The sequence below is a fragment of the Psychroserpens sp. XS_ASV72 genome (genome assembly GCF_041224425.1).
Taxonomy (GTDB): domain Bacteria; phylum Bacteroidota; class Bacteroidia; order Flavobacteriales; family Flavobacteriaceae; genus Psychroserpens.
This window is the reverse complement of record NZ_JBGFGL010000080.1, coordinates 346,030-461,372: the sequence shown is the minus strand read 5'-3', so window position 1 is coordinate 461,372 and position 115,343 is coordinate 346,030. Positions and strand designations below refer to the sequence as shown.

The 115,343-nt window shown below is 35.3% G+C and carries 98 protein-coding genes and 2 tRNA genes (1 of these 100 running past the window's edge); 51 read left to right on the top strand and 49 right to left on the bottom strand.

What is annotated here, in order from left to right:
* Positions 1-99: 99 nt before the first annotated feature.
* Complete coding sequence (locus tag AB9K26_RS13010) at positions 100-2,577, top strand: ribonucleoside-diphosphate reductase subunit alpha (RefSeq protein ID WP_369972989.1); 2,478 nt, start codon at positions 100-102, stop codon at positions 2,575-2,577.
* Positions 2,578-2,659: 82 nt separating this feature from the next.
* Positions 2,660-3,787 (top strand): chromate efflux transporter, encoded by a 1,128-nt coding sequence (gene chrA / locus AB9K26_RS13005; RefSeq protein WP_369972988.1) that lies wholly within the window; start codon positions 2,660-2,662, stop codon positions 3,785-3,787.
* Between the two features lie 11 nt (positions 3,788-3,798).
* Here chrA and AB9K26_RS13000 read toward each other — a convergent pair whose 3' ends face one another.
* Both AB9K26_RS13000 and AB9K26_RS12995 read right to left on the bottom strand, forming a co-directional pair.
* Complete coding sequence (locus tag AB9K26_RS13000) at positions 3,799-6,120, bottom strand: anion permease (RefSeq protein WP_369972987.1); 2,322 nt, start codon at positions 6,118-6,120, stop codon at positions 3,799-3,801.
* A 100-nt stretch (positions 6,121-6,220) separates the two neighbouring features.
* Entirely contained in the window at positions 6,221-7,429 is a 1,209-nt protein-coding gene (locus AB9K26_RS12995) for a porin (protein ID WP_369972986.1), read from the bottom strand.
* 382 nt (positions 7,430-7,811) lie between these two features.
* On the opposite strand from AB9K26_RS12995, the gene AB9K26_RS12990 reads away from it, so the two are divergent.
* Positions 7,812-8,177, top strand: a complete 366-nt coding sequence (locus AB9K26_RS12990; protein ID WP_369972985.1) for a toxin-antitoxin system YwqK family antitoxin — start codon at positions 7,812-7,814, stop codon at positions 8,175-8,177.
* A 70-nt stretch (positions 8,178-8,247) separates the two neighbouring features.
* On the opposite strand, the gene AB9K26_RS12985 is transcribed toward AB9K26_RS12990, so the two are convergent.
* A complete protein-coding gene (locus AB9K26_RS12985; RefSeq protein WP_369972984.1) occupies positions 8,248-9,444 on the bottom strand; it encodes a multidrug transporter in 1,197 nt (398 codons plus the stop codon).
* A 49-nt stretch (positions 9,445-9,493) separates the two neighbouring features.
* The gene (locus tag AB9K26_RS12980; RefSeq protein WP_369972983.1) at positions 9,494-12,313 is read right to left on the bottom strand and encodes a TonB-dependent receptor domain-containing protein; all 2,820 of its coding nucleotides are present in this window, start codon (positions 12,311-12,313) and stop codon (positions 9,494-9,496) included.
* Between the two features lie 180 nt (positions 12,314-12,493).
* On the opposite strand from AB9K26_RS12980, the gene AB9K26_RS12975 reads away from it, so the two are divergent.
* The 3 genes from AB9K26_RS12975 to AB9K26_RS12965 all read left to right on the top strand — a co-directional run bounded on the left by AB9K26_RS12975 (position 12,494) and on the right by AB9K26_RS12965 (position 16,942).
* On the top strand, positions 12,494-13,837 hold the full coding sequence (locus tag AB9K26_RS12975) for a deoxyguanosinetriphosphate triphosphohydrolase (RefSeq protein WP_369972982.1): 1,344 nt from the start codon (positions 12,494-12,496) through the stop codon (positions 13,835-13,837).
* Positions 13,838-13,853: 16 nt separating this feature from the next.
* Positions 13,854-16,631, top strand: a complete 2,778-nt coding sequence (locus AB9K26_RS12970; RefSeq protein ID WP_369972981.1) for a T9SS type A sorting domain-containing protein — start codon at positions 13,854-13,856, stop codon at positions 16,629-16,631.
* A 134-nt stretch (positions 16,632-16,765) separates the two neighbouring features.
* Positions 16,766-16,942: a hypothetical protein gene (locus AB9K26_RS12965; RefSeq protein WP_369972980.1), complete on the top strand. Its 177-nt coding sequence runs from the start codon at positions 16,766-16,768 to the stop codon at positions 16,940-16,942.
* On the opposite strand, the gene dxs is transcribed toward AB9K26_RS12965, so the two are convergent.
* Entirely contained in the window at positions 16,925-18,697 is a 1,773-nt protein-coding gene (gene dxs / locus AB9K26_RS12960; RefSeq protein ID WP_369972979.1) for a 1-deoxy-D-xylulose-5-phosphate synthase, read from the bottom strand. The two genes, AB9K26_RS12965 and dxs, sit on opposite strands and share 18 nt — an antisense overlap.
* A gap of 41 nt (positions 18,698-18,738) precedes the next feature.
* Here dxs and AB9K26_RS12955 point away from each other — a divergent pair, with 41 nt between their 5' ends.
* On the top strand, positions 18,739-19,188 hold the full coding sequence (locus AB9K26_RS12955; RefSeq protein ID WP_369972978.1) for a nucleoside deaminase: 450 nt from the start codon (positions 18,739-18,741) through the stop codon (positions 19,186-19,188).
* 169 nt (positions 19,189-19,357) lie between these two features.
* On the opposite strand, the gene AB9K26_RS12950 is transcribed toward AB9K26_RS12955, so the two are convergent.
* The 8 genes from AB9K26_RS12950 to AB9K26_RS12915 all read right to left on the bottom strand — a co-directional run bounded on the left by AB9K26_RS12950 (position 19,358) and on the right by AB9K26_RS12915 (position 30,304).
* On the bottom strand, positions 19,358-19,549 hold the full coding sequence (locus AB9K26_RS12950) for a cold-shock protein (protein ID WP_369972977.1): 192 nt from the start codon (positions 19,547-19,549) through the stop codon (positions 19,358-19,360).
* 91 nt (positions 19,550-19,640) lie between these two features.
* The gene (locus AB9K26_RS12945) at positions 19,641-19,886 is read right to left on the bottom strand and encodes a hypothetical protein (protein ID WP_369972976.1); all 246 of its coding nucleotides are present in this window, start codon (positions 19,884-19,886) and stop codon (positions 19,641-19,643) included.
* 12 nt (positions 19,887-19,898) lie between these two features.
* Positions 19,899-21,704 (bottom strand): chloride channel protein, encoded by a 1,806-nt coding sequence (locus tag AB9K26_RS12940; RefSeq protein ID WP_369972975.1) that lies wholly within the window; start codon positions 21,702-21,704, stop codon positions 19,899-19,901.
* A gap of 16 nt (positions 21,705-21,720) precedes the next feature.
* Positions 21,721-23,475: an aspartate--tRNA ligase gene (gene aspS / locus AB9K26_RS12935; protein ID WP_369972974.1), complete on the bottom strand. Its 1,755-nt coding sequence runs from the start codon at positions 23,473-23,475 to the stop codon at positions 21,721-21,723.
* 183 nt (positions 23,476-23,658) lie between these two features.
* Entirely contained in the window at positions 23,659-27,144 is a 3,486-nt protein-coding gene (locus AB9K26_RS12930) for an efflux RND transporter permease subunit (RefSeq protein ID WP_369972973.1), read from the bottom strand.
* The gene (locus AB9K26_RS12925; RefSeq protein WP_369972972.1) at positions 27,137-28,324 is read right to left on the bottom strand and encodes an efflux RND transporter periplasmic adaptor subunit; all 1,188 of its coding nucleotides are present in this window, start codon (positions 28,322-28,324) and stop codon (positions 27,137-27,139) included. The genes AB9K26_RS12930 and AB9K26_RS12925 overlap by 8 nt, the downstream gene beginning before the upstream one ends.
* A gap of 19 nt (positions 28,325-28,343) precedes the next feature.
* Entirely contained in the window at positions 28,344-29,693 is a 1,350-nt protein-coding gene (locus AB9K26_RS12920; RefSeq protein ID WP_369972971.1) for a TolC family protein, read from the bottom strand.
* A complete protein-coding gene (locus AB9K26_RS12915) occupies positions 29,690-30,304 on the bottom strand; it encodes a TetR/AcrR family transcriptional regulator (protein WP_369972970.1) in 615 nt (204 codons plus the stop codon). The genes AB9K26_RS12920 and AB9K26_RS12915 overlap by 4 nt, the downstream gene beginning before the upstream one ends.
* 118 nt (positions 30,305-30,422) lie before the next feature.
* On the opposite strand from AB9K26_RS12915, the gene AB9K26_RS12910 reads away from it, so the two are divergent.
* Positions 30,423-31,397 carry a polyprenyl synthetase family protein gene (locus AB9K26_RS12910; protein WP_369972969.1) on the top strand — a complete coding sequence of 325 codons (975 nt, stop codon included), beginning with the start codon at positions 30,423-30,425 and terminating at the stop codon, positions 31,395-31,397.
* A complete protein-coding gene (locus AB9K26_RS12905) occupies positions 31,397-31,747 on the top strand; it encodes a hypothetical protein (RefSeq protein WP_369972968.1) in 351 nt (116 codons plus the stop codon). The genes AB9K26_RS12910 and AB9K26_RS12905 overlap by 1 nt, the downstream gene beginning before the upstream one ends.
* On the opposite strand, the gene AB9K26_RS12900 is transcribed toward AB9K26_RS12905, so the two are convergent.
* Positions 31,744-32,235 carry an alpha-ketoglutarate decarboxylase gene (locus AB9K26_RS12900; RefSeq protein ID WP_369972967.1) on the bottom strand — a complete coding sequence of 164 codons (492 nt, stop codon included), beginning with the start codon at positions 32,233-32,235 and terminating at the stop codon, positions 31,744-31,746. The two genes, AB9K26_RS12905 and AB9K26_RS12900, sit on opposite strands and share 4 nt — an antisense overlap.
* Before the next feature lie 158 nt (positions 32,236-32,393).
* On the opposite strand from AB9K26_RS12900, the gene AB9K26_RS12895 reads away from it, so the two are divergent.
* Entirely contained in the window at positions 32,394-35,153 is a 2,760-nt protein-coding gene (locus AB9K26_RS12895; RefSeq protein WP_369972966.1) for a 2-oxoglutarate dehydrogenase E1 component, read from the top strand.
* A 56-nt stretch (positions 35,154-35,209) separates the two neighbouring features.
* Complete coding sequence (gene odhB, locus AB9K26_RS12890; RefSeq protein ID WP_369972965.1) at positions 35,210-36,475, top strand: 2-oxoglutarate dehydrogenase complex dihydrolipoyllysine-residue succinyltransferase; 1,266 nt, start codon at positions 35,210-35,212, stop codon at positions 36,473-36,475.
* A gap of 570 nt (positions 36,476-37,045) precedes the next feature.
* Here odhB and AB9K26_RS12885 read toward each other — a convergent pair.
* The gene (locus tag AB9K26_RS12885; RefSeq protein WP_369972964.1) at positions 37,046-37,681 is read right to left on the bottom strand and encodes a response regulator; all 636 of its coding nucleotides are present in this window, start codon (positions 37,679-37,681) and stop codon (positions 37,046-37,048) included.
* 65 nt (positions 37,682-37,746) lie between these two features.
* Entirely contained in the window at positions 37,747-38,187 is a 441-nt protein-coding gene (locus AB9K26_RS12880; protein WP_369972963.1) for a retropepsin-like aspartic protease, read from the bottom strand.
* Positions 38,188-38,238: 51 nt separating this feature from the next.
* Here AB9K26_RS12880 and AB9K26_RS12875 point away from each other — a divergent pair, with 51 nt between their 5' ends.
* The 9 genes from AB9K26_RS12875 (at position 38,239) to AB9K26_RS12835 (ending at position 46,064) form a co-directional block, all read left to right on the top strand.
* Entirely contained in the window at positions 38,239-39,006 is a 768-nt protein-coding gene (locus tag AB9K26_RS12875) for a TatD family hydrolase (protein WP_369972962.1), read from the top strand.
* A 3-nt stretch (positions 39,007-39,009) separates the two neighbouring features.
* Positions 39,010-40,041 (top strand): asparaginase, encoded by a 1,032-nt coding sequence (locus AB9K26_RS12870; RefSeq protein ID WP_369972961.1) that lies wholly within the window; start codon positions 39,010-39,012, stop codon positions 40,039-40,041.
* A 47-nt stretch (positions 40,042-40,088) separates the two neighbouring features.
* Positions 40,089-40,176 (top strand) — tRNA-Ser (locus AB9K26_RS12865).
* 332 nt (positions 40,177-40,508) lie between these two features.
* The gene (locus tag AB9K26_RS12860; protein WP_369972960.1) at positions 40,509-41,774 is read left to right on the top strand and encodes a Y-family DNA polymerase; all 1,266 of its coding nucleotides are present in this window, start codon (positions 40,509-40,511) and stop codon (positions 41,772-41,774) included.
* Complete coding sequence (locus tag AB9K26_RS12855; RefSeq protein WP_369972959.1) at positions 41,765-42,214, top strand: LexA family protein; 450 nt, start codon at positions 41,765-41,767, stop codon at positions 42,212-42,214. The genes AB9K26_RS12860 and AB9K26_RS12855 overlap by 10 nt, the downstream gene beginning before the upstream one ends.
* Positions 42,215-42,447: 233 nt before the next feature.
* The gene (locus AB9K26_RS12850) at positions 42,448-43,725 is read left to right on the top strand and encodes a phage integrase SAM-like domain-containing protein (RefSeq protein WP_369972958.1); all 1,278 of its coding nucleotides are present in this window, start codon (positions 42,448-42,450) and stop codon (positions 43,723-43,725) included.
* A gap of 3 nt (positions 43,726-43,728) precedes the next feature.
* Positions 43,729-44,760, top strand: a complete 1,032-nt coding sequence (locus AB9K26_RS12845; protein ID WP_369972957.1) for a hypothetical protein — start codon at positions 43,729-43,731, stop codon at positions 44,758-44,760.
* 84 nt (positions 44,761-44,844) lie between these two features.
* Positions 44,845-45,138, top strand: coding sequence for a helix-turn-helix transcriptional regulator (locus tag AB9K26_RS12840; RefSeq protein ID WP_369972956.1), 294 nt, complete (start codon positions 44,845-44,847; stop codon positions 45,136-45,138).
* On the top strand, positions 45,135-46,064 hold the full coding sequence (locus AB9K26_RS12835) for a hypothetical protein (protein ID WP_369972955.1): 930 nt from the start codon (positions 45,135-45,137) through the stop codon (positions 46,062-46,064). The genes AB9K26_RS12840 and AB9K26_RS12835 overlap by 4 nt, the downstream gene beginning before the upstream one ends.
* Before the next feature lie 193 nt (positions 46,065-46,257).
* On the opposite strand, the gene AB9K26_RS12830 is transcribed toward AB9K26_RS12835, so the two are convergent.
* The 5 genes from AB9K26_RS12830 to AB9K26_RS12810 form a co-directional block, all read right to left on the bottom strand.
* Positions 46,258-47,040 (bottom strand): hypothetical protein, encoded by a 783-nt coding sequence (locus tag AB9K26_RS12830; protein ID WP_369972954.1) that lies wholly within the window; start codon positions 47,038-47,040, stop codon positions 46,258-46,260.
* Positions 47,040-47,720, bottom strand: a complete 681-nt coding sequence (locus AB9K26_RS12825; protein WP_369972953.1) for an HIT family protein — start codon at positions 47,718-47,720, stop codon at positions 47,040-47,042. Before AB9K26_RS12825 ends, AB9K26_RS12830 begins: the two co-directional genes overlap by 1 nt.
* Before the next feature lie 2 nt (positions 47,721-47,722).
* Complete coding sequence (locus AB9K26_RS12820; protein ID WP_369972952.1) at positions 47,723-50,218, bottom strand: hypothetical protein; 2,496 nt, start codon at positions 50,216-50,218, stop codon at positions 47,723-47,725.
* Positions 50,219-50,677: 459 nt separating this feature from the next.
* Positions 50,678-50,845 (bottom strand): hypothetical protein, encoded by a 168-nt coding sequence (locus tag AB9K26_RS12815; protein ID WP_369972951.1) that lies wholly within the window; start codon positions 50,843-50,845, stop codon positions 50,678-50,680.
* A 2-nt stretch (positions 50,846-50,847) separates the two neighbouring features.
* A complete protein-coding gene (locus tag AB9K26_RS12810; protein ID WP_369972950.1) occupies positions 50,848-51,261 on the bottom strand; it encodes a hypothetical protein in 414 nt (137 codons plus the stop codon).
* 65 nt (positions 51,262-51,326) lie between these two features.
* Between AB9K26_RS12810 and AB9K26_RS12805 the strand changes: the two genes are divergently transcribed.
* The 4 genes from AB9K26_RS12805 to AB9K26_RS12790 all read left to right on the top strand — a co-directional run bounded on the left by AB9K26_RS12805 (position 51,327) and on the right by AB9K26_RS12790 (position 57,361).
* The gene (locus AB9K26_RS12805) at positions 51,327-51,599 is read left to right on the top strand and encodes a helix-turn-helix domain-containing protein (RefSeq protein WP_369972949.1); all 273 of its coding nucleotides are present in this window, start codon (positions 51,327-51,329) and stop codon (positions 51,597-51,599) included.
* A 204-nt stretch (positions 51,600-51,803) separates the two neighbouring features.
* The gene (locus AB9K26_RS12800; protein ID WP_369972948.1) at positions 51,804-53,111 is read left to right on the top strand and encodes a hypothetical protein; all 1,308 of its coding nucleotides are present in this window, start codon (positions 51,804-51,806) and stop codon (positions 53,109-53,111) included.
* Positions 53,112-53,114: 3 nt separating this feature from the next.
* Positions 53,115-55,610 (top strand): ATP-binding protein, encoded by a 2,496-nt coding sequence (locus tag AB9K26_RS12795; protein WP_369972947.1) that lies wholly within the window; start codon positions 53,115-53,117, stop codon positions 55,608-55,610.
* Complete coding sequence (locus AB9K26_RS12790; RefSeq protein WP_369972946.1) at positions 55,607-57,361, top strand: hypothetical protein; 1,755 nt, start codon at positions 55,607-55,609, stop codon at positions 57,359-57,361. Before AB9K26_RS12795 ends, AB9K26_RS12790 begins: the two co-directional genes overlap by 4 nt.
* 507 nt (positions 57,362-57,868) lie before the next feature.
* Here AB9K26_RS12790 and AB9K26_RS12785 read toward each other — a convergent pair.
* Positions 57,869-57,950 (bottom strand) — tRNA-Leu (locus tag AB9K26_RS12785).
* A 147-nt stretch (positions 57,951-58,097) separates the two neighbouring features.
* On the opposite strand from AB9K26_RS12785, the gene AB9K26_RS12780 reads away from it, so the two are divergent.
* The 3 genes from AB9K26_RS12780 to pth all read left to right on the top strand — a co-directional run bounded on the left by AB9K26_RS12780 (position 58,098) and on the right by pth (position 60,431).
* Positions 58,098-59,039 (top strand): ribose-phosphate pyrophosphokinase, encoded by a 942-nt coding sequence (locus AB9K26_RS12780; protein WP_369972945.1) that lies wholly within the window; start codon positions 58,098-58,100, stop codon positions 59,037-59,039.
* A gap of 24 nt (positions 59,040-59,063) precedes the next feature.
* A complete protein-coding gene (locus AB9K26_RS12775) occupies positions 59,064-59,720 on the top strand; it encodes a 50S ribosomal protein L25/general stress protein Ctc (protein WP_369972944.1) in 657 nt (218 codons plus the stop codon).
* 144 nt (positions 59,721-59,864) lie between these two features.
* Entirely contained in the window at positions 59,865-60,431 is a 567-nt protein-coding gene (gene pth, locus AB9K26_RS12770; protein WP_369973094.1) for an aminoacyl-tRNA hydrolase, read from the top strand.
* Positions 60,432-60,479: 48 nt separating this feature from the next.
* Here the strand turns inward: pth and AB9K26_RS12765 are convergent, their stop codons facing one another.
* Entirely contained in the window at positions 60,480-62,534 is a 2,055-nt protein-coding gene (locus AB9K26_RS12765; protein ID WP_369972943.1) for a T9SS type A sorting domain-containing protein, read from the bottom strand.
* A 260-nt stretch (positions 62,535-62,794) separates the two neighbouring features.
* On the opposite strand from AB9K26_RS12765, the gene AB9K26_RS12760 reads away from it, so the two are divergent.
* The 15 genes from AB9K26_RS12760 to AB9K26_RS12690 all read left to right on the top strand — a co-directional run bounded on the left by AB9K26_RS12760 (position 62,795) and on the right by AB9K26_RS12690 (position 75,447).
* Entirely contained in the window at positions 62,795-63,724 is a 930-nt protein-coding gene (locus tag AB9K26_RS12760; protein ID WP_369972942.1) for a bifunctional riboflavin kinase/FAD synthetase, read from the top strand.
* Positions 63,717-65,039 carry an HTTM domain-containing protein gene (locus tag AB9K26_RS12755; RefSeq protein WP_369972941.1) on the top strand — a complete coding sequence of 441 codons (1,323 nt, stop codon included), beginning with the start codon at positions 63,717-63,719 and terminating at the stop codon, positions 65,037-65,039. The genes AB9K26_RS12760 and AB9K26_RS12755 overlap by 8 nt, the downstream gene beginning before the upstream one ends.
* 34 nt (positions 65,040-65,073) lie before the next feature.
* Positions 65,074-66,342: a serine--tRNA ligase gene (gene serS / locus AB9K26_RS12750; RefSeq protein WP_369972940.1), complete on the top strand. Its 1,269-nt coding sequence runs from the start codon at positions 65,074-65,076 to the stop codon at positions 66,340-66,342.
* 388 nt (positions 66,343-66,730) lie between these two features.
* Positions 66,731-68,509 (top strand): tetratricopeptide repeat protein, encoded by a 1,779-nt coding sequence (locus AB9K26_RS12745; protein ID WP_369972939.1) that lies wholly within the window; start codon positions 66,731-66,733, stop codon positions 68,507-68,509.
* A gap of 17 nt (positions 68,510-68,526) precedes the next feature.
* Positions 68,527-69,036, top strand: a complete 510-nt coding sequence (locus tag AB9K26_RS12740) for a GNAT family N-acetyltransferase (protein WP_369972938.1) — start codon at positions 68,527-68,529, stop codon at positions 69,034-69,036.
* Between the two features lie 46 nt (positions 69,037-69,082).
* Complete coding sequence (locus AB9K26_RS12735) at positions 69,083-69,409, top strand: DUF4286 family protein (protein WP_369972937.1); 327 nt, start codon at positions 69,083-69,085, stop codon at positions 69,407-69,409.
* A gap of 3 nt (positions 69,410-69,412) precedes the next feature.
* On the top strand, positions 69,413-70,189 hold the full coding sequence (rsmA, locus tag AB9K26_RS12730; RefSeq protein ID WP_369972936.1) for a 16S rRNA (adenine(1518)-N(6)/adenine(1519)-N(6))-dimethyltransferase RsmA: 777 nt from the start codon (positions 69,413-69,415) through the stop codon (positions 70,187-70,189).
* Between the two features lie 11 nt (positions 70,190-70,200).
* Positions 70,201-71,574, top strand: coding sequence for a magnesium transporter (gene mgtE / locus AB9K26_RS12725; RefSeq protein ID WP_369972935.1), 1,374 nt, complete (start codon positions 70,201-70,203; stop codon positions 71,572-71,574).
* A 105-nt stretch (positions 71,575-71,679) separates the two neighbouring features.
* The gene (locus tag AB9K26_RS12720) at positions 71,680-72,615 is read left to right on the top strand and encodes a 2-hydroxyacid dehydrogenase (RefSeq protein WP_369972934.1); all 936 of its coding nucleotides are present in this window, start codon (positions 71,680-71,682) and stop codon (positions 72,613-72,615) included.
* A 9-nt stretch (positions 72,616-72,624) separates the two neighbouring features.
* On the top strand, positions 72,625-73,035 hold the full coding sequence (locus AB9K26_RS12715; protein ID WP_369972933.1) for a response regulator transcription factor: 411 nt from the start codon (positions 72,625-72,627) through the stop codon (positions 73,033-73,035).
* 106 nt (positions 73,036-73,141) lie between these two features.
* Positions 73,142-73,513 carry a VOC family protein gene (locus tag AB9K26_RS12710; RefSeq protein WP_369972932.1) on the top strand — a complete coding sequence of 124 codons (372 nt, stop codon included), beginning with the start codon at positions 73,142-73,144 and terminating at the stop codon, positions 73,511-73,513.
* 18 nt (positions 73,514-73,531) lie between these two features.
* A complete protein-coding gene (locus AB9K26_RS12705; RefSeq protein WP_369972931.1) occupies positions 73,532-74,038 on the top strand; it encodes a DUF4199 domain-containing protein in 507 nt (168 codons plus the stop codon).
* 9 nt (positions 74,039-74,047) lie between these two features.
* Positions 74,048-74,506, top strand: coding sequence for a DUF1801 domain-containing protein (locus AB9K26_RS12700; protein ID WP_369972930.1), 459 nt, complete (start codon positions 74,048-74,050; stop codon positions 74,504-74,506).
* Position 74,507: 1 nt separating this feature from the next.
* Complete coding sequence (locus AB9K26_RS12695) at positions 74,508-74,894, top strand: VOC family protein (protein ID WP_369972929.1); 387 nt, start codon at positions 74,508-74,510, stop codon at positions 74,892-74,894.
* 76 nt (positions 74,895-74,970) lie between these two features.
* Entirely contained in the window at positions 74,971-75,447 is a 477-nt protein-coding gene (locus AB9K26_RS12690; RefSeq protein ID WP_369972928.1) for a DUF4870 domain-containing protein, read from the top strand.
* A 57-nt stretch (positions 75,448-75,504) separates the two neighbouring features.
* Here AB9K26_RS12690 and AB9K26_RS12685 read toward each other — a convergent pair whose 3' ends face one another.
* The 4 genes from AB9K26_RS12685 to AB9K26_RS12670 are packed head-to-tail and all read right to left on the bottom strand — an operon-like array spanning position 75,505 to position 80,144.
* Complete coding sequence (locus tag AB9K26_RS12685) at positions 75,505-76,575, bottom strand: carboxypeptidase-like regulatory domain-containing protein (RefSeq protein WP_369972927.1); 1,071 nt, start codon at positions 76,573-76,575, stop codon at positions 75,505-75,507.
* Positions 76,556-78,391, bottom strand: coding sequence for a GNAT family N-acyltransferase (locus AB9K26_RS12680; protein WP_369972926.1), 1,836 nt, complete (start codon positions 78,389-78,391; stop codon positions 76,556-76,558). Before AB9K26_RS12680 ends, AB9K26_RS12685 begins: the two co-directional genes overlap by 20 nt.
* A 22-nt stretch (positions 78,392-78,413) precedes the next feature.
* Positions 78,414-79,664, bottom strand: coding sequence for an aspartate kinase (locus tag AB9K26_RS12675; RefSeq protein ID WP_369972925.1), 1,251 nt, complete (start codon positions 79,662-79,664; stop codon positions 78,414-78,416).
* Complete coding sequence (locus AB9K26_RS12670) at positions 79,665-80,144, bottom strand: N-acetyltransferase family protein (protein ID WP_369972924.1); 480 nt, start codon at positions 80,142-80,144, stop codon at positions 79,665-79,667.
* Positions 80,145-80,267: 123 nt separating this feature from the next.
* On the opposite strand from AB9K26_RS12670, the gene fbp reads away from it, so the two are divergent.
* A complete protein-coding gene (gene fbp, locus AB9K26_RS12665; RefSeq protein WP_369972923.1) occupies positions 80,268-81,272 on the top strand; it encodes a class 1 fructose-bisphosphatase in 1,005 nt (334 codons plus the stop codon).
* Positions 81,273-81,324: 52 nt separating this feature from the next.
* Here the strand turns inward: fbp and AB9K26_RS12660 are convergent, their stop codons facing one another.
* Complete coding sequence (locus AB9K26_RS12660) at positions 81,325-81,756, bottom strand: TerB family tellurite resistance protein (protein ID WP_369972922.1); 432 nt, start codon at positions 81,754-81,756, stop codon at positions 81,325-81,327.
* 98 nt (positions 81,757-81,854) lie between these two features.
* Here AB9K26_RS12660 and mfd point away from each other — a divergent pair, with 98 nt between their 5' ends.
* Together mfd and AB9K26_RS12650 are read left to right on the top strand one after the other, a co-directional pair.
* Entirely contained in the window at positions 81,855-85,199 is a 3,345-nt protein-coding gene (mfd, locus tag AB9K26_RS12655; RefSeq protein WP_369972921.1) for a transcription-repair coupling factor, read from the top strand.
* A gap of 19 nt (positions 85,200-85,218) precedes the next feature.
* Positions 85,219-86,529 carry a TlpA family protein disulfide reductase gene (locus AB9K26_RS12650; RefSeq protein WP_369972920.1) on the top strand — a complete coding sequence of 437 codons (1,311 nt, stop codon included), beginning with the start codon at positions 85,219-85,221 and terminating at the stop codon, positions 86,527-86,529.
* 111 nt (positions 86,530-86,640) lie between these two features.
* Here the strand turns inward: AB9K26_RS12650 and lysM are convergent, their stop codons facing one another.
* Both lysM and AB9K26_RS12640 read right to left on the bottom strand, forming a co-directional pair.
* Entirely contained in the window at positions 86,641-87,138 is a 498-nt protein-coding gene (gene lysM / locus AB9K26_RS12645) for a peptidoglycan-binding protein LysM (protein WP_369972919.1), read from the bottom strand.
* A gap of 184 nt (positions 87,139-87,322) precedes the next feature.
* On the bottom strand, positions 87,323-88,273 hold the full coding sequence (locus tag AB9K26_RS12640; RefSeq protein WP_369972918.1) for a nicotinic acid mononucleotide adenyltransferase: 951 nt from the start codon (positions 88,271-88,273) through the stop codon (positions 87,323-87,325).
* Positions 88,274-88,416: 143 nt separating this feature from the next.
* Between AB9K26_RS12640 and AB9K26_RS12635 the strand changes: the two genes are divergently transcribed.
* Positions 88,417-89,418: an NAD(P)H-dependent glycerol-3-phosphate dehydrogenase gene (locus AB9K26_RS12635; protein ID WP_369972917.1), complete on the top strand. Its 1,002-nt coding sequence runs from the start codon at positions 88,417-88,419 to the stop codon at positions 89,416-89,418.
* A 47-nt stretch (positions 89,419-89,465) separates the two neighbouring features.
* Here the strand turns inward: AB9K26_RS12635 and AB9K26_RS12630 are convergent, their stop codons facing one another.
* Positions 89,466-89,861: a hypothetical protein gene (locus AB9K26_RS12630; RefSeq protein WP_369972916.1), complete on the bottom strand. Its 396-nt coding sequence runs from the start codon at positions 89,859-89,861 to the stop codon at positions 89,466-89,468.
* 76 nt (positions 89,862-89,937) lie between these two features.
* Between AB9K26_RS12630 and AB9K26_RS12625 the strand changes: the two genes are divergently transcribed.
* On the top strand, positions 89,938-92,298 hold the full coding sequence (locus AB9K26_RS12625; RefSeq protein ID WP_369972915.1) for an alpha/beta fold hydrolase: 2,361 nt from the start codon (positions 89,938-89,940) through the stop codon (positions 92,296-92,298).
* Positions 92,299-92,301: 3 nt separating this feature from the next.
* On the opposite strand, the gene pheS is transcribed toward AB9K26_RS12625, so the two are convergent.
* Positions 92,302-93,321: a phenylalanine--tRNA ligase subunit alpha gene (gene pheS / locus AB9K26_RS12620; RefSeq protein WP_369972914.1), complete on the bottom strand. Its 1,020-nt coding sequence runs from the start codon at positions 93,319-93,321 to the stop codon at positions 92,302-92,304.
* A 146-nt stretch (positions 93,322-93,467) separates the two neighbouring features.
* Positions 93,468-93,824, bottom strand: coding sequence for a hypothetical protein (locus AB9K26_RS12615; RefSeq protein WP_369972913.1), 357 nt, complete (start codon positions 93,822-93,824; stop codon positions 93,468-93,470).
* Between the two features lie 111 nt (positions 93,825-93,935).
* Here AB9K26_RS12615 and AB9K26_RS12610 point away from each other — a divergent pair, with 111 nt between their 5' ends.
* Complete coding sequence (locus tag AB9K26_RS12610; protein WP_369972912.1) at positions 93,936-94,460, top strand: CvpA family protein; 525 nt, start codon at positions 93,936-93,938, stop codon at positions 94,458-94,460.
* Positions 94,461-94,516: 56 nt separating this feature from the next.
* Here AB9K26_RS12610 and AB9K26_RS12605 read toward each other — a convergent pair whose 3' ends face one another.
* The 14 genes from AB9K26_RS12605 to AB9K26_RS12540 all read right to left on the bottom strand — a co-directional run bounded on the left by AB9K26_RS12605 (position 94,517) and on the right by AB9K26_RS12540 (position 109,824).
* Positions 94,517-95,143 carry a carbonic anhydrase family protein gene (locus AB9K26_RS12605; RefSeq protein WP_369972911.1) on the bottom strand — a complete coding sequence of 209 codons (627 nt, stop codon included), beginning with the start codon at positions 95,141-95,143 and terminating at the stop codon, positions 94,517-94,519.
* A 4-nt stretch (positions 95,144-95,147) separates the two neighbouring features.
* Positions 95,148-97,010 (bottom strand): SulP family inorganic anion transporter, encoded by a 1,863-nt coding sequence (locus tag AB9K26_RS12600; protein ID WP_369972910.1) that lies wholly within the window; start codon positions 97,008-97,010, stop codon positions 95,148-95,150.
* Between the two features lie 75 nt (positions 97,011-97,085).
* The gene (locus tag AB9K26_RS12595) at positions 97,086-97,886 is read right to left on the bottom strand and encodes a universal stress protein (RefSeq protein WP_369972909.1); all 801 of its coding nucleotides are present in this window, start codon (positions 97,884-97,886) and stop codon (positions 97,086-97,088) included.
* A 10-nt stretch (positions 97,887-97,896) separates the two neighbouring features.
* Positions 97,897-99,477: a SulP family inorganic anion transporter gene (locus tag AB9K26_RS12590; RefSeq protein ID WP_369972908.1), complete on the bottom strand. Its 1,581-nt coding sequence runs from the start codon at positions 99,475-99,477 to the stop codon at positions 97,897-97,899.
* Between the two features lie 92 nt (positions 99,478-99,569).
* Positions 99,570-99,860, bottom strand: coding sequence for a hypothetical protein (locus AB9K26_RS12585; RefSeq protein WP_369972907.1), 291 nt, complete (start codon positions 99,858-99,860; stop codon positions 99,570-99,572).
* 58 nt (positions 99,861-99,918) lie between these two features.
* Entirely contained in the window at positions 99,919-100,677 is a 759-nt protein-coding gene (locus AB9K26_RS12580) for a tetratricopeptide repeat protein (protein WP_369972906.1), read from the bottom strand.
* An 8-nt stretch (positions 100,678-100,685) separates the two neighbouring features.
* On the bottom strand, positions 100,686-102,464 hold the full coding sequence (locus tag AB9K26_RS12575) for a BatD family protein (protein WP_369972905.1): 1,779 nt from the start codon (positions 102,462-102,464) through the stop codon (positions 100,686-100,688).
* An 8-nt stretch (positions 102,465-102,472) separates the two neighbouring features.
* The gene (locus AB9K26_RS12570; protein ID WP_369972904.1) at positions 102,473-103,306 is read right to left on the bottom strand and encodes a tetratricopeptide repeat protein; all 834 of its coding nucleotides are present in this window, start codon (positions 103,304-103,306) and stop codon (positions 102,473-102,475) included.
* A 120-nt stretch (positions 103,307-103,426) separates the two neighbouring features.
* Entirely contained in the window at positions 103,427-104,470 is a 1,044-nt protein-coding gene (locus AB9K26_RS12565) for a VWA domain-containing protein (RefSeq protein WP_369972903.1), read from the bottom strand.
* 3 nt (positions 104,471-104,473) lie between these two features.
* The gene (locus tag AB9K26_RS12560; protein ID WP_369972902.1) at positions 104,474-105,478 is read right to left on the bottom strand and encodes a VWA domain-containing protein; all 1,005 of its coding nucleotides are present in this window, start codon (positions 105,476-105,478) and stop codon (positions 104,474-104,476) included.
* On the bottom strand, positions 105,478-107,130 hold the full coding sequence (locus AB9K26_RS12555) for a hypothetical protein (protein ID WP_369972901.1): 1,653 nt from the start codon (positions 107,128-107,130) through the stop codon (positions 105,478-105,480). The genes AB9K26_RS12560 and AB9K26_RS12555 overlap by 1 nt, the downstream gene beginning before the upstream one ends.
* Before the next feature lie 2 nt (positions 107,131-107,132).
* On the bottom strand, positions 107,133-107,999 hold the full coding sequence (locus AB9K26_RS12550; RefSeq protein WP_369973093.1) for a DUF58 domain-containing protein: 867 nt from the start codon (positions 107,997-107,999) through the stop codon (positions 107,133-107,135).
* 103 nt (positions 108,000-108,102) lie between these two features.
* Positions 108,103-109,104, bottom strand: coding sequence for an AAA family ATPase (locus tag AB9K26_RS12545; protein WP_369972900.1), 1,002 nt, complete (start codon positions 109,102-109,104; stop codon positions 108,103-108,105).
* Between the two features lie 150 nt (positions 109,105-109,254).
* Entirely contained in the window at positions 109,255-109,824 is a 570-nt protein-coding gene (locus AB9K26_RS12540; protein WP_369972899.1) for a DUF4382 domain-containing protein, read from the bottom strand.
* A gap of 104 nt (positions 109,825-109,928) precedes the next feature.
* On the opposite strand from AB9K26_RS12540, the gene AB9K26_RS12535 reads away from it, so the two are divergent.
* Genes AB9K26_RS12535 through AB9K26_RS12525 form a run of 3 tightly spaced genes read left to right on the top strand, consistent with a single transcriptional unit; the run spans position 109,929 to position 112,696 of the window.
* On the top strand, positions 109,929-110,792 hold the full coding sequence (locus AB9K26_RS12535) for an aldo/keto reductase family oxidoreductase (RefSeq protein WP_369972898.1): 864 nt from the start codon (positions 109,929-109,931) through the stop codon (positions 110,790-110,792).
* 10 nt (positions 110,793-110,802) lie between these two features.
* The gene (locus AB9K26_RS12530) at positions 110,803-111,552 is read left to right on the top strand and encodes an SDR family NAD(P)-dependent oxidoreductase (RefSeq protein ID WP_369972897.1); all 750 of its coding nucleotides are present in this window, start codon (positions 110,803-110,805) and stop codon (positions 111,550-111,552) included.
* A 10-nt stretch (positions 111,553-111,562) separates the two neighbouring features.
* A complete protein-coding gene (locus AB9K26_RS12525; RefSeq protein ID WP_369972896.1) occupies positions 111,563-112,696 on the top strand; it encodes an ATP-binding protein in 1,134 nt (377 codons plus the stop codon).
* Between the two features lie 173 nt (positions 112,697-112,869).
* Here the strand turns inward: AB9K26_RS12525 and AB9K26_RS12520 are convergent, their stop codons facing one another.
* Complete coding sequence (locus AB9K26_RS12520; RefSeq protein ID WP_369972895.1) at positions 112,870-114,060, bottom strand: DUF1501 domain-containing protein; 1,191 nt, start codon at positions 114,058-114,060, stop codon at positions 112,870-112,872.
* A 2-nt stretch (positions 114,061-114,062) separates the two neighbouring features.
* Positions 114,063-115,343: the 3' portion of a DUF1800 family protein gene (locus tag AB9K26_RS12515; RefSeq protein ID WP_369972894.1), read on the bottom strand. Its footprint extends 93 nt past the window's final position; 1,281 of the gene's 1,374 nt are visible here — the last part of the coding sequence; its start codon lies off the right edge, out of view — the gene reads right to left on this strand; its stop codon occupies positions 114,063-114,065.

The following is a 115,343-nucleotide window of genomic DNA, read 5'->3' as shown; positions in this document are numbered from 1 at the left end:
AAAACTAACTTCTGAGCATGGGTTGCCAGACCAATGCTTGGGCTAACTAATAATCCCTTTCTGGAATGGTGTTTCCAGAAGCAAAAAACGTGTAAAACTATGTATGTATTAAAAAGAGACGGAAGAAAGGAACCAATGATGTTCGACAAAATCACTGCGCGTGTTCGCAAATTGTGTTACGGACTTAACGAACTTGTTGATCCAGTTAAAGTTGCCATGCGTGTCATTGAAGGCTTGTACGATGGTGTGACTACCAGCGAATTGGATAATTTAGCAGCTGAGATTGCAGCTACCATGACAACGGCACATCCTGATTATGCAAAATTAGCAGCAAGAATTTCTGTTTCTAACCTACATAAAAACACCAAAAAATCTTTCAGTGATGTCATGGAAGATTTATATACATACGTTAACCCTAGAACAGGAAAAAAAGCACCTTTATTGTCTGATGAAGTATATAAGGTCATCATGGAGAATAAAGATAAATTAGATTCTGCAATCATCTATAACCGTGATTTTGGCTATGATTATTTCGGATTCAAGACCTTGGAACGTTCTTATCTTTTAAAGTTAAACGGAAAAATTGCTGAGCGACCTCAACACATGTTGATGCGTGTTTCCGTAGGAATACATTTAGATGATTTGGACGCTGTTTTGGAAACTTATGAATTGATGTCCAAAAAGTATTTTACACATGCAACACCAACATTATTCAATTCTGGAACACCAAAGCCACAGATGTCTTCTTGCTTTTTATTAACCATGAAAGACGATAGCATCGATGGCATTTATGATACGTTGAAGCAAACCGCTAAGATTTCACAATCTGCTGGAGGTATCGGATTATCTATTCACAACATTAGAGCTACAGGGAGCTATATTGCTGGAACCAACGGAACCTCAAACGGAATTGTACCTATGCTTCGTGTTTTTAACGACACAGCACGTTATGTAGATCAAGGTGGTGGAAAACGTAAAGGAAGTTTTGCCATTTACCTAGAAACATGGCATGCTGATATTTTTGATTTTCTTGAATTGAAGAAAAATCATGGTAAGGAAGAGATGCGTGCTAGAGATTTGTTCTATGCCATGTGGATTTCCGATTTGTTTATGAAACGTGTTCAGGAAGATGGCGAATGGACTTTAATGTGTCCTAATGAATGTCCTGGCTTAGCTGATTCCCATAGTGAGGAATTTGAAGCTTTGTACACTAAGTATGAAGCTGAAGGAAAAGGTCGTAAAACCATCAAAGCCAGAGATCTTTGGGAAAAGATATTAGAATCCCAAATTGAAACTGGAACGCCATACATGTTATATAAGGATGCGGCCAACCGCAAATCCAACCAAAAGAACCTTGGTACAATCAAGTCTTCAAACTTGTGTACAGAAATTTTGGAATACACCTCTCCAGATGAAGTAGCGGTTTGTAACTTAGCGTCAATTGCCTTGCCAATGTTTATTAAAAACGGTGAGTTTGATCACAAGGAATTATTCCGAATTACAAAACGTGTAACCAAAAACCTCAACAAGGTTATTGACAGAAATTACTATCCTGTTAAAGAAGCCGAAAATTCTAACTTCCGTCATAGACCAATCGGTTTAGGAGTTCAAGGCTTGGCAGATACGTTTATTAAATTGCGTATGCCTTTTACCAGTGATGAAGCCAAAGCTTTAAACCAAGACATTTTTGAAACACTATACTTTGCAGCTGTTACGGCTTCTATGGAAGAAGCTAAAACTGAAGGGCCATATAAAACCTATAAGGGTTCTCCTATAAGCAAAGGTGAATTCCAACACAATCTTTGGAATATTAAAGATGAAGAGTTAAGCGGTCGTTGGGATTGGGAAAAACTACGCAAGCAAGTTAAAAAACATGGTGTTCGAAACTCCTTATTGGTAGCACCAATGCCAACAGCGTCCACGTCGCAGATTTTAGGAAACAACGAATGCTTTGAGCCATATACCTCTAACATTTACACGCGTCGTGTATTGTCTGGTGAGTTCATTGTAGTGAACAAGCATTTATTGGAAGACCTTGTAGAACTCGGACTTTGGAACGAAAGCCTAAAACAAGAAATCATGAGAGCTAATGGCTCTGTTCAAGATATTGAAGGCATTCCTCAAGACATTAAGGAACTTTACAAAACAGTTTGGGAATTGAGTATGAAAGATATCATTGACATGTCTCGTCAAAGAGGTTATTTTATTGACCAGTCTCAGTCTCTTAACCTTTTTATGGAAGGAGCTACTATGGCAAAACTAACTTCTATGCATTTCTACGCTTGGAAGAGTGGCTTGAAGACTGGAATGTATTACTTAAGAACCAAGAGTGCTGTTGATGCCATTAAGTTTACTTTAGATAATAATAAGAAAAAAGAAGAGCCTGTTGCCGAAACGGTAGAAGTTGACAATGCCGCTATCATTGAAAAGCAACAGCAAAAAGCCGAAAAAACAGCAGCTAAGTTCGCTCAGCAAACCGCAGCAGAAGTTGAGCCAATGTCTCCTGAGGAAATGAAAGCTTTAATCGCGCAAGCGAAAGCATCTGAAGGTGATGATTGCTTAATGTGCGGATCTTAAATCAAATAAGATTGATTTAATAAGTGTTATTTAAAAAACCATCTTAAATTTAAGATGGTTTTTGTTTGAATTAAAGATATCTGTGAAGAATAAAAAATTAAACGAAGTTGCTTACGTGTTTTTTAAACTAGGTTGCTTTGCTTTTGGAGGTCCTGCGGCGCATATTGCAATGATGGAAGAGGAAATCGTTGAAAAACGCAAATGGATGACAAGAGACTATTTCCTCGACCTTATAGGAACAACCAACTTAATTCCAGGTCCCAATTCAACGGAAATGACAATGCATTGTGGCTATGAAAGAGCTGGAAAAAAAGGGCTTTTCGTAGCGGGTGTTGCATTTATATTACCTGCAACCATCATAACATCAATCCTGGCATACTTGTATGTTAAATATGGAGAACTACCAGAAGTCTTACCTTTTATTTATGGCATTAAACCAGCTGTTCTTGCCATTATTGCTTCAGCAATCTTGAAATTAGGAAAAAAAGCTACAAAAAGTACAGAACTCGCAGTTTTGGGAATTATAGTCCTGCTGTCTTGTTTATTAGGTTTAAATGAAGTTGTAGCATTGCTTGCTGCTGGCGTTTTTGGTATGTCATATTTCTATTTAAAATCAAAACGGCAAGATACAATTAACATATCTCCTTTAGTCACCTTATTGGGGTTACATTCATTAATTTCAAACGAGTCTACACTTAAAATTTTTTTAATTTTCCTTAAAGTAGGAGCTATACTTTATGGAAGTGGCTATGTGTTGTTTGCATATTTAGATGCTGAATTAGTTTCCAATGGTCTTATGTCTAGAAGTGAACTTATTGATGCCATTGCAATTGGGCAGTTTACACCTGGCCCTGTTTTATCTACATCAACATTTATAGGTTATCAACTGTCAGGTTTTACTGGTGCTATAGTGGCAACCATTGGAATATTTTTACCTTCATTCCTTTTTGTGTTGATCTTAAATCCATTTGTACCAAAAATGCGTAAATCTAAAATGCTGGGTTACTTTCTAGATTCAGTTAACATTGCTGCTGTAGCTGTAATGCTAGCCGTTTTAATCATAATGGCTAAAGAAACACTTTTGAATTGGTCAACTATTTTAATTGCAATAGTTTCTGCTTTATTGACATTTAAAGCCAAAATAAGCCCAGTCTGGATCATTCTTATTGGTGCCAGTATTGGATTTATTTTGGTTAGTATATCAAAATGAAATAGTCTGTTTTATTCTTCCTCTTGAGATTTCTCTTCAAATTCATTTGAATTATTAGTGTCGTTTCCAGATGCTGGTATAGTAGCTGGTTTTATAGAACGATCAAATGAATTATGATATTCTTCTAGTAGACTCATAGTAGCGTTAAGAAGATCTTTTGTCTCTAAAAGCAAACTAAAATAAAGCGTTGTGTTTTTCGGACTCGACTCTTCTTTTCGAGTACGTTCTACTTGCTTCAAAATCTTATCTGTCAATAAATCAAGAACCGCTTTTTTACGGTTAATTATAGAACCTATCTGCTCAAACGACTTAGAGTCAAATGCCTTCCTGGTATCAGAAAAAAGAGCCTCTAAAGTGTCATCAATCTCTTTGAGTTCTTTGATCTGACTAAACTTAAGCTTTTTATGATTATTGTTAATGTGCTTGTGACTTACTTTAGAGATATATTCAAGAGACTGTGTCATATCTTCTAAATAACCTAATATATTAATGTAAAAACTACTTGCTCTTAAACTCGTCTCTTCAAGGTTCTTAATAAAGTAAAAAATATTATCCCTAAGACTATCCACTTCATTAGAAAGTTTATCTATCTGTTTTTTATTCTTTTTCAACAGCGCCAAATCTTGTTTTGCCAGCCCACTAACCGCATTGGTGTATATTTTATTACCACGCTTAATGACGTTTGATATATTACCAGCACTTTCTTGAATGACACCTTGTACAGATCGGCTTCCAGTTTCCTTTAGTGCGTCTTCATCTGCAACCTTAACAGATTTACTTTTATGTGATTTATAATTTCTATAAAGCAGAACAACTGTCAACAATAATAAGATTGGAGTTATGACACTTGGATTCCAATTAATTAAAAAGACAACAATTCCTGCTGCTACAAATGCTCCTAATGCTGTTCCAAACCATCCAGCTATAACATTTAAAACTCCTGCAACTCTATATACTGCACTTTCTCGTCCCCAAGCGCGATCTGCCAAAGAGGTTCCCATGGCTACCATAAATGTGACATAGGTTGTTGATAATGGTAATTTCATTGAAGTCGCAATAGCAATAAGAACACCTGCAACCATTAAATTGACAGAAGCTCTGATCATATCAAAGGCAGGAGCCTCGATGCTTTGGTCTTTTGTTAATATATAGTTTGGTTTTTCAAAACTTTTATTGATTTTTTGTTGTATTGGGTTAGGCAAGATAACTCCAAAATAACCTGAAAGCTGTGTTGTCCCTTTAACAATTGCTCTTGAAAGGCGATTTGGTTCAAATTTCTCATGGGTTTCCCCTTGACGCGATAAACTTATTTCTGTTTCTGCAACTGTTTTGGCTTTTTTGGAAAACCAAAGTGTTAATACCATAATCGCTCCTGAAATGAATAAAAGCATTGGTTCAGCAGGAACTTTCTTGTCTAAAACAGACATAGGCATAGTTACATCCATCCCTCCAGCTATCCAAGCTTCATAGGAATGATAAGCCGCCATTGGCACACCAATAAAATTCACCAAATCATTTCCCGAAAAGGCTAAAGCCAATCCAAAAGTACCAATAGCAATAACGACGAGTAAAACGGTTTTCTTAGTTATCTTTTCAAAAACGAACGAAAATATGGTCCAAAAAATAAAACTCCCAAGGATTATATATATCTCATTACCCTCTAGTAAGCTTTTTAATTCACTGTAATAAGGAGTTCCTTTGAGTCCTTTTAAAAAAATAAAATATGTGATAGCAGTTAACGCGACGCCGCCAAAAACAATTCCAAAGTTCTTTATTTTTTTCTCATAATTAAATGTAAAAATAAGTCTAGAAACCCATTGAACTATAGCTCCAACCGTAAAGGCTATAAGGACAGATAAAAGAATACCTGATATAATCTCAATTGCTTTTTCAGTATTGATATACGTTGCTAAATCTGCAAGTGTTTCAGAATCCGAATCACTTATCTTTATGATTGACATAACCACAGCGGCGCCTAATAAGTTAAACACTATAGACACTGTCGTCGATGTTGGCAAACCAATGGTATTAAAAAAGTCTAGAAGCAAAATGTCTGTTATCATAACCGCCATGAAAATGAGCATGATCTCACCAAATTCAAATTGAGCGGGCACAAAAATACCTTTCCTTGCTACCTCCATCATACCACTTGAAAAAACAGCACCAATAAAAATTCCTAAACTAGCAACAATCATTATTGTTCTTAATGAAATTGCTTTAGATCCGATTGCTGAATTCAAAAAGTTTATCGCATCATTACTTACGCCAACAACAATATCAGCAATAGCTAATACTGTAATAGCAATTAACATCAACAAGTAAATATTATCCATAATTTTTTATTAAAAACAAGTCTTTAAATTTAATCAAAATAAGTTTGCAAATATCTTTAGTCTAATTGAGTATTAGATTACCAAAATGTTATTTTTTTGTTTAGAAGTGAATATCAAATCCAAACCTAAAGGTAATATTGTCCTTTTTCCCATTTACTGTAGTATAATTTATATCAGATTGCACCTTCAATTTATGACCAACTATAAACTTATTAAAGCCCAGTGTATATTGGTCTATAGGCAAGGCTTGGGTAACATCCTCAAATTCAACCATTGTGTAACGCAAGGCTATTTCATAATTACTTTTGAACAAATAACCTGCTTGTAAATTAATTGCACTCCCAGTTAAAACAATATCTCCTGTAGGGGTAATACCATCCACTTCTGTAGCAATTGGATCATCTGCAGTTCGTTTCGCGTATTCACTCATAAATGAAAAACCATTGTATTTAAACATCACATCAGCAAAAACTGTTGTTTGATCTGTTTGGTATAAAGAGCCATCATCCCTAAACATATAATCTCCTGCAAAACCTCTTTCCCTTACTGCACCTTGATTGTAATTATAGGTGAATCCTAACATAAGCTTTGGCTTTTCTTCACGTTTTAAATCTGATTGACTATAATCACCTTTGGATTTGAAGGCTCCAAATGGCAAAAACTCAATACGACCAGTATATTGAAGTCCACCTTCATTTCCTTCAGTCACATTTCGTCCTTCTCCTTGAGATACAGAGAGCTTTTCTCTCATAAAAAAGCGGCTCCCTAATGAGGTTTTATGTCTTAACTGAACTCCAAGATCGCGGTCTATATTGAATCGGCTGTTGAGCAGTGAGCGATCAATTAATTGCATATTCGCTGAAGACACCACACGTTCAACATTACCTGGTAATTTAGTTTGGCCTGCCCAAAGTTCCCAGTTGCCAGCAAAATTCCACATGATTACAGCATCTAATATATAACGAGGTGTGTTTCTATTAAATTGGTTTGCTCCTGAAATATCCCTATTTGATAACCCTAATTCAATTTTGTATTTAAGCTTTGTGCTATAGGCAAAACCGTCAAATTTTAAGCGTGCTCGTCTCACTGTAAAACTATGTTCAGGGCTGCTATATTTATCACCATCATAATCCCATGAAGATACTGAACGAACTTGGAAACGCGGTGCAAATTTCACACTAAAACTACTATCTTTTGCCACAAAATTAATAATGCCCTTTCCGAAAGAAGTGTCACTTATCTCTTGAGAAGAAATTGTGCTTGAACATGCAATAGTCAAAATGACTATCAAGGTAAGTCTAAGTTTCATTGTAAGTATTAGTTTTTGTCGCTGCAAATAAATGACTTATTTCATCCATGAATGTTTCCTAATTGTTAAGTTTTCGAAACAAAAAAACTGCCTTGGCCAAAGGCAGTCATTAGAATTCATGATAATTAGTCGACAAAAACTAATAGATTATACGAAACTAATATGTCTTATAAGACCCAGTAAAAGTAATTGAGTACCATCATTCAAATGTAATTATAATATTAATTAATCATTAAGCTTAGGTCGTGTTATGATTTTAATGTAAGTTATTGTTTTTTAGACATTTATGGGTTTAATGTAAATTTAATGTTAACTAAATGTTGCTTAAATATTAATAGATGCTTATATTTACATATATATTTAACTTTTAAACCCAAAGATTATGAACAAGAGAATCTTATTTTTATTCGCTTTGTTAATAACATCGGTTTCTTTTGCACAGCAAGAGAGAGAGTTAATACTTAACAAGGATACCAATTTAATTGATGTTACTTACTACCATGACAATGGAGTTGTAAGCCAAACAGGCTCCTACACTCTAGATGGTAAGCTACATGGTGAATGGTTAAGTTATGACACTGATGGAAACAGAAGCATCTCTGCGAATTATGATAATGGGCAAAAAGTCGGCAAATGGTTTTATTGGAAAGATAAAATCCTAAAAGAAGTAGATTATACAAATAATGCGATAGTAAGCGTTATTGAATGGAAAAAAGATGACAATACATCTTTAGCATTTGATAATTAAAAAATCACTAGAACAAAAAAAAAGCATCCTAAATAGGATGCTTTTTTTATTTAATATGTTAGGTAAATGATTAGTTATTGTTAGTCCAACCAGATCCCCAAGATGCAAAGTTTGTTCCTGTAGCATTCGCTGCACTTCCAAGAATAACATCAGCTTCAGTAACTGCGTTTTCTAAATCGTTACCAGTATACGGTGTTCCTACAGACGCTGTGAATGAAATGTCAGTAAAAGATAAATCTCCACTTACCACTCCAGCACTAGTTGCTTGACCTGGCTCATCGTCTTCAACAACGACGCCTCTTCCAAAGTTGTCAACAGTAACATTTGTAAACAAACCTCTTGTTCCAGCTCTCATTCGGAAAGCACGACCAGAATCACCATCACCAATTACAGTTACGTTAGTTACGATTGGCATTGAAAAGTAACCTCCTTCGTTTGAGAAATCTGTGTTGAACCCATCACACTCAAAAGCACTATCGTGATCAAAACCAGAGTTTTGAACCACATACACATCTGTTAAGTTCCCTGTAAATCCTTCAGTCCAATCGATTGAATCATCTTCAGCATCTGTAACTACTAAATGGCTTGCATTAACTGTACCTCCAAAAAATTCGAATCCGTCATCAGAACCTCTGTAAACTTGAACATAATCTATTTCAGTTTGGTTACCAACAGCGTATAAAGATACTCCGTTAAGCTCAGCATTACCATCAATAGCACCACCTGCATACTCAACTCTTACATATCTTAAAGTACCTGAATCATCACCTGGTACATTTCCACCATATGACAATCCACCAACTTCAGTAGTAGCTGTATCTGTAGAACCATCTGCAGTAGAGTTAATTGGTGCTCTTCCACAAATTACGATTCCACCCCAATCTCCAGATGAAGGTGTTCCTGCATTTGAAGTAAATACAATTGGGTTTGAAGCGTTACCAGCCGCTTCAATTTTTGCACCTGGTAAAATAGCGATGTACGCGTTAACACCAACAGGTTCTGCCTTAATAGTCATTCCAGCTGGAACATTTAAAGTGGTTCCTGCAGACATTAAAACTGGACCAGTAATCACATATTCTTCGCTGGCAACAAGGTTAAGGTCAGTTGTATAAACACCAGACAATGTAATAGCTCCTGTATTATTGCTACCACCATTGTTGTTGTTTGTCACACTATTATCATTGATAATAATGTCTGATGTATCATCACTTTCGCAACCCATAAAGATCAAAGCAAAAGCAAGTAAGTAAAATAAATTGGTTTTCATTGTTTCTAAAATTTAAGTATTAAGTCCTAATTGTTTATTATGAATGTTATTAAAATTTATATTTAAGTGACATGCCTAAATTGACACCTATTTTATATTCGCTTATGGTCACATCTCCACTACCTGTTCCTTCTCTTACTAAGGAGATATCAGGATTAAGCAGGTTTCTAGCAGCGATGTTAAGGTCAAGGTTTTCAGTTAAAGGGCTTTTGAACACAAAATCTAAAGTTGGTACTGCTTTTTCAACAATATTTCCTAAGCTTCCAGAACCTATGGAATAGATTCTATCAGAAAAATACGATCCTACCAATGTTAAGGTTGGTTTGTAATTCTTAATAGTTGGACTATAGGAAATATCAGAGTTAAATACCCATTTTGAAGCGCCTTCCAATTCTTCAGTCTCTTCTGCGAAAGCTGTTCCAAAAGTTCCTGAAACATCTTTTAAATCTTGTTCAGTAAAAGTATAAGAACCATTAAAACCAACTGCTAAAACAGGGTCATTATCTTCGTTGACAGTTAAATTCTTACGTACCTCCAACTCAAGTCCAAAAACATCTGCTGCCTCACCTGTTCTGAAATAACGTTGAGTTCCCGTTGCATCTGCTGCCACAACTCTGTTAACCGGATCATTGATACGCTTAGCAAAAGCACCAAGAGAAAGTATTTCGCCTTGATCGATAAACCATTCGTATTTTAAATCAAAATTGTAGATCTCAGAATACGTTGGGCCATTTCCATCAGCACCTCCAAGAAGATCTGGGTTACCACCATAACGAACAGTTACATCTTCGTATACAAAAGGAGCGACCTCTTTAAACTCTGGAAGAGAAGCTGTCTTACTAAAGGCAAACCTAAGGTTAGAATCCTCGTTAAGCGCATATTTAATGTTCAAACTAGGCAAGAATAAATTCTCATATACATCTCTATATCCTGGGTCATCTTGTCTGATATTGATTACATCATAGGCAATATCTTGTTGAAAAGATTCCAATCTTACGCCAGGGACAAACAACCATTTATCACCAACAGTTATTTCAGCATTGATATATCCTGCGTGAATATTTAATTGTCCGTTATAAGTGTTTTCAGGCAAGCCAGGTCGATTGGTATTTCCGATTTGGTTATTGATTGGATTCAAGACTACTAAATCGTATAGACCAGAACCAGCAGGTATGTTAATATTGTTGACGTTGAAAATAGAGTTGAAATTATTAACATCAACGATTGGTGTGGCGTCTCTATCGGTAATTTCGTAACCATATCTAATACTTGAAAAACTTCTTTCCTTGGTTCTACCGTTATAACCAAAGTTGAATTTCAAATTTTCTGAAACATTATATTTCAAGTTTAAAAATCCGTTGTATTCATCATCTTCAATACTTTGAAAAAAACGTTGGTTATCAAAAGGAATGTTTGTGTAAAACACCGGATTTGTATTAGGGTCATTATCTAATGCAAATTGATAGTTTTCTAAGCTGATACGCTTTCTATCTGGCTCATCAGAAAAGACTTTGTTATAACCATAACCCCAATCTAATTCAAACTTTTCATCGAAAGATTTATGGTTACCCAAGATTTGATTTACGTGAACACGATCTTGATTGAACTGAACATTCATAGTATAAAATCCGATGTCATTTGGATCTACACTGGCAATACCATCTCTATTAAATCCTTGACCTTTGACACCATAATAACCTACCTCATCACCAGAACTATTTATGAAAAGAGAGCTGAAATTAATTTTGTTATAATTATCAATTTTGAACGTTCCATTTAGCAAGGCTGTCGTTGTAGTTGAATATTCGTATTCTTCAATGTTTGGAAAATCAACTTTCAATACATTGGTAAAATCTCTAGCAACACCTTCTCTATATTGATATCCGTTACTGAAACTAGCAGTTGCAAAAAAGCTAAGTCTTGTATCCTCATCAAAATCGAAAGAATAGCCACCTTCAACAGCACCATTAAAATTAGTTTGCCCTTCTGCATTTTGAGGATCAACACCATGTGATAAAACAACCGCAAAAGGATTGTTATCATAGCGGTTATAGAAACCAAAATAACTTGGCCCTTCACTTCTAACAAAATCCTCACCCATCGCATTGGTGTTCACACCAGTTCCTAAACTGATATTGAAAAACCCCTTACCTGTATATTCTTTTGAATTGATATCGACATTACCAGCAGCAAAATCTCCATAAAAGGTTGACGTATAAGCTTTACTCACTGAAATGTTTTCAATAATGTCTGAAGAAAACAAATCTAAATCGATATTTTTCTTGTTTACATCTGTTGAAGGCAATGATAAGTTATTCATTGTGGTGTTTTGGTATCTGTCACCTAAACCACGAACATAAACATCGCTTGAGCCCTTTTGTTTAGAAATCCCTGAGATCTTAGACACAGCTTCTCCAGCATCACCAATCCCTTTTCTAGATAACTCTTCAGCACCAATACTTTGTTTGATTTCTACAGCCTTTTTCTGATCCAACAATAAAGCCGCTTCACTTTCCTTTCTTGTTGTTGTAGTGATAACAACCTCATCAAGAGATGCTGCACTTGCTCCCATAGGAACATTAACAGTAGTTACTTTCCCTGCAACAACATCAACAGTAATCTCTTGGGTTTCGTAACCTACAAAACTGAAAACCACTGTATAGGTTCCTGGCTCTAAACCAGCAATCTCATATAATCCATCAATGTCAGAAGTAGTTCCCTTTGTAGTTCCTTTAATTAAGACGTTTCCAAAAGCCAATGGCTCATCATTATATTCCTTGTCGATAAGCTTTCCAGCAATAGATCCTGTATCCTGAGCTGAAACCAAGGTTGTAAAACACAGTATAATTAATAATGCGAATGTTCTCATTAGTCGTTTTTAATTTATTGGTGCAAAGAAACAGTCATCTTGTAAAGTCAAGGTTAATTAGAAGTTAAACCTAAGTCATAAAAAAGTTACCTCAATGTTATGTAATACCGATATTTTTTAATGTTAGTAAACAATAATTTAATATTGATGTCTTATCTTGCACAGGCTTAAAAATTTACAATGAACTGGGAACAACTTTTATCTCTAAAACGTTATGGTGACACGCATAAAAGACTGCGAAAAGAACAAGATGAGACACGTTTGGGCTTTGAAGTAGACTACGACCGTATTATCTTTTCCTCAGAGTTTAGAAGTCTTCAAGATAAAACCCAAGTCATTCCTTTATCTGAAACCGATTTTGTTCACACGCGTTTAACGCATAGTTTGGAAGTGAGTGTCGTTGGCCGTTCTCTTGGACGAAAAGTTGGTCAAAAACTGCTTGAAAAACACCCTCATCTGAAAGACACCCTTGGTTACCAAACCAATGATTTTGGAACCATCGTTGCCGCTGCTGCTTTGGCGCATGACATCGGTAATCCGCCTTTTGGTCATAGTGGTGAAAAAGCTATTGGTGAGTTTTTTAAAACCGGAAATGGCTTACGCTTCAAAGAGCTATTGACCGAAAAGGAATATCAAGATTTTTGTGATTTTGAAGGAAATGCCAATGGCTTTAAAATACTAACTGAAACCCGTAAAGGTCGTGAAGGAGGTTTAAGACTCAGTTATGCTACTTTAGGTGCCTTTATGAAATATCCTAAAGAATCACTTCCTAAAAAACCAACCAAGCATATTGCAGATAAAAAATATGGCTTTTTTCAATCTGAAAAAGAGGCTTTTTTAGATGTCGCTCAAGAACTTGGGCTTGTTGAAAGAGGTGATAAACACGAGGTTCGTTTTTCAAGGCATCCTTTGACATATTTAGTTGAAGCAGCAGATGATATTTGTTATACAATTATTGACTTTGAAGACGGCATCAACCTTGGTCTAATTCAAGAGGAATATGCACTTGAATACTTAATCAATCTTGTTAGAGATTCTATCAACACCGAAAAATATCACGCATTATCAAACACTCAAGATCGTGTGAGCTATTTGAGAGCATTGGCAATTAACACCTTAATTAACGAGGCTGTTGATACCTTCATGAAAAATGAAACCTCTATTTTGGACGGCTCTTATTCAAAAGCCTTGTTAGACCAAAGCAAATACGAAGCGCAAATTAAGGATATCATAAAATTAAGTATAGAAAACATCTATCAATCACGAGATGTAATCGACAAGGAAATTGCAGGTTTTAAGGTTATTAATGAACTTTTAAATATCTTTACAATGGCTGTTTACAATAACTTTTCAGATAATAAATCAAACTTAGACCGTTTAATATTGAAAGTTCTGCCTAAGAATGTAGACATAAAGCAAGATACATTATATCAAAACTTAATGGCTGTTTGCGTATACATCTCTAAGATGTCTGACAGCAATGCCATTTTAACATTTAATAAATTAAAAGGAAACCATTTATAAAAAAAGAATGAAAAAGATGAAAAAAAAGTTACTGATTTTTGCTTCCATTATTGTGGTTGCTTCTACTTCCATAGGACTGTTCCTAAAGCAGGATGTTAACAAAGAAGAAAGCGACACTATAGCAAAATTACGAAAACAACACGAGGAGTTTCTAGCTAACAGTCCTTTCAAGGAGACCCAAAAATTATCCAAAAAAGAACGAAAGGCATTAGGCTTACCACCAAATGCTTACTACGAGCAAATGTGGGAACTAACAATGGATCCCTCTACAGGGCGTCCGATGCCAGAAAATTTGTTGGAATTACAAAAAGAACTTAGAGGACAACGAATGGCATTTCGTGGATCTGGTGGTGAACCATCAAACCCATGGGTTAATAGAGGTCCGAACAATCAAGGTGGAAGAACAAGAGGTATCATGTTCGACCCTAACGATGTAGGCAACGCAAATCCAGCTGATGACTACACAAGAGTTTTTGCTGGAGGTGTTTCTGGTGGACTTTGGGTAAATGAGGACATTACTGATGCGAATTCATCATGGACATTGGTTTCAGGGGTTCAAGAAAACATCTCTGTAACTGCCATTGCTTATGATCCGAACGATTTGGATACATTTTACATTGCATCTGGTGAATCTTATGTTAGTGGTAATGCTGTTGGACGTGGTGTATGGAAGTCTGAAGATGGAGGCGCTAGTTGGAGCTTGGTGTTTGGAAATGGCGTTACCAGTATCACTACTGGTGGACAAAGTGTTAATGGAGTTTTCTACGTGAACGATATTTTAGTGAGAGACAACAATGGTACTTCTGAAGTCTATGCTGCAATTTCCAGTACATTCTATGCAAGTGCTGGATCTCCAAATAATTTCAATGGTCTTGACACTATGGGACTTTATAAGTCTACTGATGGAGGAGTCAATTGGAGCAGATTCAATATTACCTTTGGAAATGGCACCTTTAAAAATCCTAACGACATTGAACTAGACATCAATAACAATATTTGGTTTTCAACTACTAGTACACCTCTTGGAAATCCTGGAGGAGATATTTATAAGTCAACAGACGGTATCACCTTTACACTTGAAAACACGATTACTGGTGCTTCAAGAACTGAAATTGAACCTTCAAGTACAGATGCCAATAGATTTTGGATTGCCGCAAATGTAGGTGGTCAAGGAAATCTGTACACAACAACTGATGCCTTTGGAACAATTAACGTAACCAATGAGCCTAATGATGCCGATAACGGTATCTCTGCAACCGATTACACTAGAGGTCAAGCGTTTTACAACTTGCCAATTGAAGCTGATGAAAACAATAATCTCTATGTTGGTGGAATAGATTTATTTACGTCTGCTAATAATGGAATTTCATGGACTCAAATTTCTAAATGGTCTAACAATCCTGGTCTTAGCGGACTGAATGTTCCTTTAGTACATGCTGATCATCACGCTATCGTTTTTAGACCTGGTACAAATGGTTCAGAGGTTGTCTTTGGAACCGATGGTGGTGTGTATTACAGTAGCAATGTTGCTGCAGCTGTTGGTAACACGAATGCCATCCAATCGCGTAATAAAGATTATGTAACCACTCAATTTTATTTTGGATCTATCAACCCAGCAGGTGAAGCTGGTGGTGATGATATGGCTGGAGGTACGCAAGACAACGGAACCCAATTCATTAACAATGCAGTAGCCGGACTGAATCCTTTTAGTGATTTTTCTGGTGGTGATGGTGGATATACTGAAATCGATGACTTAGGAAGTTATGTAATCCAATCGTATACAGGAAACACTCATGTTTATAGAAATTTCCCTTCATTTGGTGGAGCGTCCCTAATCACAACTCAAACAGGAGGCTCTTTTATCAACACAGCCGAATTGGATAAAAACCTGAACATTCTATATTCTGATGCGTCTTCAGGTGGTACTTTCAGAATTGAGCGCACCTCAGAGTTTCTACCTGGTGGAGCTGCAACAGATAATACATTCCTCACGAACGGACTTTTAAATTCTACACCAACTGCAATGAAAATATCACCATACATTAGCGGTTCTTCTTATTTATTGGTTGGTTTGAGAAATGGAAGACTTTTAGGTGTGAATTTTGCAAATTTTGCACCAACATTTGTCAATCTTACAGGTCCTGGCTTTGTAGGAAGTATTTCTGATATTGAATACGGACAATCACAACAGGAAATCTTTGTAACCATGCATAATTATGGTGTTCAAAGTATTTGGTTTACAGATGATGGAGGCTCAACTTGGAGAAGTTTAGAAGGAAATTTACCTGAAGTTCCTGTTAAATGTATCTTACAAAATCCGTTGATTCCTGGAGAAGTGATTATTGGAACTGAGCTTGGTGTTTGGGCAACTCCAGACTATACACAGGTCAATCCTAACTGGGTACAAACCTACAATGGTATGAGTGATGTAACTGTTCTCGATTTAGATCTTAGAGCTTCTGATAACACCATTCTTGCTTCTACACATGGTAGAGGTATGTTTACAGGTGAATTTACAGCAATTCCTTTAAGTGTTACTGAAAATCAATTAAGCGCTAATTCCATTTCAGTCTTCCCAACCATCTCAAATGGTGATATTACAATAGCATCAAAGAACAACCTTGGAGATGCTATTGTCGATATTTATGACATAAATGGTATGAGAGTTTATAACTCTGAAATCAATTTTTCAAATTCAAATGTTCCTTTAAGTCTAAACTTGACTTCTGGAATGTACTTTGTAAGCATTACAATTGATAATCATATCGAAACCAAAAAGATTATCATCAAATAATCTACATTTTTAAAGGATATAAAAAGGGAACCAAATTGGTTCCCTTTTACTTTATTATGTATTTCGTCGAATATATTTGTTTTTTATCGGTATAATTGTATCTTTGGTAGTCCCAAATCACAAAACCTACTATGATGAAAAAAGAATCTTTAAATGTAGTGGTCATTTTTTTTATCACAATAGCTTTCATGCTCGTTATATATGATATAACAAGTCCAGAAAACCAAACTTACAATAATACAGCTGACATTGATAACATCACTACATCAAATGACGATATCGTATCTACCGATTTAGGACTTGAGGATTAGTTGTATTTCAGACTTGATATGTTCTTTATCTAAACGAACGTAAGTACTTAGTTCGCTTTTGGTACCATGCTCAATAAATTGATCTGGAATACCAAGAATTCGTATGGCGTTTCTGTAATGGTGTAAAGCTCCAAATTCCAAGATAGCACTACCAAAACCACCGTTTACAGTGCCTTCTTCGATAGTTATAATGCTTGAAAAGGATTTAAAAATTGTATGAAGCAATGTTTCGTCCAATGGTTTTATGAATCGCAAATCATAATGGGCTATCTGGTCTTGAATTTCATGCATTTCTAAAATAGCTTCTGAAACTGTGGAAGCTATCGTTCCAACACTTAAAACAGCAACCTTGCTACCAGTCTTAAGGCATTCCCCTTTACCTATTTCGATATTGGCAAAAGGCTGTTTCCAATCCATCATCAAGCCTCGTCCTCTTGGATATCTGATGGCAATGGGTTGGTTCAATCCCAATTGAGCTGTATACATAATGTTTCGAAGTTCAACTTCATTTCTAGGAGCGCAAATAATCATATTGGGAACACATCTTAAATAAGCCAAATCAAACACACCATGATGTGTTGCACCATCTTCTCCAACTAAACCTGCTCGGTCTAAACAAAAAATAACCGGAAGGTTTTGCAAGGCCACATCATGAATCACCTGGTCATAAGCACGTTGTAAAAAAGTTGAATAAATATTACAAAAAGGGACAAGACCTTGAGTCGCCATTCCGGCAGCCAATGTTACGGCATGTTGTTCGGCTATTCCTACATCAAAAGCGCGATCTGGTAAAACATCCATCATATACTTTAAGGAGCTTCCGGTTGGCATCGCTGGCGTAATACCAACAATTTTAGAATTCATTTTAGCCAACTCAACTATGGTGTAACCAAAAACATCCTGAAATTTGGGTGGTTGATTACGCTCTGTTTTAGGAATAATATTACCTGTTTTGGCATCAAACTTACCTGGCGCATGGTACTTTACTTGATCTTCCTCAGCTTGTTTTAGACCTTTGCCTTTCGTTGTTATGACATGTAAAAGTTTTGGTCCTTTGATTCGTTTTAAGCGTTCAAGTTCTGAAATTAAAGTATTAAAATCATGACCATCAACAGGTCCGGAATAATCAAAATTAAGAGCTTCAAAGATATTATCTTGTTTTTCCTTTCCTTTCTTTACATTGGTAAGGTATTGCTTTAAAGCGCCAACACTAGGATCGATCCCAATGGCATTGTCATTTAGAATAACCAGTAAATTGGAATCGGTAACACCAGCATGATTTAAGCCTTCAAAAGCCATTCCGCTAGCAATGGACGCATCACCTATTACGGCAATATGATATCTGTCTTCTCCTTTCAATTGTGAGGCAATGGCCATACCCAATGCTGCTGATATTGAGGTTGAAGAATGCCCAACACCAAACGTATCGTAGACACTTTCAGATCGTTTAGGGAAACCACTAATGCCACCTAACTGCCGGTTGGTATGAAACTTATTTTTTCTACCAGTTAATATTTTATGACCATAAGCTTGATGCCCAACATCCCAAATTAAAAGATCATTAGGAGTGTTAAAGACATAATGCAACGCAATCGTCAATTCAATCACACCAAGACTTGCTCCTAAATGCCCTTCTTTTGTGGCGACGATATTGATAATAAAATCTCGTAACTCCTTAGCCAATTCTGGAAGTTGCTCAGGATTTAACTGTCTTAAATCGGAAGGAAAATCGATATGGTCCAATAATTTTTTCAAAGTCTAACAAATGTACGAGTTGTTATTGTATTTTTACAACTATGGAAAGTCCTTTTGACGATACCTATTTTATGAAAAAAGCTTTACAAGAAGCTGAAGCTGCTTTTGAAAAAGGTGAAATTCCCGTTGGTGCTGTTATCGTCATCAAGGATCGAATCATTGCCAGAGCCCACAATCTTACCGAACGGCTCAATGATGTTACTGCTCATGCCGAAATGCAAGCCATTACTGCTGCTGCTAATTTCTTAGGCGGGAAATATCTAACCGATTGTACTTTATATGTCACTTTAGAGCCTTGCCAAATGTGTGCTGGTGCTTTGTATTGGAGCCAAATTTCCAGAATTGTTTATGGCGCTCCTGATGATCAGCGTGGCTTTAAGACCCTTGGTACGACTTTACATCCCAAAACCCAAGTAATTAGTGGTGTTATGGCAGATGAAGCTTCAGAATTGCTAAAGCGTTTCTTTATTGAAAAGCGAAACCTGAATTGAGTTGCGTTAAGGATGGAGGCTTTGTTGGAGCTCTTTTTACGATCAGGAAAAAAGCGACTGCCGAGAGCCTGACGCTTTGAAGCGTAGCGAAAAGGGTAACACCCAGAATAGACATAAAAAAACGCCTAACTCTCGTTAGACGTTGAAACTGTAATAAAAAGTATATCTCTTAAATGATGCTGATATTAGCAGCAACCATTCCTTTTCTTCCTTCTTCTTCGGTGTACTCTACATTATCGCCTTCGCGTAATTCTAAACCATTAAGGTTAGACACGTGTACGAAAATGTCTTTTCCTGTTTCTTCGTTGGTAATGAATCCAAATCCTTTTGAATCATTAAAAAATTTAACTGTTCCAGTCATTGTAAAAAAAATAATATTAATTAAAGTACAAATGTACACTTAAAAATGACGCAACATGTTAATTTATTGTAATATTTTAAATAATTGAAAGTCAGTAGGTTTTGTTGCGTTGGTTTTCACGCATCTTATCGAGGTTCTCTTTAGTTAACATATAGTCTTTAATGTTCTTGTCTTTCCAACGGTAATAACTAAACAATGGAAAGACCACAATAAAGAGTCCGAGTACCCCAAAACCAATAAGTTTCTCAGTATAATCTACATCTAAAAAAAAGCCCAAAACAATGCTCGTCAATGAGGTTAAAAACGCTATTAAGGTGAAAACTTTTAAAAATTTCATTTGGCAAACAGCTTAGGAAGTAAAGTTAATTAATTCGCGTCGGTAAGCCGTCAATAGTTTAGACTTTGAGACAAATCCATAGTATTTACCATCTTTAATAACCGGAAGGTTCCAAGCACCTGTATCCTGAAATTTTCTCATGACCATTTTCATTGAATCCTGTTCATAAATGATATATTCTGGCGGATTATGCATAAAAGTCTCTACCGTTGTAGATTGGTAAAGGGCTTGGTCGAACATGACATCGCGAATGTTATCCAGTAAAATGATTCCAACCATTTGTTGCTGTTCATCAACCACTGGAAATAAATTACGACTCGACTTAGCAACACCTTTGTGCAGCATATCACCAAGAGTCATTTCGGGATGTAAAACCCTGAAGTTTTGCTCAATCACACTATCTAAGCGCATTAAAGTTAAGACGGATTGGTCTTTATCGTGTGTTAACAAAGCTCCTTTTTCGGCCAACTCTTTAGTATAAATAGTATGCTCAACGCCATTTTTGGTAATAATAAAGGACATGGAAACCGTAATCATCAATGGAACAAATAATTGATAACCACCTGTGATTTCTGCAATTAAAAATATGGCTGTCAATGGCGCATGTAGCACACCAGCAATCAATCCTGCCATTCCAATCAAAGTGAAATTCGATTCTGAAACTTGAAATCCCAATCCGATATTGTTGATGATTTTTGCCACAACATTCCCAAGAGCACTTCCCATAACCATTGTTGGTATGATGATTCCTCCAGCACCACCAGCAGCAAACGTAGTCGTCATGGCAATGGCTTTAAAAATGGTAATTCCTATGAGCAATGCTATAACGACCCAAATATTATCCAAATAGTCATCAAAAGGTGTTTTGCCCAAGGCGTGTAAGTGATTGCCTTCTAATAAATCATTTATAAAACCAAAACCTTCACCATAGAGTGGCGGAATAAAATACAACATAACACCAATAGCCAATCCCCCAACAATTAAACGTTGACCATTGGTTTTGAAGCGTTCGAAAAACTTATAAACTGCAAAATAGATTTTGGAAAAATATATCGATGCAATTCCTGTTCCTATCCCCAAAATAACAAAGAATAAAGTATCTCTTAGTGCAAATGGCGAAGACACGTTAAAATTGAACAACACGCTATTCCCTACAAAAAAATAGGAGGTCAATACCGAAGACACTGATGCAATCAACAATGGTAAAAGCGAAGCAAATGTAAGATCTAAGCTAAACACCTCAATTGCAAAAATAATAGCAGCAATAGGCGATTGGAAAATAGAGGCAATCGCACCTGCAGCAGCACATCCAATTAATAATGTTCTGGTCTTTCTATCGACATGGAATAGCCGACTTATATTAGAGCTTACCGCAGATGCCGAAGCAATAGCAGGACCAAGCAATCCGACCGAACCACCAAAACCAGCAGTGATTGGAGCAGTTATTAAGGGTAAGTAGATTTTACTGGGTTTTAAGAGTCCATTCTTCTTGGAAAGCGAGAACAATATACTTGGAATGGCATGTTCGACTTTGTGCTTGGAAACATATTTTACAAACAGATACACCAACCATAAACCGATGACAGGCAAAATGAAGTAAATACTATTTCGTGAAACAATAGCCAAGTGGTCTAAAACCCATTCGATACCATACGTTATGTTTTTGATGGTCACAGATACCAATCCAGATAACAAACCTATAAGCATTGCCAATAAAAACGTAAAGTTTTTCTGAGACATATACTTGTATCTCAGAAGCAATAATCGCTTTATCAGTTTTTGTGTTGGCATGATTAAATCTACTAAAAAATCCTGCATGATGCAGGATTTAGATTTAAGACTTTAGATTGAGTTTCAAATTCAGTTCTTTGAGCTGTTCCTCGTCAATTGGCGCAGGCGCATCAATCATGACATCTCGACCATTGTTATTTTTCGGAAACGCAATAAAATCACGAATCGTTTCTTGTCCGCCCAAAATAGCCACCAATCGATCCAATCCAAAGGCGAGTCCACCATGAGGTGGTGCTCCATACTGGAAGGCATCCATTAGGAATCCAAATTGTGCTTTGGCTTCTTCTTCAGAAAAACCAAGGTAATCAAACATCAAAGCCTGGGTCTTTTTATCGTGTATACGAATCGATCCACCTCCAATTTCGTTTCCATTCAATACCAAATCATAAGCATTTGCTTTTACGGCACCAGGATCGGTTTCCAACAATTCGAGTTGTCCTGGTTTTGGAGACGTAAACGGGTGGTGCATCGCGTGATAGCGTTTAGTATCTTCATCCCATTCCAACAATGGGAAATCCAAGACCCAAAGTGGTGCAAATTCATTTGGTTTACGTAAGCCTAAACGCTCAGCCAATTCCATACGTAAGGCGCTAAGCTGCGTTCTCACTTTATGGGTATCACCTGAAAGCACACAGATTAAATCTCCAGGTTTGGCTCCTGTTGCTTCAGCCCATTTTGCTAAATCGTCTTGATCGTAAAATTTATCAACAGATGATTTATAAGTTCCGTCTTCATTGCATCTACAATACACCATTCCCAAGGCTCCAATTTGTGGACGCTTCACCCAATCGATCAGTTTATCAATTTCTTTTCTTGTGTAGCTGTTTCCACCAGGAACAGCGATTCCAACGACCAATTCTGCAGAATTGAACACATTAAAATCTTTATGTTGTGCAACGTCATTAAGTTCTCCAAATTCCATCCCAAAGCGAATGTCTGGTTTGTCATTTCCGTAGAGACGCATGGCATCATCATAGAGCATTCTCGGGAATTTATCCACCTCAACGCCATTGACTTCTTTCAACAAATGACGTGTTAAGCCTTCAAAAGCATTTAAAATATCCTCCTGCTCAATAAATGCCATTTCGCAGTCTATCTGAGTAAACTCGGGCTGTCTGTCGGCACGTAAATCTTCATCCCTAAAACACTTTACGATTTGGAAATACTTATCCATGCCACCAACCATCAATAGTTGTTTAAAAGTTTGAGGTGATTGTGGCAAAGCGTAAAATTGTCCTTCATTCATACGTGATGGCACAACAAAATCACGCGCACCTTCAGGAGTGGATTTAATTAAATAAGGTGTTTCGACTTCAATAAATCCTTCTTTGGATAGATAGTTTCTAACCTCTTGAGTCACTTTATGCCTGAAGATCAAACTGTTTTTTACAGGGTTTCTACGGATGTCTAGATATCTGTATTTCATACGAAGTTCTTCGCCTCCATCAGTGTCATCTTCAATAGTGAAAGGTGGTAATAAGGCTTCATTCAAGATATTTAATTCAGACACTAAAACCTCGATATCACCTGTTGGGATATTAGGGTTTTTGGAAGCTCGTTCAATAACCTTCCCCTTCACCTGAATAACAAACTCACGACCTAAATCCTGCGCTTGATCCATCATGGTTTTAGAACTGCGTTCTTCATCAAACACCAATTGTGTGATTCCATAGCGATCTCTTAAATCGACCCAAACGATGAATCCTTTATCACGAGACTTTTGAACCCAACCTGAAAGCGTGACTTCAGTGTTGATATGTGAGGCGTTTAACTCACCACAGTTATGACTTCTGTACATAGTAAAAATTTGAACTGCAAATTTAGTGAAGTTAATGAATTATTGAAATGAAAAAGCCACAACATTTGTCGTGGCTCTTCCTGCTATTAATCAAACCTTTTCATTTTAAAGGTTCACACATTGATTTTACTCAAGTGTATTGTTAGAATCACTATTCGATTAATGTTAGCGATCCATTATATGTTAATTCTGATGCTGAGTCATCACACGATCTTTGTACATCCACATTTTAAGTCTCACACTTAAATAAAACAAGATTGGCACAACGACAAGTGTTAGAAATGTTGCTATTAATAAGCCGTAGATTACAGTCCATGCCAATGGACCCCAAAATACCACGTTATCTCCTCCCATGTAAATATTCGCATCAAAGTCTGATGCCAATGTGAAAAAGTTAATGTTAAGTCCGATAGCCAATGGAATCAACCCTAAAATCGTTGTGATTGCCGTTAACAATACAGGTCTTAAACGCGCTTTACCTGCTTTTACAATACTTTCGAACAAATAATCGCTTGTTAGGTATTGCTCTTCGTCTAAGTCGAATTCGTTTTTCTTTCTATCAATTAAAAGTTGTGCATAATCCAGTAAAACTACGCCATTATTCACCACGATACCTGCCAGGGAAATGATACCAACCATGGTCATCATAATCACAAATGCACTACCTGAAATCACGATTCCTCCAAAAACGCCTATAAAACTCAAGAAGATGGCCAGCATGATAATTGCAGGTTTGGATACCGAATTAAATTGGAAAATCAAGATGAAGAAGATCAAGCCCAAACCGGTAAAAAAGGCTCCCATCAAAAACGCCATTTGCTTGTTCTGTTCCTCAATTTGACCTGTATAATCTATTTTAATACCTTCAGGTAAGCCATCATAACCTTTCATTTCATTCTGAATTTGGTTGACAATAGCTCCTGCATCTGTATAACCTGGAGCCAATGCTGAATACACTGTTACAACTCGCTTGGTGTCCTTATGCTTAATCGCACTAAATCCAGAATTGTTCTTTTGCTTGGCAACAGCAGATAACGGAATTTCCTTGATTTGGCCTGTATTATCCCTAAATGTAATATTCTGGTTAAAGAGGGCGCTTTTGTTGTATCGATTATCTTTATTGAAACGTACATAAATATCAAAATCATCACCATCTTCTTTATAAATTCCAGCCTTTGCACCAAATATAGAGTTACGCAATTGGTCACCTATTTGCTTGGCACTAATGCCAAGTTCGCCTGCTTTTTCCCGATCAATCTCAACAATCATTGACGGCTTGTCTTTATTGACATCTATCTTGAGTTCATCAATACCAGCAATATTTTTTGAGTTGATAAACTCTCGCATTTGCTCTGCTGTAACAATAAGCTCATCGTAATCGTTTCCTTCAATTTCTATATTGATTGGAGAACCTGCTGGTGGACCATTGGCGTCTTTTTCTACTGAAATCAATACACCTGGATAAATTCCAACTAATGCTTCCTGAACTTTTTGACGTAACAGTTCACTATCTTCTCCTCGTCGGTATTTATATTCACGCATCGAGGCTGTAATTTTAGCTTTATGAGGCATTTCAGCAGAAGAACCACCATCGGTTTGTGGATTTCCAGCACCTTCACCTACTTGAGACACAGCACTCTCAACCAAGAAGTTTCGATCGCCATCCATGTACTGGTCTTGATTGATAACATCGTAAACACGTTTTTCAATTTGTTTTGTGATGGCATTGGTCTTCTCAATTGCAGTTCCTTCAGGATATTCAATATAGACTATGATTTGATTTGGCTTATTATCAGGGAAAAACTCAACTTTGGTTCGTTGTGTTCCCAAGGAAATTCCAAATGCTACGAATGACAAAATCAACAATAAAAATATCCCGACACTTATCACATAAGGTTTCTTTTTAGATAATGCCCATCGCAGTTGGTTTTCATACCAACTCTCTAGCTTAACCAAAGCTTTATTTTGGAAGCTGTTTGCCCAATTTCTGATAAATAATCGGTAAGCCCAAAGCATGATAGCAGTAAAAATCATGATGGTTCCTAACCCTCTGTAAGCACCTCCGAAAAACAAAATCAACAAACCTATTACAGCTATAATTACTGTAGTTTTTATAATCTGTTTTAAGGGCATTTCCTTATCATCAATCTTCATATAGCGGGATACCAATACAGAATTGAAAAAGATCGCTACAAACAAAGAGGAGCCTAAAACCACTGATAAGGTAATAGGAAGAATCTTCATGAACTCTCCCATAATACCTGGCCAAAGTCCGAGAGGAACAAAAGCCGCAACCGTCGTTAATGTGGAAATGATAATAGGAAAGGCAATCTCTCCAATACCTTTTTTAGCCGCTTCTATTCTAGGCATACCTTCCTCTTCCATGAGTCTGTATACATTCTCAACAACTACAATTCCGTTATCTACCAACATTCCAAGTCCCATAATAAGTCCAAACAACACCATAGTATTAAGACTATAGCCAATAATGTTAAGAATCATGAGAGACATGAACATCGACATTGGGATTGCAAAACCAACAAACAATGCATTTTTGAATCCTAAGAAGAACATCAAAACTGTCACCACCAGAATAACCCCAAAAATGATATTGTTGACCAAGTCATCAACTTGACCGATTGTTACTGAAGATTGGTCGTTTGTAATGGATACCTCTAAGTCTTGAGGAAATTCATTTTCAATCGCGTCTTGAACAATCACCTGTATTTGTTCAGCAGCTGCCACCATGTTTTTTCCAGCACGTTTCTTCACATCTAACATGACAACCGGTTCACCAGATTTTCTGGCAAAGGTGGTTTTGTCTTCCTCTTTGAAAGACACTGTAGCGACATCCTTTAAGTAAATGGCATTTCCATTTTCAGATTTAACCACAAAATTTTCCAATTCTGATGGCTCTTTAATCTCACCAATAACTCTTATAGTACGTCTTTGACCACTGGCTTTTAAATTTCCTGCAGATTGGGTTAGGTTACCATTTGCAATAGCACCAATAACGTCACTGAAGGTAACTTTAGCTGCCATCATCTTATAAATATCGACAGCAACTTCCACTTCTTTTTCTTGGGCACCTCTGATATCCGCCTTTTTGATTTCCTGTAAATCCTCAATTTCATCTTGAAGGTATTCGGCGAAATCCTTAAGTTTTTCAACTGGGTAATCTCCAGAAATATTGATATTCAAGATTGGCATTTCTTCTGAAAGGCTCAACTCAAAAACATCAGGTTCAACCTTTGCGCCATTAAATGTTGGCCAATCCTCACTAGACGTTTCCGTATCAATTTCATCCTTAACCTTTTGCTTGGCCTGTTCTACTGTAAGTCCTTCATCAAACTCGACAATCACCATTCCGTAGTCTTCCTGAGCTGTAGATGTAATTTCTACGACATTACTTACAGTTTTCAGTTTATCTTCCAACGGATCGATGATGAGCTTTTCAATATCTTCAGCCGTGTTTCCAGGAAACACCGTACTCACATAAATCTTGGTTTCATTAACTTCCGGAAAATTTTCTCTCGGCATACTGAAAAATGCCTTAATTCCAACATAGAAGAACACCAAGATCAAGACAAACATCGTGGTTTTGTTATTGATTGCCCACGACGACAAGCCAAATTCCTTATCTGTATTTTTTTTCTTTTTATTAGCCATTTGTGTCTTCGTTATAGTTAATCACCTCAACCGATTGACCGTCTCTCACACTTCGAGCACCTTCTTTGATGATTTCGGTACCACTCTCAATACCAGAAAGCACTTCTATAATGTCACCTTGTGTTTTACCCGTTTTGATAATGACGCGCTTGGCTTTTCCGATTCCCTTTTCATCTTTATCAGTAACCACATAAACATATTGGTCACCCTCTGCATTTTCAGAAATCAAACTTTGAGGAATTAATATGGCTTCTTCATTGGTATAATCGTTGATTTTCAATCTAGCAGTAAGGTTTGGTTTAATTGACTTGTCATTGTTTGGCACCGCTACCTCTACCTTAAACGTTCTGTTTGCAGGATTGATCACATCTCCTGCTTGTCGTATTTTGGTTTCTATAGTCTTGTTAAGAACAGGAAGCTCGACCGTAACATCCTTTCCTTCCACAACATCGCTCACATAACGCTCAGGTACTTCTGTTTCTATATACATATTGCTAAGATTTACAATACGCATTAGCTGAGTCTGTCCTGCAGCAACAACACTTCCTTTTTCTGTAATGACATCGTCAATAGTTCCTGAAAAAGGTGCCTTTACAATAGTTTTAGAAATTTGTTGTTGCAATTGGCTGACAGCCTCTTGCTGTGATTCATAACTTGATTTGGCTTGCAAATACTGTATTTCACTACCAATATTTTGATCCCAAAGTCGTTTTTGTCGCTCAAAAGTGGTTTTAGCCAAATCGGCTTGTATTTTTAATTGTGATAATTGTTGGCTCAAACCTCCATCGTCAATTTTGGCCAGTGTTTGACCTTTGCTAACTTTTTGTCCTTCTTTGACATAAACTTGGGTTAAGATCCCGTTATATTCAGGCGTGATGACTATTAAGTCTTTAGTGGTCACATTTCCTTGGAGTTCCAAAACATGGTAAAACGTTTCGGTTTTAGCAACAGTGGTTGTAATTAAAGGCACGTGTTGAACCGTATCTAAGCTTGAAATTTTTTGATCTAAAAGCTTGATTTTTTCATTGATAGCATCTTGCTCGTTCACCAATTCGCTACGCTTAGCTCTTATGGTTTCCAGGTTATTGCTTTCTAGAACCTTTTCTACGGAATTTTTCTTAGCCTCTCCACAGGATGCTAAAAAAATCGTTAGTAATAGTATTGAATATATGTTTTTCATCATTGGTTTTTTTGATTGATTAGTTTATTGATACAGTATTAAGTGCTGTTTCCAGTTCTGCTTTTTTATTGATCACATCCAGCATGGCCTGGAGCAATTCTTGTTGTGCTGAGTACAATTGGGTTTGTGCTTGGCGCAATTCGAAACTAGAACCAATTCCTTCAAAGAACTTGGTTTGGTTTTTTTGCTCGATACGCTCAGCAAGCCCAAGGTTTTCTTGCTTGTTCTGATAATCTTCAATCGCAAATTGATAATCACTTTTTGCAGAAGCTATCTGTAATTTTATTCTTTGTTCGGTTTCCGTTAATTCTGTTTGCGATTTTTCAAGATTGATTTGGGCACGTTGTGTCGCTGCACTTCGCATTCCTGAGCTAAAAATCGGAATATTCAAACTAAGTCCGAAAAGCGACGAGCCCAACCATTTTTGATCACTCTGAAAAAACGAGAAGTCATTACTAAACCCAGAATACCCACCATTCAAAAAGGCATTTAAGGTTGGTAAGGCTTTGCTTTTTTCCAACTTCACCAATAGTTCCTTCGATTTTTTATCATTTTCAGCAATACGATAATCGATGGTGTTTTCTGGATTGGCTTCTGTTTCTAGCAAGCCTATTGAAATATTCTCTTGTGTTAAGCTTTCCAAAGAATCGGTTAAGTCGAGTTCAGCTTCAATTTCTCTCCCTAGAGTTATATTAAGCATTTGATAGGCAAGTTTCTTTAATCTTGTTGTATTGTTCAAACTACTTTGAACTCCTGACAAGGTGATTTTCAATTGCTCAACACTTTCTTCTTCTTCCAAACCATTTTCATAAATCTTTGTTGTTTCAAAAAGATTTTTTTCTAAAACGTTTATGTTACGCTCTAAAATTTGAACACTTTCTTCAGCCAAAAGCACATTTCCATAGGCTTCAATAACCGATTTTCGTACTTCAAGATCTGTTTTGGTTTTGGCATTTTGTGAAATTTCCAAATAGACCTTTGCAGATTGTAACCCAACAATATAAGAACCATCAAAAATTTTCTGGTTTAGGGTTGCAAAGGCATTGAGACTTTGTTTTGTTCCAAAAATAACTTCAGCAAATTCACCTTCATTGCCACCAAAAAACTCCGCAGGAACCAATTGCACTTGCTGTTTAAGATAATTTTGATAATCTACACTAGCATTCAGCTGCGGTAATCCACTAGCTGTAGTTTCCCACTTTTGTTGCTTCGCAGCTTCTATATCCTTACTCGCATTTTGAGCTGTACGGTTATTTTCTAGGGCATAGTCAATAGCCTCTTGCAGACTAAAACTACTGTGGTTCTCTTCTTGAGCTAGATTGGGCCAAGAAACAAGCAACCCTAAAAGGATGATTAAAATATGTTTCATTGATTATTGTTTTGATTGATTTCTAAATAGTTGTTTAAGTAGTCAAGTCCTTTAGTAGTACATATGCCGCGTAAATGGTATTCCAAATAATGATTCATTAGCATTCGCATTGAAAAATGTTCTAAAGGAAATAGCGACTTGTCTTTTAATGCCATCATGCAGTTGAAATAGATTTTTGAAACGAACTCCACATTCAAATCGTCTCTAAACAATCCCATTTTTTTACCACGCTCTAAATTACATCCAACGCAATCTTGCATAACGCACAATTGCTTTTCCTTGATGTTGTGAAAGATTTTTGGATAATATTTTTCCAATTGGTATTGCGGAGATGATTTTTCATCCTTAAGATTTTTCATCAAAAACTGTTTGATTTCGTAGATCTCCTCAATTGGATTTTTCTCTTGATCTCGAATATCTTCAATGCCACTTGAAATGATCTCAAACAAAAACATTACTGTTTCCTCGACCAAGACTGTTTTATTTTCAAAATACTGATAGATGGTTTTTTTTGAAATCCCGTTAGCATTGGCAATGTCATCCATGGTTACGCTCTTAAACCCATAGGTTAAGAACAAATCGACTGCTGTTTTTAAAATATCTTGCTTCATAATAATGGGCAAAACTACGACAGGAAACTTTAAAAACAAAAATAGTTTCCAAAGTTTTAATGTTTTTTTAACATATCCTTAAACTACGATTGCAAATTGTTTGCAGTATTTTTGTTTCATGCAAAACATTGAGTTCTACCACGACGCCTTCGTAAAGCATCTCGAAGCTTACTTAACACCCAAATCTCCCAATACGCTTTATGATCCTATTCATTATATCATGAAGCTTGGCGGAAAACGTTTACGTCCTGTGTTAACATTAATGACTGCTGAAATTTTCGACTGTGATTACAAAAAAGCATTGGATGCAGCACTTAGCGTTGAGGTTTTTCACAATTTCTCATTGGTTCATGATGACATTATGGATGATGCACCTTTACGTCGAGGAAAGGATACTGTTCACGAAAAATGGGACGTGAATACAGGCATTCTCTCTGGAGACGCCATGCTCATTATGGCTTACCAATTGTTTGAAAATTACAATTCAAAGATTTTTCAAGATTTAGCAAAATTGTTTAGTAAAACAGCTCTTGAAGTTTGTGAAGGCCAGCAATATGATATTGATTTTGAAACGCGTGACGACGTAAGCATTCCAGAATATTTAAAGATGATTGAATACAAGACGGCTGTTTTGGTTGGTGCAGCCATGAAAATGGGTGCTATTGTCGCTGAAGCGTCTACATCTTGTCAAAATGCTATATACGATTTCGGGAAAAATCTTGGCATTGCCTTTCAGCTTCAGGACGATTACCTCGATGCTTTTGGAGATCCGGAAACCTTCGGAAAACAAATCGGTGGCGATATCATAGAAAACAAAAAAACCTTTTTATATCTGAAAGCTTTAGAGTTTTCAAGTACAGATGACAGTCAGCAACTGCAACATTTGTATAGCATTCGCCCAACCGATCCTACTGATAAAATTGAAACTGTAAAACAACACTTCATATCCAGCGGCAGTGCTGAGGCTACTAAAAAGGAAATCGAAGCTTATACAAATTCGGCTTATGAAGTTTTAGGCACTTTAAAAATATCTGAAAACCACAAAGAAATTTTAAAGGCTTTTGGTCGCAACCTCATGAACAGAAATGTATAATGACACTGCCTAAAACATATGACGCTCTTATTTCTGAAGCCAACACGCTCGATTTATATTCAAAATTAATCCAGCAAATAAATAAAGACTTCCATTTGGCAAATATTGACTTAGATTTTGAAAAGGACTTATCGCCAAAACAATTAAAGCAACAGCTTCATGAAATCGTGTTTCAGCTCATCAACGAAAAATTTGCAGAATACTTAAACCTACTTTACATTATTGATGTTTCAGAGCAAAAAATAAAAGGGTTGGATGGTCATGATACCTTAAAGCTTTCCGAAGAGGTTACATTTTTGATTCTGCAACGTGAATGGCAAAAAGTGTGGTTAAAAAATCAGTATTCCTAGAAGAAAACACGAACAAAAGGAATCCAAGGATCGGCATAAATGCTTTTATTCCGATCGTAAAGCAGATCGTAGCGAATACCAAAAGTAACGTTCCGATTTCTGTAGCCTAGTCCGACAAATAAGGCAGGATACCAATATTTGTCATCTTCAAAATTGGGATTTTCAAACGTTCGATTCACATGTAACTCTTCAAATTCTGTAGATACTTGTAATTCTGGAATTGGATTATATAAACCCAAAACGCTAGCTCCAAAAATGGTTGATTTAAAGAAGTCCTTTTGTTTATTATAGGTTCCATTAAGTCCCAATCCAGCAGCAAATTTTGAATTGAATTGATAAATGGCACTTGGGGCAAGTGTTCCACTAAAAAATCCATCCCCAAAACTAAGTCCGACAGCACCTCCAAAACGAACCTTGCTCCAAAATTTATTTTTTGTGGTATCCTCTTGAGAAAAACAAAAGGTCGAAACTATCAAAAATAAGCCCATCAATATTGCGCTTTTCTTAAGAAATTGCCTAGGAAAATCCATAATCCAAAAATTGCGTTAAAATTAGGTTTATAAATATACCAAAAGCATATCTATTTTTTTTAAATGTTGTATTTTTGACTAAATTTTGTTGAAGCAAAACGACTTAGACCATTTCAATGGACAAATATTCCTTTTTAAACGCAGCACATACAGCCTACTTTGCTGATTTATACGAACAATACCTTAAAAATCCTGATTCTGTAGAGCCTAGTTGGAGAGCCTTTTTTCAAGGTTACGATTTTGGTAGCGAAAGCTATGGCATGGACCAAGACATTATTGAAGGGGTTTCTACGCAAATTCCTGAGCATGTTCAAAAGGAATTTCAGGTTGTTAAGCTTATCGATGGATACAGAAACAGAGGCCACCTATTTACCAAAACCAATCCTGTAAGGGAACGTCGTAAATATGCTCCTACTCTTGAAATCGAAAACTTTGGCCTTTCTCAAAGTGACTTGAGTACGGTGTTTTCAGCAGGAGAAATATTAGGAATTGGAAAATCCACCCTTCAGGATATCATCAACCACCTCGAACGCATCTATTGTGATTCGATAGGTGTAGAGTATATGTACATTAGAAAACCTGAGGAAATTGAGTGGATTCAAAGCAAACTTAATATCAATGACAATCAGCCTAAGTTTTCTGCTGACGAAAAGAAGGATATCTTAAGAAAACTCAATGAAGCGGTTTCTTTTGAGAACTTTTTACATACCAAGTATGTAGGTCAAAAGCGTTTTTCACTTGAAGGAAACGAATCGCTTATTCCTGCTTTAGACTCCTTGATAGAAAGTGCCGCGCAACACGGTGTTAAGGAATTTGTTATGGGTATGGCTCATCGTGGCCGACTCAACACCTTAACCAATATCTTTGGAAAATCTGCAAAAGACATCTTTAGTGAATTTGACGGTAAAGATTATGAGCAGGAAGTGTTTGATGGTGATGTTAAATACCATTTGGGCTGGACCAGTGACCGCAAGACAAATGGTGGAAAGCAAATCAACTTAAGTATTGCGCCTAACCCATCACATTTAGAAACCGTTGGTGCTATCGTTGAAGGTATTGCAAGAGCAAAACAAGATGAGAAATATTCAGACGATCCTTCGCAAGTGCTTCCTATTGTAGTACATGGTGATGCCGCAATAGCCGGACAAGGAATCGTTTACGAAGTGGTTCAAATGGCAAAGCTTGATGGCTACAAAACCAACGGTACCATTCATATAGTTGTCAATAATCAAATTGGATTTACAACCAATTATCTCGATGGAAGGTCAAGTACCTATTGTACAGATGTTGGTAAAGTTACCTTGTCGCCTGTATTACACGTTAATGCAGATGATGCTGAAGCTGTGGTACACGCGATGCTTTTTGCATTACACTTCAGAATGAAATTTAAGCGTGATGTGTTTATTGATTTATTGGGTTATAGAAAATATGGACACAATGAAGGTGACGAACCAAGATTTACCCAACCAAAACTTTACAAAGCTATTTCCAAACATCAAAATCCAAGAGATATTTATGCCGAAAAGCTAATCTCTGAAGGTGTTATTGATAAAAGCTTTGTGTCGCAATTGGAAAAAGAATACAAAGACAAATTAGAGGAAAACCTCGAAGACTCAAGAAAAGAGGACAAAACCATTATCACACCATTTATGGCCAGTAAATGGGAAGATTACACAACCGTTGTTGAAGACAAAATGGTGGAAGTGGTTGACACAACCGTTCCAAAATCTGACTTAGAGAGAATTACCAAAGTTATTTCCTCTTTGCCTGAAGACAAGAAATTCATTCGTAAAATAGAACGATTGATTCAATCACGTCAAACAATGTTTGATGAAAACAAACTAGATTGGGCAATGGCTGAACACCTTGCCTACGGAACCTTATTAGACGAAGGTTTTGATGTGCGTATTTCTGGTCAAGATGTAGAACGTGGCACCTTTTCACATAGACATGCTGTAGTGAAAGTTGAAGACAGTGAAGAGGAAATCCTTCTACTGAATCAAATAAGTGACCAACAAGGAAAATTCTACATATACAACTCATTACTTTCTGAATATGGCGTGGTCGGATTTGATTATGGTTATGCCATGGCTAGTCCAAAAACACTTACCATTTGGGAAGCACAGTTTGGTGACTTCAGTAATGGAGCACAAATCATGATTGACCAATATATTTCCGCTGCGGAGGATAAGTGGAAAATACAAAACGGACTCGTAATGTTATTACCTCATGGCTATGAAGGTCAAGGTGCAGAACACTCTTCGGGACGTATGGAGCGTTATCTGCAATTATGCGCCAAAGACAACATGTTTGTAGCTGATTGTACGACACCTGCTAACATGTACCATTTGCTTCGCAAACAAATGAAAGCAAATTTCAGAAAGCCTTTAATTGTATTCACTCCAAAAAGTTTACTCAGACATCCTCAGGTGATTTCCACGGTTGATGAATTTGCTAATGGCAGTTTCCAAATGTTGATTGATGATAAAAACGTAGAGGCAAAGGATGTGAAGACTTTGGTATTTATGACTGGTAAATTCTATTATGACTTGCTGGAAGAACGTGAAAATTTGAAACGAAAAGACGTGGCCTTAGTGAGAATAGAACAGTTGTTCCCGCTACCTGAAAAAGAGATAAAGAACGTTATTGCCAAATATAAAAATGCTGATGATATCGTTTGGGCTCAAGAAGAACCTAGAAATATGGGAGCATACAGCCATATGTTAATGCATCTTGATGAAGCTAAAACATTTAGAGCTGCTTCAAGACGACCTTATGCAGCACCTGCAGCGGGAAGCAGTGTGCGTTCTAAAAAACGACACCAAGAAGTGATTGATTTTGTTTTTGATAAAACCAAAAACAACCAACGTAAATAAACCCCAAAAGGGAAACTAAAAAACACGAAACAAACGCATAAACAAATTATAGAACGATGATTTTAGAAATGAAAGTTCCATCTCCAGGTGAATCCATTACAGAAGTTGAGATTGCTGAATGGCTGGTTCAAGATGGAGATTATGTTGAAAAAGATCAAGCTATTGCTGAGGTTGATAGTGATAAAGCCACATTGGAATTACCTGCTGAAGCTAGTGGAACCATTACACTTAAAGCTGAAGTTGGCGATGCTGTTGAAGTTGGTGCAGTAGTTTGCTTGATTGATACCAGTGCTGAAAAACCAAGTGATACTCCTGAAACTTATAAAGGTGGTGGAGATGAAGGTGGTGCCAACAAGGAGGAAACCAAAGAATTGATGAAAGATTTGAATTCTGGTGAAACCAAAGCTAATCATGAAAAAGCACCTGCTCCGACAAATAAAACTTATGCAAGTGGCACAGCAAGTCCTGCAGCCAAAAAAGTTTTAGCCGAAAAAGGGATTGATGCATCCACTGTTCAGGGCACTGGGAAAGATGGTCGTATCACAAAAGAAGATGCAATAAATGCGGTGCCTTCTATGGGAACGCCTACAGGTGGAAATAGAGGTTCATCTCGAAGTAAGATGTCGATGTTGCGTCGTAAAGTTGCTGAGCGTTTGGTTGAAGCTAAAAACACAACAGCGATGTTGACCACGTTCAATGAGGTTGACATGACACCAATTTTCGATATCAGAAAACAGTACAAAGAAGAGTTCAAAGCAAAACATGGCGTAGGTCTAGGATTCATGAGTTTCTTTACTTTAGCTGTAGTTCGTGCACTAAAGATGTATCCTGCAGTGAACTCAATGATAGATGGAAAAGAAATGATCTCTTATGATTTTTGCGATATCAGTATTGCGGTTTCTGGTCCAAAAGGTCTTATGGTTCCTGTGATTAGAAATGCTGAAAATCTTAGTTTTAGAGGTGTAGAATCTGAAGTAAAACGTTTAGCGCTTCGTGCTCGTGACGGACAAATTACTGTTGATGAAATGACTGGAGGAACATTTACAATTTCTAATGGTGGTGTCTTTGGAAGTATGCTATCTACACCTATTATCAATCCTCCGCAGAGTGGTATCTTAGGAATGCACAATATTGTTGAACGACCAGTTGCTGTTGATGGAAAAGTAGAAATCAGACCAATCATGTATGTAGCCTTATCTTATGATCACAGAATCATTGATGGGAAAGAATCTGTTGGGTTCTTGGTGGCGGTTAAGGAGGCCTTAGAAAATCCAATAGAGTTACTAATGGATAACAACATTACAAAAGCCTTGGAAATGTAATTGAATTTTCAACTGCTTTAAAACTAAAAAAGCGCAATCCGAAGATATTTGGATTGCGCTTTTTTCCCTAATAAAATAACTAACTAATAACTAAAAAAAATTAACAAGAATATTTACTGCAATGATTACAACAGCGCTAATAATTAAGCCTGTTATGAATATTTTGTTGGTTAGACTTGCTCTGTGTTTCATTGTATCCATTTTTATACGATTTTATGATTGTTTTAAATAAAGCTCTGGGACTTATCGCCCCAGAACTTTACACCCTATAACTAATTACTTGTTAATTAAAAATGTAATTAGTTGTTATTCATAATCCCTAATACAAATAACTGTTGTAAAACTCGCTAATTAATCTAAGCAGCACAATACGTAGTTCTACGTATTTTTTAAAACTTAAAATGTAATCTGTTGGTTTTAAACTTTTTGTAAAATGTTAAAATCAATAATTAAATAAAAAAAGGCTCCAGGTTTAAAAATTCCTAGAGCCTTTATCCTTTATTTCAAAAGGAAATTGATTAATAGCATTACAAACTTCGATAAATATGTCATACGAAACAATACGTAGTTCTACGTATTTTTAGACAAAAAGGCTTCGTGTTCTTTTGCAAAAAGAAAAATACTATTGGCACTGGAGGCCAGTTTCAATTTAGAACGAATGTTGCTTTTGTGCTTTTCTACTGTACGATCAGAACAGAAAAGTATTTCAGCTATTTCCTTAGCCGTTTTGTTTTGAGCAGTTAAAGCTAATACTCGTTTCTCAGTATCGGTCAACAGTTTAATTTCTTCAGGTACGGTTTTTATTTCGAGATACTCAATGAGTTCCGGACTAAAATAAGAACGCCCTTCAAGAACCTTGTCAATACAATGCTCTACCTCATCAATAGCAAACTCCTTCAATATATAACCGTATACACCATGTGATTTTGCTTGATTATAGATGTCCTCACTTTTTTCAAAGGTAATAATGACCATCTTTGTGGAAAGACCTTCTTGTTTACATTTTTCAGCTACTTGCAAACCCGTTAAGTGAGGCATTTGTATATCTAAAATGGCTATTTCAGGTTCGTGTGCCTTAATTAAAGTAAACGCTTCTTTTCCATTTTTGGCACTAGCAACAACATTATATCCTTTTTCAAGGAGAAAATCTTGAAGACCTTTTAAAATTAGTGGATGATCATCTGCAATGACAATAGATGTTGACATTGATTACATGTATTGAGGGATTCGTTATAAAGATAAGCACAATATATAAAACAGTAAGCGAAGTACTACAATTTTAAATACACATATTTTTTTTGATAGTCGATAATTGCTTTCGCTTTCTTTAAAATATCTGCACCAATAATTCCATCCACAGGCTTGGAGTCATGATTGGTTAAAGCAGTATTGACATGGGTTAAATTGAAAAGGATAAGAGCAACTTTATCTTTTTTCCACTTGCCTATTTTCATTTTGTTTTTCTTGGAAATTTGAGTTAACATATCAATGGCTCCAGCACCAGCTGCCTTAATATCACTATCGTCGGCTTTTAATTTAAAGGTCTCTATACCTTCAAAACCCACACAAGAATTTGAAGCTCCTGTATCGAGAATAAAACGCCCTTTTTGTCCATTAATCTTTGCTATAATCTCAAAATGATTGGTCTTTGTTAAATGTAATTTGACTTTGGTATAGCCTCTGTCCAACAAAAACTCCTGTAAACTTTCCATAACAATATTGTTTTTACAAATATAGTCTTATAAAACAATTATTTTTGCAGCATGATTATTACAGATACCCATACACATTTATATAGTGAAGCTTTTGTAGAGGATAGAGCAGAAATGATTCAGCGTGCCATCGATGCCAATGTACGTCGTTTTTTTATTCCTGCAATAGACTCGAGTTATACCAAATCGATGTTTGAGTTGGAAGCCCAATATCCTGACCACATGTTTTTGATGATGGGATTGCATCCTACTTCAGTTAAAGAGAATTACAAGGAAGAATTAAAACATGTTGAGCAACTTTTAAGTCAAAGAAAATTTTATGCTGTTGGCGAAATTGGAATTGATTTGTATTGGGACACTTCTACTTTAGGAATTCAAAAAGATGCTTTTAAATACCAAATCCGTTTGGCAAAACAGTACAACTTGCCCATTGTGATTCATTGTAGGGAAGCCTTTGATGAAATTTTTGAAGTTTTAGATACCGAAAAAGATGATAAATTATTTGGTATCTTTCATTGTTTCACAGGAACCGAAGCACAAGCACAACAGGCTATTTCCTATAATATGAAATTGGGAATTGGTGGTGTGGCCACTTTCAAAAATGGAAAAATAGATCAGTTTTTAAATCACATCGATTTACGTCATATTGTTTTGGAAACCGATTCACCCTATCTAGCACCAAAACCATTCCGTGGCAAACGCAATGAAAGTGCATACCTTGTTAAGGTATTGGAAAAGTTATCCGAGATTTATGGTGTTTCCGAAGAAAAAATTGCCGAAATTACTACTCAGAATTCAAAAGACGTTTTTGGTATTTAAACTATGTCTACGCCACAACCACACATATTATTGGTCTACACAGGAGGAACCATCGGGATGATAAAAGATCCTGATACTGGTGCCTTAAAAGCATTTGATTTCGATAATTTGTTGGACCGCATTCCAGAGCTAAAGTTATTAGATTGCCATATTAGCACGACCTCTTTTCACAAACCAATCGACTCGAGCAACATGCATCCTGATTATTGGGTTATTATTGCTGAAATTATTGAAAATGCCTATGACAACTATGACGGTTTTGTAGTGCTTCATGGAAGTGATACGATGAGTTATTCGGCCTCTGCCTTGAGCTTTATGTTCGAAAACCTATCCAAGCCCATCATTTTTACGGGATCGCAATTGCCTATTGGCGACTTGCGTACTGATGCTAAGGAAAACCTGATTACCTCAATTCAAATGGCGTCTCTACAAAAAAACGGAAGACCTATTTTGAGAGAGGTCGGATTGTACTTTGAGTATAAATTGTATCGTGGTAATCGCACCACAAAAATCAATGCCGAACACTTTGAAGCTTTTGAGTCCTTAAATTATCCTCATCTCGCCGAATCTGGTGTACACTTAAAAGTTTCTGAGGAATTTTTGTTCAAGCCCAACACTAGAAAAAAGTTGGTCGTTCATAAAACATTTGATACCAATATTACTTTAATCAAAATGTTTCCGGGAATTTCAGAACCTGTTATAAAAAACATTCTTGAAACACCAGGCTTGAAAGGTGTCGTTCTAGAAACCTATGGTGCAGGAAATACTACGACCCAAAGTTGGTTTACAGACCTCTTGAAAGACACCATTAAAAAAGGCATTCCGATAATTAATGTTACACAATGTTCTGGTGGAAGCGTCATGATGGGACAATATGAAACCAGCTCGAAGTTAAAGCAAATTGGTGTGATTTCCGGAAAAGATATCACTACGGAAGCTGCTGTAACCAAGTTGATGTTCATGTTAGGGGAACGCATTTCTTCAAAAGCGTTTAAAACCATCTTTGAAACCTCTTTGAGAGGAGAAATGAGCTGATAAATTTTAAGCTTCGGATTTTTTTACAGAAATTTGCGCTCACAAAAAGAGAGGTGGCCGAGTGGTCGAAGGCGCACGCCTGGAAAGTGTGTAAACGCCAAAAGCGTTTCGAGGGTTCGAATCCCTTCCTCTCTGCGAATACATAATTCACGAAAGAAAAAATTTGTCCAAGCTTGCTTGAGTAAATTTTTGATAAAGTGACTTTTAATTGCGAAGCAATTTGTATTGCCAGCATCATTTTGTGGGAACAGCGAAGCTAATCCCTAATTTATCGAAGTTTACTTCAGGAAATTTCTTGAGCTTTTTTTGTTTGCAAACGAATGTTTGCTATTGTTTCATTACCAGCATAACATATCGGGAAAAGCGAAGCTAATCCCTAATTTGTCCAAGATCACTTGCATAAACTTTAACGTTTCGATTTCAGAAAACAGAATCAAAAAAACAAAAGTTTCCTGTATCTTTAATCCATGTTTGCACTTGTAGATTGTAACAATTTTTACGCTTCTTGTGAGCGTGTGTTTCAGCCACAATACAACAACAAACCCGTAGCTATTTTATCAAACAATGATGGTTGCGTGATTTCGCGTAGTGATGAGGCCAAGCCTCTATTGCCAATGGGAGCACCTGCTTTTAAGTATGAAGATGTTTTTAAAAAGCATAACATTCGTGTGTTCTCGTCCAATTATCCATTATATGGTGACATGAGTAGTCGCGTCATGTCTATTCTGCAGCAATTCACACCAGATGTTGAAGTCTATAGTATTGATGAAGCCTTTTTACAATTTAAGGGATTTGATCATTATGATTTTAATGATTACGGACTTCAAATTCGGCAACGTGTATTGAAGTGGACAGGCATTCCAACCTGTGTTGGCATTGCACCAACCAAAGCCTTGTCTAAAGTTGCCAATAAGATTGCGCGAAAATTTCCAGAGCGCACCAAAGGCGTTTATGTTATCGATTCCGAAGAGAAACGCATCAAAGCCTTGAAGTGGCTCAAAATCGAATCGGTTTGGGGCATTGGAAGAGGTCACCAAAAATGTTTAAAATCAAGACATTGCAAAACCGCTTACGACTTCACACAACTGAATGATGAATGGGTACGAAACAATATGGCTGTTGTCGGACTGCGTTTAAAGAAAGAACTTTTGGGAATTCCAATGTTGGAATTAGACGATCCCATTCGACAAAAAAAGGCCATTGCCACCACCAGAAGCTTTGAATACACCTATTCTGATCTTGACAATCTAAAAGAACGCATTTCTACCTTTGCCATGAGTTGTGCTGAAAAATTACGACAGCAGCATTCCTGTTGTAACATGGTTTACGTGTTCATGAAGAACAACAAACACAACAAAATTGGAGAAGCTTATCAAAGCAGAAGTACAATCGTTCATCTGCCTTATCCAACCGATTCAAGTTTGATTATTAGTAAATATGCTGTTGAAGCTACGAAGGATATTTTTAAAAAAGGATTACATTATAAAAAGGCTGGTGTTATTCTCATGGGATTGGTTCCAAAAAACGAAAGACAGCTTAATTTATTTGTGGAGGAAAACCCAAAACACAAACCATTGATGCAAGCCATTGACCATATCAACACCAAATACGAGTCTCATAAAATAAAATTAGGCAACCAAGATTTAGAACGCACTTGGAAAATGCGTCAAGAACGTTTATCTTTAAAATACACGACCAATATTAACGAAATACTTACTGTAAAATGTCATTAAAATTCCTTACACCAAAAAACAGCTTAGAGCTCTTTACTCCAGATGACTCCGACGCTCTTGAAATCGTATTGGCTGAAACTGGTATATCTGCTGGATTTCCTTCACCTGCTGATGACTTTAAGGAATATAAAATCAGTTTGGACAAAACCTTAGTAAGAAACAAGGAAGCGACCTTTTACGCAAGAGTGAGTGGTCAATCGATGATTGGTGCTGGATTGGATGATGGTGACTTATTGGTTGTAGATCGAAGTTTGGAGCCTACACATAACAAGATTGCCGTTTGTTTTATTGATGGTGAGTTTACCGTTAAACGCCTCAAAGTCACTTCTGAAGGCGTCTATCTACAACCTGAAAATCCAGCGTACCAACCGATTCTAATTACAGACACAAACGATTTTCAGATTTGGGGTATTGTGACCCATGTGATTAAAAGAGTGTAAAAACAAAAAGCTTCAACATTTCTGTTGAAGCCTTTGTACTCAAGGTGGGAATAACACCCATTAAATTACCACAAATCCTATTATTTCAAAAAAACACTCAAAACCTTAATAAAACAGGGGATTTTATAATTTCTATTAAATCTTGACTTTCATTGAGATTTCATTTTATTTAATAATTGTGGGGAACATGTGGGGATTATATGTTATATTTACTGTAGTAAAACAATCTAGTCTTGGCAACAGTAAAATACAGAATAAAAGGAAAAGCCGACCCTGCTTCTATCTACATTAGACTTCGTGATGGAAGAGAAACAGATTTGGAAGTATCAACAGGATTGAAAGTTCCCAAAAAACATTGGAGCAGTAACAAATCTTTAGTTAAGACAGTATCTGACTTTGATTATGCAGAAACAAACTCCAAATTAAGAAAACTAGAATCATTCATTATAGACCAGTTTAATTTAGGTAGCACTAACGGAACTTCAATTGATAATATTTGGTTAAAGAACTGTATTAATGCTTTGTTCATTAGACCTAATAAAAACGATGCTGATAGCAAAACCTATTTAGTTGCTTTTACAGAGGCTTTTATTGAAGAGTCAAAATATCGGTTAACTAAAAAGGGAACTCCTTTGAGCGACAGAGTAATTAAACGTTATACTTCAACAAAAAATCATCTAATTGGATTTGAGGAAAATTCAAAAACTCGTCTTCGGTTATTGGACATTAATCTAAAGTTTCATTCAAGGTTTGTGGATTATTTATCAAATAAAAAGCATCTTAATCCAAATACGGTAGGAAGATATATTGATGATATAAAGTTGTTTTGCAGAAGAGCTGAAAGTAAAGGACTAAAAGTTAATCCAGAATATAAACATCCAGATTTTCATTCTCCTTCCAATAAAACAAAAGACATCTATTTAACAGTTGATGAGATAAATGATGTGTATAATGTTGACTTATCAAAAAAGGAAATGTTAGATAATGCAAGAGATTGGTTTATTATAGGACTATGGACAGGATTGAGAATTTCAGACTTTTTATCACTCACCAAGAAGAATATTGAAAAAGGTTATTTTGAGGTTGTTACAACAAAAACCTCCTTCCCAGTTATAATACCAATTCATCCTCAAATTGAAGCAATATTAAAGAAACGTAGTGGGCAATTTCCACGTAAAATATCACACCAGAAATTCAATGAATACATTAAAATGGTTTGTGAATTAGCTGAAATAAACGACAAGGTAGAAGGGGCTAAAATGGTCAAGATTAAAAAGGGCAAAGAAAAAATTTCAAGAAAGATGTTTGATGTATATTACAAACATGAACTTGTAAGTAGTCATGTTTGCAGAAGGTCGTTCGCTACCAATCATTATGGTAAACTAGACACATTAACTATAATGAAAATTACAGGTCACCAAACCGAGAAGCAATTTTTGGAGTACATTAAGGTAACGCCTAAACAACACGCTGATAAGCTAAAAAACTTCTGGGATAACCAAAACAATTAAAGTATGCTTGAAAACATTCGTCATTTAGAATTTTTACCTACCAACTTTTATGAATTTGAAAATATTCTCATTAAACATGGCAAACTGACTATTGAGAACATTGACATCAAAAGGCTATACTTTAAATACAATTATGACACACCAAAAATTGTTTCTCATGTTGAAGATATTAACCCAGAACAATTCAACATTGTTGAAATGGGAGATGTATTCATGGTTTCAAAAATAAAACCTAGTTTAGAAAAAATAGACTTAACGAGAAACGATTTAAAAGATGCAAACTTAATAAGCACACTTAATTATTTTGAGTTTTTTGAGCATTTTGATTTTGATGCTCTATATAATATGTTTTACCACAAATTCAAGGTTTATTGTAACGAGATTATTGATGATGTCAAAAAAACTTTATTCAAAGCTTCAACCAAAAACTCAGCTAAACTATTAATTGCAGAATTAAGCCATAGAGTTATATCTTCAGAAAATTTTCTTAAAAAATTTAAGTCAAAAGATATTGAGGAATTTAATTTTTTTGAGAAAAACAATATACAGGTAGATTTATACGAACATTTAGAAAAATTTGTAGAACAACTTAAATTAAGCTTAAATCATTTGTTTACTTTTTATTTGAAGGAAGATGATTTAATAATCACAGAAAAAAGCTTGAATAATGAAAAAGACTCTATAAGTCATGAAGCAAAATTAAGAGATACTAACATTTATGAATACTCTCTTTTGTTTGCTGATGGATTAATATCGTTTGAAAATTTTACTGTTCAGTATAAAAATAAAAGCTACATCAATATTAACTCTCTTGCAAAAATAATCAGTCAAGACATTCCTGAAATATCTAGCAAATCGATTCAGCCTTACTTGAATCAAACGATTAAAGAAGCAAATACTGACAAAAATCTATTCTCAAAAAGAAAAATAAAATATCTTGAGCTTATCGCTTTAGATTATAAAGCTAACGGGAAAAAGTTATCTAAATTCTTCACCGACAAACTACAAGATTTACTGCTCAACACACAAGAATAATTTTATACTAAGGGTTATACGGTATAAGCTATAGTATAGAATCCCTTCTTTCCAATTTTGTTATGAATTTTAAAAATAGAGTTTATGACAAATCAGAATTTAACATTAACAGCAGTAAATCCTGACCAATTAAAAGATTTAATTGTAGAAGGAATTAGAGAAGAGTTTAAAGAGCTTATCTCTCAATTAACTCCACAAAAAAACCAAGAAGAACTTCTAACAAGAAAGGAAGTGTGTACGATTCTTCAATGCTCAATGACTACTCTTTGGCATTGGGATAATAAAGACTTATTGAAACCTGTAAGGATAGGAAGAAACGTTAGGTATCGTAAAAGTGATGTAGATGTTTTTATTAACTCAAAAAATCAAGAGTTATGATAGATTACATCAAAGCAAAATTCAATGATAAAGATAAAGTTCAAAGTATTCTTATAAGCGAAGATAAATTCAAACTCAAAGCAAAGTATGACTTAAAAGGAAATACTCTACATTATCCTATAAGGTGCAGTTTAGACACCTTTAACATTAATATTAGTCAATATAATGGATTCATTGAAAACTCTCTTCATAAGTATTATAATATGCTTTTAGGAAGAGGACAACACAATGGGGACGATTTTACCCACGAAGCTGTTATTGATGCTTTAAATGCCTTAGAAACGAGTTTAGGTTATGACTTAGATAATACTATACTTAATAACCTCGAATTTGGGTTCAATATTGACATCGAAATAAACCCTTCAAAATTCCTAGAAAAGCATGTATTAATGTATAAGTTCAAATCGCCATGTTATAACCCCAAGAATGACAAGAGCATGAAAATTAAGAAGTTTAGCTACCAAGAATATGATATAAAACTCTATAACAAATCATTACATCTAGGGAATAAATGCTTAACTGATACAATCTTGAGAGTAGAAGTAAAGTATAAGACTAAAAAGCAATTTAATAAGTTCGGTATATATAGTCTAAATGACCTAAAAAACCCAAGTTGTATCTTAAAACTCTATGAAGACTATTTGGCAAAATTATCGGAACTTACGATAGTTGATAGCTTTAATGGATGTTTCGGAATGAAGAAAAAAGAACAACAAAAGTTCACTTTATTTACAAATCCAAATTACTGGAATGATACTAGGCGTAATTTTTGTACTAGTACTTTACAGAATAGAAAAAATGAGTTTCAAGAAATGATTTTCAAGTATGAACAGAATAAATGGTTTACTACATTGTTTAAAAAGATAGACAAAAAATTCTATGAACTCTATAATCTTGAAACTATCAATAACCCTATATACCTTTAATGTATATAATTGGTATATATTCTAGTTATGTATTAAGTGGAAAAATTGCCAAATAGTTTTAAAAGTCAATTTAGCAAACCAAGTATATATATTCTATTGAGGTTTATTTAGGAGCTTTGATACTAAAAGAACTTATTTCAAAATAATTACTAGCATAAGAAAAAGGCAAATAGTTAATCCCTGACATAGAACATTAATACCATCTTTTTCTCTTTTTGTGTAGTTCTCCTGTTAAGAATGTAATATCATTGGTTATGCATTCATTCACCTCTCTTGGATAAGTAAATTTCATAAATTTTTCACTTGCAATTCCTTCAAGATTATCCTTTTCCTCACTTACGAATGTAGCTCTAAATATTCTCAAATGCCTCACTAAACTTCCAATGTTTTCTCTTGTTTTGTCGTTTAAGACATGACCAGAATGAACATCAATAATTCTTTCAATTTTTTTACCAACTTCAATAATCTCATTAATAAGAATTTTATCAGCAACACTAAAAGCATTATCTTTTTCTTTGATAAGTGCCTCTAAGGCTCTGTAATTTTTATCTTTATCTTGAGAAAGTACGGAATGTAACATCTGGCTAGTTGTTAATGCCTGTAATAAAGGACGGTAAAATTCATTTAATTTCTTTTCTAGTAAGTTAATCTTGTCTCTTTTGACGTTATAATAGCCTTGTCCAATAATTATCGTTAAAACAGCTATCACTATGGATAAAAAAGAGGTAACTATTGTGATATATTCAACCAAACCAGGTATAGTGGAGACGTTTAATTGATTCTTCTTTTGAAAATCAACTATTAAATCTTTGTCTGTAATAATTGAATCCTTTGAGCTCAATTTAGCATTCTCTAGCTTTGTCAAACTATCTGACTTAGCTAAACTTATAGAATCACTTTGTTGAGCTGCTGATACATATGAAGTAATTAAAAACAGTAAAGATATATACAATGATATATTTTTAGGTTTAGCCATTATGCATACATATTAACTAAACACTTATCAAATTCTTCCTTCATATAAATGAAATCATCAGAACAAAAGTCAACATTAGGATTATCCCTCCAGTTCCAATCATCACTTCTATCAAGTAAATTCGCAAAAACCTTCCTCATGTATTGAGATTCAAATTTATGACTTTGAGCTACCGAAAAGTACAATTCATCATTAGGCGACCTATAGTATAGGTATTCCTTATCCTTAACAAGTTCTTTGAAATCTTCATGAGAATTAACTTTTTCCCATTTGTAGACATTATTCAATAAATTAAAGTCAATCTTTACGTCAGCAGGAATAACATGTAAATGTGCATGGTCAACTGTACAATTAATTTCATCAGAGTTAGGGTTGCTTCCGTGTTCAAAAAAATGTATTGGTTTTTTGTACAAATTTTTTAAAACTAAAGAAACGTGATTGACAAATTCTTCATACTCATGAAATTGTACATCTGGTATCTCTGCAATACTTCTGTAATGAAATTTAGGGCAAATTAGTGAATGACCTCGGTTTAATGCACCTAGACTTGGTATTAAAGCAAAAAGTTTATTTTCAGCTATTATTCTTCTAATATACTCGACCTCACCCAGATTTATGCTGATTAAATCATTCTCCTGTTTGCCTTCAATTTGACCGCATATGTAACATTTATTTTTCATTTCTAAAATTCTTCAAAGAGTCTTAATTGATTATTGTTTTCTCGTTGTGTATTTGCTTTATTTTTAATATTGAGTTTAATATATATTCTGTCTTCTATGTTATTGACACTAAATACAACTCCTCCTTTTGTTTCAATTAATTCTTTTTTATTCAACCCATCATCCAAATAAGGAGTAAATGGTATATCAAACTCTATTCCTTTTTCAAAATTCAAATCACCTTTAAAGTTAATTAAATTTTGCTTTTTCTCTATTTTTTTCGAGGTTAAATTATTGTCATCAAGTAATAGAGGAATTTCTCCATTATCCGATTGAATAGACTTAAATGACCTAACAGAGGTTTCCTCTAAAAAAAACAGCTCTTTAAACCCACCTCTTTTGATTAATTTCTTTTTTTTGATTTTAGCTAGTTCTTTTTTATCAACACCGCAATAGGAAATCAATGCATCAATTACTTCAAGAACATCAGCCAATTCATTTATCAGTTCAGTATTATCATTTGAGTTCCAAACCTCAATAGATTCTTCAATTAATTTCTGAGCTAATAAAGTTATAGCCTTTTCTTTTGGAATTTTCCTTATATGTGATACTCCTCCTGCCTTCTTTATAATTATAGGAATATTATCTCGTACAAGTTTATTATATCTGATAGAATCTATTGGTTCATGACTCGCAATTGGAATAACCTTAGTTCCATTTTTGGATAAAATGTAGTACGCATGACTCAATATACTGCCCTCATAATAAATAGGAATATTATACTTCAATGCCAAACTAGATATCTTGATTAAAAAATCGTAATCCCTCAATAAGCTAGTTACAGGTTTTATTAAAATTCCATTTAAACCATCTGAATTTTCTATGGATTTGAGGTCATCCATATTTTTTATGATTTTTATATTCTCTCCTTTGGGAAGAAACCTTAATGACTCCTTATACTCTGAAATCTTTAGGTTGGTAAAATGCCACGGAAGACATCCGTTACTGTCAGGCTTATCCTCTAGTTTAGCAAAAGCCATTAATTGCACTTCTTTTCCCATTGAGTTTGCTAATTCAAGTGCCCAATTAGCCATAGTTGCTACTTCACTCTTTTTTAAAACAATTTGCCAATCATAAGGGGCGGCTATACCGTAAGGTTTCCATCCTTTACTAGTTGGGAATAAACCAACCCCCTTATATCTTTTATAATACTTATGTTTTTTTTCACTTGGATAATAATAATAGGTGTCATGAGGATAGTATAATAGCCCATCAGGGTAACCCCATAAAGCATCAACTTTAATTCTTTGTGCAAAAGGATATGCTTGTATAAGTGCACTCGCTTTAACTTCATATTTAAACGAAATTAGAAATGCCCAATTTTTGTCTAAAATTTTGAGTTTTAAAAACTTTTTATGAACTAATTCCATATGCTCTATTACATCATCAGCACAAGATAAAGCTCCACTTGTAGGAAGTAGTAAATCATCTTTTCGAACATTTTTTGCAATATCACATCTTACAATAATTGGATGCTCAGAACATAATAATTTTAGATCTTCAAATATTTTTTGCTTTGTATCCTTATTAGGATTACTCCAGATATTACCTGCCAAAACATAAACGTCAGAACATGGAATATTAACTTTTTTGAACTCTATAGGGGAACGAAGTTTTTTCCAGTTATTTGAATTACTATTAGGGTGTGTAAAGTTTTTTATTACAGACAGGTTCTTCAATACAGGAATCGGCTCTACTTTTCGATTCAAAAAATTGTTTGCTAAAGTCAGATTCTTATTCCTTATTGATTTGTCAACTTGAATTAACCAAACCCTTTCAGCATTCCATATCCATTCACAATGATACCTTACATCAGATTTGCTATTTAAATTAGATAAAAAGTAAGCAAAAGACCTTAAAGCACAATATAGGTCTTTGTCTTTTTTTGCAATAACCACTTCCTTTCTTCTTGATTTACTTGCAATTATAAATTTTTGAATACTTAAATCATGACGTTCTAATAGCCATTTATTTTTTTTAGGTGTCACTCTTCTTTCATTGGATATATGACCTAAAACAGCAGGAGCTAAAAATTCTTGTATTAAAATAAACATTGGGTCTGGTAGAGATTCTTCTAAAACTTTATCAATCCCATTGATTATATCGTCTATGTTATTTTTGACCAATTTCGAATTATACTCACCTCTGAAATCTATATTCTCATTTGGTGAATTAGACCTAATTAGAACGTTTGAATTGTCATTCTTAAAGTGATGCTTAAAATTCTCAAGAAGTTTTCTCTCATGGTCGCTTACTTTATCCAGAGTTTCACGAGCTGATTTTTTATCACACCATAAAAAATAAAATTTTCTAGTTAGAATAATAAAAGGTAATGTCCATTCTCTAGGAATAGAGAGTAAACCTTCAGCTTTGCTTCCTATAAATTCCGAATCCACTTTGTCATCATCATTTATTTCCCATAACGCAATAATATATCTATCTAAAAAACCCCTTGACATCTTATTAATCAAATTTCAACAAAAACCTATTCATATTCAGTTATTTTTGATGATACTATAGCACATCATCAGAAAGAATATATATAAAAATAAATGATTTTTAAATTTAAAAGACTAGATGATTCTACAATATTCATTTTATTATAGCTCATTTATTAGATAACTAATCTAAAAAAAGTAATGGAGTTATCGCTTCTACCTCCATCGTGAGAAGTACATAAACAAAAAAATTATAGATATTACTGATAGATTAAATAACTTAACTTTTAATTTCATGGTTTTGTAGGTTAAACTCATGATGAAGATACGCTAGTATTTTAGGGCTTTAAACACTTCATTAGTTCTGGATAAATCTTTGCTTCTGTATTTCCAGCGATTGTATTTTTATCCTTAATGACCTTTGATTTCAAAACACCATCTAGGACATTAGGGTTATCTAAGTAAGGTTTTATTAGATTTTTAAAAAATGTATTGTAATGACCCCCCCCCCCAAGTGCATTCAATAAAATGTTTGAGGATATTTCTCATTTGAGATTTAATTGTTTTGATACCTACCCTCCTTTCTTTAACAGACTTGCTATCCAAAGAATTAATCAAAGGCATAAAGTCATTATTGATTAAATCCATACCTAGTTTAATTTTAGCTTATAGTTGTTCACTATATGAATTAAGACAGCGACTATTATACCTATAATAAAGACGTATTTAAAATCTTGAAAAGTTGCTTTAAAATAGTATTTAACCCTATTGCTATAAGGTTTAAATTCACTTCTCCTATAGTGCATATCACCAATTGTAAAGTCTTCTCCTGAAAACTTTAACCTGTTGCCAAATGGGGTGTCAAAATAAATACTTTCCAACGGTGTCTTAGGAGGCAAATAATCGACCAAACTAATTTTTCCATTGGTATTTGTGTTTGCAGTATTTGCTATGTATGAAAAGTTTCCAAAATGCTCAACTATAAACACTAATATTAAACCAAATAACAATCCAAAAATAATCGCTTTAATTACACCCCTTCTGATTGTTATGGTCTTTCTCATTGTGATTATAGTGTTGACATATACGCTTACCCATTACGCTAACATAAGCACTATTATTGACTTTTATGTCAACAGAGGAACAAAAAATAAACGAGATAAAACTGACCGAGAAGCAACTTCTAAAATACAAGAAAGCTTTTGGGAACAATTTAAAAGAAGTCCGATTAAAAAAAGGCTTATCTCAAACTGCATTAGCCTCAATGTTGGGTTATGAAAAGACAACCATTTCAAGAATTGAAAATGGCAGGACTAATTTTACATTCTCCACAATCGTTAAAATATGTTTAGCTCTTAATGTAGAAATCAAAGAAGTTTACAATTTCGAATTTCTTAAATAAATGACGAGAGAGGTGTGTGTCTTAACCCTATTTTTTGACTAATTTTGAGTTATTTACATTACAATGCAATTCAACTAGTTAAACATTATCATCAAAGTTTGAAAAGTATATAAAGCTTTTTAGCCTGTTCTAGGTCTATTGTAAATTAATAATTGTTATGTTCATCTAAGATAGGTATATTGCATATTATTCCATTTTTTGTTTATGACAGAAGCAATTTTAGAATCTCTAAGCAGTATAGACAGTAATATACTTAACGGTATAAACTACAATAGTCGAGATTATGCTCGAAAAATACTGAACTATCCTGCTATGATGGTTCCATCAGTACAGGAATCTATTATAAAAACATTGGTAAATGACTTACCAAATGAAACCTCTATGATTGACCCATTTATGGGAGCTTCTAATGCTTTAACAACAGGAATGCGGTATGGAACAAATGTTTATGGTCAAGACATAAATCCTTTATCAGTTTTAATAAGTCAGGTAAAAACCAATATTTATTCAGAAGATTTAAACGCAGCTTATTCTTTAATTAAAGAGAGATTAAAAAGGTCTCGTTCTCTTAAAGTTGATGTGGATTTTAAAAACATTGACAAATGGTTTAAAAAAGAAGTACAGATAGAATTGTCTCAAATTAGAAGAGCTATTTTAAGAGAGGATAGCCTATATATACGAAAATTCTTCTGGGTCGCTTTCGCAGAGGTAATTAGGCTTACTGGTAACGATAGAACTTCTACCTTTAAATTACACGTAAGAAAAGAAGAGGACATAGCTAATAGGAATTTATCGCCTAAAGAGTATTTTTTAAAAATCTGTAAAAGAAGCATTGAGGATATATTCCAAGTGAAAAGAGAGTTAGCTTTAAAGGATTTAATAGAAGATGGAGACTATAAAAGAGAAGTTGATATTAACTGGGGGGACTCAAAAGATATTATAAATACTGATAAATCATTTAATCTATTAGTTACATCACCTCCTTATGGTGACAATCATACCACAGTAACATATGGGCAGTTCTCTTATCTCCCCCTTCAATGGATACCTGTTTCAGAAATTGATAGTGAAATATCTATTAATTATTTAAGTGCTATTCAAGAAATTGACAAACAAAGTTTAGGGGGAGAAATCGAGGCAGACTATAAAAACATAGAATCTAAAATTTTCAGTAAATCAAAGTCTTTAAAGGAGTTTTTTAATGGTTTTACTGATATTGAGAAAAAGAAAGCTAGGAAAGTGACTTGCTTCATTAACGATTTGGATATAACGATTGACAACATCATCCAAAAAATGCAAACAGGCTCTTATTTTGTATGGACAATTGGGAATAGAAATGTCAATAACAAAGAAGTGAAAAATGACTTAATCCTGATAGATTTATTAAAATCAAAAGGAATTGACTTATTTATAGATTTAGAAAGAGATATTTTAAGCAAACGTATGCCAGGAAGAAATAACTTTTCAAACACTATGAATAAAGAAAAGATACTAATCTTTAAGATGGGCTGATGTATGGGCAAACAAAAGGATAAAGATGAAAAGTTTCACTTTGATATTACTCCACACATAGTTAAACAGCTAGGTGAAGAATTAGTACCTGATGAAGTCACGGCTTTAATGGAATTGATAAAAAATTCATACGATGCCGATGCATCTTATGTCTCTATTGAAATTAATTCTTTTGGAAATTTGAAGGATGATAATTTGTTCTTTAAAGGTAAAGAAGGCTATATCCTAGTTGAAGATGATGGAATAGGTATGGACTTAGAAATCATTTCAAATTCCTGGTTGGTAATATCGTCGTCAAGTAAAAGGTCTTTCAAAAAAGATGGTAATAAAACTAAGAAAAACAGAACCCCTCTTGGCGATAAAGGGCTAGGTCGATTGAGTACACAGAGACTAGCAGATGTTTGTGAGTTTTTCACTAAAATGGAAAAAAAAGAGGGAATCCATGTTGGCTTTAACTGGAAAGAATTTGAAACAAATTTAAAACTAAGTGAAGTTAAAGTACACAAAGAACTTGCCGAATTAACAAATAAAGGCACAAAAATAGTCCTGACTGGTCTAAGAGATAAAAATGTATGGGGAGGTGTTAATTTAGAAAAATTCAAAGCCCAGATAGTACAGTTAATATCACCTTACAAAGAAGACAATAAGCATCCTTTCGACGTTTATCTGAAGGTGAATAACGATGTAATAGATTTGGAGGAATCGCAATTAGCACTTCAGGATTTAGCTATTTCCTCATACTCTTTTGATTTCTCAGAAAATACTTTGACTATCCAAGGTAAGACTAAACTAGAAAAGTTTTTAGGACAAAATTTAAAGCGAGATGACTATCATGAGTTCTTATTGCCAGACAACGGTAAAAAGTTTTCAGAGTATGTTCTTGCTAAAAAAGGTAGAGAGTATATAGATGCTTCAAAAGACAAAAAATACCTTTTTACATTTAAAAAAACATTTGATATTTCCGAAATACCTGATTTGCAATTTGTTGATGGCAAAAAGGCAAATCCAGGAAAATTTAAAGGCAGAATTGATGATTTCCTTTTAGATAATTGGCTCGATGGGGAAGAAAGTATTAAAGACGTTTTTAATAATATAAAAAACTACAAATCCTTTGCGTTAAATCAACTAGGTATTAAAATTTACAGAAACGGTTTTGCTGTTTTCCCTTATGGTTTTGAAAAGAGTTTAGATTGGATGAAACTTGGAGACGATAAAACGCATGGAAAATCCTTTTACTCATTAAGACCTGGAAATGTTATTGGGTATTTTTTAATCGACGAAGGTGAAAATAAAAACCTGAAAGACAAGACAGATAGGCAAGGTTTCATATCCAACCCTTATTCGGACAATTTTATTCAGTTGGCTTACTTTATTAGAGATAATATAAACTCTTACCTAAATGACGTACGAAGGGATTACAATACCTTTTTGAGGGAGTTCAAAACTCAAACTAGCTCAATTAAGACCCAATCCGATGCAATTAAAACGGGAAAAGAACTAGCAATTCAAGCCAAAGAAAATAAGGTTGAAAGTGAAAAAGCACTTGATAGCTTAACAAAATCAAAGAAAGAATTATCAAAAATACATAAAGAACATTCTTCTACTAGCATTCTGTCTACACCTGAAACAGCTAGAATTGCACAATCTTTAGAATCGATTCTTATAGATATTGAAGAGGCTGAATCAGCATTGAAAAAATCCAATTCAATAATTTCTAAAGCTGAAAGAATAAAAGATGTCATAAATATACTTGAACCAAAAATTGAAATTTTAGAAGAACAACTAGAAAATTTTTCTGAATTGGCAAGTTTAGGTCTTACAGCAGAAGCTGTCAGTCATGAATTTGCAACCATAGCCGATAGACTTGGAGAGAGGTCAATATTCTACTCACAGAAGTTAAAAAACAACAAACTGACTGAATCAGATATTTTTGTTTTAATAGAGTATATCAATTCAACTGTTAATGGACTTAAAATTCAATTAAAGCATTTAGACCCATCATTAAAATACAATAAAGAAAAGAGAGAAATAATTGATTTAAGGTCTTATTTCAGAGATGAAGAAGAATACTATAAATCACGATTTGAAAAGAATGGTATAGACTTTATTGTTAACATCGAGGACAACTTTTCTATAAAAATGAATAAAGGAAAATTGACTCAAATAATCGATAACTTAATTAATAATTCTGAATACTGGCTAAAAGAAAAACAAAAAGAAAGTAGTTCTTTTAAACCAAGCATTACTATGTCAGTCAGCAAACCTTGGATGTCCATAAAAGATAATGGTGATGGAGTTTCCAAATCAATAGAAAATCAATTGTTTGAGCCTTTTGCTACAATGAAACCAAAAAATAAGGGACGTGGGTTAGGGTTATTTATAACACAACAGCTTTTGGATGCATCAGGCTGTACAATAGCTTTAGAACCTAAAAGAAATAAATATGGTAAAAAATTCATATTCACCATCAACTTAAACAATGTAATTGAGCAGGAATGACAGAGGAAGATTTAACCAAACAAGCTGTTGATTCAATCCACTCTCTCTTAACAAAAGAGGGAGTAAAAAAGATACTCTACATTGATGATAAGTTTGATGAGGAACAACAAAAGGAATTTTTTATTGGTCAAATGAAAGCTGTAAAAAACAGTCAGAGTTACCCAGATGGGATACCCTTATTTGAAACAATAAACTGGACTTCCCCACAGGCAGTTTTTGAGAAGCAAATACTTGATTTTTGGAATATCCCAGAAAACAAAAAAAAGGGTATTCATGAAATCTGTGAATATATAGGTGGCGATGAAGGAGCAAATGTAATTCCTGCTTTAGAGATAGAAGATTACCTCACTGATTATATAGAGCTACTTACACCCCAAGAGTGGCAGGAAAGGATGCAAGATGAATTACAGCAACTAAACTCAAATGAGACTCTTCTTTGTTTGTTTGACTATGAGTTAAAGGGATTTACAGGGAATAATGGTGAAAAAGATGGTATAGAATTAGCAAAAAGAATTATAGAAAGTAAGGACGGTTCTAAAGTTTTCTGTGGCATTTTTTCTCATAAATATCAAATAGAAGAAGAAGATGAGTATAGACAGCAATACTCGTCAACTTATGATTTAGATATTGAGACTTTCTGTACAATTTCTAAAAAGCGTTTTGGTGAAAAACCAAAATTAACAGCATTCGCTGAAGGAATAAAAAACGTTCTTTCATTAAAGTATATTGAGGATTTAAAGCATAGGTCGATTGATATACTAAAACAGAGCTTCGATAAGTCTATTGATGAAATCAAAGCTTTATCTCCAAAGACATTTAACCAAATTGTACAAAAAGCGTCTTCAAATGAAGGTGTTTGGGAAGCCAACTCACTTTTTAGACTTAACTCAATAATTCAAAATTACTCTAATTATAAATTATTTACAGACGATAATATTAGAAGCCCTTTTGAAACAACAATGTCGAGAATCAGAAATTTAGATTTCATAGATACAGGATATAAATTCCCACACAAAGACCAAAAAGCAATTGATATTCATAAAAAAGAAGTCTACTACGAAAAAGACATAATAAATAAACTACATTTTTCTGTATCAAATGGAGATATTTTTAAAATTGGGGAAAAGGAATATATCCTACTATCACAGCCTTGCAACCTAGCTATAAGGGGAAATGGAAAGAGGGGATATGACTATAATCGAGCATTTTTATTGCCACTTATTAAAGTCACAGATGACACAAAGGAACTTAACTCTATAAGATATGAAAAGTTAAGAAGCGTTACGCCTGAATATAGAACATATGCAGATTTCCCTCTATTTAAAACAATATCACTAGACATTATTGATTTATGTGTATTCAACAAAGATGGTAAGTGCTTTATCGACTTGAACGTTGAAAAAATCGAGAATGATTTAATCCATTACCCTTCATTAGAAAGATATATCAAAATTCATCAGGAATTTAGCAAACAAGGAAGAGCATATATAGCGTTTAATGATATTAAGGGGCAAGTCAAAGGTGAGTTAAAAGGAAAAATAAATATGCTCAATCCATTTTTCAAAAAGCCAGAATGTATAAAAGATTTAAAACTTGGCAATCATAATTTATTCAATGTCAAAAAGAAAACCTTTGATTTTGGTATTCAAAGGATTAAAAACTATCGTTCTCCTTATTCAACCGATTTACTTCAAAAATTTATGCAGTATATGTCGAGAAACGGATTCGATGTTGATTTCACAATAGAATAGAGAATAATAAACCAAATATTAAGTAATATGTTATCTAATAATGATTTGAATGATATTTTAGAATCTTTGACGTATAGTAAAAAGAATTTTGAAGAAACTGAATACCCAACTTACGAAATGAAAAGAGAGCGACTAAATAGAATAGACGAATTAATCAACAAGGTTAAAACGCTGAAAAATGGGTGATTTTTTTAAATATCTCTAACAGTTAACCACCATCATGCAAACACCCTGCCTCCTTCTGATTTTTTGCCCCATACCGTACACGATTAAACAAAAAACTATTATATAAGTAGTTTGAAAAGTAGGAGTCCCAAAGAATAAAATTTTCTTTGATAGATAAGATTTTTTATTATAACTTGCTAAAGCTTCAGTTAACTCTAAAGCCAGACACTACAAGGCTTTCAAAATATCATAAAATCTTTTATTTTGGGGAATATGTGGGGAATATATATAAAAATAATCCTCTAAAAGATTTATTATGAATCAATTAAAGGATTATTATAGTACTCAAGGTGGGAATCGAACCCACACTCCCGAAAGAACTGGATTTTGAATCCAGCGCGTCTACCAATTCCGCCACTTGAGCAAATTTTGGACTGCAAAACTATAAAATTATTTATTACAATCCATCAAAATTAGTGGCTTTTATACTTTTTCAGTCAAAATAAATTCCTAAATTTGCACCTCATTTGTCGAAAGCGTATATAAATCATTATTAAACAAACCATTAGACATGCCTGATTTTGCGACAGAAGCAAAAATTTTCGCTTGTAGCCAAAGTAAAGAACTTGCCCATAAAATAGCAGGTCATTTTGGTGTGTCTTTAGGGAATGTGATTACTTCTACTTATAGCGATGGTGAATTTCAACCGTCATATGAAGAATCCATTAGAGGAACGCGTATTTTTATTATAGGTTCGACGCATCCTGGTCCTCAAAACTTAATGGAAATGTTACTAATGATTGATGCTGCCAAAAGAGCATCTGCTCGACATATCACAGCAGTTTTACCTTATTTTGGATGGGCAAGACAAGATCGTAAAGACAAACCTCGTGTTCCTATTGCAGCAAAACTGGTAGCAAAAATGTTAGAAGCTGCAGGTGCAACTCGAATCATTACTATGGATCTTCATGCTGATCAAATTCAAGGGTTTTTTGAAAAACCAGTTGACCACTTATTTGCTTCAACTATATTTTTACCATATTTAAAATCACTTAATCTTGACAAGCTTACCATTGCCTCACCAGATATGGGAGGTTCTAAAAGAGCTTATGCGTATTCTAAAGCTTTGGAAAGTGATGTGGTTATTTGCTATAAGCAAAGGGCTAAAGCCAATATCATTTCTCACATGGAATTGATTGGCGATGTCACTGGAAAGAATGTGGTTTTGGTGGATGATATGGTAGATACTGCAGGAACCTTAACCAAGGCTGCAGACTTAATGATGGAGAAAGGAGCTATCAGTGTTCGTGCTATATGTACACATCCAATCCTTTCTGGAAGTGCTTATGACAAAATTGAAAACTCCAAATTACAAGAATTGATTGTGACGGATTCTATTCCTTTAAAGCAAGAGCATTCAAAAATTAGAGTTTTAAGCTGTGCAGAACTTTTTGCAGATGTTATGCATAATGTGCATTACAATAAATCAATCAGTTCTAAATTTATAATGTAATTAATATTAATATAAACACAAACAATGAAATCAATTACAATCAACGGATCTAAAAGAGAAAGCGTGGGCAAGAAAGCAACGAAAGCCTTACGTAATGCTGAACAGGTTCCTTGCGTGTTATACGGAGGAGAACAGACAGTGCATTTCTCTGCGCCAGAATTAGCATTTTCTCAACTCGTATACACTGCAAGTGCTCATACAGTTGTGATTGCTTTAGACAATGGAGAAACTTATGATGCTGTCCTTCAAGACATTCAGTTTCACCCTGTAACCGATAGAATCTTACACATAGATTTCTACCGTTTATTTGAAGACAAGGAAATCGCTATGGATATTCCTGTACATGTTATCGGAACATCAAGAGGTGTTCTTAATGGTGGTGTACTTCGTAAAAATAGACGTAAGCTGAGAGTTAAAGCTTTACCTAAAAATTTACCTGACTTTATCGAAGCTGACATCACACCTCTTAAAATCGGTGGTAAACTTTACATCACCCAACTTGAAAGTGACGGATTTAAATTCTTACATCCTGACAATACTGTAGTTTGTCAAGTGAAACGTTCTAGATTAGTCGTAGAAATTGACGATGAAGACGAAGAAGAAGGAGAAGAAGGAGTTGAAGCTTCAGAAGGAGGAGAAGCAACAGCTGCTCCAGCAGAAGGCGGAGAGTCTCAAGAATAAATCTTATTCTTTTATAACAATATTTGAAAGCATTCTAATAATTAGAATGCTTTCTTATTTTTGTAAAAAACCATGAACATCTGGACCTATTTTAAAAATCTGTTCAAATCGAATTCACCACTAATTGATGGAGAAATAAATGCCATGAAAAAATTTCTTATTGTTGGTTTGGGTAATATTGGCGACAAATATGCCAATACAAGACATAATATTGGTTTTAAGATTTTAGATGCCATAGCTGAAAAAGAAGATTTGACATTTGAAACCTTAAAACTTGGTGACTTAACCACATACAAATTTAAAGGACGCTCATTTATTCTTTTAAAACCAAGCACCTACATGAACCTAAGCGGGAAAGCTGTACAGTATTGGTTAACCAAAGAAAAAATCCCTTTAGAAAACCTTTTGGTTGTTACTGATGACCTCAACCTTCCTTTTGGAACCTTACGCCTAAAAACCAAAGGTAGTGATGGTGGTCACAACGGATTGAAAGATATCCAAGATAAATTACAGACCACAAAATACAACCGATTCAGATTTGGTATCAGCGATGCTTTTTCTAAAGGTAAACAGGTAGATTATGTTTTAGGTGATTGGTCTGACAAGGAATCGAAATTACTTCCGGAACGTCTAGAAACATCTATTGAGTTAATCAAATCATTTGGTACTGCTGGAATCAGTAACACGATGAATACCTATAACGGAAAATAAAAAAGGAGGTCAAATGACCTCCTTTCTATATAGTACAGAATAAACTACTTATTCTACGATAATTCGTTTAGTAACTTCATTATTACCATCATTCACAGTAACTAGATACATTCCAGCCTGTACATTGTCAAGGCTAATTGTTTCATTGAAATCACCTGTATTTGTAAATGAGTTTTTGAAGATTTTTCGTCCTCTAATATCGAATACATCTACTTCGATATCTTTTCCTGAATTTGAATTTAACTTGATCGTAAACTCTCCATTGTTTGGATTAGGGAAAATAGCAAAATTATCTTGTTCGAATTCATTGATACTAAGATTCGCTTCAGCACACACTTCAATAGACCAATCATTTAAAGTCCCTGGATCTTGACTAAAGAAATCCTGAATGTAAATCTCCCAATCACCCTGAGCATCCATTCCATTGAAGATACTAAGTGCTTCTTCAGGAGTGAACGTTCCACTTGTTGGACTTCCACAAACTGGAGCGCCTGCAGCATCATCAGAAAACGTGATGTCAAGGTTGTCATTGCTTCCACAACTACCTGCCCATAAAACAGCTTGTGTTACGCCATCAGGATGTGTAATAATAATCAAAAGGTCACTGATGTATGTATGTGAAATATCTACATTAACATTAATACCTTCTATTGTTTGGGAATCTGCAACATTCAAAGTTGTTGTTAAAGGTGCTCCTGGATTGGTTCCTGATAAATCGTTGCCATCAGGAATAGCAAGATTCAAATTATTTGCAGAAGCTGTAGTATTACATTCAACACAATTGTTTTCCAATACAACATCTACCATTTCAACAACTGAGTTTGATGTTCCCGTTACAGTAATTGTATAAACTCCTGGTGCTGTAGCTCCTAAGTTTCCAACTGTCATTGTTACAGAACCATCCGTGTTCAATGACGTTGGAGAGAAACTAACCGTAGCATTAGCAGGTAAACCTGTTGCTGAAAACGTTGTGGTTTCGTTAAAATCCAAAATAGTCGAATAGCTTAAGTCAAAATCAACTTGTGTATCAGTATCTGGGCAACTTGAAACTGGACTGTTATTAGCTGTTAGGCTAAATCCAGGTACAGGAGGTTGACAAACGTTAGGTTTAAATTGAGGCGCTAAAACAGAAGACACATAAGTGTTTACTACGGCCATTTGCCCTGGTGTAAACATGTACATACAGGCATCATTTACATAATCCATGTAATTCATATGAAGAACATATTGACCGGCAACACAACCATCTTGAGATCCGGCTGGTGGACAGTTATAAGTTTCTTGACCTGTATTAGGTGTATCAGCTATTCCATCATCTTGTGCACAAGTTGGCGCACCAGGTCCCCAAGGGTGGTTCAAGTTGTAAAAGTGACCTAATTCATGAGTTACCGTACGACCTAAATTGAATGGTGCACTTGGCACAACACCTGAACCTGGACAACCAGCTCCAGAACCAAAAGCTCCTAAGTTCATAGTTACCGCTTGTCCTGCAGCAACACTACCTCCTAATGGAGAAAATCCTAGAAGTCCGAATCCGATGTCTCTTACAACAAAGTTCATGTAACCTGACCAGTTAGCATCGGCATTTCCTGCTCCACCACCAAAGTTATATCCAATAGTGACACAAGGATTTCCTTCAAGTAATTCTGGATCTAACCCAACTGGATGATTTGATGTAGCAATACAAAAAGAGATATTTGCAGATCCTGGACTAAGACCAGGGTAAAAAATTGAAGCTGCTGGCCACTGAACAATATCTGAATTTGTTGCAGTGTAATCAGCGTTTAAAATATCAATCTGTGTTTGCGCAAGAGCCTCTAAACAAGCTCTGTCAGCTTCATTTGCTTCTGGAAAGTGCACAGCAACTGGAATTTCAATAGTTGCACCTCCACGATTACTAAATTCTCCATTACTAACGCGTCTAGCTAGTTCTTCCTTAAACTTTTTCTGGCTCTCATAGTATTGTTTCGCCATAACAGGATCTTCTAGCATCTCTTCCATATATTCAACCATGCCACAAGTTCGATCTTGAGCATAAATTGAAAATGTCAAAAGAAGCGCAAATACTGTAAAAATAGATTTTAAAGTAAAGTTGTTTTTCATTTCTTTTATGTTATTTAAATATTGTCTTGTGTTAGGACAAATCGTTAATTATTGACTTCAAATCTAATGAAATCAGCTGAGTATTTTAGGGTTTTATTAACAAAAATTTGTTTTTTAACGTATTGTATATGGATTTGATAAGAAAATATTCACAAAACAGTTTCTAGAATTACATTATCTCTATCCTTTTATGGTAACATTGAACTTTATATTTCCTTGGTTTTAGGTTTATAGTTATTTTTACCAAAATAGTTATGACTTTGAAAATATACCGAGAATTAGAATTCTACCCTAAAACACCTTCCGTAGTTACCATCGGAACGTTTGATGGTGTTCATATCGGACACAAAAAAATAATTCAAAGGTTGACTCATGTTGGGAATACAAAAAGTTTGACATCACTTGTTTTAACTTTTTTTCCCCATCCAAGAATGGTGCTTCAAAAAGAAGCTAATATTAAAATGCTCAATACCATTGATGAAAAAATTGATTTATTGTCTAAACTGAACTTAGACGGATTGATTATTAAAACCTTCGACATGAGCTTTGCCAACCTCTCTGCTCGAGACTACGTTAAAAATATTTTGGTTGATGGCTTGAATGCCAAACACATTATTATTGGTTACGATCATCATTTTGGTAAAAACAGAACAGCAGATATTTCTGATTTAAAAAGATTTGGTTTGGAATTTGGTTTTGAAGTTGAAGAAATCTCTGTTCAAGACATACAAGATGTTGCTGTAAGCTCAACCAAAATTCGAAATGCCATTTTAGAAGGTGATTTAAAAACCGCTCAAAGCTATCTTGATCATCCCTATTTTTTAACCGGAACAGTCGTACATGGAAAAGGCCTGGGAAGACAAATTAAATTTCCAACGGCTAACCTTTACATTGAAGAACATTACAAACTCATTCCTAAAAATGGTGTTTATGTCGTCCAATCAGAAATTGATGATGCAACAGTGCATGGTATGATGAATATTGGTTTTAACCCAACCGTAGATGGCACGAAGCAATCTATTGAAATCCACTTTTTTGGAATCGACGAAAATCTGTACAACAAAAATCTAAGAATTAACATCTTAGATCGTTTGAGAGATGAACAGAAATTTGAGTCTGTGTCTTTGCTTCAAGAACAATTAATAAAAGACCAAAATCAAGCTTTAGAATATATAAAAACCCATGAATAAGTGGTTGTTTAAGCATATTGACAATAGTTCGCTTATTGTTTTCAGAGTGCTTTTTGGTGCTCTAATTACTCTTGAAAGTTTTGGCGCTATATTTACAGGTTGGTTAAAACGCACATTAATCGACCCGCAATTTACATTCAACTTTATTGGTTTTGAGTGGCTTCAACCCTTGCCAGGCAACTGGATGTATGCCTATTACGGTGTAATGGGTCTTTTTGGCATTTTTGTCATGATTGGTTACAAATACCGATGGAGTATGTTGGGTTTTACTTTGCTTTGGGCTGGCACCTACTTCATGCAAAAATCATCTTATAACAATCATTACTACTTCTTGATGATCTTAAGTGCTGCTATGATTTTCATGCCAGCCAATCGCTATTTTTCAATTGATGCTAAGCAAAATCCAAACATCAAGAGGTTATCAATGCCTAGTTGGTGCCGATTGTATTTTTATCTTCAACTGTTTATCCTTTACACGTATGCTTCCATAGCTAAAATGTATCCTGATTGGCTTGACCTAACGGTTCCAAAATTATTGATGCAAAGTAAACAACATTATTTTTTGGTTGGTGACATTCTCCAAAAGGAATTTATCCATTACGGTATTGCTTATGGAGGCATTCTTTATGACGGACTTATAATTCCTTTATTGCTGTGGAAGCCAACTCGAAAAATAGCTTTTATTGCTTCTATTTTTTTCCATTTATTTAATTCCTTTATTTTTCAAGTTGGTATATTTCCTTATTTATCATTAGCCTTTGTTGTCTTCTTTTTTGAACCAGAAAAAATTCAAAAGCGTTTCCTAAAACAGAAACCTTTTTATACAGAAGGTAATATCATAGTACCAAGTCGAGCCAAATTATTCAGTTCGCTTTTTATTATCTATTTTATCATTCAAATTGCTTTGCCGCTGAGACATCATTTTATTACAGATGATGTACTATGGACAGAAGAAGGCCATCGCTTGTCTTGGCGCATGATGTTAAGAACCAAAAATGGCATTGCTTCTTTTAGAGTTGTTGATAAAAAAACCGGTAAGGTTTCAATGGTTAATCTTAAAGATTACCTCACCAAAAAACAACGTAGAAATGTTAGCACAAAACCAGACGTTATTTGGCAATTTGCGCAACACCTAAAGCAAGATTATGCTAAGAAGAACCAAGATGTTGAGGTCTATGCTCGTGTTTTTGTAAGTGTCAATGGAAGACCAAAAAAACAACTTATTGATCCAGAAGTAGACCTTGCTAATGTTAAATGGAATCCGTTTAAGCACAGCGACTGGATTTTACCTTCAAAAGAGTCAGAGAATAACTGACAATTGTTTAAATTTGCAGCTTAAATTTTCACTCATGTTACAAGTTGCTTTTATCAGAGATCACAAAGAGGAAGTCATTCATAGATTAGCTATAAGAAATATCGATGCTACTGAAATGATTGAAGAGGTTATTGTCTTAGACGAAGAACGAAGAATGCTTCAAACAAAGCTTGACAATACCTCTGCAGAACTCAATACCATCTCTAAAGAGATTGGAAACCTTTTTAAGTCTGGAAAAGTAGCGGAAGCGAATGCTCTTAAAGAAAAAACGTCACAGTTAAAAGACGATAAAAACAGTTTCAGCGAGCAGCTTAATGTGAAAACCGATGCACTGAATGATTTGTTGTATAAAATTCCTAATACACCAAACACCATTGTACCTCAAGGGAACACAGATGAAAATAACGAAGAAGTGTTCAGAGAAGGTGCCATTCCTAAACTTCATGAAAATGCGTTACCGCATTGGGAATTGGCAAAAAAATATGACATCATTGATTTTGAACTAGGCAACAAAATTACAGGATCTGGTTTCCCAGTATACAAAGGAAAAGGTGCCAAATTGCAACGTGCCTTGATTACCTATTTCCTAGACAAAAATACAGCAGCTGGATACACCGAATACCAATTACCTCATCTAGTTAATGAAGCTTCGGGTTTTGGAACCGGACAATTACCTGATAAAGAAGGGCAAATGTATCATGTAACAGGAGATAACCTATACCTCATTCCAACAGCTGAGGTTCCTGCAACAAATATGTTTAGAGATAATCTGTTAAACGAAGATGATCTACCAATAGCAATAACTGGTTACACACCTTGCTTTAGACGTGAGGCTGGAAGCTATGGTGCTCACGTTAGAGGTTTGAATCGTTTGCACCAATTTGATAAGGTTGAAATCTTAAGAGTGGAGCATCCTAATCGTTCCTATGATGCCTTAACTGAAATGGTCGATCATGTCAAGGGCATTCTCAATGAACTAAAATTACCGTACCGTATTTTGCGCTTATGCGGTGGCGACTTAGGATTTACATCTGCATTAACCTATGATTTTGAAGTCTTTTCCACTGCTCAAGATCGATGGTTGGAAATTTCTTCGGTTTCTAATTTTGAAACCTTTCAAGCCAATAGAATGAAATTGCGCTTTAAAAACAAAGAAGGAAAAACAGAGCTTTGCCATACACTCAATGGAAGTTCGTTGGCTTTACCTAGAGTATTGGCTGGTATTTTAGAGAACTACCAAACTAAAGACGGCATCCAAATTCCTGAGGTTTTAATTCCTTACACAGGATTCGATAAAATTTAATATTTGTAAGAAAATACTTATTTTTAGTCGTTGAAATGCTAAAAAAACACGTTATTCAACGATTTTTTTGCGTTTTTCTTTGTTTTTTGATTAATAATCAGGAAGTTAGTTTCACCAAATCAACACAACCTACTTATTATGAAAAATATCAAACGCATCGTACTTCTAGTTTCGTTAATCGTAATGGCAAGCAAAGTCTTTTTATAAACAACTATTATTTAGAGTTATTTCAGAAAGCCACAGCAGAATAATTGAATCATTTTACAATAGTGATTAATAGCACATTTATTTTGGTTGGTAATGCCTAAACTTATGTTTGGGCATTTTTTTATAAAAACATTCACAATATGTAAGTTGGCTATCTGTTATATTTACATAAATTAGAGGCATGAAGCAGATTTTACTCATACTATTCTTATGTTTTTGCTCGTTTGGTTGGTCTCAAGATGAAGAGCTTGCAGACGATTACTTCAAACGTGGTGAATTTGAAAAAGCCCTTGTGATTTATCAAAAGCTTTATGAATCAAATAAAGGAAATTACAAATACATCTATAAACTGGTTGAAACCCATCAACAACTAGAGCAATATGATGAGGCCCAAATTTTACTTATAGAACGTGTTTCCAATAGAAACAACCCTTCCCTTTTGGTAGAACTCGGTTATAATTACCAATTAAAAGACAATATCGAAATGGCAAAAACGTATTATACGGATGCCATTAAAGAAATCGAAAACAATCCAGTATTTACTTATAGTGTTGCAAAACGGTTTCAAGAGCACAGTCTTTTAGATGAAGCTATCCAAGTGTACAAAAAAGGCATGGAGTTAAATCCGAAACAAAATTTTTATGTACAGCTAGCACGTATATATGGTGAGCTTGGAAACATTGAGCAACTGTTTGTCAATTATTTAAACTATGTAGAAACAAAACCTAATTTTTTAAGTAATGGAAAACGAGCGTTCAGCGATTTTATCTCTGAAAATAGCGACAATGAAAATAATGTGTCCTTGAGAAGGATCTTGCTGAAAAAACTACAAGCTAATCCAGACGAAATTTGGTATGATATGCTGAGTTGGCTCTACATTCAAGAAAAAGCCTATAACAAAGCGTTTATTCAAGAAAAGGCCTTGTACAAAAGAAATCCGGAAAGCTTGAGTCGTATTACAGATCTGGCTCTTACCGCTTTAAATGAAAAGGAATACGAAATTACGGTTTCTATCTTCGAGTATATTTTAGAAAACTCACAAGACATTGAAACACGACTTACAGCACATCAATATTTACTAGATATAGAGACCAGAACAGCTAACAAAAAGGAACTGAAAGCCATTCAGGAAAAGTACCTCCAACTGTTTGACCAATATGGTAAATACGAACAAACTATTGCGCTTCAAATTGCCTATGGTAATTTCTTGGCCTTCGATCTCCATCAACCAGAAGAAGCCAGTACATTTTTAAAGGAAAGCTTAAAACAAGAACTCTCCTTGTTTCAGGAGGCGACAGTAAAATTGAAACTTGGTGATATTTTGGTGTTTCAGGAACGTTTTAACGAAGCCTTAATCTACTATTCGCAAATTCAAGCCAATTTAAAAAATAGCACGATTTCTCAAGAAGCGCGTTTCAAGGTTGCCAAGACCAGTTATTACAAAGGGGATTTCGAATGGGCAGAATCCCAACTTAAGATTTTAAAATCTTCTACCTCACAACTTATTGCCAATGATGCCTTAGACTTAAAACTCTTGATTTCTGATAATATTCTTGAGGATTCACTTCATATAGCTTTGAAATTGTATTCCAAAGCCGATTTATTGGCATTTCAGAATAAAAAAAATGAAGCCATATCGCTTTTAGACAAAATACTTGAAGAACACAAAGGCGAAACCATTGAGGATCAGGCATTGTTTATGCAAGCAAAATTATATGAAGACACTCAGCAATTTGAAAAGGCAGTGACTAATTACCAATATATTATTGCTAACTATAGGGATGAGATTTTAGCAGATGATGCACATTTTTATTTGGCAAACCTCTATCAAAACATATTGGCAGAACCTGAAAAAGCCAAAGACTTGTATGAAAAAATTATTTTTGATTACGAGGACAGCATCTATTTTATTGAAGCCAGAAAACGGTTCCGAATGCTCCGTGGTGACTCCATTAATTAGACTTAAGCAACCATATAATGATACTTGAAACCAACAGACTTATACTCTCTAAAATTGAAATGGAGGATGCGGAATTTTTTTTAGAATTGTTAAACACTCCTGATCGAATCAAATATATTGGAGACAGAAATGTCAGAACTATTGAGGATGCTAGAACCTACATCAAAGATCGTGTTCTCGAACAATACAAAACCCAAGGATTTGGCTACTATAAAATCCAGTTGAAATCTGATCGTCTAAAACCTATTGGTACTTGCGGACTTTTAAGACGTGACGAACTCGAACACCCAGATATTGGGTTTACTCTATTACCAGAATACTACAGAAAAGGCTACGCTTATGAAGCTGTCAAAGCCTTATTGCAATTTCTCAAAACAGATTTTAAAATCCTTAAAGTGTATGCCATCACTTTAGAAGAAAACATAGCATCAATAGCCTTGTTGAAAAAATTAGGTTTATCTTTCCAAAAAACCGTAAAACCTTTTGAAGACGACGAAGAACTTCTGTTATTTGCAAAAGATTTATAGCTATATGGCCTTTTGCATTCTATCGTAAATCCCTTAAAATAGAATTATGATTATTTACAATGTTACTGTTAATGTAGATAACAGCATCCACGACGAATGGTTGGAATGGATGAAAACAGAACACATCCCTCAAGTATTGGGAACCGGAAAATTTGAAAAAGCTACTTTGTCTCAAGTTTTAGTTGAAGAAGAATTGGGAGGAATCACCTATTCCATTCAATATCGTTCCTACTCAAGAGCAGCTCTAGATGCCTATTATAAAGATGATGCCGATAAGCTTCGGAACGAAGGCCTTAAAAAATTTGCTGACAAAATGGTGGCTTTTAGAACTGAACTTCAGATTGTTGATGAGTATTCGGTAAAATTCAATTAAAACATGTCTGTAAGAGCAAAAAAACATTTAGGACAACATTTTCTCAATGACGAATCTATTGCAGAGCGCATCGCTAATAGCCTCAGTCTTGAAGGTTATGATGCAGTTCTTGAAATAGGTCCTGGAATGGGTGTACTTACCAAATATTTGCTCCAAAAAGATGTCGAAACTCATGTAATTGAACTTGATTCAGAGTCTGTTGAGTATTTGAAAGCCCATTTTCTCAACCTCTCCAATCGCGTTCATGAAGCCGATTTTCTGAAATACGACTTGAGTAAGATCTTTAAAGATGTGCCTTTTGCCATCATTGGAAATTTCCCTTATAATATCTCATCACAAATTGTATTTAAAACATTAGAATTGCGAGATCAGGTGCCTGAATTCTCAGGCATGTTCCAAAAGGAAGTCGCAGAACGTATTTGTGCCAAGGAAGGCAATAAGACCTATGGCATTTTATCAGTTTTAACCCAAGCCTTTTACGATGCCGAATACTTGTTTACGGTTCCACCTTCGGTTTTCAATCCGCCTCCAAAAGTTGATTCTGGAGTGTTGCTTCTAAAGCGCAAAGCAAATCTCAATTTGCCATGTAATGAAGCCTTATTTTTTAAAGTGGTTAAAACGGCATTCCAACAACGTAGAAAAACGCTTCGCAACAGTTTAAAAACCTTCAATCTTTCCGATAATTTAAAAGCAAATGTTATATTTGGCAAACGACCAGAACAATTGAGTGTTGCTTCATTTATTGAACTTACGCAACTCATTGAAAAAGACGACAACTAAAAATATTTCGTTTGGCAGAGGAAAAAGAATATAACCAATTTGAACTCACTGATGATCTCATTGAAAATGTTGAGCTTTTAGTTTCCCAACAAGACGATAAAGCATTGAAAACATTACTCCATGAGTATCATTATGCCGATGTAGCAGAGATTCTCAATGAGTTGAATCTTGAAGATTCCTTGTATGTCATCAAACTATTGGATTCGGTAAAAACCTCAGACATCATTACCGAACTCGATGAAGACATTCGTGAAAAAGTCCTGGAAAATCTTTCCTCTAAGGAAATTGCTGACGAAATTGAAGAACTCGACACCGATGATGCTGCTGATATTATTGCCGAACTCCCTGAAGAACGACAAGCAGAAGTCATCTCTCAAATTGAAGACAAAGAGCATAGAGATGAAATCACCGAGCTTCTAACCTATGAAAATAACACAGCTGGTAGCTTAATGGCAAAAGAGCTGGTTAAGGTCTATGAAACTTGGACGGTTGCAGGTTGCCTTCGCCGCATTAGAGGCCAAGCAAAAGAGGTCACTAGAGTACATTCTATTTATGTAGTCGACAAACAAGAAAAACTCATTGGCAGACTATCACTTAAAGATCTTATCGTAGCCAAAAGTGAACAAAAAATTGCAGACATCGCCAAAGACAGTGTCGATTATGTCAATGTAAATGATGATGTGGAAGATGTTGCCAGAGTCATGGCAAAATATGATTTGGAAGCGATTCCAGTGGTAGATGAAGATCTAACTCTATTAGGACGCATTACCATTGACGATATTGTCGATGTCTTAAAAGAAGAAGCCGATAGAGATTACCAATTAGCTGCAGGTATTACACAAGGCGTTGAAGCCGACGATAGTATTCTAGAGTTGACAAAAGCTCGATTGCCTTGGTTGTTTCTAGGATTGGTTGGTGGTATTGGTGCCTTTTTAATCATGGAAGGGTTTGAGGAAGCTTTCAAAGGTGAAGTCTTTGTCTTGTTCTTTTTTACACCCTTAATTGCTGCAATGGCAGGAAATGTTGGTGTACAATCCAGTGCGATCATTGTTCAAGGTTTAGCCAACGATGATGTTAAGGGAAGTATCAATAGCCGACTTATCAAGGAAATGCTACTTGCTGCTCTCAATGGTTTTATTCTTGCCTTGTTTCTCTTTTTGTTTGTTTGGGCAACCAAAGGCGATTTCACAACAGCTTTAGCCATTTCAGTCTCCTTGGTTGCAGTCATCATTGTTGCCGGACTTATAGGAACCTTTGTGCCGTTATTCTTAGACAAAAGAGGGATTGATCCTGCCATTGCTACAGGACCTTTTATCACCACAAGCAATGATATTTTTGGGATTTTAATCTATTTTTGGATTGCGCGATTGATTCTTAATATTTAGGGCGTTCCCTTTTGCTTATCGCCAAAGGTCGTGCTCTTGCCAGTCGCTCTCTTTGAGGAGCTCCAACAATGGCGCCATCACTAACGCAAAAACAAGCTTACATACATGAACATACTTCACCTTGATAGCAACCATCCTCTACTTTTAGAACAGCTCAATGCACTCGGGTTTCACAATGATAAAGATTATACCGCTTCCAAATCAGAAATAGAACGCATCATACACAATTATGACGGCATCATTATTCGTAGTCGCTTTTCTATTGACAGCACATTTCTAGATACAGCTAAAAATCTAAAGTTCATAGGTCGTGTTGGTGCTGGATTGGAGAATATTGATGTAGACTATGCTGCAAAAAAGGGCATTTCTCTCATATCAGCTCCTGAAGGTAATCGAAATGCAGTTGGCGAGCACAGCTTGGCTTTATTGCTGTCGTTATTCAACAAGCTTAACAAAGCAGATGCCGAAGTTAAATCTGGACACTGGTTACGTGAAGCCAATCGTGGCATCGAACTCGATGGAAAAACAGTTGGATTGATTGGTTATGGTAATATGGGAAAAGCCTTTGCAAAAAAATTAAGAGGGTTTGATGTTGAAGTGATTTGCTATGATATCAAATCTAATGTAGCAGATGCCAATGCCAAACAAGTATCTCTAAAAGAGTTGCAACAAAAAGCGGATGTCTTAAGTTTACACACGCCTGAAACACCACTAACCATCAACATGGTAAACCAAGGCTTTATCAATGCATTTTCAAAACCGTTTTGGTTAATCAATACAGCAAGAGGCAAAAGTGTGGTGACCAAAGATTTAGTCTCTGCTTTAGAATCTGGACAAATTTTAGGCGCTGGACTCGATGTATTGGAATATGAGAAATCTTCATTCGAGAATTTATTTTCTACTCAAATGCCTGAAGCCTTTCAATACTTGGTCAATGCAAACAATGTAATCTTAACTCCGCATGTTGCAGGATGGACTGTGGAAAGCAAGGTCAAACTTGCTCAGACTATTGTGGACAAAATCAAAGCAGAATTTTGTTAATTTTAGTCCATGAAAAAAACAATTCTCGTTTTTGGACTCCTTATTTTGGGCTTATTGCTCTTATTTCAACTAAGTAAATATGCTATTTTATCAGGCGATTTAGAAAGTGAATATGCCATTGCCATCATTGCTGTTGTGTTTTTCTTTGTTGGCATCTATCTCAATAAAAAAAGCCTTCATAAAAACAATACTGACACAAAAGAAGTCAATCAAAAACGCATTAAGGAATTGGAGATTAGCGAACGAGAATATGAAGTACTGATAGGTATTTCCGAAGGACTTTCCAATAAAGAAATTGGTGAAAAACTTTTTATTTCAGAAAGCACCATTAAAACCCATGTATCTAACTTGCTTGTTAAACTAAACGCCAAACGCCGAACCCAGGCAATACAAATTGCCAAGCAAGAACATATCATTTAAAATCAATACATTTAGACTTAAGTAGGAGTGCTTTGGTACTTTAGTATGAGTCATCTTTTCATGGCCTCCTATAGTTTTGTGGTATCAATCTTTAAAAGAACAACTTATGACATTAGGCGCATTTTCAATGAGTTTGAGTGTAAAGGACATTCAAGCATCTAAAACATTTTATGAAACCTTGGGCTTTTCAGTTTTTGCTGGAAACATGGAACAAAACTACCTCATCATGAAAAATGGTGATGCCGTAATAGGGTTATTTCAGGGCATGTTCGAACAAAACATCATCACCTTTAATCCTGGTTGGAATCAAAATGCAGAAACTTTAGAATCCTTTGACGATGTGAGAGACATTGAAAAACAACTGAAATCAAACGATATCAAACTAGAAAGAGACACAGGAGATTCCAAATCTGGTCCAGCCAGTATTGTGTTGTACGATCCTGATGGCAATACCATTCTTATTGATCAACACATTTAAACCTTAAAATTTACAATTATGAAACAGACCGTTTTAAGATTTGGCCTTTACGGGCTCGTTTTAGCGACAATATTATTCTTATTGGCTTTGGCCTTTGGAAAAGGATTATCCTATAACACTCAAGAAATTATGGGATATGCTACCATGGTAGCTTCCTTATCTTTTGTATTCTTCGGAATAAAACATTTTAGAGACCGTGTGAACAATGGAAGTGTATCTTTTGGAAAAGCACTTCTTATAGGTGTTTTAATTTCCGCTATGGTAGGTGTTGGAATTGGCATTGCAGATTATATTTATACTACTGTTATTAATCCAGACTTTTCAGAGGAGTTCTTAAAAACATCGATTTCCAACTTAGAAAAAACCTATTCTGGAGCCGAACTTGAAGCTAAAAAACAAGAGATGACCGATTATATGCAAAATTATGGTGGCTCTGGCTTTTTAGCATTTGTCATGTTTGCTACTGTAGTTGTTATCGGGTTTATTCTATCTTTAATATCTGCTTTAATACTACAACGTAAATAAAATAACATTATGCAATACGAAGCTACATCACCAGAAGATTATATTAGTCAGGTACCTGAAGAACGTCAGGATACCTTAAAAAAATTGAGAAACGTTATTAATGATAATCTGCCTAAAGATTTTGAAGAAGGCATCATTTATAAAATGATTGGGTACTATGTGCCACATTCGGTTTATCCAGATGGTTATCATTGCGACCCAAAAACACCTTTACCGTTCATGAGCTTTGCCTCTCAAAAAAACTCTGTCAATTTGTATCACAGTGGTATCTATGCAAAAAAAGAACTGTACGATTGGTTTGTTAAGGAGTTCCCTAAACATAGTAAACGAAAACTAGATATGGGTAAAAGTTGTATCCGATTTAAGAATCTCGATGACATCCCTTATGAGCTTATTGGAGAATTGACTCGAAAAATGAGTTGTAAAGAATGGATTGACACTTATGAAACTGCATTAAAGAAAAAATAACATGAAACAAAGAGTAACTGGAATAGGTGGTCTTTTTTTTAAAAGCAAAGACCCTAAGGCTTCCAAAGAATGGTATCGTAAACATTTAGGTTTCAATACCGATGATTATGGCTGTACCTTTTGGTGGAAAGATAAAAATGGTAACGATTGCTCCACTCAATGGAGTGCCTTTCCTGAAGACACCAAGTATTATGAGCCCTCTAAAAAGGACTTTATGTTTAATTATCGCGTCGAAAACCTTGTTGAATTATTAAAGGTTCTAAAAGAAGAAGGCGTAACCATAGTAGGAAACATGGAAGAATACGACTATGGTAAATTTGCTTGGATACTTGATAATGAAGGCAATAAAATAGAGTTATGGGAACCTATTGATCAGGCGTTTATGTAACAAATGGTTAAAATTATAGACTTATATCTTAAACAATTTTATTAATTTTATAGTCTAACCATAAAATCACAAAACAATGTCTGATGATAACAAAAATTTAAGCGACGATCTTAACGATATGTTAGGCGACGCTAAGGAAGGCGCAAAAAAAGCTGCTGATAAAGCCAAACAAAAAGCCAGTGAGTTTTCTGATGATGCAAAAGAATTTGCAGATGAAGCGAAACAAAAGGCGAATGAATTTTCCAATGAAGCTAAAGAAGTATTTAGTGATGGCAAAAATGTGGCTATTATTGCTCATTTCACATTGATCGGTTGGGTGATTGCTCTCATTATGAACAGCAATAACAAAACTGAATTTGGGTCATTCTATATTAGACAAATGTTAGGCTTAATCATTTTAAGCTTTGTCGGAGTTATCCCTGTCATAGGATGGATTCTTTGGATTGTAGTATTTGTAGCTTGGATTATGAGTCTAGTGAGTGCTTTAGGTGGCAAAATGAAACCTACCTTCCTTTTAGGGGCACAATTTCAAGATTGGTTTAAATCCTTATAAATTATAAAAAAGCGCTAAAGCCTAACACCTTTAGCGCTTTTCTTTTTCTAGCAAATCTTAACGTTTAGAGGGTTCATAGTCATAGGGAAGTGAATCTCCTATACGCTGATCTCCCATATGACCTATGAAATAAAAAGCACCTATTGGGCTATAGTTTCCATACGTATCTACTTTGATTTCTACATTATAATAGGGTTTTGAGTCGCTTTTGCTCAATTTAAATGGTAATTTTATTTCAGACTGAAATTTACGCTGGTATCTTACCGATAATGGTGCTCTTAATTTTACCTGATACCATTTAGAATCATTCAGTTCTGAAATACTAATATATCTGTATGGATCAACACGAAAGCCTTCACTGTAAATTGTGAACTTCTCTTCTTTTAATCGCTTGTTACGCAAAGCTCTCATAAAATGTAAAACCGAACCATTATAGGCTTCATTTCGTTTTTTCTTTACTTGAATAGCATCTTCATCTGCTGCCAGTGACTTATAGTAGGAAGTTCCCGTATACGATACGCCTCTAACAACATGTTTATTACGATCAATATTTATATATGCATAATTAATTACAAATGTTTTGATATCAAAAGAAATGAGATACTCCAAGTCCTCATTTTGAATCCTGATAGGCTCATAGGCTGAAGCCGTTAAAGTTTTTTTCTTTTTATTATAACTCAAGTTAAGAACCTCCTCATTTAAAATACGACAAGACTTAGCTATTTTAGAACGACCTATAAATTGAGCCCTAAAATGTTCTAACTTCATTTCTCTGGGCATTCCATCATCAGTCGAGATAACAACTTCATCCAGTGTGTTGATAGCCTCAAGGAGTAAAACCTTATAAAATTTATCAGGAGAATAGCTTTGTAAAAGTGCGGTTTCATAGCCTAAAAAGGAAATCACCAAGGCAGAAGACACGTCTTCTTTCAGAGCAATCTCAAATTCACCTTTATCATTTGTAGAGGTACCAATGGAAGTATTATCAAAGTACACGGAAGCACTCTCAATAGGCTGGTTGGTTGAAGCATCCAAAACAACACCTTTAATGCTTTGGGCATACAAAAAGGAAACCCACAGCATGCAAATAGCATAGAAATAGAGCTTATTAGTCTTCGCTAGAGCCATTTGAAAATTTCCGTTCCAGTTCGGCTTGAAATTCTTCCATAACCGGTTTTACAGTACTTTCCGGTAAATCAGCAATCTTAATATACATCAAGCCATCTACAGAATTATTAAACAACGGATCGACATTGAATGCCACTAGTTTTGCATTCTGCTTGATATATTTCTTAAGAAGTACAGGAAGTCGCAAGGCTCCTGGCTCAACTTCATCAATAATCTTATCGAATTTATTTAAATCAGCTTCAGTTTCATCAAACACAAAATCTTTATCTGCATCCTTGAGCTTCACCTTAAATTCCTTTTTCGGTCTAACATATTGTGCCACATAAGGATCGTAGTAATGTGACTTCATAAATTCAATCATCAAGGATTTCGAAAAATTTGAAAACTGATTACTGATACTCACACCTCCAATCAGGAATTTATGTTCTGGATAGCGCAAGGTTGTATGCACGATGCCTTTCCAAAGCAAAAACAAAGGCATTGGTTTTTGTTGGTATTCCTTGATGATAAATGCACGTCCCATTTCAATGGACTGGCTCATCATTTTATAGAGTTCAGGCTCAAATCGGAATAAATCCTGAAGATAGAATCCGTCAATTCCATATTTAGCGAAAATTTTAGATCCTAATCCCATACGATAGGCACCCACAATTTGTTGGGTTTCATTATCCCATAAGAACATATGGTGATAGTATGTATCAAAGCTGTCGAGATCGATCGCTTCATTGGTACCTTCTCCAATGGCTCTAAAGGTAATCTCTCGAAGTCTTCCAATTTCGTGAAGAATGTTAGGAATATTGTTTGCAGGCGTTAAAAACACCTCATAATTTTTGCTGGTCAAGAGTTTATAATCCCCTTTATGTAATTCCTCTACCTCAGCAATCATTTTGTCTTGACTCACAGAACCCACAATACGTTTTGGAGGTTTTGAGGGAGCTTTTAAGGTATTTGAAATGGTATTAAATCGTTTCGGCTCATCTTCAAAGGCATTGGACAACATATAGGTTTTACGCCTTAAAAATTCAGAAAACACTCCTAAGTCCTCATGTTCTTTCTGATCGCTTACAGATATTGGGCGACCAATCCTAACTTTGATAACCCTATTTTTTTGTGTCAATAATTCTGAAGGCAACTTTGCTGTCCTAAAGGTGTCACTTATTTTGGAAAGCTTATAAAATAATTTACTGTTCTTTGCATGAAAATAAATAGGAACAACAGGCACTTCGGCTTTTTTAACCAATTTCATAGCAGCTAGTTCCCAAGGTCTATCCACAACCAATTTCCCATCTCTATAAGTGGATACTTCACCTGCAGGAAAAATTCCTAGTGGATGTCCTTCTCTTAAATGCAAGATTGCACTCTTAAATCCGGAAACACTAGACTTGACATCTTTTCGGTCTTCAAAAGGATTCACTGGCATAATGAACGGTTTCATTGGTTCAATGCGATGCAATAGAAAATTGGCAATGATCTTAAAGTCCTTCCGTTGTTCAATCATTAATTTGAGTAGTAAAATACCATCGATTCCTCCTAACGGATGATTTGAAATCGTAATAAACGGACCATCTTTAGGTAATCGTTTTAAGTCTTCTTCTGGAATTTCAAACTTGATTTGAAAATCATCCAAGATAGCATCCAAGAAAGCGCCATCGCTAAGATGCTTGTTGCGCATATATATTTTATTTAAGGTTGAAATTTTTAAGACCTTCATTAGAAGCCAACCTATAAACGTACCAACAAAGCCGTACTTATCTACCTTAATGGCTTTAGCGACTTCCTTGGCAGTTACCAGTCCTATTTCAGTTGACTTACTCATGGTTGTAAAAGTACTAAAATGTTTACTTAGTTACGATTTGAACGGTTTCTTGTGTTAATTGTTTTAATAACAATGTTTTATCTTTTTCAATTAAGCTAATGGCATTGTCATCGTAATGTCTTACAGTATAAAGACTCACATTTTCATAACATGTGACCTTAAATTTTGCTTTTAGATTTTGAAGTAACGCTTCGAGGTTGTTATAACTGTTTTCAAAACATACAGAAAAACTAATGGCCGAATTCTGAATGACATCCACTTTCATTTTATATTGATGGAGCAACTTGAATATGTCACTGATATTATCTTCAACTATATAGCTAAAATCCAGAGAAGACAAAGACACCAATACTTGATTCTTCTTAACAATAAAACATGGAATATTTGGTGAAATTCCAATGCCCTTACCAACTTTTGTGCCTGCATTCTTCGGGTTTAAAAATGACTTAACAAACAAAGGAATTTCTTTTTGTTGTAAAGGTTGCAAGGTCTTCGGGTGAATGACCGAAGCACCATAAAATGCCAACTCGATGGCCTCTCTATAAGAAATGCTTTCCAGTAATTGTGCTCTTTCAAAATATCTTGGATCGGCATTCAAAACACCTTTAACATCCTTCCAAATAGTGACACTTTCAGCATTTAAACAATAGGCAAAAATAGCTGCGGTATAGTCACTTCCTTCACGTCCTAGTGTCGTTGTAAAATTATTGGCATCACTTCCCAAAAAACCTTGTGTTATATTAAGCGCTTTGGAACTGGATAATGTTTTAATGTTTAATTGGGTTAAATCCCAATTAACGTTGGCACGTCTGTAGTAATCATCCGTTTTTATATAGTCCCTAACATCCAACCATTGGTTAGTAATTCCTATATCATTTAAATAGGCACTAATAATCGTAGTAGAAATCAATTCTCCAAAACTGATTGTTTGGTCATATACATAGTTGTAATCAGGTGATTTGTTTCGTCTCAAAAAATAATCCAAGTCAGAAAAAAGATCTGCGATTTTCTTATATATAGCATGTTGAGTATTCTCAAAAAGATCCAAAAGGATACTGTTGTGGTATTTTTTGACATCCTGAATAGAACTTTGCAATTCACTTTTGTTTTCAAAATAGTTTTTGATAACCGTTTCCAATGCGTTTGTGGTTTTACCCATTGCAGAAACCACTACAAGTGTTTGGTCATAACCAACCTCTTGTAAAACTTTAGCCATGTTCTTTACACCATTAGCATCTTTAACTGAAGCACCTCCAAACTTAAATACCTGCATCTATAGTTTTGATAAATAATTTTTAATTCCATCTTCATCCAAACTCACCGAATCCCATTCTGAGTCAATAACAGCACCTCTACTTTTGTAAAAATCAATAGCTGGTACATTCCAATTCAACACTACCCAAGTAATTCGTTTAACACCCAATTGGTGTCCATATGCAACCACCTCATCCAACAATGCTGCTCCAATTCCCTGACCTCTCATGCGCTCACTCACAACCAAATCTTCCAAATGCAACACAGGACCGTTCCATGTTGAAAAACGTTCATAAACGAGTGCCATACCAACCACTTCAGAGTGGGCTTCAGCAACAAAACAATGAAATCTTGAATGCTTCCCAAACCCATAAGCCTTTAAATCTTCAGCGGTTATCTTAACGGCATCTGGTTCTTTTTCATAAACTGCCAGTTCCTGTATAAGTTGTAACACCTCAGGCATATCGTCAATTGTAGCAGTTCTTATTACGACATTCATTACGAATTTAGTTTGGGTAAAGATAGTTTAAAAGTTGGTTTAAGAAAACATTAAAAGCGCTACGCAAACGTTATAGTTTATTAAAAAATACGATATTTGCATAAACGTAATCATTCAAAATACATGTCTCAAAAAAATCAAACTCTTGGTGAGTTTATCATTGAAAACCAAACTGCATTTAAATATACCACAGGAGAGCTCTCTCGACTTATCAACTCTATCCGACTAGCCGCAAAAGTAGTCAATCATGAAGTTAATAAAGCTGGATTAGTCGACATTCTAGGAAATGCAGGAGACACCAATATTCAAGGTGAAAACCAACAAAAGCTAGATGTGTATGCCAATGAAAAATTTATTCAAACCTTAACCAAGCGAAACATTGTTTGCGGAATTGCCAGTGAAGAGGAGGATTCTTTCATTTCCATTAATAGCCAAGATGAAAACCATCAAAACAAATACATTGTTTTAATCGACCCACTAGATGGTTCTTCCAATATAGATGTCAACGTATCTGTTGGAACTATTTTTTCTATTTACAGACGTATAACTCCTGTAGGAACACCTGTGACTATTGAGGATTTCCTTCAGAAAGGAAACCAGCAAGTAGCTGCTGGATACATCATTTATGGGACCTCAACCATGATTGTCTATACAACTGGTGAAGGGGTTAACGGATTTACTCTGAATCCAGCTATTGGAACTTTTTACCTCTCGCATCCCAACATGCAATTTCCTAAAGACGGTAAGATTTATTCTGTTAATGAAGGTAACTACATCCATTTTCCTCAGGGTATTAAAAACTATATCAAGTACTGTCAAATGGAAGAAGGTGACCGACCTTACACTAGTAGGTATATTGGGTCTTTAGTTTCCGATTTTCATCGCAATATGATCAAAGGAGGTATTTACATGTATCCTAAGAGCTCTATGAATTCTAATGGGAAACTACGCTTACTCTACGAATGCAATCCTATGGCGTTTTTGGCAGAACAAGCCAATGGTAAAGCAAGCGATGGCTTTAATAGAATTATGGATATACAACCTACAGAACTACACCAACGCGTGCCTTTTATTTGTGGGAGTAAAAACATGGTTGAAAAAGCAGAGGAATTTATGCGGAATGCATAAAAAAAGCAGTCTGATTAAGACTGCTTTATATGAATTGAACCAAAACAATTTCTTATTGGTTCATATGTTTCATTTTGACAATAAAATCATCCAAATCCACTTCGTAGTGAACTAAATTCAGTGCCTTATCGGTTATGTATTTCACGTTGTCTGGATTAAACCCTAATCCGATACATAACTTTTCCAACAAACGCACTTGGTCTTCACCTTCGATATGATCGGCCCAAACCATTCGAGCCAAATCATACAAACGCTCTAAGCGATGATCATAAGATAATGGTGGATTGATTGGGTGACTTTGGTAGTCTTTCAATATCGCTTTATAATCAGACTCTGTTATGTCTAATCGTACAGCTAAACGGTCTAAAAAGGCTTTTTCGGCTTCATTTATAATTCCATCACTCATGGCTACTCTAACAATTGCAGCAAAGTGGTCTTCATTACGCTTTTTGAATCCGCTTTCAAATAATTCTGAAAATGACATATATTTTGATTTTTTAGTGGCACAAAGATAGTTTTATTAATACATTTTAACAATACGCCAAAGCACAAAAATTATATATTTGCACAAAATAAAACGTCTTGAGTAATTCCATTCTCTCAAAAACGTACGCTCAGGCTTTGCAAGTGCAAAATCTGCAATCTTCTATTGCCCAATCTGAGATTTCCAAAACCAAAACACACCTTAAAGGTCTCATTGGATCTTCCCTATCGTTAGTTATTAGTGAAACATTTAAAACTGCTGAACGTCCTTTCCTTTTAGTATTTAACGACAAGGAAGAAGCGGCATTTTATTTAAACGATTTGGAAGTTTTACTGAATGACAAAGACGTATTATTTTATCCAGGAAGTTACCGCAGACCATATCAAATAGAAGAAACCAATAATGCCAATGTGTTATTGAGGGCAGAGGTTTTAAACCGAATCAACTCTAGAAAAAAACCAGCTGTCATCGTTACGTATCCCGATGCGCTTTTTGAAAAGGTCGTCACTCGACGTGAATTGGAAAAGAATACGCTAAAAATTAGTGTTGGTGAAGAGTTAAGTATCGATTTTGTAAACGAAGTATTGTTTGAATACCGATTTAAGCGTGTTGATTTCGTTACAGAACCTGGAGAGTTTTCCGTTCGTGGTGGTATTGTGGATGTATTCTCGTTTTCACATGACGAACCTTACAGAATTGAGTTTTTTGGTGATGAAGTGGATAGCATAAGAACGTTTGATGTAGAAAGCCAACTGTCAACAGATCAAATCAAGAAAATCCAGATCATTCCTAATGTAGCTAATAAACTTATTGAAGAAAGCAGACAAAGCTTCCTTAAATACATCGCTCAAAAAACAGTCGTCTTTATTAAAAATGCAGACGTTCTGTTTTCAAGAATTGACTCCTTTTTTGTCAAGGCTGAAGAGGCCTTTAAAGAGTTGTCTTCAGAAATTAAACACTCTGAACCAGAGGAATTATTCTGCCATTCGAATTTATTGAAATCTCAGTTGTTAGATTACGGTATTGTCGAATTTGGTACGCATGCTGTTTTTTCTTCAGAGCAGATTGTTTGCAACACTACACCTCAGCCAGCTTTCAACAAACAATTCAACTTACTTATAGAGGATTTAAATGCAAATCACAATAAAGGCTACACTAATTACATAGCCTGTGTAAGCGAACAACAGGCCAAACGGTTTCACGATATTTTTGAAGATATTGAAGGTGAAGTACATTATAAAACCATTGTCTTGTCTTTGTACCAAGGTTTTATTGACCATGACCTTAAGATTACATGCTATACGGATCATCAAATTTTTGAGCGTTATCATAAATTCCATATTAAAAATGGTTATGCCAAGAAGCAAGCCATTACCTTAAAGGAACTTACCAATCTAGATATTGGCGATTATGTCACGCATATTGACCACGGTATTGGAAAGTTTGGCGGTTTACAAAAAATTGATGTGGAAGGCAAGAAACAAGAAGCCATAAAACTGATTTATGGCGAACGTGATGTATTGTACCTCAGCATCCATTCGCTTCACAAAATCACAAAGTTTAACGGTAAAGACGGAAAGCCTCCAAAGGTTTATAAATTAGGAAGCAAGGCTTGGAAAACCCTTAAACAAAAGACAAAAAGTAAGGTTAAGGAAATTGCTTTCAACTTGATTAAGGTTTATGCGAAGCGTAAACTCAAGAAAGGTTTCCAGTACAAACCAGATAGCTATTTGCAACATGAATTGGAAGCGTCTTTTCTGTATGAGGACACACCAGATCAAACTTCTTCTACAGCAGATATCAAAGCCGATATGGAAAGTGAACGACCAATGGATCGTTTGGTTTGTGGCGATGTTGGTTTTGGTAAAACGGAAGTCGCCATTCGTGCTGCTTTTAAAGCTGTAGATAATGGCAAGCAAGTTGCGGTTTTGGTTCCTACTACCATTTTAGCCTATCAACACAACAAAACTTTTACGGAGCGTTTAAAGGATTTTCCTGTAACCGTAGATTACCTGAATCGTTTCCGAACTGCAAAAGAAAAGCGAGAAACCTTAGAAAAGCTTGAAAAAGGCCATGTCGATATCATCATTGGGACACACCAATTGGTGAACAAAAACGTGAAGTTTAAAGATTTGGGCTTGCTCATTGTTGATGAAGAACAAAAGTTTGGTGTTGCCGTGAAAGACAAACTTAAAACCCTAAAGGAAAATGTAGATGTCTTAACCTTAACAGCTACGCCTATTCCAAGAACCTTACAGTTTAGTTTGATGGCAGCTCGTGATTTATCGGTTATCACAACACCTCCTCCAAACCGTTATCCAATTGAAAGTCACGTGATTCGTTTTAATGAGGAGACCATTAGGGATGCCGTGTCTTATGAAATCCAACGTGGTGGTCAAGTCTTTTTTGTACACAATCGCATCGAAAACATTAAAGAAGTTGCTGGGTTACTGCAACGCTTGGTTCCAGATGCTAAAATTGCCATTGGTCACGGACAAATGGAAGGAAAAAAACTGGAACGACTCATGCTCGCATTCATGAATGGAGAATTTGATGTTTTGGTGAGTACCACCATTATTGAAAGTGGTTTGGATGTGCCAAATGCCAATACCATTTTCATTAATAACGCCAATAATTTTGGATTGAGTGATTTGCACCAAATGCGTGGTCGTGTCGGACGAAGTAATAAAAAGGCCTTTTGTTATTTTATCACTCCAGAATATTCGGCCATGACGAATGATGCTCGAAAACGTATTACAGCCTTGGAACAATATACTGAATTGGGAAGTGGTTTCAATATTGCCATGAAAGATTTGGAAATTCGTGGTGCTGGTGATTTATTAGGTGGTGAACAAAGTGGCTTTATCAATGATATCGGATTTGACACTTATCAAAAGATTTTAAATGAGGCTATTGAAGAGCTTAAGGAGAAAGAATTCAAAGACCTTTACAAAGACGATAAAAAAGATAAAGTATTTGTTAAGGATGTGACCATTGACACCGATTTTGAATTGCTGTTTCCAGATGATTATGTCAATAATATATCAGAGCGTTTGAATCTCTACACAAAACTTAACGACATAAAAACCGAATCAGAACTAGAAACTTTTGAAACCGAAATCATAGATCGATTTGGTGAGTTACCTGTTCAGGTAATTGATTTACTGAATAGTGTTCGAATTAAGTGGATTGCCACGAAAATTGGTTTGGAAAAAGTGGTTATGAAGAAAGGAAAATTTATCGGATATTTCATAAACGACCAACAAAGTCCGTTTTATCAAAGTGAAGGTTTTACAAAAGTATTACAGTTTGTACAAACCCATCCGATGGCTTGTAAAATGAAAGAGAAACAAACTAGAAATGGTTTAAGATTATTGTTAACTTTCAGCAATATCAATTCTGTTAAACAAGCCTTGACTGCTATAAAACCTATTTTGGAGTAATTATTGCTATAATAAACATATGAAAAACATTTTATTCCTTTTCAGCTTGATTCCGTTGTGTATGTTCTCACAACATAGTATCAATGGAACATTTTCCCCTGCAACAGATTATACGTATGCCTTTTTATATCATGCTACACCAACGTCTACTGATTATGTAGATCGAGCTCAAATTGATGCTGAAGGTAATTTCAGTATTGCGATGGATTCTAAGATTTCATCAGGTATTTATAAAATAGTATATGCGCTGCCACCGGAGGAAAATAATTTTAATTTTATATATAACGGAAAAGAAAGTGTAACGCTAACCTTCAGCACTGAAAAAGGTTTGACCTTTACCGATAGTAAGGAAAATAAATTATGGTCATCCTACACCAATAGTATGGAAATGATCAATCAAACCATTAGTAATTACTACACTCAAGAAAGCACTGACAAAAAGGCTTTTAAGGATATTTTTAAAACTCTCAAAGATACTCAATTGGCCTTTGAAGAGACCGCTAAAGGAACTCTGGCTTCTACTTTCATTAAAGCGAATGCTCCTTATATTCCCAATGAATATGAAGATCTTTCAACCTATTCCTCAAACTTGAAACGCACATTTTTAGACCACGTAGACTTTAGTAATTATCTATTACAAAGTTCAGACTTTTTAATTGATCGTGTCTTGGCTTATGTCTTCGGAATGACTGCCAATACTTCTAATGAGGTTTACAAAAATGATGTCGATACTGTAGCATCAAAAATTCCAGATGGTGAATTAGAACTGAAAACCATGCTCTTACAAATGATTTGGAACCGATTCAAATCTATGGAAAATCCTGAAGTAGCAAACTATATCGCTGATAGATACTTGATAGCTTTAAGTAAGGCCACAAACCAAAATGCTTTGACAGATCAACTCATTAGTTATAAAAACAATGCTATTGGGAAAATCGCGCAAAATTTTGATTTACCAATTACAAAAGATGGTGTTACTACAACTTCCACACTTCACGAACTAGATGTAGCCAACCAATACCTGATTATTTTTTGGAGTAGTACTTGTGGCCATTGTATTGATGAACTTCCAAAAGTAAAAACCTTAATGGCAACGAAGCCTGATATCAAAGTGATTGCTATAGGATTGGAAGATGATGAATTTAACTGGAAAGATGCCATCTCGCATTTTCCTGATTTTATCCATGTACTTGGTTTGGGGAAATGGGACAATCCGATATCCAATGCCTACGGTGTTTCGGCAACACCAACCTATCTGCTATTAGACAAGAACAAAACCATTATTGCCAAACCCAACGATTACGAAGCTTTGGAAAAGGCAATGAATTAATTAGTATTATTCAGGATCTCATCTAACAGGTTCCACAGCAACTGCAGAATGACAATAAAAAAAGCGCAACTATAGTTGCGCTTTTTTATTTACTTACATTGTTTAAGCTACTTAATCCATGTGAGGAATACGAAGCACCTGTCCTGGATAAATCTTATCAGGATCGGTTAACATTGGTTTGTTTGCTTCAAAAATTACAGGGTATTTCATGGCATTCCCATAGTATTGCTTAGCAATTTTACTTAAGGTATCACCACGCTCTACTGTATGGAATTGTGCTTCAGGTTCTGTATGCTCAACTGTCATCTGATCGTCAACTGTTGCAATACCTGCCGTATTACCAACAACTAAGACAACTTTCTCTTTGGTTGATTGGTCGTAAGCTTTTCCTGTAACACGAGCCATATCGTCGTCAATAAAGACGTTCAAGTCCTCGACTTGTAATTGTAAATCGCTAATTGTTTCTTCGAGTTTTCTCGCAGCAGCTTCTTCAGCTTTAAGTTCAGCAGCTTCTGCTTTTGCTCTAGCCTCAGCAGCTTCCTCTTCAGTCGTTTTTCCAATGCCAAAAACCTTTGCTCCTGCATTTTTAATAAATGAAAATAATCCCATAATGTATATGTTTTTAGTGTTAATATTCGTGATATAAAGTTGGTGATTTTCTTTTGAAAATCCAATATAAAATCACATTCATTCTTAAGACACCTATTAAAGTATAAAAGTCACAATTAAAATAAAACGTCCACCACAATTGAATGTGATGGACGCTATTGGAAACTAAATAACCAACCAAAATTTAGCTTCTCGAATTAACTCTTGGGTTTTCCTTTTTAGGCGTTTTTTGTTTACGCTTTTTAGGCTGTTTAGAGCCTTCTATCTTTCTACCTTGAGCATCTGTTTCTCTTAAGAATTGAATGTATCCTCGTCCAGTAAACTCATAAACGGTTCCAGATGACGGATGGTACAATTCGATTCTTTGATCATTAATAACGCTCAATTCAAAAAATTCATTGTCGAAAAAGTCATAATCTAATGTTAATGTTTTCAGATACATATTATTGCTAATGTCTCCAACACCATAGATTCCTGTATAATCCCAATAGATATTATCTGGATTTCCAATATTTGTGTCTTGTGAGCTTCTAAAAACCGAATCATTTCCGCCAGCCAAAAACTGTAAATAATTTTCGTTATCAAATTCGTTTATGGCTCCCATCTGACTCGTATAGGTTTTCTCCCAAGCTTCATATTCCTGTAAGAAATAATGAATGTTATCATAAAACACGAAGTCGTAATCGAAGGTACTTCTTTGGTAGCCATGTAAAAAGTAAGAGGTGTCATTAAAAGGATTGTACAACTCGATAGTGTTTGCATCCAATTGGTATACATCAAAGGTTTCAAAACCATCAATATCATGATACACGTCTAAAATCATATTGTACGCATCATACGTTCCGACATCAATTCCAATGCCATTACCTGAACTTCCAAAACCAACTAAATTGTTATTGGCATATACAATACCGTTTCTAAAAGATATGGTAAAAGCAATTTGTAGGAAAGGTGTTTCTCCAGTACCTAAGGTTTGGTTGATATCGACATACCATAATTCATATGAACCCAATAACTGATTCAATGTAATACCTGGTTGATTGTTATAATCGTTAACAATCACTTCTTCTCTGTAACAAGACGTTAGAAGCGTAGCGCTAAGCACAAAGCCTAAAAGTAGTTTCATTGTTTTCATAATCATTCGTTTTTTGGGTTACTCATTATGCAAGTTTCAAAACACGTGCCAAAATTTAAAACTTAAGGTTGACCGCTTGAATTTTAGTAGGTGCTTCCCCTTTTTTTTATGTATTTTTGAAGAACTAAACTGATGCGCTTTATATGAGTAAACCTGTAAAATATGCTGTTTTTGGTGCAGGAAGCTGGGCAACTGCTATTGTCAAAATGCTCTGTGAAAATCTAGACGAAGTAGGTTGGTACATGCGAAGTGTATACACCAAAGAACACATACTAAAGGAAGAACACAATCCGAGTTATTTGAGTTCTGTAGAGTTTAACTTGGAGCAACTTAAGTTAAGTAACGACATTGATGAAATTGCCGACTGGGCTGATATATTGATTTTTGTAATTCCTTCAGCTTTTATCCATTCAGAATTGGAAAAACTCACAGTTGACATTTCAGAAAAAATTGTGGTTTCAGCAGTAAAGGGAATTATGCCAGAATCGGGTTTGTTGGTTGGTGAGCATTTTCACGATATTTACCATATTCCTTTTGAAAACATTGCTGTTATTGCTGGTCCTTGCCATGCAGAGGAAGTTGCTTTAGAGCGTTTGTCTTATCTAACGATTTCCTGTGCCGATGCTGAAAAAGCACAAATGATTGCTGATGCTTTAGCTAGTGATTATATAAAAACCAAAATAAGCGACGACATCATCGGTACTGAATACGCTGTGATGCTAAAAAATATTTACGCTATTGCTGCTGGAATTGCTCACGGATTGGGTTATGGTGACAATTTTCAAAGCGTATTGATGAGTAATGCCATAAGAGAGATGAAGCGTTTTATCAAAAAAATGCACAAGATGAAACGCAATATCAATAATTCTGCGTACTTAGGCGATTTATTGGTAACCGGTTATTCTACGTTTTCCAGAAATCGCATGTTTGGTAACATGATCGGTAAAGGCTATACCGTAAAATCTGCTCAAATGGAAATGAACATGGTTGCTGAAGGTTACTATGCTACAAAAAGTGCGCATGATCTCAATATCAAGAATAAAAAGAAAACACGCTTACCTATTATTGAAGCTGTTTATGACATTCTGTATGAGAACAAAAATCCAAAAAAGGTATTTAAAAAACTGACCGAGAAGTTGGACTGATTCAATTTACTTCAAAATCGAGGCTTCGAGAGCCTCAGCCTCCAAAATCATTTCACCAAAACTCCTTTGAGTTGCATCAATGGTATGTTTCGAAGTGCGTTTTCGTTGATAGTGTTCTTTCTAAATAAATAGGTTTTATCTAACATTTGATTGCCTTCAAAAAAAGTAATTTTGAACTCATTGTTCAATTTTAACACATCCTCTTGCATAAACTCTATCTTGGCATAGCTTCTCGCAGGAAGTAATTTAATGGTATGGCGCATTACTGGTGTGACCTTATCTTCAGAATAACCTCTAGATACAATTAAAACCGTATCCAAGTCCACATCTTTATTATTTATGATATAGGCATTCCAATCTTTGGTTTTGTATTCTGGATGTTCTTCTTGAACTACAGCCACAAAAACATCTTCTACTTTTGGAATTTCAATATCTTTTCGCATTGCGTTTCGTCTTTAGTTCTAAAACCTTTATTTTAGGGCAAAAATAATTCTTTTCGAATTGCCACACATGCACTTTATGAAACAACTTGTTACACTGCTTTTGCTTTTTAGCTTTAGTCTAAGTATTGCCCAAACCGAAAACCAATCACAACTTACCATCGATCAAATAATGCAAGGCGATGATTTTGTTGGGTATTTGCCAACCAGCATCGAATGGTCTGAAAATAGCAAAAACATCTTTTTTAGCTGGAATCCAGATATGGATACCATCCGTTCTACTTATCGCGTTAACATCACTTCAAAAAAGATTGAAAAGTTGTCGTTTGAGGAATTAAAATTGAAGTCCAATAATGGCGACTATTCCAAAGACGGTAAATGGAAAGTGTATGAAAAAAGTGGCGATTTGTTTCTTCTAAACACTTCTGATTATTCAACCAAGCGCATCACAAACACGAACAATCGCGAATCGAATCCGCAGTTTTCTGGTGATGGTAAATCTATCATTTATCAAGATGGTAATAACTTGTTTCAATGGCAAATTACCGATGGCTCTTTAAAACAGTTAACCGATTTCCAATCTGGAAATGAGCGTCCAAACAGTAAGCTAAACGCTCAAGATCAATGGCTTGAGAATGACCAAATGGAACATTTTGATATTCTTCAAAAGCGAAAAAATGCTTCTGAGGCTAGAGATTATAGACGAGAACAAACGCAATTTGAAAGACCTGAAACAATTTACTTAGGCAACAAAGGATTGTATGGTTTACAAATTTCTCCCGATTTAAAATACGTGGTGTATCGTCTTTACAATACACCTAGCACTAAATCTACTATGGTTCCTGATTTTGTAACCGAAAGTGGATACACTAAAGAACTCAATGCCAGAGCAAAGGTTGGAAAGAATTTATATACCTACGAATCTTGGATTTTAAACCTAGAAACCGATGAGTATTATCAAATTAAAACAGATGATATTGAAGGTATTAAAGACAAACCTAAATACTTAAAAGAGTATGCTGAAGACCCTTCAAATTATGAAGAAGACTATGAAAATCCGAGAGAGGTCTTAATTAGTGTTCCTATTTTTTCTGAAGATGGAAAAGCGGTTGTGAATGTCACTTCTTCCGATTATAAAGACCGTTGGATCATGACTGTAGATTTGACCAATGGTGACTTAAATTTAATCGACAGACAACATGATGATGCTTGGATTGGCGGACCAGGAATAGGTTGGTTTTCTGAAGGTGTTATTGGTTGGGTTGACAACAATACTGTTTGGTTTAAATCGGAAAAAACAGGTTACGCACATTTATACACTGCCAATGTAAATACAGGTAAAATCAAAGCTCTAACCGAAGGAAACTTTGAAATTCTTGATGTGAGTTTATCCAAAGACAAGTCTACATTTTATATCACAAGCAACAAGGTAAGTCCGCATGAACATCATTTCTATCACTTGCCTTCCAAAGGTGGTAAAATGAAACAAATAACCACGAAATCTGGTGGACATGAAGTTACCGTGTCACCTGATGAAACCCAATTGGCCATTCGGTATTCGTATGTCAATACACCATGGGAATTATATGTGATGCCTAATGTTGCTGGTTCTGAAATGACTAAACTCACGAATTCTACAACCGAGGCTTTTAAGTCCTACAACTGGGTAGATGCGGAAATTGTTCGTTTTAAAGCAAGAGATGGTGCTGAAGTACCTGCAACCTTATACCAACCTAAAGCAGAACGCAAAAATGGCGCTGCCATCATCTTTGTACATGGCGCAGGTTATAAGCAGAATGTACATAAATGGTGGCCAAGCTATTACAGGGAATACATGTTCCATAACTTTCTAGCGGATAATGGCTATACGGTTTTGGCAATCGATTTTAGAGCCAGTGAAGGTTATGGTCGTGATTGGCGTACAGCGATCTACAGACATATGGGTGGAAAAGATTTGAACGATCAAATTGATGGTGCCAAATACTTGGTAGAACAGCATGGTATTGACAAAGATCGTATGGGTATTTATGGTGGTTCGTATGGAGGTTTCATAACTTTAATGGCAATGTTGACCAGTCCTGACACTTTTAAAAGTGGTGCTGCTTTGCGTTCTGTAACCGATTGGGCACACTACAACCACGAATACACGGCTAATATTTTAAATACACCTGTAGACGATCCAAAAGCCTATAAACGCAGTTCTCCTATTTATTTTGCTGAAGGTTTAAAAGGTCATCTGTTGATGCTCCATGGCATGATCGATACCAATGTCCATTTTCAAGATGTGGTACGATTATCACAACGCTTTATTGAACTGAAAAAGGAAAACTGGGAATTGGCTGTGTTTCCTTTGGAAGGTCACGGATTTAGAGAAGGCTCGAGCTGGTCTGATGAGTACAGACGTATTTACAAATTGTTTGAAACGACCTTGAAAAACTAGGTTTTATAAAGCACTTTTAAACTGCTCTAGGAAACGTACATCATTTTCACTAAGCAATCTGATGTCACTAATTTGGTGAAGCAATAAAGCAATACGATCAATTCCCATTCCGAAGGCAAAGCCAGAATAGGTTTTGGAGTCGATGCCACAGTTTTCCAGAACGTTTGGATCGACCATACCACAGCCCATGATTTCCAGCCAACCTGTACCTTTGGTCATCTTATAATCGGTTTCGGTTTCCAAGCCCCAATATACATCAACCTCAGCACTAGGTTCTGTAAACGGAAAGTACGAAGGACGTAGCCTAATTTTTGACTTTCCGAACATTTCTGTAGTGAAGTATTGCAAGGTTTGCTTCAGATCGGCAAAACTAACATCCTTATCAATGTATAAACCTTCCACCTGATGGAAAAAACAGTGAGAACGTGCTGAAATAGCTTCATTACGATATACTCGACCAGGAGAAATAGTTCGAATTGGTGGTTTGTTGTTTTCCATATAACGCACTTGAACCGAACTGGTATGCGTACGCAACAAAATATCAGGATTGGTTTGTATAAAAAACGTATCCTGCATGTCACGAGCTGGATGGTATTCTGGCAAGTTCAATGCGGTAAAATTGTGCCAATCGTCTTCAATTTCTGGACCTTCACTTACATTGAAACCAATACGTGAAAAGATATCTATGATTTGGTTTTTAACGATAGAAATCGGATGTCTTGCTCCAATTTCAATGGGTTCACCTGGACGAGACAAATCGCCATAGACACCTTTGGTTTCTTCTTTGCTCTCGAGTTCTTCCTTTAAAGCATTGACTTTCTCCTCGGCTGTTTTCTTGAGTTGGTTAATGGTTTGTCCGAACTCTTTCTTTTGCTCGTTGGCGACATTTTTAAACTCAGCAAAATACTCTTTCAAAAGTCCTTTTGATCCTAAATATTTGATTCGGAAAGCTTCAACTTCTTCTTTGGATTGCGCTGTAAACGCTTCTGCTTCTGCGATGAGTTCTTTAATCTTATCTATCATGATACCTTAGAAATGAATGGCAAATTTAAGTAATTTATCGAGATTTGCGTTAGTGATGGAGGCATTTGTTGGAGCTCTTCTTGAAAGCGACTGCCGAGAGCACGACCCTTAGACGTGCTAACGAAAAAAGGGTAACGCCCAAAAACTTAATCGATGAATTCGGTTTCAATAAAATAGTTAACTATAGCTTCTTTCATTAAAACAGATTGCTCACCCGCTTTTAAAGGAGGTAGTTGCTCTTTAACCTTGTAATGTGGCCAGCCGTCTTCATCAACAAAATCAAATTCATAATAGCCATAAGGCGATAGTAATTTACAGATAGCAATGTGCATCAAGTCGATTTTATGGTCTTTCTTGAACTTGCGATCCAATTGCCCAAGCTCCTGAACACCTATCAAATAAATAATGGCATCCAAATCTAATGGATCACCATCGGAAAAGCGATCGGATAGTTTTTGAACCACCAATTCCCATCTTAATTTCAACTCTTCGTCTCTCGCCATAAATAAAGCTCCTTTACTTTGTAGTTTGCAAATTTAATAAACTATAAACGCTTGTATTGCGTTATCACTATAAATTAAAAAAAATATGTACGTTTGTTAAAATCAATTATTATGGCTGTTATTGATATCATCCTTGCTGTTTTGTTACTTTTCGGACTTATACGAGGTCTTATGAAAGGACTTTTTGTGGAAGTGGCTTCTTTGGTTGCCTTAATTGCTGGTGTCTATGGCGCAATTCACTTCAGTAATTTTGCTGCTGAATTTTTGGATAGCAAATTAGATTGGGATGAGAAGTATATCAATATTGTAGCCTTTGCCATTACCTTCGTAATTATTGTATTAGTGATTGCCTTAGCTGGAAAAGCATTGACCAAACTAGCAGATTTTGCAGCACTAGGCATATTAAACAAACTATTAGGTGCTGTTTTTGGAGCTCTGAAAATTGGTTTGATTTTGAGTGTGGTGTTAATTGTTTTCGACAATTTGAACAAGACCATTCCGTTTGCTGATAAAGACGATTTGGAGGATTCTATTTTGTATCAACCTGTGAAAGGATTGGCTCCAATGATTTTTCCAAGTATTTTAAATAAAGGCAAAGAAGCTTCTAAAGACCCAGAAACAAATAATGAAGCATAAAAAAGCCACTCTTAGATGAATGGCTTTTGTGATTTAAATATTGAGATGCTTTTTTATTAATAAAATTCAACGCCTCCTGTACTAATATCATACATACCGCCTACAATCTTAATATCACCACTTTTTTCTAAATCGCTGAGAATAACACTTTGACTTCTGATATTGTCTAAAGTCATTTCTACATTCTTTTTGGAAACCGCATCGACAAATTCCAAATTTGAGGAATTGCGAAGCGATTTATCGGTAGGCTCCTCAACGGCATAAACCGCAGGCTCAATTTTATTGATAAGCGCAGTTAAATTCCCCATTCTAGCATGATCACATGCTCCTTTTACTGCACCACAACTCGTGTGTCCTAAAACAACGATAAGTTTTGTACCTGCTAATTTGCATGCAAATTCCATACTTCCCAAAATATCTTGGTTAACAAAATTTCCAGCTATTCTCACACTGAAAATATCACCCAAACCTTGATCAAAAACCAATTCTGCTGATACTCTAGAATCTATACAACTTAAAATCGTTGCAAAAGGAAATTGCCCTTCAGCAGTATCATTTACTTGTTCTAATAAGTTTCTATTGGCCTTAAGGTTATTTTGAAATCGAATATTCCCTTCCTTTAAAAATTCCAGAGCTTTTTCTGGAGTCATTGTTGCTTGTGTTTCTCTTGTGTGTGCTTTCATATTCTTAATATTTATCTTTTACGTTTTCTTTAATCCATTTTAAACAGTCTTTAAACGACTGAAATATATGTTCTTCTGCGATAAAATCAGGAATGATATCAATACGTTCCATCATATATCGTGGTTGTTTCAATAAATTGACAAACAACACATCAACACCTCTTACTTTAAGATCTTGAAGCATGTCTTCCATAGCGTATAATCCAGATTGATCCATATATTGCATACGTCCCAATCTCATGATCACGACTGAAGCTGTATCTGGGATTTGTTGCGCCAATTGTTGAAAATCTGATGTAGACCCGAAGAACAAAGGTCCTTTAAGGTGTTTAATAAAGACTTCTTCTTTTAATTTAGTTGGGAAACTAGCTTCGTCTTCCCAAGCTTCTTCCTTGAGTGGTTTTACGTCGGAACGTTCTGCGGTTAGATCTCCTATTTTTTTCATAAACATCAATGATGCGATGACCAATCCGATACCAACGGCATAGACCAAGTCCCAAAAGGAGGACAATACCATGACCACTAACATAATAAGAACCTCAGAACTCAATTTCAAGGGTCCAATCTTGATATCCTTTGGCATACTTGGTATGGCACGAAGGCCTTTGTAATCCATAACGCCAATACCAACTGTAATTAAAATACCAGCCAAAACCGCTGCAGGAATTTTAGATGCCAATGGTGCCACAGCCAATAGAATGACAAATAGCAAAACACCAGCAATCATACCAGATAATTTTGTTTTTCCTCCAGAGTTGATGTTTACAACCGTACGAATTGTTGCTCCTGCGCCAGGAATACCACCAAACATAGCTGCAATACTATTGCCTATTCCTTGTCCGATCAGCTCTTTGTTAGGCTTGTGTTTTGTTTTGGTCATATTGTCTGCTACCACACTCGTAAGTAAAGAATCAATGGCTCCCAATAGTGCTAAGGTAAGAGCTGTAAATATATATGGTGACACGCTTCCTAGGTTAAAACCCGTAAAAATTTCTGCTTTAAATTCTGGTAGTCCTTGTGGGATTTCTGGTATTGGTCGGTAATCTAGGTTGGCTAAAATAGCGATTGCTGACATTACCACCAATGCAACTAAAGTACTTGGTATTTTAGTTGTAATCCTTTTGAATCCATATATGATAATGATCGTTGACAATGCGAGGATCAGTTCCAATATATTGATGTTTTTTAAGGCTCTAGGCAGCACTTTAACTGCTCCCAAAACACCTGAAGCTTCTTTAGCAGCCAATGTTTGTGATTCCCTCAATATATCTGCTTCGGTAATCTGTTCTGCTCGAGCAATAGTTTCCTTAAAATCTTCAAGAACTAAAATGCCTTCACCTGCTTCTTCAATTAAGATATTCTCTAAAATAACTTCTTCCGCTTGCGGTTTAAATTTTTCAACAAAACTCATGTCTTCTTTTGGGTAATATCCAATTGAAGGCAATATTTGAGTAATTAAAATAATCACTCCAATAGCCGTCATAAAACCTGACACCACAGGATACGGAATATATCGTATGTATTTTCCTAAACCAATGGCGCCCAATCCTATTTGCAAAAGTCCAGCCAATAGGAATACGGTAAGAATTGCTGGAAGTGCTTTTTCAACGCTTCCGTCATTTGCAGCAATTATTCCTGCAATAACAACCATACTTACAGCTGTCATTGGAGCAGTAGGACCTGAAATTTGAGTGTTGGTGCCACCGAAAAGTGCCGCAAAAAAACTTATGAAAATAGCACCATAAAGTCCTGCACTTGGACCAAGTCCGGAGGACACACCAAAGGCCAATGCTAAAGGTAATGCTACAATTCCTGCAGTAATGCCTCCAAAAGCATCACCTCTTATGTTAGAAAACAATCCTTTCATATTTTAAGTGTTAGGTCGTTTTCTAAAATTAGTGCTTTTTTCACTATAAAAAGCATATCTACCATAGCATCCATTTTATATTACCGAACTTTTGTATAACCCTTGTCGCTCTGAGATCAGCAATGAAACATTAACCTGGTTAATAACATTTTTCATATCTGCCTTTGCCTTGGAATTATTGGCACTTCTGCTAAGACATAATAAATTCACATCACTTTTTGTCAGGTAATTTGACATGTTTTGAATTGGATTTCTACCATGATCAAAGACCAAGTTAACCGAATCATCTTTACTGTTTTCTTCAGTATCAATTTGTGTTTTAAAGGTTTTAAAAGGCTTTTTGGAATGTTCTAACAACTGTTCTGCAAAACGCATATTGAAATTTGAACGTGCATTGTTTAAAACACCCAAAGACACCATGCTATTAGGCTCTAACCCTTTATCTTCAGATGCTATCATAATAGTGCCATTGAAATTGTCAATCACCAAATCGGTTACTGCGTCTCCCAGTAAGCTAATGGATTTTTTACGTTTGCCCATTACAATAATATCAGGATTATAAGATGCGATACAACCCAATATCTCCGTTTTAATATGACCAACAACATGGTTACAACTGATTGCAACATCATAATCTTTGGCTAGAGGTTCTATCAAACCTTTCATTTCCTTACTTATAGAAATATACGATTGGTTGATACTCCTCATTGCCGACAATTGGCTTTCCTGCTCAACTATTTCTGTAGGTTTTTTTACATGGAACACATGTAAATTTCCATTGATGATTTTAGCCAAGCTAACAGCGCTTTTTACGGTACTATTCATAGTGTCTTTCAAATCTGAAAGCACTAATATTTTAGGCGAGTTTGAATCCATGATTTCTCTTTTAAGCAGATTTTTTTCTCAGTTTGAAAAACTCAATAAAGCTTTCAGGGTTTTCAACCTCTCCACGTTCAGAAATGATCTTTATATCAATATGTCTTTCCTTGGCTTTGAAGGCAAAATCATCTAATATTTCTATAATATCGTTATCAAGATACCTTGTTTTTCTAACATCCAGTTCCAAATACGTATCTCTTGGTAAGCTATCTAGTTCCTTAAGAATAGCACCTTTATTAAAGAAGGTGACTTCTTCAGCAAGGGTCATCTTAATCTTATGCTTCCCATTACTTTTGTCTTCAATATGTAGGAAATGTGAATTTTGATAGCTTTTAATTAGAATCACAATAATTCCAACGCCAAGGCCTAAACCAATACCGACCAACAAGTCTGTAAAAATGATTCCTAAAACAGTTACAAAAAACGGGATCGATTGCTTCCACCCCAAATCGTACATTTGTTTGAACAATGATGGTTTTGCCAACTTGAAACCAACAATGAACAATACTGCAGCCAATACCGAAAGTGGAATCATATTCAACAATCTTGGAATTAATATAATTGATATCAACAAAAAGAACCCGTGAATGATTGCTGAAGCCTTGCTTCGACCTCCAGATTGTATATTAGCCGAGCTTCGTACAATAACCTGTGTAATTGGCAAACCTCCTATCATCCCTGAAATAATATTACCAGTACCTTGAGCCAATAACTCACGATTGGTTGGTGTCACATTTTTATGCGGATCTAATTTATCTGTCGCTTCGACACAAAGTAAGGTTTCCAAACTTGCGACCAATGCAATGGTAAATCCGACCACCCAAACTTGTGGGTTGGTTATCGCAGAAAAATTAGGAAGACTAAACTGTCCGAAAAAAGAAGCAGCATCTTCAGGAATAGGAACCGTGACTAAGTGTGACTGCTCTATTCCCAAGGTTTCATGCGATTTCGTTAGCACATAAAAAATAATACCTACAACCACTGCCACCAATGGACCTTGGATCAATTGAAAGATTTTAGCTTTTTTCGAAAGCACTTTATCCCATAGTAGTAAAATGGCCAATCCAATCACTCCAATTAATGCAGAACCAGGTGTAATATGATTTATGGAATTGATGATTTCAGAAAATGTGTTTTCACCATCCACTTGGAAAAAGGCGAAATCACCTTCAGGATCTGGATCATAACCAAAGAAATGAGGTATTTGTTTCAAGATTATAATGATACCTATACCTGTAAGCATTCCTTTAATCACTGAAGACGGAAAATAATAACCAATGATTCCAGCTTTTAAAACTCCAAATATTAATTGAATTATACCACCCAACACTACAGCCACCAAAAAGTTTTGGTAACCTCCCAATGTTCCAATTGCGGTTAATACAATTGCAGCCAATCCTGCAGCTGGACCACTGACTCCTATTTTAGAACCACTTAAGGATCCCACCACAATTCCTCCAACAATACCAGCAATCAGTCCTGAAAAAAGTGGAGCTCCACTGGCTAATGCAATACCTAGACATAAAGGTAAAGCGACAAAAAATACGACTATACTCGCTGGCAAGTCATTCTTAATAGTTTTAAACATATTATAAATTCATTTGCGTTAGAAACGAACATTTCCAACCGTTTTTTAAAAAATTATAATGGACGCAAATACGTCCAAGGGATTCAAAAAAACTAAATGAATTCTGGAGGTGGAGAAATAAGATTAAGAGGAGGCTTAGGGTAAGTTTTGAATCTGTACTCTAAGTTGTCTTTTTTATTGAAGTCTAAGAAATCTTCAAGTTCATGATTTAATTCTACTACATACTTTTCAAACTCTTTACTGCATTTATTTTCTTCCTCTTCAGAAATACTATATACCAAAGACATATCGACAGTATCGTCAATAGCCATTATAATCGTTGGTGCAACAACTAATGACATCAATAATAGAGAGAAGAAAAAAGCAATAAGGCTTTTGTGCATAATGAAATTAATAAAGGTAAATATAAGCTTAGAAATTGGGATTTTTGTTAAATATGCTTTAAAACTTTTTTAACATTTTTATGTCGTCGGCAAGAATCCAGCCTGTTTTCCCATCTGAAAGTTTTATTTTTTTCCAAACATCTACCGTATCAAGTACTTGAACCTTGGTACCTTCATGTAACACAAAAGCTTCTGAACTCCTGAAGTTTGGTTCGCTCTGAATTTTAGATTCTTGAGCAAATACAATGGCTGGTTGGTCGCTTTTATCTAACTGAAATTTGTGGAAGGCAAAGAACAAAGCAACAATGGCAAAGAGTAAAGCAGTATTACTAGCAAGAAATGTCAATCGTTTCTTGTTTGTGGAATAGGCAAAATCGTAAGCGATAAACATGATCACAAAAAGAAACACAAAAGCCACAGCTAGTTTTGCCCAAGCATCATAACTCATACTATTGGTCGTTCTTTTGATCAATTTAGAAATTCCAACTTCCGGAATCGTATCAATGGCATCAAGGGTCATGTTTTTGGCAAAAGCAATATTATTCTTTATGTCCTTGTCATTTGGATCTAACAACAATGCTTTTTCGTAATAATAAATACTTGGTGCTACGTGGTTTAGTTTATAGTACGCATTTGCGATGTTGAAATATAATTCTGAAGAATGTTTTCCAGACGCTAAAATAGATTCGTACTTTTCTAAGGCAGCTGTATAATCCCCTTGGTTATACAAATCATTACCTTCTTCAAATCGCTTGTCATTTTGAGAAAACGCACTTAAGGTTATAAGGCAAATTAATATGTGAATTATAGACTTCATGTAATTTTCTATCTTAATTCTTTATCAATAACAGAAACTGTTTGAACCGCTTTTTCATAATCTTGTTGCATTTCCACATTGGTTATTGGTGTATATCTTGCCAACTCGCAATGTTCCAATATGTTTATAAATGCTTTTATGGTTTCAGAATTTACTTGACGTTCAGCTAACAGGCCTTGAATTTTCTCCTTACTGAAATCGGTAGTTTCAATATGCAGTTTGGCTTTCAAATAATTGTGAAGCGCTTTCTCAAGAGCAATGTAAAAAGATTCTTTATTACCTAATGATTTTTTAGCTTCACTCAAATAGCGTCTTGCGAGTTTGTCGGCTTTTCTAATTTTGTTTCCAAAGACGTCGGCATTGCGTTGTTCTTTCTTTTTACGATACACTAAAGCCAATGGAATGGCTAGAAGCGGAACTAACAAAGAGGTCCAAAATGCAGTGCTTTTAAAAAAACGCGTTTCATTGATTGCCTCCAAGTCGGTTTCTGTTTTAACAAAAGCAAACTGATCGCTATTTAAAACCACTTGTTGCTTGGAGTTATTTGATGTAGCAATATTATTATCGGAATTGGTTGTATTAACAGGACCTTCTAAAACGTTGATAATAATTTCACCTGAGGAGACTGTTTTGTATTCTTCAGATTTCAAATCAAAATAAGAAAACGAAATACTTGGTACGGGATATTTTCCTTTATACTGTGGAACGATGGTATAACTATCTGAAATAGACCCATTCATTCCACTGAGGTTAGTAGATACGTTCTCATTGTGTTCTGGTTCATATACCTCCAATGAATTTGGAAGCTTAATCTTTGGCAATTCAAATAATTTAAGGTTTCCATTACCTGTCACCTCAACTCTAGCCTGAAGCGATTCTGAAGCGTTCAATTCTGTTTTAGAGGTTATCACATTAAACTTAAAATCACCCACAGCTCCCGTGAAATTTTCAGGTTTGCCTTCTACTGGTAAAGGTTTAACATTTATGGTTCTACTTCCTGCTGAAACACGTTTGTTAACTTGTGTCATTAAGCGTCCTCCAAAAAAATCTCTTCTATTGGTTGGTACTTCTACGGTAACATCTAAAGTTAAAGGTTCAATTTCTAGTTTGCCTGTTTTCTGAGGATATAAAACCGTTTTGCGAAGTACGACATAGCGGTAATTGTCATCGCCATTATAGCTGCCGTTTTGAATTTTAAGCCCTTTAATGTTGATGTTTTGACTCCAGAAATCGTTGTATCTCGGATTGTCGATTTCACGCCAATTACTCACACCTGTATTTTGGGAAACATACAATTTGTAAACGACTGTAATCGCTTCATTTAAATAAGGATTGGTTTTAGAAATCTCGGCTACCAAATGAATATTCTCAGAGGCTATGTTTTCAGCATTGTCTGGATCATTAGGTCGCTGTACTGCTGCCGTGACATTGACTGTGACCACTTGTGTTTTATAAACCTCGCCATCAATTTCGATAGTGGCTTGATTAATTCTAAGTTGTCCGCGCTTTTTGGGCGCCAGAAAATAACTATAGGTTTTTTTATACGAACGTTTCCCATTTAACCAAGACTGGCTCACTGAGGTATTCGGACCTCCAACCACTGTAAATCCGTTAAAATCTGGAGGTGTAAAGTTGTCGCCATCTTTGTTCATTTCGAAATCTATGCGTAAACGCTCGTTAATGCCCAATTTCGATTTGCTGATTTTAGCTTCAAACTTAATTTGGGCTGAGGCAATACCTGAGCTCAACACAACAAATAAAAACACTATGTATTTGAGACTTTTCATCTTATTAACTACCAGTCTTTTTCTGTTTTGATTGGTTGTCCTTTCTGTTTTTCAGCATTGATTTTCTTCTGGACTTTTTGTTCTTGATTGTTCATGGCCTCTAACAAGTTTTTAATTTGCTGAGGTGACAATTGTCCAGGACGCGGTTGAGGCTTACCTTGACTTTCTTGTTCCTTACCTTTATTATCTTCTTTTTCCTTCTCGTCTTTAGGTTTACCTTGATCATCTTTTTTATCATCGCCATCTTTCTTTTCTTCATTTTCATCATTCTTTTGCTGATCATCTTGATTTTTTTCATCCTCATTTTTCTGATCGTCCTGATTCTCATCTTCATTTTCTTTCTCACCTTCTTTTTCTTGCTGCTGATCTTCATCTTGCTGTTGTTCAGCACAATCTTTTGCTAGCGCAAGGTTATAACGTGTTTCGTCATCACTCGGATCATTACGAAGCGCATTTTTGTAAGCTTCAACTGCTTCCTTACACAGTTTTTTCTGCATGAGAATATTCCCAATATTATGGTAAGCCTTGTGTTTTTCTGATTTCGAAGTTGCCTTTTCCGCAGCTTGCGTATGACGGAATAATGCTTCGTCATAGTTCCCTTTTTCAAAATAGGAGTTTCCTAAGTTGTAGCTTCCAGCAACATTTGAGGATTGTTCTGAAATAGCCTTACGATATTCCATCTCAGCAGATACAAAATCATCATTCTGTATCAGCTCATTTCCCTGAAAAATGTAATTATTGGATTTCTCGAGTTTTTGCTGTTGGGCTTTCAGTTCCTTTTTGTCTTGAGCCATTGTAACTGAAACGCTAAACAAGAAAACCATTATGAAAAGAAGATTCATAAATGGTAATCTTCGCAAGGATTGTTGATATGTAAATTTATTCCACTTCATAAGACCAATCAGCAATATAAAAAACTGTGTAATTTGTTATAGTTAAAGATTTTATAAATTCTCCCAACGTTACATATTCTCGTTAAACAGATTCAATCTTTTTAGCCATGCCGTTTTTCGTTCCAAAAAGAAGACATCGATAAACAAAAAGAAGATAGCAAAGGCTATAAACCATTGAAACTGATCTTTAAAGTCGGCAAATTCCTTAGCCTCAAATTCTGTTTTGTCCATTTTATTCAAGATATCCCGAATGGTATCAACCACTTCTATAGTATTCTCTCCATTGATATACTCTCCATTTGCTTCCGACGCAATGGCTTTTAAAGTGTCTTCATCTAATTTGGTAATGACGGTTTCACCATTATTATCTTTTTTATAATTCAATACAATACCATTTCTTTTAATAGGAATTGGACCTCCTTTGGTGCTCCCAACACCAATAGTAAAAATGCGAATACCATCATTATTGGCTTGTTCTGCGATGCTTTCGGCACCTTCGGAATGATCTTCACCATCAGAAATAATAATGAGCACACGATTGGTTTGTTCTTCATCATCAAAATACGTTGTCGCCAACTCAATCGCTTCATTGATGGCTGTTCCTTGTGAAGACAACATATCTGTATTCATGTTTTGAAGAAACATTTTTGCAGACGCATAATCAGTTGTAATAGGCAGTTGTGGAAATGCTTTTCCTGCATAAGCAATAATTCCTATACGATCGCTCGCAAGATTATTGATGATTTGCGTTACCAACTGCTTTGATTTTTCCAAGCGGTTTGGCGCAATGTCTTCAGCTAACATACTTTTGGAAACATCAACAGCAAAAACGATATCAACGCCTTCACGTTTAACGGTCTCCAATTTGGTTCCTATTTTAGGATTCACTAGCGCAATGGTCAAGCTTGCCAATGCCAAACAGAACACAACCAATTTTAAAATGGATTTAAAAAGCGATTGATTCGGACTTAAACGTTTCAACAAGGTTTTATTAGCAAAACGTTTTTGGGCTCTGTGTTTCCATATTTGAAGTAGGATAAACAGCAAAATGATTGCCGGAATTACCAACAATGCCCAAAACCATATTTTTTCTTCTAGCTGAAATAAGTTCATATCCTAAACAAAACTTCTAAAAATTGTATATCGCAACAACAGTTCCAACATTAGTAACAATCCTGCGATAATCACTAACGGTCTATATTTTTCTTCGTAATTGTAGAATTTAAATTCTTCAACTTCGGTCTTTTCTAGTTTATTGATTTCATTGTAAATCTCTTCAAGCTTTTTATTATCGGTAGCTCTAAAATATTTGCCACCTGTGACTTCTGCGATGTTCTTTAGTAAATCTTCATCTATCTCCACTTGAACCCTTCCATATTGAAAAGTCCCACCAGGATTAATCGCTATAGGAGATAGTGCCATCCCGTTAGTTCCCAATCCGATGGTATAGGTTTTGATGCCATATTCAACAGCAAGCTCACTAGCAATTTTAGGGTCAATAAATCCAGAATTATTGACACCATCAGTTAATAGAATAATAACCTTGCTTTTAGCCTTACTGTCTTTCAATCTGTTTACTGAAGTAGCCAATCCCATACCAATGGCTGTACCACCTTCAATAATCGTGTTGTATTTAATATCTCTTAAAGACCTCAAAACAATAGTCTTGTCTGAAGTAATTGGTGTTTTGGTATAGCTTTCTCCTGCATATTCCACAAGTCCGATTCTGTCGTTTGGTCGTCCTTGGATGAATTGTGCCGCAACTTTTTTTAGGGCCTCCAATCGATTTGGTAATAAATCCTTTGCCAGCATACTTGCCGACACATCAATGGCCATTACGATATCGATTCCTTTTGTCGTTTTTGTTTTTGTGGAAACATCAACAGTTCTTGGTCGTGCTAAGGCTGTAATAAGCAAACCTAAAGCCAGTAATCGTAATAAAAATAAGATGGGCTTCAGTTGAGGTAACCAAGACGATGAGGTCTTAAATCCTTTTAAGCTTGATATTTTTAATTCGGCTGTTTGTTTTTTTCTAGTAAAGACATACCAAATAATAGCTATTGGCAACAACAGCAATAGCCAAAACAATTCTTTATTTAAAAACTCTATTCCTTCTAACATCAGTCCTCAGCTTTTTTAAGTTCGATAGAATTTAAGATGCGTTCCACCATTTGATCTGCATACACATCATCTGCTCGCCATTGTAACAAAACCTGTTGTCTGACATTCTCAGCCTTGAACAAAATAATGATATAGTTTGCTGGATAAAGGTTACCTTCATAATCAATCGTCATTGTTCCATAAGTTTTGAGTCCTTCAGCAGCATTAGGAGTGATAAACTGTTCTCTTTTAACCGTAATGTCTTTAGCACCTTGCGATTCGAGTTTATCCAAAAATTGTTCAGAGGTCGACAATAACTCCTTAGCTTTAGCGTCATCAGATTCTAGTTCCTTTTTTTGTTCTTCGGTGTAATTAAAAGTGGTTGTGCTTACTTGAATGTCTATTCCAGATTCTAAAGAATTAAATCTGAAACTTGTATTGCTAAGTTTGTCTTGTAATTCTTCAGGCAATTTAATTAGTTCTCGCTTCAAAACTTTAGGTGTACTAATCATAACAGGTGGCACACCATACTCACTGTAAACCCAATCACCTTCCAGAAGATTTTTGCTCTCATGCCCAACAATTGTATCCTTGACATAAGTGAAACCGTATTTGACACCAAAACCTATAAATGTTGCCAGAATAACAAAAGCAGCAATACTGACGGTAAGAATAATTTTTCTACGTTTCTTTTTACGTTCTTGTGCTTCTTTGTATTGTTGGTTCAGTAATTTTTCTTCTTCGGTTGGTTCAGGAAGTGCTTCTTTAACATGATCGATTTCATTATCAATGGTTGCTCTGTCCATTTTTGCGAGTTCAACATCAGGTGAAGACTTTGCAAATTTTACCAAATCGGCACGTTTTAAAATGGTTTCAAGATTATTGATATCCTCTTGACTAATTTTAACCTGATTAGCATCTTTCAAAAGGTTTAAGCGCGTAATCAATTCATCGGTAGTGCTTTCCAATGCTTTATCATATACCTTTTCGTCAAGATATTTTCGAATAATGAATGTTAGTTCAGAATAGTAATCTTTTAATTCAGCATTCTCTAAGTAGGTGCTATCATCCAGATTCTTAAGTGCCAATTTCGCTCTATCATAAGGAGGAAGCATGGCTATTTTGGCTTCTTCTGTTAAAGGTTTTTTTCGCCAAATGAACCAATACAGCAAAAATGCCAATAAGGCTAATCCTGCAATAATGCCTAAAATTATCAGCCATCTATTATTACTGCTTTTTTCGACCTCAATAAGCGGCTTGATATCATAAAGTCCTTGTTTTGTGGTATCAACCTCAACATTGGAAACCAACACCTCTAAGGAATCTGTAAAAAAGGTTCGAGATCCTATACTAATTTTTTGCTTCGGAATGATGTAACGTCCCGAATCAAATTGTGTTAAGCCATAGGTCTTTATAAGTTGGTATTTAGCAGCCTTTTTTGTGGTATCAATCTTGTACGATTCAATCACTTCCAAAGGCATGAAACTTTGACCCTCAGGAAAGACTACAAAATCGGTTGTGTCTGCTTCAACCTCAACTTTGTACTTTATTTCCTGTCCGATTTTTATGGAAGTCGAATCAATAGAAGATTTCACTTGAGCCGAAATTGAAAATGCCCAAAGAAAAATCAAGCTTACAACTGCTGTGTTTCTATATGTTTTGAATCTATCCAATATTATCCTCGTCTTTTAAAATATCCCAATAATTTTTTCACATAACTCTCATCAACACGACAATCGATCGTACCAGCTCCAGATTTAGTAAACACATCTTTAAAATAATTGACTTTCTCCCTGTAGTAGGCACTGTAATTATTTCGTGTTTTTTTTGAGCTTGTGTTCACCAAGACCAGCTCTCCACTTTCCTCATCTTCCATTTGAACCATCCCTAAGTTTGGAATGGTTTCCTCATGCTTATCATAAATTCTAATTCCAGTGATATCGTGTTTGTTTGCAGCTATTTTCAAGGTTTGCTTATAATCTTCAGCAATAAAGTCACTAAGCACAAAAACAATGGCTTTTTTCTTCATTACATTAGACAGAAACTTAAAAGCTTCCGAAATATCGGTTCGTTTACTTTGAGGTTCAAACTCAATAAGCTCTCGAATGATTCGCAAGACATGATAACGTCCTTTCTTAGGCGGAATGTAAAGTTCTATCGTATCTGAAAACAAAATCAGTCCGATTTTATCATTGTTCTGTGTTGCTGAAAATGCCAAAGTAGCTGCGATTTCGGTAGCCACTTCATTTTTGAATTGTTCTGAAGTTCCGAAAAGTTTGGAGCCTGAGATGTCAACCATCAACATCATGGTAAGCTCGCGTTCTTCTTCAAAAACCTTGACAAAAGGTTCATTATATCGCGCTGTAACATTCCAATCGATATTTCTTACATCATCTCCAAACTGATACTGTCTTACTTCAGAAAAAGTCATACCACGACCTTTGAAAGTAGAGTGGTACTCACCTCCAAAGATATGATCAGACAAGCGTCTTGTCTTAATCTCAATTTTCCGAACTTTCTTTAGTAATTCCTTAGTATCCATTATTCCAATCTGTCCTTCCGTAAATGTTGCAGAACTTTCCAAATTAAGAGTGCAACCATTATAAAGATTTTCCGCTTCTCACGAAATATCAACTATCATCACTCTATGGGACTTCGATTTCGTTGACGATTTTATTGATGATGTCTTCTGAAGTGACATTTTCAGCTTCCGCTTCGTAAGTAATGCCTATTCTATGTCGAAGTACGTCATGAACGACAGCTCTCACGTCTTCAGGAATAACATAGCCACGACGTTTGATAAACGCATAACATTTAGCTGCATTTGCCAAATTAATACTTCCACGAGGAGACGCTCCAAAAGAGATTAGTGGTTTTAAATCTGCCAATCGGTATTTTTCAGGATAACGTGTCGCGAAAATAATATCGAGAATGTATTTCTCAATTTTTTCATCCATATAAACTTCGCGAACGGCTTTTTGAGCATTTAATATTTGTTCTAATGAAACCACAGGATTAACCTTATCCCATGCACCTTTTAAATTGGCTCTCATAATCAATTGCTCTTCCTCTTGCTTTGGATAATCAATAACTGTTTTCAACATGAATCGATCCACCTGCGCTTCTGGTAACGGATAGGTTCCTTCTTGTTCTACAGGGTTTTGAGTAGCCATTACCAAAAATGGTTTATCTAGTATAAAGGTGTCGTCACCAATAGTAACCTGCTTTTCTTGCATGGCTTCCAAAAGCGCCGACTGCACCTTAGCTGGTGCTCTGTTGATTTCATCTGCCAAGACAAAATTGGCAAAGATTGGTCCTTTCTTGATGGAGAAATCGTTCTCCTTCATATTGTAAATCAAAGTTCCCACTACATCTGCAGGAAGTAAATCTGGTGTAAACTGAATTCTACTAAAACTTCCGTCAACCGCTTGAGACAAAGTGTTTATGGCTAAGGTTTTTGCAAGACCAGGAACTCCCTCAAGTAGTATGTGCCCTTGTCCTAGCAAACCTATAAGCAAGCGTTCTACCATGTGCTTTTGTCCGACAATGACTTTGTTCATTTCCATGACCAACAAATCAACAAACGCACTTTCCTTTTCTATTTTCTCATTGATACTTTTGATATCAACTGTACTTGTATCTTCCATTATTTATGTATTTAAAGCCAGTAAATTATACTTCTGTATTGGGTTACGCAAATTGTTAAAATTTTTCTTGGATTGATGTTAACAATTGGTTAAAAAAAAGAGTAGTACATTTAATACTACTCCTTTAATTTATTGAGTTTTCTATTTTTTTTAAAACAAATTGTAAAGACGTAAAAGTGTACTTGTTTTAGGTTGAAGTTCAGCACTGTTTTCAGAGCTTAAGTTAACTGATTCGTCGATGTTTAATTCAATCGTTAAATCATATAATTTGTTTTCCTTAAACTCCTTTTCAATGATGTTTGTTGAGCCGTTAATATAGTCTGTAGTGACGTACAAATCATAAGTCACGCCATTCTTTAAAGCGGTATTATTGTCACCTAAAACCAGCTTTATACTGTATATGAAATCTGAAGGAACTTGTTCAAAATCGACTAAGTTAATTACCTTATTGGCTCTTAACTGTGAGACATCTTGAACACCTGTGTTAATTGTGTTCAGACTAATCCATGCATTCGCATCTGTTTGATCTTCAAGAACCTGAAGTTGCACTTCAATAATATCCAAATTAAAAGATTGATATACTGAAGGAGTAGCCGAAAGTTTGACATTAACAAGACTGTTGTCTTCGAAACCACTTTCTTCTTGCTTTGAGCAACTACTTAAAGAAACCAGCAATAAAACTACATATAGAATGGATTTAGAAAAACGTTTGATTGACATGATTTGGGTTGATTAATAATTACAATTCAATAATACTTTTATCCTCAAGATTTGACTATTTTTATACATGAATTGCAGAAAAACCTATATAAACTGAAAAAAAAGTGAAATATTCTCGATTAATTGCAGGGACCATGACTTGGGGCGTTTGGGGAAAGCAATATTCAAAACAAGACATGATCACAATGATACATCATTGTATCGATACCCAAATTACGACCTTTGATCATGCCGATATTTATGGTGGCTATACCACAGAAGCTGAATTCGGAAGGGCTTTAAAAGATAGTGGTGTTTCCAGAGAACATATCCAACTAATCACTAAATGTGGCATTCAATATTTGAGTGACAATCGCAATAACACTGTCAAACATTACGATTACAGTAAAGACTACATCATTTGGTCGGCTGAAACATCTTTAAAGCATCTGAAAACTGACTATTTGGATTTGTTTCTACTGCACAGGCCAAGTCCGTTAATGCATCCAGATGTTATTGCTGAAGCCATTTCAACGTTGAAGCAACAAGGGAAAATAAAAGATTTCGGGTTGTCAAATTTTACGCCATCACAAGTTGATTTGATTTCTAGTGCAACATCAATTGCCGTTAATCAGATAGAATTCTCGCTAACGCAACACACAGCTATGCATAATGGATCTTTAGATCAAATGCTTATGCAAAAAATAACACCAATGGCTTGGTCGCCTTTAGGAAGTGTGTTTAAAGAAGATACCGAACAAACACGACGCATCCATAAACAATTGGGTGAACTCATGGATAAATATTCTGCCACCGAAGATCAATTGTTATTGGCATGGATTTTAAAACATCCAGCACATATTCATCCTGTTATCGGAACAACTGATAAAAGGCGAATAACGAATGCAAAAAATGCTGAGGAGATTGATTTAGAATTAGAAGATTGGTTTAAGATATTAGTTGCCGCTCAAGGTCATAAAGTCCCATAAAATAGATATTATGAATAAAACCGCATTAATTACTGGAGCCACCAGTGGAATTGGAAGAGCTACAGCTCACGAATTTGCTAAACATGGCATCCGACTTGTTCTTTGTGGAAGACGACAAGAACGGTTGGATATTATCCAAAAAGCCTTAAGCAAGGAAACAGATGTACACACCTTAAATTTTGATGTCAGGGATAAAAAAGCAACTCAAGAAGCCGTCAATTCCTTGCCAGAAGATTTCAAATCTATTGATATTTTAATCAACAATGCAGGAAATGCCCATGGACTAGATCCTATTCAAAGTGGAAGTTTAGAGGATTGGGATGCGATGATGGACATCAATGTGAAAGGCTTATTGTACGTAAGCAAAGCTATCATTCCAGATATGACCAAACGACAATCTGGACATATCATTAATATAGGATCTTCGGCAGGAAAGGAAGTGTATCCTAAAGGTAATGTGTATTGCGGAAGCAAGCATGCGGTTTTGGCTATTACTGAAGGTATGCGTATTGATCTAAATCCTTTTGGAATTAAGGTAACTGCTATTAATCCAGGATTGGTTGAAACAGAATTTTCCAAAGTTCGTTTCAAAGGCGATCCCATTGCAGATAACGTTTATAAAGGCTATAAAGCCTTGCAACCTGAAGACATTGCTGAAGTGATTTATTTTACCGTTTCCAGGCCAAATCATGTCAATATTGCTGATGTTTTAATGTTCTGTACAGCTCAGGCCAATTCAACTATTGTGAATAAGTCCTAATCGGTATTCAATGATTAACAAACGCCTACTTATCAAAAATCTTTTGGCTCATAATGACGAGAACAGTTTTTATGACAAAAAACGAAAGGTTGACATTTCATTTAAGGAAGGTAAGGCAAAGTTTCTGAAACATATTTGTGCACTTTCGAACAGCAATCCGAAGAACAATTCATATATCTTGATTGGTATCGAGGACAAAGACAATAAGATTATTGGTGTCAACTTTTTTGATGACAGTAAGATTCAAAATCTGATCAATGCTTATTTAACAAATCCGCCTATCGTTCAATACGAGAATATTTCATTCCCACATTTACCTGATAATAAAGTGGTTGGCTTAGTTACCATTAGACCCAATGGAAAAATTACCTCTCTTCGAAAAAACATCTGGAAATATTATGGAGGTTCCGTTTTTTTTAGAGATGGAAGCACTAGCATGCCGAAAGTATTTGATATTGAAATCGAGGACGTCAATTCTGAAATTGTCGCTCAAATTGAAGCACATGCGCAAAACAATATTGAATACACGTTAGATGGTGTTTTGAATTTCATGAAAAAACGCGAGGATTTCAATCCACAATACAAAGTCTTTAAAGAATATTTCGTGCTGTGTTGGTCTGGACAAAAAAAAGTGGTAAAAAGCAACACTTATTATTCTAGAGTGGATATTGAACTAATTAACGAACAAGTCCGCCTTTTTTACTCTACACTTGATGAGGTTACCATTACTTACGATGATAATTCCTTTAAGATTTTGGAATATGTGAGTCTTGGATTGCAAAATTCATTCAAGTATTATGAACTTGAGGAAACTATTATCCGATTTGAAGACAATGCCAACTATACCATTGAAACCAAATTATTATTTGAGCCACCTCAGTTTGACAAAAAGGTATTGCACCACATTTACAACTCAAATAATGCCCTTATCGACAAACTAAAAAAGGGCTTGACATTAACCAAACATGAAGCTTTTGATTTAAAAAATCTTCCGGCCACTTACCTCATCTGTTATTTGAACCTGTTTCATGAAGCTATTGATAAACTTCATGAGGCAAAACCCTATTTAAAGAATTACAGTCCTGAAATTTACAATTCTTATCAAGAGGTTGTGCGCATTTTACGGAAGGTTAAATACAGTTAATCTAGTAAATTTTCAAAAGCGTGCCATTCATACAGTTTTTTTTACCACTCATAGTTTTTTTTCAAAAGCAATATCTTTTTTTACGACTTTTGAAGTGCTATTAATCAATTACAAACAACCTTGTTTCCATCGGAATGCCGATATTACGAAACGAGGTTTTTGTTTTTTATGGCCTAAATGAAATTCAATTTTGAAAAGCTTTTATTCAAGATTTGATCATCTTTAACCTCAAGCCATTTATCTAAAATTGTAGCGTATACCGATCTGAAATCTACAGTATATTTCAAATCACCATTATCATCTAAATTACTTAAGTTCCCTAATTCATTGTAAAATCCAGGTTTTTTAAGCTGGTTTCCAATAATGAATAGATTGTTGGCAGCTCCATGATCGGTTCCGTGGGCAGCATTTTGTTTGACGCGTCTTCCAAACTCTGAAAAGGTAAGAATTAAGGTGTCATTGAAAGTCCCTTGTTGTTTTAAATCATTTACAAAAGCCTCTATGGCTTCCGCATATATTTTCAATAATCTCGTTTGGGTATTAACTTGGCCAACATGAGTGTCAAAACCACCTAAAGAGGTGTAGAAAACCTTGGTGTCCATTCCAGAGTTAATGAGTCGTGACATTGTTCTTAACTGATTGGCAAATTCATTATTTTGATAAGCCTTATTATTACTTGTGGTCTTATATTTTTCAAAAATATACTTGGCCGAAGATTCAGCAGAGATCATGGTTTGATACAAATACCCAAGATTGTGTTCACTTAAATGTGCATCTTGGTAATGATTCAAAACATTTTTAAAATAAGGATCTTGAGAGGTTCTGTATAGGATATTCGGATTTTTGGTGGCAATTCCATTTGTGTTTTGCCCCTTAAGAGCTAAAGATAAGCTATCGTCAATTTCAATAGCATTATAAGGGTGTTTTGCAAAGTTATCGAGATAACGACCTACCCAACCTGTTTGAAGGTATTGGTTCGAATTGCTGGCCGTTTGCCAAATATCTGTAGACCTAAAATGTGACCGGTTTGGATTTGGATATCCAACATTATTGATGATAGACAAATGCCCTTGATCGTATAGTGCCTTTAATGGTTTTAAACTCGAATGAAAACCCAGTTCGTCTGTGATTTTAAGAGTTTCATTTTTAGAAATCCCAATACTTGGTCGATTGCGATAGTAATCATCGTTATTAAAGGGAACTATTGTGTTGAGTCCGTCGTTACCACCAGCCAATTGAATAATGACCAATCGTTTGTAACCAAATTTTGAACTTGCATAGGTTTCGAATGCTTTGACGAAACTAGGAACAAAAATCAAACTACTCGCTAAAGTTGACCGTTTTAAAAAATCTCTTCTATCCATAACTAACACATTTGATATTCTGGCAAAGACATTAACTGTACTACATAATCTCTTTTTGAATTTTGGCTCAAGGTCTTTAAATAAGATTCAGTGCCATTACTTATTTGCGGAACAATTAAATGTTGTTTCAATTCCTCGTAAGACCTATTGCCATAACTGACTTCAAAAGTTTTCCAATCAACATCTACATTGACAAACCTGTTATTTTTAGGGCTTGAATAGTAACGCTTAAAGGAATCTTCAAATGCACCCTTCTCCTTAATTGATATTTTTGCATTTGCTAAAATTATCGATGGTAATTTTAAGCGAAGCATCATCGTATTACTATCAATCCAACTTCTACCGCCTTTCCAACCTGCTACATTTGGTGGATCGAGAAGGACTTGTCCTAACAGTTTCTGAATTTTTAAAACATCTTTTGGAGAGTTAAAATTTACTGGTACTGTTTGAACCATCCCAACCAAGAATTCAATGGGTGATTTTATTTTGGATCCTATATGCTTTTTATCGTAGAACCAGTCTGATAAAAAAAGGTGTCGCATTACGTTTTCGATATTGTAATCTTTGTAGAAAACCGTAGTTAATTCCTCAACTTTATCCTCGTCAATGATATCATTGACAAAGTAGCTATATATTTTTTTGCATATAAATCGCGCGCACTGTTTTTGTTCAAGAATAATGTCTATAATGTCATCACCATCATAACGACCTGTATGCCCTAAAAAACTTTTAAATCCGTAATCATGATGTATTCTTCTAAAAACAAACTCTCCTCCAATATTATGATTGTAACCTGTAAAAGCTCTAGCACTTTCCTTGATATCTTCTTCGGTGTAATGCCCTTCACCTAAAGTGAACAATTCCATTAACTCTCGAGCAAAATTCTCATTTGGCTTTTGTTTTCTATTTTGCTTATTATTTAGATATTTCAGCATGGAAGCCTCTTTGGAAATGGCCTTAACAAAATCTCCGAAATGGCCTAAAGCGTGCATTCTTAAGGTATTGTTATATTGAGGCACATGAAAGATATTGGTATCACGACAAACAAAATGATTTGCCCAAAACAGGGTCATTCTTTCCCTTAAAACTTGATCGGAATTCATCAAGCGATTTACCCATAACATATTGTATTCCTTGAACTTCTCGATAGTGAGTTTTCTAAACTCCATCCTTTTGGCTTTGTTCTGTAAAAGCGAAATATCCTTGAAGTGATTTAAATCGGTAGTATCAATCTGAAGTTCATGATAGCTATTGCTTCTCAAGAACAAATCATTAACGACTTG

What these genes read in the sequence shown, in the direction of transcription:
- AB9K26_RS13010 (WP_369972989.1), top strand. Translation starts at nt 100, where the DNA reads ATGTATGTATTAAAAAGAGACGGAAGAAAGGAACCAATGATGTTCGAC.
- AB9K26_RS13000 (WP_369972987.1), bottom strand. Translation starts at nt 6,120, where the DNA reads ATGGATAATATTTACTTGTTGATGTTAATTGCTATTACAGTATTAGCT.
- AB9K26_RS12995 (WP_369972986.1), bottom strand. Translation starts at nt 7,429, where the DNA reads ATGAAACTTAGACTTACCTTGATAGTCATTTTGACTATTGCATGTTCA.
- AB9K26_RS12990 (WP_369972985.1), top strand. Translation starts at nt 7,812, where the DNA reads ATGAACAAGAGAATCTTATTTTTATTCGCTTTGTTAATAACATCGGTT.
- AB9K26_RS12985 (WP_369972984.1), bottom strand. Translation starts at nt 9,444, where the DNA reads ATGAAAACCAATTTATTTTACTTACTTGCTTTTGCTTTGATCTTTATG.
- AB9K26_RS12980 (WP_369972983.1), bottom strand. Translation starts at nt 12,313, where the DNA reads ATGAGAACATTCGCATTATTAATTATACTGTGTTTTACAACCTTGGTT.
- AB9K26_RS12975 (WP_369972982.1), top strand. Translation starts at nt 12,494, where the DNA reads ATGAACTGGGAACAACTTTTATCTCTAAAACGTTATGGTGACACGCAT.
- AB9K26_RS12970 (WP_369972981.1), top strand. Translation starts at nt 13,854, where the DNA reads ATGAAAAAAAAGTTACTGATTTTTGCTTCCATTATTGTGGTTGCTTCT.
- AB9K26_RS12965 (WP_369972980.1), top strand. Translation starts at nt 16,766, where the DNA reads ATGAAAAAAGAATCTTTAAATGTAGTGGTCATTTTTTTTATCACAATA.
- AB9K26_RS12955 (WP_369972978.1), top strand. Translation starts at nt 18,739, where the DNA reads ATGGAAAGTCCTTTTGACGATACCTATTTTATGAAAAAAGCTTTACAA.
- AB9K26_RS12950 (WP_369972977.1), bottom strand. Translation starts at nt 19,549, where the DNA reads ATGACTGGAACAGTTAAATTTTTTAATGATTCAAAAGGATTTGGATTC.
- AB9K26_RS12945 (WP_369972976.1), bottom strand. Translation starts at nt 19,886, where the DNA reads ATGAAATTTTTAAAAGTTTTCACCTTAATAGCGTTTTTAACCTCATTG.
- AB9K26_RS12940 (WP_369972975.1), bottom strand. Translation starts at nt 21,704, where the DNA reads ATGCAGGATTTTTTAGTAGATTTAATCATGCCAACACAAAAACTGATA.
- aspS (WP_369972974.1), bottom strand. Translation starts at nt 23,475, where the DNA reads ATGTACAGAAGTCATAACTGTGGTGAGTTAAACGCCTCACATATCAAC.
- AB9K26_RS12930 (WP_369972973.1), bottom strand. Translation starts at nt 27,144, where the DNA reads ATGGCTAATAAAAAGAAAAAAAATACAGATAAGGAATTTGGCTTGTCG.
- AB9K26_RS12925 (WP_369972972.1), bottom strand. Translation starts at nt 28,324, where the DNA reads ATGAAAAACATATATTCAATACTATTACTAACGATTTTTTTAGCATCC.
- AB9K26_RS12920 (WP_369972971.1), bottom strand. Translation starts at nt 29,693, where the DNA reads ATGAAACATATTTTAATCATCCTTTTAGGGTTGCTTGTTTCTTGGCCC.
- AB9K26_RS12915 (WP_369972970.1), bottom strand. Translation starts at nt 30,304, where the DNA reads ATGAAGCAAGATATTTTAAAAACAGCAGTCGATTTGTTCTTAACCTAT.
- AB9K26_RS12910 (WP_369972969.1), top strand. Translation starts at nt 30,423, where the DNA reads ATGCAAAACATTGAGTTCTACCACGACGCCTTCGTAAAGCATCTCGAA.
- AB9K26_RS12905 (WP_369972968.1), top strand. Translation starts at nt 31,397, where the DNA reads ATGACACTGCCTAAAACATATGACGCTCTTATTTCTGAAGCCAACACG.
- AB9K26_RS12900 (WP_369972967.1), bottom strand. Translation starts at nt 32,235, where the DNA reads ATGGGCTTATTTTTGATAGTTTCGACCTTTTGTTTTTCTCAAGAGGAT.
- AB9K26_RS12895 (WP_369972966.1), top strand. Translation starts at nt 32,394, where the DNA reads ATGGACAAATATTCCTTTTTAAACGCAGCACATACAGCCTACTTTGCT.
- odhB (WP_369972965.1), top strand. Translation starts at nt 35,210, where the DNA reads ATGATTTTAGAAATGAAAGTTCCATCTCCAGGTGAATCCATTACAGAA.
- AB9K26_RS12885 (WP_369972964.1), bottom strand. Translation starts at nt 37,681, where the DNA reads ATGTCAACATCTATTGTCATTGCAGATGATCATCCACTAATTTTAAAA.
- AB9K26_RS12880 (WP_369972963.1), bottom strand. Translation starts at nt 38,187, where the DNA reads ATGGAAAGTTTACAGGAGTTTTTGTTGGACAGAGGCTATACCAAAGTC.
- AB9K26_RS12875 (WP_369972962.1), top strand. Translation starts at nt 38,239, where the DNA reads ATGATTATTACAGATACCCATACACATTTATATAGTGAAGCTTTTGTA.
- AB9K26_RS12870 (WP_369972961.1), top strand. Translation starts at nt 39,010, where the DNA reads ATGTCTACGCCACAACCACACATATTATTGGTCTACACAGGAGGAACC.
- AB9K26_RS12860 (WP_369972960.1), top strand. Translation starts at nt 40,509, where the DNA reads ATGTTTGCACTTGTAGATTGTAACAATTTTTACGCTTCTTGTGAGCGT.
- AB9K26_RS12855 (WP_369972959.1), top strand. Translation starts at nt 41,765, where the DNA reads ATGTCATTAAAATTCCTTACACCAAAAAACAGCTTAGAGCTCTTTACT.
- AB9K26_RS12845 (WP_369972957.1), top strand. Translation starts at nt 43,729, where the DNA reads ATGCTTGAAAACATTCGTCATTTAGAATTTTTACCTACCAACTTTTAT.
- AB9K26_RS12840 (WP_369972956.1), top strand. Translation starts at nt 44,845, where the DNA reads ATGACAAATCAGAATTTAACATTAACAGCAGTAAATCCTGACCAATTA.
- AB9K26_RS12835 (WP_369972955.1), top strand. Translation starts at nt 45,135, where the DNA reads ATGATAGATTACATCAAAGCAAAATTCAATGATAAAGATAAAGTTCAA.
- AB9K26_RS12830 (WP_369972954.1), bottom strand. Translation starts at nt 47,040, where the DNA reads ATGGCTAAACCTAAAAATATATCATTGTATATATCTTTACTGTTTTTA.
- AB9K26_RS12825 (WP_369972953.1), bottom strand. Translation starts at nt 47,720, where the DNA reads ATGAAAAATAAATGTTACATATGCGGTCAAATTGAAGGCAAACAGGAG.
- AB9K26_RS12820 (WP_369972952.1), bottom strand. Translation starts at nt 50,218, where the DNA reads ATGTCAAGGGGTTTTTTAGATAGATATATTATTGCGTTATGGGAAATA.
- AB9K26_RS12815 (WP_369972951.1), bottom strand. Translation starts at nt 50,845, where the DNA reads ATGGATTTAATCAATAATGACTTTATGCCTTTGATTAATTCTTTGGAT.
- AB9K26_RS12810 (WP_369972950.1), bottom strand. Translation starts at nt 51,261, where the DNA reads ATGAGAAAGACCATAACAATCAGAAGGGGTGTAATTAAAGCGATTATT.
- AB9K26_RS12805 (WP_369972949.1), top strand. Translation starts at nt 51,327, where the DNA reads ATGTCAACAGAGGAACAAAAAATAAACGAGATAAAACTGACCGAGAAG.
- AB9K26_RS12800 (WP_369972948.1), top strand. Translation starts at nt 51,804, where the DNA reads ATGACAGAAGCAATTTTAGAATCTCTAAGCAGTATAGACAGTAATATA.
- AB9K26_RS12795 (WP_369972947.1), top strand. Translation starts at nt 53,115, where the DNA reads ATGGGCAAACAAAAGGATAAAGATGAAAAGTTTCACTTTGATATTACT.
- AB9K26_RS12790 (WP_369972946.1), top strand. Translation starts at nt 55,607, where the DNA reads ATGACAGAGGAAGATTTAACCAAACAAGCTGTTGATTCAATCCACTCT.
- AB9K26_RS12780 (WP_369972945.1), top strand. Translation starts at nt 58,098, where the DNA reads ATGCCTGATTTTGCGACAGAAGCAAAAATTTTCGCTTGTAGCCAAAGT.
- AB9K26_RS12775 (WP_369972944.1), top strand. Translation starts at nt 59,064, where the DNA reads ATGAAATCAATTACAATCAACGGATCTAAAAGAGAAAGCGTGGGCAAG.
- pth (WP_369973094.1), top strand. Translation starts at nt 59,865, where the DNA reads ATGAAAAAATTTCTTATTGTTGGTTTGGGTAATATTGGCGACAAATAT.
- AB9K26_RS12765 (WP_369972943.1), bottom strand. Translation starts at nt 62,534, where the DNA reads ATGAAAAACAACTTTACTTTAAAATCTATTTTTACAGTATTTGCGCTT.
- AB9K26_RS12755 (WP_369972941.1), top strand. Translation starts at nt 63,717, where the DNA reads ATGAATAAGTGGTTGTTTAAGCATATTGACAATAGTTCGCTTATTGTT.
- serS (WP_369972940.1), top strand. Translation starts at nt 65,074, where the DNA reads ATGTTACAAGTTGCTTTTATCAGAGATCACAAAGAGGAAGTCATTCAT.
- AB9K26_RS12745 (WP_369972939.1), top strand. Translation starts at nt 66,731, where the DNA reads ATGAAGCAGATTTTACTCATACTATTCTTATGTTTTTGCTCGTTTGGT.
- AB9K26_RS12740 (WP_369972938.1), top strand. Translation starts at nt 68,527, where the DNA reads ATGATACTTGAAACCAACAGACTTATACTCTCTAAAATTGAAATGGAG.
- AB9K26_RS12735 (WP_369972937.1), top strand. Translation starts at nt 69,083, where the DNA reads ATGATTATTTACAATGTTACTGTTAATGTAGATAACAGCATCCACGAC.
- rsmA (WP_369972936.1), top strand. Translation starts at nt 69,413, where the DNA reads ATGTCTGTAAGAGCAAAAAAACATTTAGGACAACATTTTCTCAATGAC.
- AB9K26_RS12720 (WP_369972934.1), top strand. Translation starts at nt 71,680, where the DNA reads ATGAACATACTTCACCTTGATAGCAACCATCCTCTACTTTTAGAACAG.
- AB9K26_RS12715 (WP_369972933.1), top strand. Translation starts at nt 72,625, where the DNA reads ATGAAAAAAACAATTCTCGTTTTTGGACTCCTTATTTTGGGCTTATTG.
- AB9K26_RS12710 (WP_369972932.1), top strand. Translation starts at nt 73,142, where the DNA reads ATGACATTAGGCGCATTTTCAATGAGTTTGAGTGTAAAGGACATTCAA.
- AB9K26_RS12705 (WP_369972931.1), top strand. Translation starts at nt 73,532, where the DNA reads ATGAAACAGACCGTTTTAAGATTTGGCCTTTACGGGCTCGTTTTAGCG.
- AB9K26_RS12700 (WP_369972930.1), top strand. Translation starts at nt 74,048, where the DNA reads ATGCAATACGAAGCTACATCACCAGAAGATTATATTAGTCAGGTACCT.
- AB9K26_RS12695 (WP_369972929.1), top strand. Translation starts at nt 74,508, where the DNA reads ATGAAACAAAGAGTAACTGGAATAGGTGGTCTTTTTTTTAAAAGCAAA.
- AB9K26_RS12690 (WP_369972928.1), top strand. Translation starts at nt 74,971, where the DNA reads ATGTCTGATGATAACAAAAATTTAAGCGACGATCTTAACGATATGTTA.
- AB9K26_RS12685 (WP_369972927.1), bottom strand. Translation starts at nt 76,575, where the DNA reads ATGGCTCTAGCGAAGACTAATAAGCTCTATTTCTATGCTATTTGCATG.
- AB9K26_RS12680 (WP_369972926.1), bottom strand. Translation starts at nt 78,391, where the DNA reads ATGAGTAAGTCAACTGAAATAGGACTGGTAACTGCCAAGGAAGTCGCT.
- AB9K26_RS12675 (WP_369972925.1), bottom strand. Translation starts at nt 79,664, where the DNA reads ATGCAGGTATTTAAGTTTGGAGGTGCTTCAGTTAAAGATGCTAATGGT.
- AB9K26_RS12670 (WP_369972924.1), bottom strand. Translation starts at nt 80,144, where the DNA reads ATGAATGTCGTAATAAGAACTGCTACAATTGACGATATGCCTGAGGTG.
- fbp (WP_369972923.1), top strand. Translation starts at nt 80,268, where the DNA reads ATGTCTCAAAAAAATCAAACTCTTGGTGAGTTTATCATTGAAAACCAA.
- AB9K26_RS12660 (WP_369972922.1), bottom strand. Translation starts at nt 81,756, where the DNA reads ATGTCATTTTCAGAATTATTTGAAAGCGGATTCAAAAAGCGTAATGAA.
- AB9K26_RS12650 (WP_369972920.1), top strand. Translation starts at nt 85,219, where the DNA reads ATGAAAAACATTTTATTCCTTTTCAGCTTGATTCCGTTGTGTATGTTC.
- lysM (WP_369972919.1), bottom strand. Translation starts at nt 87,138, where the DNA reads ATGGGATTATTTTCATTTATTAAAAATGCAGGAGCAAAGGTTTTTGGC.
- AB9K26_RS12640 (WP_369972918.1), bottom strand. Translation starts at nt 88,273, where the DNA reads ATGAAAACAATGAAACTACTTTTAGGCTTTGTGCTTAGCGCTACGCTT.
- AB9K26_RS12635 (WP_369972917.1), top strand. Translation starts at nt 88,417, where the DNA reads ATGAGTAAACCTGTAAAATATGCTGTTTTTGGTGCAGGAAGCTGGGCA.
- AB9K26_RS12630 (WP_369972916.1), bottom strand. Translation starts at nt 89,861, where the DNA reads ATGCGAAAAGATATTGAAATTCCAAAAGTAGAAGATGTTTTTGTGGCT.
- AB9K26_RS12625 (WP_369972915.1), top strand. Translation starts at nt 89,938, where the DNA reads ATGAAACAACTTGTTACACTGCTTTTGCTTTTTAGCTTTAGTCTAAGT.
- pheS (WP_369972914.1), bottom strand. Translation starts at nt 93,321, where the DNA reads ATGATAGATAAGATTAAAGAACTCATCGCAGAAGCAGAAGCGTTTACA.
- AB9K26_RS12615 (WP_369972913.1), bottom strand. Translation starts at nt 93,824, where the DNA reads ATGGCGAGAGACGAAGAGTTGAAATTAAGATGGGAATTGGTGGTTCAA.
- AB9K26_RS12610 (WP_369972912.1), top strand. Translation starts at nt 93,936, where the DNA reads ATGGCTGTTATTGATATCATCCTTGCTGTTTTGTTACTTTTCGGACTT.
- AB9K26_RS12605 (WP_369972911.1), bottom strand. Translation starts at nt 95,143, where the DNA reads ATGAAAGCACACACAAGAGAAACACAAGCAACAATGACTCCAGAAAAA.
- AB9K26_RS12600 (WP_369972910.1), bottom strand. Translation starts at nt 97,010, where the DNA reads ATGAAAGGATTGTTTTCTAACATAAGAGGTGATGCTTTTGGAGGCATT.
- AB9K26_RS12595 (WP_369972909.1), bottom strand. Translation starts at nt 97,886, where the DNA reads ATGGATTCAAACTCGCCTAAAATATTAGTGCTTTCAGATTTGAAAGAC.
- AB9K26_RS12590 (WP_369972908.1), bottom strand. Translation starts at nt 99,477, where the DNA reads ATGTTTAAAACTATTAAGAATGACTTGCCAGCGAGTATAGTCGTATTT.
- AB9K26_RS12585 (WP_369972907.1), bottom strand. Translation starts at nt 99,860, where the DNA reads ATGCACAAAAGCCTTATTGCTTTTTTCTTCTCTCTATTATTGATGTCA.
- AB9K26_RS12580 (WP_369972906.1), bottom strand. Translation starts at nt 100,677, where the DNA reads ATGAAGTCTATAATTCACATATTAATTTGCCTTATAACCTTAAGTGCG.
- AB9K26_RS12575 (WP_369972905.1), bottom strand. Translation starts at nt 102,464, where the DNA reads ATGAAAAGTCTCAAATACATAGTGTTTTTATTTGTTGTGTTGAGCTCA.
- AB9K26_RS12570 (WP_369972904.1), bottom strand. Translation starts at nt 103,306, where the DNA reads ATGAATCTTCTTTTCATAATGGTTTTCTTGTTTAGCGTTTCAGTTACA.
- AB9K26_RS12565 (WP_369972903.1), bottom strand. Translation starts at nt 104,470, where the DNA reads ATGAACTTATTTCAGCTAGAAGAAAAAATATGGTTTTGGGCATTGTTG.
- AB9K26_RS12560 (WP_369972902.1), bottom strand. Translation starts at nt 105,478, where the DNA reads ATGTTAGAAGGAATAGAGTTTTTAAATAAAGAATTGTTTTGGCTATTG.
- AB9K26_RS12550 (WP_369973093.1), bottom strand. Translation starts at nt 107,999, where the DNA reads ATGGATACTAAGGAATTACTAAAGAAAGTTCGGAAAATTGAGATTAAG.
- AB9K26_RS12545 (WP_369972900.1), bottom strand. Translation starts at nt 109,104, where the DNA reads ATGGAAGATACAAGTACAGTTGATATCAAAAGTATCAATGAGAAAATA.
- AB9K26_RS12540 (WP_369972899.1), bottom strand. Translation starts at nt 109,824, where the DNA reads ATGTCAATCAAACGTTTTTCTAAATCCATTCTATATGTAGTTTTATTG.
- AB9K26_RS12530 (WP_369972897.1), top strand. Translation starts at nt 110,803, where the DNA reads ATGAATAAAACCGCATTAATTACTGGAGCCACCAGTGGAATTGGAAGA.
- AB9K26_RS12525 (WP_369972896.1), top strand. Translation starts at nt 111,563, where the DNA reads ATGATTAACAAACGCCTACTTATCAAAAATCTTTTGGCTCATAATGAC.
- AB9K26_RS12520 (WP_369972895.1), bottom strand. Translation starts at nt 114,060, where the DNA reads ATGGATAGAAGAGATTTTTTAAAACGGTCAACTTTAGCGAGTAGTTTG.